The organism is Candidatus Binatia bacterium, from assembly GCA_036563615.1.
Taxonomy (GTDB): Bacteria; Desulfobacterota; Binatia; order UBA12015; family UBA12015; genus DATCMB01.
The window spans coordinates 227,535-342,305 of record DATCMB010000023.1; the positions used below are offsets into that span (position 1 = coordinate 227,535).

Annotated in this window: 96 protein-coding genes (2 of these 96 running past the window's edge); 46 read left to right on the plus strand and 50 right to left on the minus strand. The window is 71.0% G+C overall.

The genetic code is table 11. The annotated features are described in order from the left end of the window. Both VIS07_22195 and prfB read left to right on the plus strand, forming a co-directional pair. Nucleotides 1-521: the 3' end of an acyltransferase family protein gene (locus VIS07_22195; protein ID HEY8518232.1), read on the plus strand. The gene continues 1,444 nt to the left of window position 1, outside the view; only the last 521 of its 1,965 coding nucleotides appear in the window; the start codon falls outside the window, past its left edge; the stop codon is at nucleotides 519-521. A 112-nt stretch (nucleotides 522-633) separates the two neighbouring features. Beyond that, a protein-coding gene (gene prfB / locus VIS07_22200; protein ID HEY8518233.1) for a peptide chain release factor 2 occupies nucleotides 634-1,780 on the plus strand; the annotation gives its coding sequence in 2 pieces (ribosomal slippage) (nucleotides 634-693 and nucleotides 695-1,780; 1,146 coding nt in all). 131 nt (nucleotides 1,781-1,911) lie between these two features. On the opposite strand, the gene VIS07_22205 is transcribed toward prfB, so the two are convergent. From VIS07_22205 to VIS07_22245, 9 genes are all read right to left on the minus strand, one after another. Further along, nucleotides 1,912-4,473, minus strand: coding sequence for an aminotransferase class III-fold pyridoxal phosphate-dependent enzyme (locus VIS07_22205; protein HEY8518234.1), 2,562 nt, complete (start codon nucleotides 4,471-4,473; stop codon nucleotides 1,912-1,914). Then, nucleotides 4,470-5,582 (minus strand): long-chain fatty acid--CoA ligase, encoded by a 1,113-nt coding sequence (locus tag VIS07_22210; GenBank protein HEY8518235.1) that lies wholly within the window; start codon nucleotides 5,580-5,582, stop codon nucleotides 4,470-4,472. The genes VIS07_22205 and VIS07_22210 overlap by 4 nt, the downstream gene beginning before the upstream one ends. A gap of 75 nt (nucleotides 5,583-5,657) precedes the next feature. Next, nucleotides 5,658-5,930, minus strand: coding sequence for a hypothetical protein (locus VIS07_22215; GenBank protein ID HEY8518236.1), 273 nt, complete (start codon nucleotides 5,928-5,930; stop codon nucleotides 5,658-5,660). A 2-nt stretch (nucleotides 5,931-5,932) separates the two neighbouring features. Further along, nucleotides 5,933-6,289, minus strand: coding sequence for a tetratricopeptide repeat protein (locus tag VIS07_22220; protein HEY8518237.1), 357 nt, complete (start codon nucleotides 6,287-6,289; stop codon nucleotides 5,933-5,935). Between the two features lie 50 nt (nucleotides 6,290-6,339). After that, nucleotides 6,340-6,642, minus strand: a complete 303-nt coding sequence (locus tag VIS07_22225) for a hypothetical protein (GenBank protein HEY8518238.1) — start codon at nucleotides 6,640-6,642, stop codon at nucleotides 6,340-6,342. A 162-nt stretch (nucleotides 6,643-6,804) separates the two neighbouring features. Then, nucleotides 6,805-7,374: a hypothetical protein gene (locus VIS07_22230; protein HEY8518239.1), complete on the minus strand. Its 570-nt coding sequence runs from the start codon at nucleotides 7,372-7,374 to the stop codon at nucleotides 6,805-6,807. Further along, entirely contained in the window at nucleotides 7,375-7,893 is a 519-nt protein-coding gene (locus VIS07_22235) for a hypothetical protein (protein ID HEY8518240.1), read from the minus strand. It lies immediately after the preceding gene. 106 nt (nucleotides 7,894-7,999) lie between these two features. After that, the gene (locus VIS07_22240) at nucleotides 8,000-9,376 is read right to left on the minus strand and encodes a hypothetical protein (GenBank protein HEY8518241.1); all 1,377 of its coding nucleotides are present in this window, start codon (nucleotides 9,374-9,376) and stop codon (nucleotides 8,000-8,002) included. Between the two features lie 97 nt (nucleotides 9,377-9,473). Beyond that, nucleotides 9,474-11,039: an AMP-binding protein gene (locus tag VIS07_22245; protein HEY8518242.1), complete on the minus strand. Its 1,566-nt coding sequence runs from the start codon at nucleotides 11,037-11,039 to the stop codon at nucleotides 9,474-9,476. 118 nt (nucleotides 11,040-11,157) lie between these two features. Here VIS07_22245 and VIS07_22250 point away from each other — a divergent pair, with 118 nt between their 5' ends. After that, entirely contained in the window at nucleotides 11,158-12,066 is a 909-nt protein-coding gene (locus tag VIS07_22250) for an SDR family NAD(P)-dependent oxidoreductase (GenBank protein ID HEY8518243.1), read from the plus strand. Nucleotides 12,067-12,195: 129 nt separating this feature from the next. Here the strand turns inward: VIS07_22250 and bioB are convergent, their stop codons facing one another. The 4 genes from bioB to VIS07_22270 all read right to left on the minus strand — a co-directional run bounded on the left by bioB (nucleotide 12,196) and on the right by VIS07_22270 (nucleotide 15,676). Then, complete coding sequence (bioB, locus tag VIS07_22255; GenBank protein ID HEY8518244.1) at nucleotides 12,196-13,209, minus strand: biotin synthase BioB; 1,014 nt, start codon at nucleotides 13,207-13,209, stop codon at nucleotides 12,196-12,198. A gap of 32 nt (nucleotides 13,210-13,241) precedes the next feature. After that, the gene (locus tag VIS07_22260; protein HEY8518245.1) at nucleotides 13,242-14,102 is read right to left on the minus strand and encodes a HEAT repeat domain-containing protein; all 861 of its coding nucleotides are present in this window, start codon (nucleotides 14,100-14,102) and stop codon (nucleotides 13,242-13,244) included. Beyond that, entirely contained in the window at nucleotides 14,099-15,151 is a 1,053-nt protein-coding gene (locus VIS07_22265) for a lipoate protein ligase C-terminal domain-containing protein (protein HEY8518246.1), read from the minus strand. Before VIS07_22265 ends, VIS07_22260 begins: the two co-directional genes overlap by 4 nt. Before the next feature lie 66 nt (nucleotides 15,152-15,217). Beyond that, entirely contained in the window at nucleotides 15,218-15,676 is a 459-nt protein-coding gene (locus VIS07_22270; protein HEY8518247.1) for a nuclear transport factor 2 family protein, read from the minus strand. A gap of 368 nt (nucleotides 15,677-16,044) precedes the next feature. Between VIS07_22270 and VIS07_22275 the strand changes: the two genes are divergently transcribed. After that, entirely contained in the window at nucleotides 16,045-16,902 is an 858-nt protein-coding gene (locus VIS07_22275; protein ID HEY8518248.1) for a chlorite dismutase family protein, read from the plus strand. Nucleotides 16,903-16,929: 27 nt separating this feature from the next. Next, entirely contained in the window at nucleotides 16,930-17,382 is a 453-nt protein-coding gene (rnhA, locus tag VIS07_22280) for a ribonuclease HI (protein HEY8518249.1), read from the plus strand. Here the strand turns inward: rnhA and VIS07_22285 are convergent. Next, the gene (locus VIS07_22285; protein ID HEY8518250.1) at nucleotides 17,362-17,778 is read right to left on the minus strand and encodes a DUF4079 family protein; all 417 of its coding nucleotides are present in this window, start codon (nucleotides 17,776-17,778) and stop codon (nucleotides 17,362-17,364) included. The two genes, rnhA and VIS07_22285, sit on opposite strands and share 21 nt — an antisense overlap. Before the next feature lie 115 nt (nucleotides 17,779-17,893). On the opposite strand from VIS07_22285, the gene VIS07_22290 reads away from it, so the two are divergent. Then, nucleotides 17,894-18,184 (plus strand): putative quinol monooxygenase, encoded by a 291-nt coding sequence (locus tag VIS07_22290; protein HEY8518251.1) that lies wholly within the window; start codon nucleotides 17,894-17,896, stop codon nucleotides 18,182-18,184. On the opposite strand, the gene VIS07_22295 is transcribed toward VIS07_22290, so the two are convergent. Continuing rightward, nucleotides 18,168-19,253 (minus strand): amidohydrolase family protein, encoded by a 1,086-nt coding sequence (locus VIS07_22295; GenBank protein ID HEY8518252.1) that lies wholly within the window; start codon nucleotides 19,251-19,253, stop codon nucleotides 18,168-18,170. The two genes, VIS07_22290 and VIS07_22295, sit on opposite strands and share 17 nt — an antisense overlap. 107 nt (nucleotides 19,254-19,360) lie before the next feature. On the opposite strand from VIS07_22295, the gene VIS07_22300 reads away from it, so the two are divergent. The 9 genes from VIS07_22300 to VIS07_22340 all read left to right on the plus strand — a co-directional run bounded on the left by VIS07_22300 (nucleotide 19,361) and on the right by VIS07_22340 (nucleotide 29,007). Next, on the plus strand, nucleotides 19,361-20,428 hold the full coding sequence (locus tag VIS07_22300) for an amidohydrolase family protein (GenBank protein ID HEY8518253.1): 1,068 nt from the start codon (nucleotides 19,361-19,363) through the stop codon (nucleotides 20,426-20,428). A gap of 137 nt (nucleotides 20,429-20,565) precedes the next feature. After that, nucleotides 20,566-21,021, plus strand: coding sequence for a metalloregulator ArsR/SmtB family transcription factor (locus VIS07_22305; protein HEY8518254.1), 456 nt, complete (start codon nucleotides 20,566-20,568; stop codon nucleotides 21,019-21,021). A 21-nt stretch (nucleotides 21,022-21,042) separates the two neighbouring features. After that, nucleotides 21,043-21,726 (plus strand): PTS sugar transporter subunit IIA, encoded by a 684-nt coding sequence (locus VIS07_22310; protein HEY8518255.1) that lies wholly within the window; start codon nucleotides 21,043-21,045, stop codon nucleotides 21,724-21,726. A 4-nt stretch (nucleotides 21,727-21,730) separates the two neighbouring features. Beyond that, a complete protein-coding gene (locus tag VIS07_22315) occupies nucleotides 21,731-23,710 on the plus strand; it encodes a proton-conducting transporter membrane subunit (protein HEY8518256.1) in 1,980 nt (659 codons plus the stop codon). After that, nucleotides 23,707-24,615: an NADH-quinone oxidoreductase subunit H gene (locus VIS07_22320; protein HEY8518257.1), complete on the plus strand. Its 909-nt coding sequence runs from the start codon at nucleotides 23,707-23,709 to the stop codon at nucleotides 24,613-24,615. Before VIS07_22315 ends, VIS07_22320 begins: the two co-directional genes overlap by 4 nt. Nucleotides 24,616-24,624: 9 nt before the next feature. Next, a complete protein-coding gene (locus VIS07_22325) occupies nucleotides 24,625-25,266 on the plus strand; it encodes a hydrogenase (GenBank protein ID HEY8518258.1) in 642 nt (213 codons plus the stop codon). Nucleotides 25,267-25,269: 3 nt separating this feature from the next. Next, the gene (locus VIS07_22330) at nucleotides 25,270-26,703 is read left to right on the plus strand and encodes a proton-conducting transporter membrane subunit (protein ID HEY8518259.1); all 1,434 of its coding nucleotides are present in this window, start codon (nucleotides 25,270-25,272) and stop codon (nucleotides 26,701-26,703) included. Beyond that, nucleotides 26,700-28,223 (plus strand): hydrogenase, encoded by a 1,524-nt coding sequence (locus VIS07_22335; GenBank protein HEY8518260.1) that lies wholly within the window; start codon nucleotides 26,700-26,702, stop codon nucleotides 28,221-28,223. The genes VIS07_22330 and VIS07_22335 overlap by 4 nt, the downstream gene beginning before the upstream one ends. A gap of 7 nt (nucleotides 28,224-28,230) precedes the next feature. Beyond that, nucleotides 28,231-29,007 (plus strand): 4Fe-4S dicluster domain-containing protein, encoded by a 777-nt coding sequence (locus VIS07_22340; protein ID HEY8518261.1) that lies wholly within the window; start codon nucleotides 28,231-28,233, stop codon nucleotides 29,005-29,007. A gap of 6 nt (nucleotides 29,008-29,013) precedes the next feature. Here VIS07_22340 and VIS07_22345 read toward each other — a convergent pair whose 3' ends face one another. Together VIS07_22345 and VIS07_22350 are read right to left on the minus strand one after the other, a co-directional pair. Beyond that, on the minus strand, nucleotides 29,014-29,610 hold the full coding sequence (locus tag VIS07_22345; GenBank protein HEY8518262.1) for a CDP-alcohol phosphatidyltransferase family protein: 597 nt from the start codon (nucleotides 29,608-29,610) through the stop codon (nucleotides 29,014-29,016). Between the two features lie 259 nt (nucleotides 29,611-29,869). Then, the gene (locus VIS07_22350) at nucleotides 29,870-30,871 is read right to left on the minus strand and encodes an OmpA family protein (protein ID HEY8518263.1); all 1,002 of its coding nucleotides are present in this window, start codon (nucleotides 30,869-30,871) and stop codon (nucleotides 29,870-29,872) included. Nucleotides 30,872-31,072: 201 nt separating this feature from the next. Between VIS07_22350 and VIS07_22355 the strand changes: the two genes are divergently transcribed. Beyond that, nucleotides 31,073-31,732: a hypothetical protein gene (locus tag VIS07_22355; protein HEY8518264.1), complete on the plus strand. Its 660-nt coding sequence runs from the start codon at nucleotides 31,073-31,075 to the stop codon at nucleotides 31,730-31,732. Between the two features lie 232 nt (nucleotides 31,733-31,964). Here VIS07_22355 and VIS07_22360 read toward each other — a convergent pair whose 3' ends face one another. After that, nucleotides 31,965-33,779, minus strand: a complete 1,815-nt coding sequence (locus tag VIS07_22360) for a PQQ-dependent sugar dehydrogenase (GenBank protein HEY8518265.1) — start codon at nucleotides 33,777-33,779, stop codon at nucleotides 31,965-31,967. Nucleotides 33,780-33,971: 192 nt separating this feature from the next. Between VIS07_22360 and VIS07_22365 the strand changes: the two genes are divergently transcribed. Further along, nucleotides 33,972-34,802, plus strand: a complete 831-nt coding sequence (locus VIS07_22365; protein ID HEY8518266.1) for a TIM barrel protein — start codon at nucleotides 33,972-33,974, stop codon at nucleotides 34,800-34,802. A 12-nt stretch (nucleotides 34,803-34,814) separates the two neighbouring features. Here VIS07_22365 and VIS07_22370 read toward each other — a convergent pair whose 3' ends face one another. The 3 genes from VIS07_22370 to VIS07_22380 all read right to left on the minus strand — a co-directional run bounded on the left by VIS07_22370 (nucleotide 34,815) and on the right by VIS07_22380 (nucleotide 40,501). Beyond that, nucleotides 34,815-37,601, minus strand: coding sequence for an MMPL family transporter (locus VIS07_22370; protein ID HEY8518267.1), 2,787 nt, complete (start codon nucleotides 37,599-37,601; stop codon nucleotides 34,815-34,817). Between the two features lie 67 nt (nucleotides 37,602-37,668). Next, entirely contained in the window at nucleotides 37,669-39,594 is a 1,926-nt protein-coding gene (locus VIS07_22375) for a cobalamin-dependent protein (GenBank protein HEY8518268.1), read from the minus strand. A 136-nt stretch (nucleotides 39,595-39,730) separates the two neighbouring features. Then, the gene (locus VIS07_22380; protein ID HEY8518269.1) at nucleotides 39,731-40,501 is read right to left on the minus strand and encodes a glutathione S-transferase family protein; all 771 of its coding nucleotides are present in this window, start codon (nucleotides 40,499-40,501) and stop codon (nucleotides 39,731-39,733) included. A 299-nt stretch (nucleotides 40,502-40,800) separates the two neighbouring features. Between VIS07_22380 and VIS07_22385 the strand changes: the two genes are divergently transcribed. From VIS07_22385 to VIS07_22395, 3 genes are all read left to right on the plus strand, one after another. Continuing rightward, on the plus strand, nucleotides 40,801-41,127 hold the full coding sequence (locus VIS07_22385) for a hypothetical protein (protein ID HEY8518270.1): 327 nt from the start codon (nucleotides 40,801-40,803) through the stop codon (nucleotides 41,125-41,127). Nucleotides 41,128-41,224: 97 nt separating this feature from the next. Continuing rightward, nucleotides 41,225-42,628 (plus strand): dihydrolipoyl dehydrogenase, encoded by a 1,404-nt coding sequence (gene lpdA / locus VIS07_22390; GenBank protein ID HEY8518271.1) that lies wholly within the window; start codon nucleotides 41,225-41,227, stop codon nucleotides 42,626-42,628. 83 nt (nucleotides 42,629-42,711) lie between these two features. Continuing rightward, nucleotides 42,712-44,916 (plus strand): diguanylate cyclase, encoded by a 2,205-nt coding sequence (locus VIS07_22395; protein ID HEY8518272.1) that lies wholly within the window; start codon nucleotides 42,712-42,714, stop codon nucleotides 44,914-44,916. Nucleotides 44,917-44,982: 66 nt separating this feature from the next. On the opposite strand, the gene VIS07_22400 is transcribed toward VIS07_22395, so the two are convergent. The 6 genes from VIS07_22400 to VIS07_22425 all read right to left on the minus strand — a co-directional run bounded on the left by VIS07_22400 (nucleotide 44,983) and on the right by VIS07_22425 (nucleotide 51,510). Beyond that, entirely contained in the window at nucleotides 44,983-45,825 is an 843-nt protein-coding gene (locus VIS07_22400) for a thioredoxin domain-containing protein (protein HEY8518273.1), read from the minus strand. A 158-nt stretch (nucleotides 45,826-45,983) separates the two neighbouring features. After that, complete coding sequence (locus VIS07_22405) at nucleotides 45,984-47,579, minus strand: glycosyltransferase family 39 protein (GenBank protein ID HEY8518274.1); 1,596 nt, start codon at nucleotides 47,577-47,579, stop codon at nucleotides 45,984-45,986. Further along, nucleotides 47,560-48,555: a patatin-like phospholipase family protein gene (locus tag VIS07_22410; GenBank protein ID HEY8518275.1), complete on the minus strand. Its 996-nt coding sequence runs from the start codon at nucleotides 48,553-48,555 to the stop codon at nucleotides 47,560-47,562. The genes VIS07_22405 and VIS07_22410 overlap by 20 nt, the downstream gene beginning before the upstream one ends. Further along, nucleotides 48,555-49,595 (minus strand): lysophospholipid acyltransferase family protein, encoded by a 1,041-nt coding sequence (locus tag VIS07_22415; GenBank protein ID HEY8518276.1) that lies wholly within the window; start codon nucleotides 49,593-49,595, stop codon nucleotides 48,555-48,557. The genes VIS07_22410 and VIS07_22415 overlap by 1 nt, the downstream gene beginning before the upstream one ends. A gap of 29 nt (nucleotides 49,596-49,624) precedes the next feature. Continuing rightward, complete coding sequence (locus VIS07_22420; GenBank protein HEY8518277.1) at nucleotides 49,625-50,539, minus strand: SDR family oxidoreductase; 915 nt, start codon at nucleotides 50,537-50,539, stop codon at nucleotides 49,625-49,627. 53 nt (nucleotides 50,540-50,592) lie between these two features. Then, on the minus strand, nucleotides 50,593-51,510 hold the full coding sequence (locus VIS07_22425; protein HEY8518278.1) for a chromosome partitioning protein ParB: 918 nt from the start codon (nucleotides 51,508-51,510) through the stop codon (nucleotides 50,593-50,595). A gap of 146 nt (nucleotides 51,511-51,656) precedes the next feature. Here VIS07_22425 and VIS07_22430 point away from each other — a divergent pair, with 146 nt between their 5' ends. Next, nucleotides 51,657-52,403, plus strand: a complete 747-nt coding sequence (locus VIS07_22430; protein ID HEY8518279.1) for a TVP38/TMEM64 family protein — start codon at nucleotides 51,657-51,659, stop codon at nucleotides 52,401-52,403. Between the two features lie 3 nt (nucleotides 52,404-52,406). On the opposite strand, the gene VIS07_22435 is transcribed toward VIS07_22430, so the two are convergent. Further along, complete coding sequence (locus tag VIS07_22435) at nucleotides 52,407-53,636, minus strand: acetyl-CoA C-acetyltransferase (protein ID HEY8518280.1); 1,230 nt, start codon at nucleotides 53,634-53,636, stop codon at nucleotides 52,407-52,409. Between the two features lie 188 nt (nucleotides 53,637-53,824). Here VIS07_22435 and VIS07_22440 point away from each other — a divergent pair, with 188 nt between their 5' ends. Together VIS07_22440 and VIS07_22445 are read left to right on the plus strand one after the other, a co-directional pair. Continuing rightward, nucleotides 53,825-54,349 carry a hypothetical protein gene (locus VIS07_22440; protein ID HEY8518281.1) on the plus strand — a complete coding sequence of 175 codons (525 nt, stop codon included), beginning with the start codon at nucleotides 53,825-53,827 and terminating at the stop codon, nucleotides 54,347-54,349. A gap of 9 nt (nucleotides 54,350-54,358) precedes the next feature. Next, the gene (locus tag VIS07_22445) at nucleotides 54,359-54,967 is read left to right on the plus strand and encodes a glutathione S-transferase family protein (GenBank protein HEY8518282.1); all 609 of its coding nucleotides are present in this window, start codon (nucleotides 54,359-54,361) and stop codon (nucleotides 54,965-54,967) included. A 44-nt stretch (nucleotides 54,968-55,011) separates the two neighbouring features. Here VIS07_22445 and VIS07_22450 read toward each other — a convergent pair whose 3' ends face one another. The 5 genes from VIS07_22450 to VIS07_22470 all read right to left on the minus strand — a co-directional run bounded on the left by VIS07_22450 (nucleotide 55,012) and on the right by VIS07_22470 (nucleotide 60,371). Next, a complete protein-coding gene (locus VIS07_22450) occupies nucleotides 55,012-55,641 on the minus strand; it encodes a helix-turn-helix domain-containing protein (GenBank protein ID HEY8518283.1) in 630 nt (209 codons plus the stop codon). A 20-nt stretch (nucleotides 55,642-55,661) separates the two neighbouring features. Next, entirely contained in the window at nucleotides 55,662-56,762 is a 1,101-nt protein-coding gene (locus tag VIS07_22455; GenBank protein HEY8518284.1) for a ferritin-like domain-containing protein, read from the minus strand. Nucleotides 56,763-56,868: 106 nt separating this feature from the next. Then, on the minus strand, nucleotides 56,869-57,645 hold the full coding sequence (locus tag VIS07_22460) for a hypothetical protein (protein ID HEY8518285.1): 777 nt from the start codon (nucleotides 57,643-57,645) through the stop codon (nucleotides 56,869-56,871). 154 nt (nucleotides 57,646-57,799) lie between these two features. Beyond that, a complete protein-coding gene (locus VIS07_22465; protein ID HEY8518286.1) occupies nucleotides 57,800-59,005 on the minus strand; it encodes an SGNH/GDSL hydrolase family protein in 1,206 nt (401 codons plus the stop codon). Nucleotides 59,006-59,039: 34 nt separating this feature from the next. After that, nucleotides 59,040-60,371 (minus strand): VCBS repeat-containing protein, encoded by a 1,332-nt coding sequence (locus VIS07_22470; GenBank protein HEY8518287.1) that lies wholly within the window; start codon nucleotides 60,369-60,371, stop codon nucleotides 59,040-59,042. 201 nt (nucleotides 60,372-60,572) lie between these two features. On the opposite strand from VIS07_22470, the gene VIS07_22475 reads away from it, so the two are divergent. The 3 genes from VIS07_22475 (at nucleotide 60,573) to VIS07_22485 (ending at nucleotide 64,526) form a co-directional block, all read left to right on the plus strand. After that, nucleotides 60,573-62,738 carry a hypothetical protein gene (locus VIS07_22475; protein ID HEY8518288.1) on the plus strand — a complete coding sequence of 722 codons (2,166 nt, stop codon included), beginning with the start codon at nucleotides 60,573-60,575 and terminating at the stop codon, nucleotides 62,736-62,738. A gap of 340 nt (nucleotides 62,739-63,078) precedes the next feature. Continuing rightward, on the plus strand, nucleotides 63,079-64,302 hold the full coding sequence (locus tag VIS07_22480; protein ID HEY8518289.1) for a cytochrome P450: 1,224 nt from the start codon (nucleotides 63,079-63,081) through the stop codon (nucleotides 64,300-64,302). A 32-nt stretch (nucleotides 64,303-64,334) separates the two neighbouring features. Beyond that, entirely contained in the window at nucleotides 64,335-64,526 is a 192-nt protein-coding gene (locus VIS07_22485) for a ferredoxin (protein HEY8518290.1), read from the plus strand. A 27-nt stretch (nucleotides 64,527-64,553) separates the two neighbouring features. Here the strand turns inward: VIS07_22485 and VIS07_22490 are convergent, their stop codons facing one another. Beyond that, entirely contained in the window at nucleotides 64,554-65,729 is a 1,176-nt protein-coding gene (locus VIS07_22490) for a M20/M25/M40 family metallo-hydrolase (GenBank protein ID HEY8518291.1), read from the minus strand. A 62-nt stretch (nucleotides 65,730-65,791) separates the two neighbouring features. Between VIS07_22490 and VIS07_22495 the strand changes: the two genes are divergently transcribed. Beyond that, complete coding sequence (locus VIS07_22495) at nucleotides 65,792-67,078, plus strand: hemolysin family protein (GenBank protein HEY8518292.1); 1,287 nt, start codon at nucleotides 65,792-65,794, stop codon at nucleotides 67,076-67,078. An 8-nt stretch (nucleotides 67,079-67,086) separates the two neighbouring features. Next, entirely contained in the window at nucleotides 67,087-69,213 is a 2,127-nt protein-coding gene (locus tag VIS07_22500) for an NAD(+) synthase (protein ID HEY8518293.1), read from the plus strand. A 57-nt stretch (nucleotides 69,214-69,270) separates the two neighbouring features. On the opposite strand, the gene VIS07_22505 is transcribed toward VIS07_22500, so the two are convergent. Continuing rightward, the gene (locus VIS07_22505; GenBank protein ID HEY8518294.1) at nucleotides 69,271-69,444 is read right to left on the minus strand and encodes a hypothetical protein; all 174 of its coding nucleotides are present in this window, start codon (nucleotides 69,442-69,444) and stop codon (nucleotides 69,271-69,273) included. Between the two features lie 12 nt (nucleotides 69,445-69,456). Further along, the gene (locus VIS07_22510) at nucleotides 69,457-70,875 is read right to left on the minus strand and encodes an alkaline phosphatase PhoX (GenBank protein HEY8518295.1); all 1,419 of its coding nucleotides are present in this window, start codon (nucleotides 70,873-70,875) and stop codon (nucleotides 69,457-69,459) included. Between the two features lie 115 nt (nucleotides 70,876-70,990). Between VIS07_22510 and VIS07_22515 the strand changes: the two genes are divergently transcribed. Beyond that, entirely contained in the window at nucleotides 70,991-74,317 is a 3,327-nt protein-coding gene (locus VIS07_22515) for an adenylate/guanylate cyclase domain-containing protein (protein HEY8518296.1), read from the plus strand. Between the two features lie 32 nt (nucleotides 74,318-74,349). Further along, entirely contained in the window at nucleotides 74,350-75,552 is a 1,203-nt protein-coding gene (locus VIS07_22520; protein ID HEY8518297.1) for an amidohydrolase family protein, read from the plus strand. A gap of 69 nt (nucleotides 75,553-75,621) precedes the next feature. Here the strand turns inward: VIS07_22520 and VIS07_22525 are convergent, their stop codons facing one another. Together VIS07_22525 and VIS07_22530 are read right to left on the minus strand one after the other, a co-directional pair. Continuing rightward, nucleotides 75,622-76,413, minus strand: a complete 792-nt coding sequence (locus tag VIS07_22525; protein HEY8518298.1) for a Coq4 family protein — start codon at nucleotides 76,411-76,413, stop codon at nucleotides 75,622-75,624. A 9-nt stretch (nucleotides 76,414-76,422) separates the two neighbouring features. After that, on the minus strand, nucleotides 76,423-76,629 hold the full coding sequence (locus tag VIS07_22530; protein HEY8518299.1) for a hypothetical protein: 207 nt from the start codon (nucleotides 76,627-76,629) through the stop codon (nucleotides 76,423-76,425). A gap of 199 nt (nucleotides 76,630-76,828) precedes the next feature. On the opposite strand from VIS07_22530, the gene VIS07_22535 reads away from it, so the two are divergent. Together VIS07_22535 and VIS07_22540 are read left to right on the plus strand one after the other, a co-directional pair. Next, entirely contained in the window at nucleotides 76,829-78,166 is a 1,338-nt protein-coding gene (locus VIS07_22535; GenBank protein HEY8518300.1) for an LLM class flavin-dependent oxidoreductase, read from the plus strand. Continuing rightward, the gene (locus VIS07_22540) at nucleotides 78,163-78,945 is read left to right on the plus strand and encodes an alpha/beta fold hydrolase (GenBank protein ID HEY8518301.1); all 783 of its coding nucleotides are present in this window, start codon (nucleotides 78,163-78,165) and stop codon (nucleotides 78,943-78,945) included. Before VIS07_22535 ends, VIS07_22540 begins: the two co-directional genes overlap by 4 nt. A 26-nt stretch (nucleotides 78,946-78,971) precedes the next feature. Here the strand turns inward: VIS07_22540 and VIS07_22545 are convergent, their stop codons facing one another. Both VIS07_22545 and VIS07_22550 read right to left on the minus strand, forming a co-directional pair. Further along, entirely contained in the window at nucleotides 78,972-79,472 is a 501-nt protein-coding gene (locus tag VIS07_22545) for a glutathione peroxidase (protein HEY8518302.1), read from the minus strand. A gap of 14 nt (nucleotides 79,473-79,486) precedes the next feature. Further along, nucleotides 79,487-80,005, minus strand: coding sequence for a hypothetical protein (locus tag VIS07_22550; GenBank protein HEY8518303.1), 519 nt, complete (start codon nucleotides 80,003-80,005; stop codon nucleotides 79,487-79,489). 162 nt (nucleotides 80,006-80,167) lie between these two features. On the opposite strand from VIS07_22550, the gene VIS07_22555 reads away from it, so the two are divergent. From VIS07_22555 to VIS07_22590, 8 genes are all read left to right on the plus strand, one after another. Further along, nucleotides 80,168-80,836, plus strand: coding sequence for an NUDIX hydrolase (locus VIS07_22555; GenBank protein ID HEY8518304.1), 669 nt, complete (start codon nucleotides 80,168-80,170; stop codon nucleotides 80,834-80,836). Nucleotides 80,837-80,856: 20 nt separating this feature from the next. Next, nucleotides 80,857-81,411 carry a methylated-DNA--[protein]-cysteine S-methyltransferase gene (locus VIS07_22560; GenBank protein HEY8518305.1) on the plus strand — a complete coding sequence of 185 codons (555 nt, stop codon included), beginning with the start codon at nucleotides 80,857-80,859 and terminating at the stop codon, nucleotides 81,409-81,411. Between the two features lie 94 nt (nucleotides 81,412-81,505). Then, nucleotides 81,506-82,237, plus strand: coding sequence for a helix-turn-helix domain-containing protein (locus VIS07_22565; protein ID HEY8518306.1), 732 nt, complete (start codon nucleotides 81,506-81,508; stop codon nucleotides 82,235-82,237). Continuing rightward, nucleotides 82,234-82,695, plus strand: coding sequence for an OB-fold domain-containing protein (locus VIS07_22570; protein ID HEY8518307.1), 462 nt, complete (start codon nucleotides 82,234-82,236; stop codon nucleotides 82,693-82,695). The genes VIS07_22565 and VIS07_22570 overlap by 4 nt, the downstream gene beginning before the upstream one ends. 15 nt (nucleotides 82,696-82,710) lie before the next feature. After that, nucleotides 82,711-83,211 carry a Zn-ribbon domain-containing OB-fold protein gene (locus VIS07_22575; GenBank protein HEY8518308.1) on the plus strand — a complete coding sequence of 167 codons (501 nt, stop codon included), beginning with the start codon at nucleotides 82,711-82,713 and terminating at the stop codon, nucleotides 83,209-83,211. A 7-nt stretch (nucleotides 83,212-83,218) separates the two neighbouring features. After that, nucleotides 83,219-84,355: a lipid-transfer protein gene (locus VIS07_22580; GenBank protein HEY8518309.1), complete on the plus strand. Its 1,137-nt coding sequence runs from the start codon at nucleotides 83,219-83,221 to the stop codon at nucleotides 84,353-84,355. Continuing rightward, complete coding sequence (locus VIS07_22585) at nucleotides 84,352-85,503, plus strand: thiolase domain-containing protein (GenBank protein HEY8518310.1); 1,152 nt, start codon at nucleotides 84,352-84,354, stop codon at nucleotides 85,501-85,503. Before VIS07_22580 ends, VIS07_22585 begins: the two co-directional genes overlap by 4 nt. 10 nt (nucleotides 85,504-85,513) lie before the next feature. Then, the gene (locus VIS07_22590; GenBank protein HEY8518311.1) at nucleotides 85,514-86,326 is read left to right on the plus strand and encodes a crotonase/enoyl-CoA hydratase family protein; all 813 of its coding nucleotides are present in this window, start codon (nucleotides 85,514-85,516) and stop codon (nucleotides 86,324-86,326) included. 166 nt (nucleotides 86,327-86,492) lie between these two features. Here VIS07_22590 and VIS07_22595 read toward each other — a convergent pair whose 3' ends face one another. The 6 genes from VIS07_22595 to VIS07_22620 all read right to left on the minus strand — a co-directional run bounded on the left by VIS07_22595 (nucleotide 86,493) and on the right by VIS07_22620 (nucleotide 94,263). After that, complete coding sequence (locus VIS07_22595) at nucleotides 86,493-87,023, minus strand: hypothetical protein (GenBank protein HEY8518312.1); 531 nt, start codon at nucleotides 87,021-87,023, stop codon at nucleotides 86,493-86,495. Between the two features lie 1,387 nt (nucleotides 87,024-88,410). Further along, a complete protein-coding gene (locus tag VIS07_22600) occupies nucleotides 88,411-89,415 on the minus strand; it encodes a carboxylesterase family protein (GenBank protein HEY8518313.1) in 1,005 nt (334 codons plus the stop codon). 505 nt (nucleotides 89,416-89,920) lie between these two features. Further along, entirely contained in the window at nucleotides 89,921-90,937 is a 1,017-nt protein-coding gene (locus tag VIS07_22605; GenBank protein ID HEY8518314.1) for a right-handed parallel beta-helix repeat-containing protein, read from the minus strand. A gap of 136 nt (nucleotides 90,938-91,073) precedes the next feature. Beyond that, complete coding sequence (locus tag VIS07_22610) at nucleotides 91,074-91,901, minus strand: fumarylacetoacetate hydrolase family protein (protein ID HEY8518315.1); 828 nt, start codon at nucleotides 91,899-91,901, stop codon at nucleotides 91,074-91,076. Continuing rightward, the gene (locus VIS07_22615; protein ID HEY8518316.1) at nucleotides 91,898-93,391 is read right to left on the minus strand and encodes a bifunctional 3-(3-hydroxy-phenyl)propionate/3-hydroxycinnamic acid hydroxylase; all 1,494 of its coding nucleotides are present in this window, start codon (nucleotides 93,389-93,391) and stop codon (nucleotides 91,898-91,900) included. Before VIS07_22615 ends, VIS07_22610 begins: the two co-directional genes overlap by 4 nt. An 8-nt stretch (nucleotides 93,392-93,399) precedes the next feature. Next, entirely contained in the window at nucleotides 93,400-94,263 is an 864-nt protein-coding gene (locus VIS07_22620) for a VOC family protein (protein HEY8518317.1), read from the minus strand. A 100-nt stretch (nucleotides 94,264-94,363) separates the two neighbouring features. Between VIS07_22620 and VIS07_22625 the strand changes: the two genes are divergently transcribed. Further along, complete coding sequence (locus VIS07_22625; protein ID HEY8518318.1) at nucleotides 94,364-94,999, plus strand: TetR/AcrR family transcriptional regulator; 636 nt, start codon at nucleotides 94,364-94,366, stop codon at nucleotides 94,997-94,999. A gap of 17 nt (nucleotides 95,000-95,016) precedes the next feature. Here VIS07_22625 and VIS07_22630 read toward each other — a convergent pair whose 3' ends face one another. After that, the gene (locus VIS07_22630) at nucleotides 95,017-96,402 is read right to left on the minus strand and encodes a L,D-transpeptidase family protein (GenBank protein HEY8518319.1); all 1,386 of its coding nucleotides are present in this window, start codon (nucleotides 96,400-96,402) and stop codon (nucleotides 95,017-95,019) included. A gap of 128 nt (nucleotides 96,403-96,530) precedes the next feature. On the opposite strand from VIS07_22630, the gene VIS07_22635 reads away from it, so the two are divergent. Continuing rightward, nucleotides 96,531-98,066: a hypothetical protein gene (locus VIS07_22635; GenBank protein HEY8518320.1), complete on the plus strand. Its 1,536-nt coding sequence runs from the start codon at nucleotides 96,531-96,533 to the stop codon at nucleotides 98,064-98,066. A gap of 92 nt (nucleotides 98,067-98,158) precedes the next feature. Here VIS07_22635 and VIS07_22640 read toward each other — a convergent pair whose 3' ends face one another. After that, a complete protein-coding gene (locus tag VIS07_22640; GenBank protein HEY8518321.1) occupies nucleotides 98,159-99,985 on the minus strand; it encodes a hypothetical protein in 1,827 nt (608 codons plus the stop codon). 306 nt (nucleotides 99,986-100,291) lie between these two features. On the opposite strand from VIS07_22640, the gene VIS07_22645 reads away from it, so the two are divergent. Continuing rightward, on the plus strand, nucleotides 100,292-101,518 hold the full coding sequence (locus VIS07_22645; GenBank protein HEY8518322.1) for a hypothetical protein: 1,227 nt from the start codon (nucleotides 100,292-100,294) through the stop codon (nucleotides 101,516-101,518). On the opposite strand, the gene VIS07_22650 is transcribed toward VIS07_22645, so the two are convergent. Next, nucleotides 101,488-104,811 carry an adenylate/guanylate cyclase domain-containing protein gene (locus VIS07_22650; protein ID HEY8518323.1) on the minus strand — a complete coding sequence of 1,108 codons (3,324 nt, stop codon included), beginning with the start codon at nucleotides 104,809-104,811 and terminating at the stop codon, nucleotides 101,488-101,490. The two genes, VIS07_22645 and VIS07_22650, sit on opposite strands and share 31 nt — an antisense overlap. Nucleotides 104,812-104,974: 163 nt before the next feature. Further along, the gene (locus VIS07_22655; GenBank protein ID HEY8518324.1) at nucleotides 104,975-105,706 is read right to left on the minus strand and encodes a hypothetical protein; all 732 of its coding nucleotides are present in this window, start codon (nucleotides 105,704-105,706) and stop codon (nucleotides 104,975-104,977) included. Between the two features lie 378 nt (nucleotides 105,707-106,084). Between VIS07_22655 and VIS07_22660 the strand changes: the two genes are divergently transcribed. The 3 genes in view from VIS07_22660 to VIS07_22670 are tightly spaced (at most 22 nt apart) and all read left to right on the plus strand, a layout consistent with a single transcriptional unit that may run on beyond the window. Beyond that, the gene (locus tag VIS07_22660; GenBank protein ID HEY8518325.1) at nucleotides 106,085-109,345 is read left to right on the plus strand and encodes an adenylate/guanylate cyclase domain-containing protein; all 3,261 of its coding nucleotides are present in this window, start codon (nucleotides 106,085-106,087) and stop codon (nucleotides 109,343-109,345) included. 22 nt (nucleotides 109,346-109,367) lie between these two features. After that, on the plus strand, nucleotides 109,368-110,852 hold the full coding sequence (locus VIS07_22665; GenBank protein ID HEY8518326.1) for a metallophosphoesterase: 1,485 nt from the start codon (nucleotides 109,368-109,370) through the stop codon (nucleotides 110,850-110,852). Next, nucleotides 110,849-114,771, plus strand: the 5' portion of a protein-coding gene (locus tag VIS07_22670) for an alpha/beta fold hydrolase (protein HEY8518327.1). The gene runs 316 nt beyond the window's last position; 3,923 of the gene's 4,239 nt are visible here — the first part of the coding sequence; it begins with the start codon at nucleotides 110,849-110,851; its stop codon lies beyond the right edge, outside the window. Before VIS07_22665 ends, VIS07_22670 begins: the two co-directional genes overlap by 4 nt.

Here is a 114,771-nt window from a genome sequence, read left to right on the forward strand (position 1 = left end):
GCCCGGATCTCGTGGTGATCCACTCGGGGCTCATGGATCTGCGCAATCGGGAGTTTCCCACCGGGACGCACGCGCCGGGCGACGAGGTGTTCGACTCCTGGCTGCTCGGCGAGTACCAGCTCGCGGTCGACGTCACCTCGGCGCTCGGCGCACGCATCGTGTGGCTCACGACGCCCTGCTTCGGCCGCACGCAGAACTCGCCGCTGATCGGCACGGGCGCCCGCGATCCGCGCCGCGTCAAGCATCTGAACGACGTCATCCTGCCGACGCTCGCTGCTGCCCGTCCGGACGAGGTGACGCTGCTCGATCTGTTCGCGCGCCTCTGTCCCGGCGGACGCTTCCTCGAGGTCGACCCGCGGCTGGGACAGGTGCGGATGGACTCGATCCACCTCACGGCCGCCGCCGCGACCGACGTCGCAAGCTGGATCCTGGCCGAGACCTTCCCGTCCGTGCAGATGGCGCAGGGGACGGAAGCCGCTCCCGTCGAAGCGTCCCGCGTCGAGCGCGCGGCGGCGAACTGAGCGTCGTCGTCGCACCTGCCAAGGCCGCTCGCCCGTCCGCGCTCCCACGCCGCGCAGAGCCGTCCCGGAGAGACGGTTGCGGCGGCGGCTCGCGCAACGCTACATCTCGAAGATGCTTCTCTCCGAAGGACGTGAACGCCTCGCCGACCTCGAGACGCGCGTAGACGCGCTCGGGAGGCATCTTTGACGTCGCTCGGCTGAGCGAGCGCGCAAAGGAGCTCGACGAGCTCGCCGCGCGCGACGATCTCTGGAACAACGCCGAGAAGGCGCAAGCCATCCTGCGCGAGCGCGCCTCGGTGCAGAACAAGCTCGGCAGCCTGCGCCGGCTCGAGGAGGGGCTCGAGGAGATCAAGGTCTACCTCGAGATGGCGGCCGAGGGCGAAGAGGAAGCGCTCGCCGAGGCGGCGACGCGCCTCGAGCAGGTCGAGAAGGAGACCTCCAAGCTCGAGTTCGCCCGCATGCTGAGCGGCGAGCACGACGCGGCGAACGCGATCGTCACCATCCACCCGGGCGCCGGCGGCACCGAGTCGCAGGACTGGGCGGAGATGCTGCTCCGCATGCTGCTGCGCTGGGCCGAGCGTCACGGCTACAAGACCGAGATCGTCGAGGTGACGCCCGGTGAGGGCGCGGGCATCAAGAGCGCGACCTTCACCGTCGAGGGCGAGTACGCGTACGGCTACCTGCGCGCGGAGAGCGGCGTGCACCGCCTGGTGCGCATCTCGCCGTTCGACGCGAACGCACGCCGTCAGACGTCGTTCGCTGCGATCCTCGTCACGCCCGAGATCGAGGAAGACATCGAGATCGAGATCCGCGACGAGGACCTGCGCATCGACACGTACCGCTCGTCCGGCGCCGGCGGCCAGCACGTCAACAAGACCGACTCCGCCGTGCGCATCACGCACCTTCCGACCGGCATCGTCGTCGCCTGCCAGAACGAGCGCTCGCAGCACAAGAACAAGGCGATGGCGATGAAGATCCTGCGCTCGCGCCTCTACGAGCTCGAGCTCGAGAAGCAGCGCGAGAAGAAGGAGCAGATCACCGGCCAGAAGCGCGAGATCAACTTCGGCAGCCAGATCCGCTCGTACGTCCTGCACCCCTACCGCATGGTCAAGGACCACCGCACCGGCGTCGAGGTCGGCAACACGGACGCGGTGCTCGACGGCGACCTCGATCAGTTCATCGAGGCCGAGCTGCTGCGTCAGGCGGGCGGTCGGGAGAACGGCGCCGCGGAAGCCGACAAGGCGGGCGCGCGCGCCTAGCTGCGGCGGATCGCGCCGGCGGTCGTCGCGACCGCCTCGGCGCGCGACGGTCGCAGCTGCGGTTGGCGGTTGCTCTCCCCGCGCGTCGCAGGGCGCCATCGCGCCGTCGCAGGCCGCCCGGTCGGGCGTCGTCAGCCGAGCGCCGCGGCGATCGCCTGCAGCGCTTCCTCGACGTCCGCGTCGGGGATGCTGAGCGGCGGCGCGAGGCGCACCACGCGATCGTGGTGCAGCGTCCAGCCGAGCAGCACGCCGCGCTCGCGACAGCCGGCGACGAAGCGCTGCGTCGCCGCGGGGTCGTCGAACTCGAGGCCGATCAGCAGGCCGAGCCCGCGCACCTCGCGCAAGCCGCCGCGTCCGATCAGGGCGCGCAGGCGCTCGAGCAGCTCCGCGCCGAGGCGCGCCGCGCGCTCGGGCAGGCGCTCGCGCGCCAGCACGTCGAGGCTCGCGAGCGCCGCCGCGCACGACACCGGGTTGCCGCCGAAGGTCGTCACGTGGCCGAGCGGCGGGTCGTGCGACAGCACGCGCATCAGCTCGGGCGACGCGATGAAGGCGCCGAGCGGCAGCCCGCCGCCGAGCGACTTCGCGAGCACGAGCACGTCCGGCACGGCGCCCGGCCAGTGCTCGAACGCGAACCAGCGTCCGGTGCGCCCGAGGCCGGTCACCACCTCGTCAAGCACGAGAAGGGCGCCGACCTCGCGGCAGCGCGCCGCGAGACGCGGCAGGAAGTCCGGGTCGGGGATCCGCACGCCGGCTTCTGCCTGCACGGGCTCGACGAAGACCGCGGCGACCCGGTCGTCGATGCGGGCGAGCGACGAGCTCGCGTTCCAGCGCAGGTGCTCGACGCCGGCGACCAGCGGACGGAACGGCTCGCGATAGACCGGGTTGCCGCCGAGCGCGAGCGCGCCCGTCGTGTCGCCGTGGAACGCGCCCTCGAAGGCGAGCACGCGCTCGCGCCGCGTCGCCTTGCGCGCGAGCTTGAGCGCGCCTTCGATCGCCTCGGCGCCGCTGTTCGTCAAGTATGTCACGCCGAGCGACTCGGGCAGGAGCGACGCGAGGCGCCGCGCGACCTCGACCTGCGGCTCGAGCACGTCCTCGCCGTAGACCATCACGTGCGTGTAGCGCTCGGCCTGGCGCGCGACGGCGCGCGCGACGTCCGGGTGCGCGTGCCCGATCGACGCGACGCCGATGCCGGCGAGCAGGTCGATGTACGAGCGGCCGTCGGCGGTGAAGACCCGCGCGCCGCGCGCGCGCACCACCTCGAGCCCGCGCGGCTCGTCGGAGGTCTGCGCGACGTAGCGCCGGAAGTCCGCGGCAAGCCGGCTTCGTGGCTGATCCGTCGTTGTACTGGACGCAGTCGGCTCGTCGCGGTCGTCGGCGCCCGGCTCCACGGTGCTCCAGTCGAGCAGCGCCGCGAGCGGCGGCTGCCCGCCGCCGTGCCAGTCGGCGGGCGGATCCTGCATGCGGTCGAGCGCGCAGATCCGCGCCGCGCCGAGCGCCCGGCACTCCTCCGCGATCTCGCTCGCGACCTCGTCCGACGCTTCGAGCCCGACGCACTCGAGCAGGCCGCGCAGCGGCATGAGCGCTTCGCGAAGCTCGCCGACGTCCTGGAACGGGTGCAGGCGCACGAAGCGGTCGAGCGGCGTCGGCCGCAGCTTCGCCGAGCGCTCGACGACGACGGCCCACGGCTCGAGCACTCCACCGTGCAGCTCGAGACCGCTGCCCGCCGCGGCCTCGGCCTCGGCGGCGTCGACCGCGCGGCGAAAGGCGGTCGCGGCCTCGAGCGCGAGCCGCCGCCGCGGCCACTCCTGCTCGATGGCCGCGAGCTCGCTCGCCAGCGCGTGACCGAGCGCGTGACGGTCGAGGCGCGCGTCGACCAGCACCGCCTGCGGCGACAAGCAGCCGCGCTGGTCGAGGAAGGCGACCTCGCGCGCGAGCGCGCGCGCGTGACGCTCGGGAAAGCCGGGCAGCGACTCGCCGGCCAGCACCGCGACGCTCACCCGCGGTCCGTACGCGACGACGCGCTCGCCGACCCGCGCGCGCACCGCGGAGACGGTCTCGGCGCTGCCGTAGACCACGACGCGGCTCGCCGCCGCGAAGAGCTGATCCTCGACGGCCGCCGTGCCGCCGGGCCAGGTGTGCGCCTCGCACGCGGCGCCGAGCCGCGGATCGACCTCCGCGATCGAGCGCGCGAGCAGCGGCGCGAAGGTCGGCTCGCCGCGCGCCGACTTGACGACGATCGCCGAGCGCAGCCCGAGCGCGCGGAAGACGGGTGCGATCGCGAGCCCCGGGGTGTTCTGCGCGAGCAGCGTGACGACGAGGCTCGGCTCGGTCGCGACCCGACGCGCGCCACGCCGCGTGCGTCGCTCCGCCGGCACGCCGCGCGGCAGCACCTCGACGCCGGCGAGCGCCTCGTCGAACAGGCGATGGAGGTGCGGCGCGCTCCACGCGGCGAAGGTCCGGCGCAGGCAGGTCTCGACCATCGCCGGCGCGTAGCCGGTCGCGCTCGCGATCTCGCGCGCCGCGGCTTCGCGTCGCGGCGCGTCCTCGAGCCACAGCGCGGCGACGCGACCGAGCGCGTCGAGCACGTCTTCGCGATCGCGCCGTGCGAGCTCGCGCTGCGCCGCCTGCAAGCGCTCGAGCATCGCGGCGACCCCGGCCGCGGTGAGGTCCGCGCCAACCCGCGCTTGCTTCACGGCGCCGCCGCGAGCAGGTCGGCGAGCGCCAGCGCGCAGCCGCGCGGCTCCGCCCCGGGCGCCCGCCCGAGCAGACGGAAGCGCCCGTCGGCCTCCATGACCCCGACGTCCTCGGTCTGCACCGCGAGCACGGACCCCGCGTTCGCGAGGTCGAAGTGGCAGAGCAGGCCGGGCTCGCCGTCGGGAACCGGCGCGAGCGTCGCCGGATCCACCGCGACCGTCCGCGTCCACGCGGGGCCGAGCTTGCGGCGCGGACGGTTCTCACCGGCGAAGCGCGCGGCGAGCACGTCGTCGTAGAACTGCGAGCAGAGCTCGGTCATGCCGTACTCGTTGACGCAGTAGTACCCGGGCACGCCGACGACGTTCCAGCAGGCGGCGAGAAAGCCCGCGTCGGACAGCGTACGGCCGCCCTTGCTGCCGCCGGTGTCGACGACGCGCGAGCCCGCCGGCAGCTCGAGCACGCGCTCCTCGCGCGCGCACCATTCGAACAGGCTCGTGAACACGACGCGGACGCCGATCAGGCAGAGCGGGCGGCCGTCCGCGGCGAGCTGCTCGATCCGATCCGCGGCGCGCGCGGGATCGAAGCCGTGCTCGTCGACCAGGTACTCGCCGTCGCCGCCCGCGACGTCCTCGCGCAGCCACTCGACCATCTGGGTGAGCGACGAGTCGGGAAGCAGCTCGGGCGAGCCGAGCAGGCCGACCATGCGCGGGCATGCCCCGTCGGGCAGCACCATGCGGCGGAAGTGGACGAGCGCGCCCGTGCGGTAGAGGTCGAGGCGCGGCACCGGGTGTCGGCCGCGCTGCTCCTTGCCGCGGGTCGTGCCGCTGGTGAGGAAGACCTTCTCGGGCGGCGCGCAGGCGAGATCGAGCGTCTTGAACGCCGCCGTCGGCACCGCGGGGATGTCGCGCCAGCCCGCGACGGTGTCGGGCGTGCGCCGGCGCCGGTCGCAGAACGCGCGGTAGGCGGGATTCGCCTCGTACTGGAAGGCGAACGCCGCCCGCGCGAGCGCATCGAAGCGCGCCTCGGCGTCGGCTCCCCGCTCGCCGGGCTCCGGGTCGCTCGCCATCCAGGCGAGGACGTCGTGCGCGATGTCGTCGAGCGCGGGCAACGACGGGATCTTAGTCAGCGCCCCGCGCGGTCGCACCCCGCGCCGGCCGCTGCGGACGACGCGCGTCGCGGCGCCTCAGGTGAGGTACGGGACGAAGTTCTTCAGCGCGTGCAGCAGCGCCTCGAGGTCCGGGTAGTCCTCGAGCTCGCGGTAGAGAAACGCGTACTGGCTGCGCGCGCGCTCCCGATCCTGCTCGGCGCGCGCCACGCCGAGGGTCGCTTCGAGCTCCTTCAGCATGGGCTGCGTCTGGAGCTTGACGTCGACCGGGATGTCGTCCGAGGTCGCGATCAGCAGGCGGATGCGCTGGATGAGACGTTCGACGTAGTACTCGTCCGAGCGCTCCGGCAAGGTCAGCTCCCGTTCCCGTCCGCCTTCTTCTGCTCGGCGAGCTGACGCTTCCAGTCGAGGATCTTGGCCTTGGCCGCCGCCTCCTCGGCTTCCTTGATCATCCCCTTGCGCTGGTAGAAGGTCGACAGGCTGGTGAAGGCCAGGATGTCGTCCGGCACCAGCTCGCAGAGCCGCTTGCCGACCTCGATCGCCTCGTCGAGCTCCTCGAGCTCGGCGTGCGCCATCGCCAGCGCGTGCACCGCGTCGGCGTAGGTCGGATCGATCTCGAGCGCGGCGCGGTACTTCTCGATCGCGTCGCGGTAGCGGCCTTCGAAGGCGAGGTCGAGCCCCTCGTCGTAGAGCTCTTCCTTGGACGGCATGCTCGGACGTTATGCAGGCGCTTGCCGAGAGGCAAGGGCGCCGTGCGACGTCACGGCGTCGCGGTGTCGCGCTCGCGCAGCGCCTGGAGCTCCTTCTGCACCGCGTCGAAGCGCGTCTGCGTCACCTGCAGGACCTTCTGGCAGTCCTCGCGCTCGTTCTTGATGCGGTTCAGGTCCTCGTCGAGCTTCGCGACGCGCGCTGCGAGCGCCGGCTGACCCTGCTCGCCGGCTCCGTACATCTGGTAGCCGAGGAACCAGCCCGCGCCGAAGAGGAGCAGGGCGACGACGAAGCGCTGGGTGTAGACCCAGGCGGCTTCCTTGACCTGGTCTGCTGCGGACTTTTCTGGCTGCATCGCTTGTTCGCTCCCGTGGCTGATCGACGCCGCACCCCGGCATCGCGCCGGGCGAGCTGGCTCGCCGTGTTCGATTTTGCGCTGCCTTCGTAGCCCGGCTCGCGGGGGAAATCACGCCGCGCTGCGGCGCCACTCGGCTCGGTTCGAGCGGTGGCTACCAGATCAGTCCGAGCGCAGGTACCGCGCGACCAGGTGCGACGCCTCGCGCAGCGCTCGCTCGCGGCTGCGGAAGGCGCGCTCGGCGATCCACTCGCCGTTGCGCCAGGCGTCGAGCGACGAGTCGCCACCGAGGTTCAGCTCGACGATGCGGTCGCCGAACGGCTTGCCGGTGAAGATCGCGCGCACCGACGTGCCGGCGTCGACCAGCACCGCGCGCGCGCCGCGCGGCAGGCGGATCATGCGTCGCACGCGCTCGAGGTACTCCTCCGGCGAGCGCTGCGAGTTCATCGCGAGGTAGGCCCAGCCGTCCTCGGGCGGGTTGGCCTCGCGGAGCAGGTTGAGATTGAAGTCCGTGAGCCGCGCCCGGGCGCGGTCCTGATCGAAGTCGCGGCCGACGCCGAACAGGCGCTCGCCGACGATCGGCGGCGGGACGCGCTGGCTGGTCGGGGTCGGGCTACGACGCTTGCCGCTGGTACCGGTGTCGACCCACCAGCGATTCTCGACGGTCGGCTTGGCGCCGTCCTGCGCGCCACCGGCCGTGCCCGTCGACGGGTGATCGCGCGTTTCGGCCACTTATGCCGACGACCGCTTGCGCGTGGCTCGCGTCGCGGTGCGGGTCTTGCGCGTGGCGCGCGCCGGACGGCGCTTGCCGTCGCGCCGCGCCGCGACCGCGGCCAGGCCGACGCGGTCGACGCCATCCGCGACCGGCGGAACCAGCCGCAGGTTGGAGGTGCCGAGCCCGCGCACCATGCGCGCCGCGAAGGTGTCCGCCTTCCGCTCCGCGTCGGCCCACAAGATGTAGTGCCCCATCTCGTGGTAGAACGTGTTGATCCAGCGACGCTCGGAGTTGTACTTGCGGCCGCGCTTCCAGTTCTCCGGGTGCACCAGGTGGATCTCGCCGTTCTCGTAGGTGCGCCCCGCCGTCTTGCCCCAGTCGAGGTACTCGAACCAGGTGATGCGCGGGGTCGGCAGACGGTAGAAGCGGCAGAGCATCACCAGGGCGCGACGGAACAGCGGCTCGCGATGCAGGTGGAAGAAGGCCGACAACAGCCGGTCGATCTGCCGCCGCTCGCGGACCGAAGGAAGGATCATTCGCATCGCTTGGAAACCCTGGGTGGGAGGTGCATGGGCGACGTTAGAGACGCCCGCCCTGCAAGTCAATTCAAGGTCTCCCGCGGGAGCCAAGTGTGCGATTTGACTATGGAATCGGTCCGTCGTCAGGGCGAATGTAGGGCGAAGCCGTGGTCGCGAACGGGGCGTTCCCCGCAGGTTCCTTGCGGGGCTCCGCAGCACCTGGGCGGACCCGTGCCACCACCCAGGTCCCGAACTCCGCGATGCGCTTGAGGTGCGCGGGCGACGGCTGCTCCTCGGCGCGCGCGCGCATCGTGCGGAAGTCGTCGCGCGGCACGATCACGTAGTCGAGCTCCGCGAGCGCGGGATCGCCCGAGAGCGGCTCGATCGCGCGGTTGCCGTAGAAGGTGAAGCGGTGCGCGGCGCGCGGGCTCGCGGCGACGCGGCGGTCGGGCGCGATCACGCGGCCGACGAAGCGTCCCGCCTCGCGGATCGCCCAGCGGTCGATCGCCTGCGCTTCCGACGTCGCCGGCGTCGCGCGCCACAGCGCGAGCGCGATCCCCGCGGTCGCCGCGACCGCCGGCCACGACCAGCGGCGCGACGCGTGCTCCCAGCCGAGCAGCGCGACCGCCGACAGCAGGAAGAGCACGGCGACGTCGGCGCTCGCCGCAGCACCGGTCGCGGCCCAGGTCGCGCCGGCGAAGGCGAGCCACAGGAAGAGGAAGCGGAACGGCATGCTGCGCAGCCACTCGAGGCGCAGCGTGAAGAGCCCGAGGAGCACCATCGGCGCGAGCGGCAACAGGTCGCGCGCGACCCTGCGCCGCTCGAGGAGCCCTTCGTCGAGGAAGGCGAGCGTGCCATTGCTCGGCAAGAGCGTCGCGCTGCTCGATGCGAGCAGCCAGCCGCCGACCAGCGCGACCGCGGCGCCGAGCACCGTCGTGCCGAGGACGACGCTCGCGCTGCGCGCGTTCAATCCCTGGTGGACCCGCAGCCAGACGAGCGCCAGCACCGGCAGCCAGAGGCCATCGACGCCGCCGAGCGCGATCGCGACGCCGCTCGCGCCGCCGGCGAACACGGCGGCGATGCGCGCCTCCGGCATGCCGCGGATCGCGAGCAGGGCCGACAGCATCGCGAGCAGGAAGAACGGCTCGACGCTGAGCTCGGCGCCGAGCAAGCTGCGGCCGCTCGGCAGCGCGAGCAGCAAGCTCGCGGCGAGCACGCCGACGCGCGGCGCGAAGAGCCGCGTCCCGAGCCGCACCGCGACGCCGACCGCGAGCGCGCCCGCGAACATGCCGGCGAGGCGCAGCTGCAGCTCGCGATTGCCCGCGAGGCGCGGCATGCGCGTCACCGCCGCCATCGCCGGCGCCGTCCACTCGCCGGACGCACGCGGCGCCGCGGCCTCGCCGGCGCGCGGCCGGCGCAGGTCGACCGCGAGCGCCGCTTCGCGCTCGGCGAGCGGATGCCGCGCGGACTCGAGCCGCGGCAGGACGACGATCGCGATCAACGGCAGCAGGAGCGTCGCGAGCGTCAGGCGAAGTCGCGCGCGGTGCCGTGGACGGACGGGGCGGAGGCGGTAGCGCACCGGAGTCGCTAGAGGGTGATCACCAGCCCTGGAGGAAGCGGTCGACGAGCAACGCCTTCTGCACCTTTTGCGTCGAGGCGGTCCGCGGTAGCTCGTCGACGAAGCGCACCCAGCGCGGCTTCTTGAAGCCGGCGAGCCGCTCGCGGACGAACTCGATCACGTCGCGCTCCTCGAGCGCGACGCCCGCACGTGGCACGACGACGGCGAGCACCGATTCGCCCCAGTCCGGGTCGGGCACGCCGACCACGGAGCACTCGGCGATGCCCTCGTGACGCAGCAGCACCGCCTCGACCTCGGCGGGGTACACGTTCTCGCCACCCGTCTTGATCATCTCCTTCAGCCGGCCGACGACCCAGAGGAAGCCGTCGTCGTCCCACATGCCCTGATCGCCGGTGTGCAGCCAGCCGCCGGCGAACGCCTCGGCCGTGGCCTCGGGCATGCGCCAGTAGCCGAGCATGGTGAAGTCGCTCTTGACGACGATCTCGCCCGGGACGCCGGGCGGCACGTCGCGACCGTCGGCGTCGATCACGCGGACGTCGACGTCGTTGACCGGCGTGCCGACCGAGCCCGCCTTGCGCAGCAGGTCGCGCGGTCGCAGCGCGGTCACCGGACCGGCCTCGGTCTGACCGTACAACACCACCATCGAATCGACGCCGAAGGCCCGCAGGATGCGCTCGATCTGCTCGGGTGGCATGTAGGCCGTCCCGCCGCCGAGCAGACGCAGCGACGACAGGTCGAAGCTTTCGAAATCCGGAAGGGCGAGCATCGCGTTGTACAGCGTCGGCACGGCGTAGAGGTAGGAAACCCGCTCGCGCGCGACGGCCGCCAGCATGGCACGCGGGTCGGCCTTGCGCATGATCACCACGCTGCCGCCGATCGCCCAGGTGCCGAGCGGCGTCGCCCACCCGCCCATGTGGAACATCGGGAACATGCTGAGGACGACGTCGCCGTCGGTGAGGCCGGTCATCGACTGGGTGAGGCCGGCCTGCAGGAAGTAGCTGCGCTGCGAGAGCAGGGCGCCCTTGGGAACGCCGGTCGTGCCGCTGGTGAACAGCATGACGTGCGGGTCGCGCTCGTCGGGCGAGTCTGCGGGCGCGGGCTCGCTCGTCGGGGCTTCCGCGAGCAGCGGCGCGAGGCGCGCGAACGGCGCGTGTCTCGCGTCCGGGCGTGCGTCGTCGATCAGCAGCACGTCCTCGACGTGTGGCAGGCGACCTGCGCGGCGCAGCGCCGCGACCTCGTCCGCGAAGTCGGCGCCAACGAGCGCGACGCGCGGCTCCGCGAGCTCGATTGCCTGGCGGATCTCGTCCGGCTTGCTGCGCGTGTTGAGCGGCACGACGATCGCCCCGAGCTTGCAGCACGCGAAGTACGTCCACGGGTACTCGACGCAGTTGTGCGCGAGGATCGCGACGCGGTCGCCGCGTCGCACGCCACGTGCGGCGAGCACGTGCGCGAGACGGTTCGTGCCCTCGTCGAGCTCGGCGTAGGTGACGCGCTCCGTGCGCCCGTCGGCGTGATCGAGGACGTACGCCAGGCGCCGTCCTCGGTAGCGTGCGTGGCGACGAACGATCTCGCCGAGCAGCAGCACGCTACGTTCTCGCCACCGCGTCGTGCTCGAGTCAAACATGCAACCGCGGCGCGTTGACCTCCCCGGCGAGCGCTGTTAGCCGACGCGAAACGACGTCAACCTAAGCGAAAGGAAGCTCATGCTGCTTCAAGGCAAGGTCGCAGTCGTCACCGGATCCGGACGTGGTATCGGCCGCGGCATCGCGCTCGCGCTCGCGCGCGAGGGGGCTGCCGTCGTGGTGAACGACGTCGGCGCGTCGCTCGACGGACGCGGCTCCGACCAGGATCCCGCGGCGCAGGTGTGCCGCGAGATCGAGGGCTTCGGCGGCAGGGCGGTGCCGAACTACGATTCGGTGTCGGACTACAAGGCCGCCAAGAACATCATCCAGACCGCGCTCGACACCTTCGGTCGCATCGACATCCTGGTGAACAACGCCGGCATCGTCCGTGACCGCTCGATCATGAAGATGACCGAGGAGGACTTCGACGCGGTCATCGCGGTCCATCTCAAGGGCAGCTTCAACTGCGGGAGCCACGCGATCCCGCACATGCGCGAGCAGGGCTTCGGGCGCATCATCAACATCACCTCGAGCGCCGGGCTGCGCGGCAACTTCGGCCAGACCAACTACTCGGCGGCGAAGGCGGCGCTGATGGGCATCACCTTCACCTGGTCGATCGAGCTCGCGAAGTACGGGATCACCGTCAACGCGCTCGCGCCGTCGGGGATGACGCGCATGGTGAGCAGCATGCCGGGCATGGAGAGCCGTCCGGTGTCGCCGGAGATGAACCCGGATCTGAACGGTCCGCTGGTCGCCTTCCTCGCCTCGGACCGCGCGGCGCACGTCAACGGCCAGATCTTCGGGCGTCGCGGCTACGCCTTCACGATCTTCCAGACGCCGCGCCCGATCGCGTCGATGTACAAGGAGGGCGGCTTCACCGCGCAGGAGATCGCCGACCAGTTCGACGCCTCGCTCGGCGAGCACCTGCAGCAGATCGGCATCCCGCAGACGCGGCGGGACACGTCGGGGGGAGCGGGCGCGAAGAAGTGAGCGCTCCGCGCGTGTGAGCGCTGCGTGCGCTGCGAGGAGGGACGCGGCGCACGCGGCGCGCGCGCGAACCGTCGGCGCGCGAACCTCCGGCGCGCGCCGAGAACGCGACTCGGTCTCGAGCCGAGAGCGCTACTCCGTCTCGAGCTCGAAGCCGATGCTCGCGACCATCTGCTGCGCTTCGGCCACGGCCTGACCCGGCGTCGTCAGGTAGCCGTTCACGAAGATCGAGTTCGCCGGGTAGAGCGCCAGCGCCTGCCAGTCGCCGAGCGTGTGCTCGCGTCCGCCCGCGGCGCGGATGTCGGCCTCGGGGTTCAGGAAGCGCATCAGGCAGAGCGCGCGCAGCGCCCGCGTCGGGCTGGTCTTCGGACGGCCGCCGAGCGGCGTGCCGTCGATCGCGTGCAGGAAGTTGACCGGCAGCGAGTCGACTTGCAGCTCGCGCAGCGCGAAGCCGAGGTCGATCACGTCCTCGTCATCCTCGCCCATCCCGATGATGCCGCCGCAGCAGGTGTTGAGGCCCGCACGCTTCGCGGCGCGCACGGTCGAGACGCGGTCGGCGTAGGTGTGCGTCGTGCAGATCTTCGGGTAGAAGCGCTCGCTGGTGTTCAGGTTGTGGTTGACCCAGCCGACGCCCGCCTCCGCGAGACGCTGCGCCTGCGAGTCGTCCATCAAGCCGAGCGACACGCAGATCTCGAGCTCCGGGTAGCGACGCTTGATCTCGCGCGTCGCGGCGCAGAGCTGCTGGATGTCGCGCTCGCTCGGACCGCGGCCGCTCGTCACCATGCAGTAGCGGCGCGCGCCGCGCGCGACCGCGGCCTCGGCGCCGCGCAGCAGCTCGTCCTGCGGCAGCAGGCGGTAGGTGTCGATGTCCGCCGCCGACACCTTGGATTGCGAGCAGTAGCTGCAGTCCTCGGGGCAGAGGCCGGAGCGCGCGTTCTGCAGCACGCAGAGCTTCACCCGCCGTCCCCAGTAGCGCTCGCGCACGACGAAGGCGGCGCGCAGCAGATCGGCCAGCAGCTCGTCCGGGGTGGCGAGGACGGCGCGCGCCTGCTCCCGGCTCAGCGCCTCGCCGCGCAGCGCGCGCTCGGCGAGCTCGGTGAACGGGGACGCCGCCTGCCCGGCGTCGTTGCTGCTGACGATCGACATGGCCGGACGCTGTACCAGAGCGGCCGGACCGCTCAACCCGGCGCGGACCCGCCGGGGGTGGGGCCTCGAGCCGGGGCGAGCGCCTGCAGGGCCGCGGCGGCGGCGCGGGCGAGGCTCGGGTCCTCGGAGCGTGACGCCCGCTCGAGCGCCGCGAAGACGCCCGGATCGGCGACGCCGAGCTTGCCGAGCGTCGCGGCCGCCGCGCGCCGGACGCCGGCGTCCGGGTCGTCCACGAGCAGCGCGGCGATCGTCGCCGCCGCCTCGCGCGCGAGCTCCGCTCCCGACCCCGCGCGCAGCACGCACGACAGCGCCGCCAGCCGCACGCCCGCGTCGGGATCGCGCAGCAGCTCGTGCGCGAGCCGAGGTGCGTCGGGCGCCTCCAGGTCGCGCAGGCAGTAGAGCGCCATCTTGCGCAGCGTCGCCGATGCGCCACCGAGCGCCGCGCGGATCTCGTCGAGGACGCTCGGGTCGCGGCGCGCGATCTTGCACGCGAGCTCCGCCGCGGCCCAGCGCTGGTCGCCGTCGTCAAGCATCATCGTCTCGAGCGCCGCCGGCCAGAGCTCGGGCGTCGCGTCGAGGCCGCGGCCGAGCGTGTACGCGACGCCCCAGCGCAGGCGCGCCGAGGGCGAGGCGAGCGCCGCGCGCAGCGCAGCGCAGAGCGTGTCGGACAGCGGCAGCAACGGCGCGATGACGTCCGCCGCCCCGCGCTGGTCGGTGCGGTGCGCGGCGCCGAGCGTGTCGGTGAGCGCCGCTGCGAGCTCGTCCTCGATCAGCGCGCCGATGGTCTCGCGCGGCAGCGCGGCGATGCGGGCGAGCGCTTCTCTGCGCGCCGCGGCGTCGCCGCGCAGGCCCTGCACGAGCTCGCGCCGCAGCTCGTCCATCGCTGCGCTCACGACGCGCCCACCCCGCGCGCGACCAGCGCGTGCAGCTCCGCCGGGCGCAGCCCGAGGAGGTAGTTGCGCCGTCCGTCGAGGACGTCGCGCAGTGCGTCGGCGGCGGCGCTCGCCGTCGCGGGACCGCCGATCAACCGCTGCGCGAGCTCGCGGATCGCGGAAGGCGGCGCGAGGAAGTCGCCGGTCAGCGCGAAGTCCGCGACCACGCCGTGCTCGACGTGCGCGGCCGCGGTCACCGGTCCGAGCAAGCCGTGCGCGACCTCGACCCGCGCGTCCGCGGCGAGCGCGCGTGGCACGTACGCGAGCGGTCCTGGATCCTCGGCGAGCATCAGCTTCGTGACCTCGTCGTCGAGCTCCTCGGTCTCGAGGTCGAAGACCTCGGCGTAGGCGGCTGCGATCTGCGCCGCGATCGCGGCGAGATCGATCTCCCCCTGCGCCTCGGTCCCCTGCAGCTCGGCGAGCGTCGTCACCTGCGAGCTCGATAGCAGGTGCGCGGGCACGACGCCCTGCGGATCGACGCGGTCGAGCAGCGCGGGCGTGGTCGCGAGCGACGTGCGCAGCGCGACGATCGCCTGGAACAGCGTCGGCCCCGCCTCGCCCTCGGCGAAGCTCACGTGCGCGAGCGCACGTCGCGACGCGGTCACGAGGTCGAGCCCCGGATAGACCGGGTCGACGCCGAGCTTGCGCAGCCACGCGAGAAGCCCGCGCACGCAGCGGTTCATCACCTGCTCCGGCGCGAGCGCCCAGCGGTCGTCGGCGACCAGCGCCGAGCGGTGCGGCAGCCCGAGCGTGACCAGCAGGAAGCCGTCACCGGCCGCGATCGCGCGCCCGCCGGTCGATCGCCGCCAGAGCAGCGCCGTCCCCGGCTCCCCGCGCGGGCCGGGCTCGAGGTGGAAGGCGCCGAGCCCGAGGACCTCGCCGGCGAGCGTCGACGCGTGCAGGTGAAGCTCGCCGAGGGCGCCGGCCTCGAGCAGCGCACGCTCCCGTCGGCGCTGGACGTCCGGGGTCGCGCCGCTCGCGTGGCTGATCAGCAGGGAGCGCGCGCTCACCGGACGGCAAAGCAAGCGGCCGGCGCGGGGGATCCGCGCCGGCCGCCGTGCGGAGCGTGCTCCGCGTCAGCCGAGGATGGTGGGATCGTAGTAGTAGCGCTCGCGGACGATCTTGCCGTTGCGGATCTCGTGGATCGCCACCTCACGGAACAGCGTCTTGCGTCCGCCGCGCAGCGTGAGCTGCGCCTCCCACTCGATGATCACCGTCTGCCCGTCGCACCACAGGTTGCGCGCATGCCAGCGGGCATCGGACACCATCTTCTTCCACTGCTCGTTCTTCTGCTTGATGGCCTCGATGCCGTAGGTCGGCATCTGCCCGGCCTCTTCGGACTCGACGCTGTCCGCGTACAGCGACAGCATGCGCTTCTCGTCCGCCACCGACGTGGCAGTGACGATCGAGCGCGCGATGCGCCGCAGGTCGGCAAGCGTGGGCGCTCCCTTCGGTCCCGCTGCTGCGGCCCTGGGCTTCGTCTTCTTCGCCTTTGCGGCGGTCTTCTTAGCTCCAGAGCCCCTCGTCGTAGCCATGTCTCCTCCCCGAACGAATGTAGCCTCGCTCAGCTCCCCACGAGCCGGCGCGGCGTCTTGCTCGTACTTCTCTGAGTTTCCTTATGCTTGCCCAACGAGCCGTCCCTCTCGTCGGGCACTACGAGCGGGCCCGGCAAACTGCTCGTCTGCGGACCCGCTGCGCCTCTCCCTCCAGACGCGTGGAGCGTCGTCGCGAGCGACCGAGGAAGGTCGTAGAGCGAAAATCTAGGCGCAGTTCTTTTTGGACCATGAAAAGAGGCCGGTAGCAAGGTCGTGTGAACGCGCTAGCCGCGGCAAGAGGCCGCAGTCCGAACGACTTGCGCCGGGACCCGTGCGGCCGATACACGATGTGAACGGAGAGCACCACGATGTCGGTCGACCAAGGCACGGCGCAAAGGCCAACGCGTTCGGCGAACGCTCCGAGTGCGGAGGACACCGGCTGGCCGGTCCTGCACCTCTTCCAGCGCATCGACCGCGCCCGCTGGCAGAGCCTGTCCGAGGACGATCGCGCTCGGGCGGTCGAGGAGTTCTCGACGCTGCTGCAGAACGCCCAGGCCGAGGAAGGCCTGCAGCTCATCCCGAGCGGCGTCATCGGCAAGGCCGACCTCGCGGTGATGGCCGTGCATCCCGACCTGCGGCGGATCCAGCGATTGACCCAGGAGATCGCCGCGACGCGCCTCGGGTCGTGCCTGTCGACGGTCTACTCGTACCTCTCGATCTCCGAGAAGAGCGAGTACATGTCGACCGCGGGCGACCACGCGCGCAAGCTGATCGACGAGGAAGGGCTCGCGCCGGACTCGCCCGAGTTCCAGAAGCAGGTCGCCGCCTTCGCTGCGCGCATGAGCGCGTATGCGGAAGCGCGCGTGCACCCGCAGCTGCCGGGCGCGGACTACCCGGTGCTGTGCTTCTATCCGATGAGCAAGGCGCGCGGTGAGCGGCGCAACTGGTACGCGCTGTCGTTCCAGGAGCGCAAGCGGCTGATGGGCTCGCACGCCGAAGCCGGACGACGCTTCATGGGACGCGTGCTGCAGCTCATCACGAGCTCGACCGGACTCGACGACTGGGAGTGGGGCGTGACGCTGTTCACGCGCGACCTCAAGTCGGTGCGCGACATCGTCTACGAGCTGCGCTACGACGAGGGCAGCGCGCTTTACGGTCTCTTCGGTCCGTTCTACATCAGCGTGCGATTCGCGCCGCAGGAGCTGCGCGACGCTCTGCGTCTCTGATCGCTTCACCGGACGGCTGCCCGCGGCGTGAAGCGCGTGGTTCTCTACGCCGACGGCTCGTGCCACGGCAATCCCGGGCCGGGCGGCTGGGCCGCGATCCTCGAGTACAACGGCCACGTGCGTGAGATGTCGGGCGCCGAGCTGCGCACGACCAACAACCAGATGGAGCTGCGCGCCGTGATCGAAGGTCTGAGCGCGCTCACCGAGCCGTGCGAGGTCGAGGTGTGGAGCGACTCGCGCTACGTCATCGACGGCGTCAGCAAGTGGCTTCCGAACTGGAAGCGTCGCGGCTGGGTGACGGCGGACAAGAAGCAGGTGAAGAACGTCGAGCTGTGGCGCGCGCTCGACGCCGCCGCCTCGCGTCACAAGACGTCGTGGCACTGGGTGCAGGGCCACAGCGGTCATCCGCAGAACGAGCGCTGCGACCAGCTCGCGAACGACGCGATCCGCCGCCTGCTCTCAGAGCGAAACCAGGCTTAGGCCGAAGAACACCTGCAGCGCGGAGAGCAGCAGCGCGAGCATGCCGAGCAGTGGATGCGCTTGGCGCGCCGCGGCGCTCTCGCCGACGCGACGCGACAGCAGCGCGGCGCTGGTCAGCGCGAGCGCGACCGCGACGCCGATCCAGAAGTGCGCTCCTCCGGCGAGCTCGAGATCGTCGCGCCAGAGCCAGGTCGACGCGAGCCCGAAGGCGAAGTTGAGGAGCATCGCGCCGTACGCCCACGGCGCGAGCCGCGCGTGACGCTCGCGCAGTGGCGCGCCGCCGCGCTCTCTGCTGCGCAGCCCGAGCGACGCAGCCCAGGCGAGGAGTGCGAGCGCGACCAGCGCCGTGATCGGGTGCAGGAAGGCGAGCAGACGCTCGGTCCCGGTCGGCGGCATCGCCCGCCTTGTCGTCTACGCGGCGCGCGTCGGCAAGCGGAGCGGCGTGCGCGCGTCGCTTGCCGTCGAGGTCGCGCGTCCGCTACGCCGTCGGCATCGACCGAAAGGAGGCGACATGATCTCGGTGATCGCGACGCTGCCGGTGCAGGAAGGCAAGACCGACGAGTTCGAGAAGGTGTTCGCGGAGCTCGCGGACAAGGTGAAGGCCAACGAGCCCGGCTGCCAGCGCTACGAGCTGTGCCGCTCCACGGTCAATCCGACGACCTACGTCGTCGTCGAGCGCTACGCCGACAAGGAGGCGCTCGACCACCACGGCAAGACGCCGTACTTCCTCGAGGCATTCGGCAAGCTCGGTCCGCTGCTCGCCGGCGCGCCGCAGATCGAGCTGCTCAAGCCGATCGGCTGAAGCGCGCGCCGAGGAAGCGGCGCGCGTTCGTCTCGAGGACGAGGAGCTTGTCGGGCTCGGCGACGTCGTCGCGCTCGGTGAGCATGCGCACGCCGCCGGGGAAGACGGCGTCCCAGTGCGGGTAGTCGCTCGCCCACAGCAGATTCTCTGCGCCGAGCGCGCGGATCGCCGCCGGGAGCTCCGCTTCCTCGGACTCGACGCCGACGTAGAAGCGTCCGCAGCGCGCCATCTCCGACGGCTTCACCGTGCAGCGGAACTCGTCGGGGCGGTGCTCGAAGTGCTCGTCCATGCGGTCGAGCAGCGACGGCAGCCAGCCGCAGCCCGACTCCAGGATCGCGATGCGCAGCGCGCGGTGTCGCTCGAGGAGCCCGTTGCCGAGGATCGCGGTCGTGTTGAGCATGCCCTCGAACGGCCCGCCGACGACGTGCGAGAGCGCGTACTGGTCGGTGAAGCGATCCGCGCCGCAGAGCCCCGCGCCGACGTGCACGCCGACCGGCACGTCGAGCTCCTGCGCGAGCTCGTAGATCGGGTCGTACGACGGGTGGTCGGCGTTCTGCCCGGCGACGTTCGTGCCGATCATCAGCGCGACGAAGCCGAGCTGCTCGACGCAGCGCCGCGCTTCGGCGACCGCGAGCTCGATCATGTGCTCGCGCATCGGCAGCGCCGCGACGCCGAACAGCCGCTTGGGATCGGCGGAGCAGTAGTCCGCGAGCCAGTCGTGGTAGGCGCGGATGATCGCCATCCCGAGGTCGGGGTCGGGGAAGTGCGGGAAGCCGAGCGCCATCGTGCCGTAGAGCACGGCGACGTCGATGCCCTCGGCGTCCATGTCGCGTAGCCGCGCGTGCGGGTCGACGCCGCCCGGACGCTTGCACATCGCCTCGGTCACGCCCTCGGGCTGCCACTGGCCTCGGCCCTCGGGCGTCGGGAAGAGCTGTCCGTAGAGCTCGAAGCGGTCGGTGCCGCGCCGGTCCTTGGCGATGCGCGGCAGCCGGTCGTGGTACTTCTTCGGCATGTAGCGCGGCCAGATGTCGGCGGCCTCGAAGACGTGTCCGTCGATGTCGATCACCATCGTGCGCCCTCCACCGAGCTCGCGCTCGCCGTGCTTTTCCTGCTTCGCAGGCCCGTGGTAGCACGGGTCACACCCGACGGGGCACACCCCGAGAAGAGGAAGCGCCGATGCAGATCGTCGATGCCGATGCCCACGTCGCCGAGGGGGCGTCGCTCGCGCTCGCCGCGATGGAGCGCTGGCCGGAGTTCATCAAGTTCCGCGACGACGGCCGTCCGAGCCTGATGATCGAGGGGCGACACTACCCCGAGGACCAGGGGCCGGGTGCAGGCTGTCCGCCCGAGCACGGTCTGTCGCGCGCCGAAGGCATCGACTTCTCGACCGCGCAGAGCGTGCTGCGCGACGCCGATCGCGACCACATCGACGTCATGGTGCTCTACCCGAGCTTCGGTCTGTGCGCGCCGAGCCTCGAGAACCGCGACTTCGCCGTCGGCTTCGCGCGCATGTACAACCAGTGGATCGCGAACTACGTGCGCTCGAGCGGCGGACGGCTGTACGGCGTCGCGGTGACGCCGATCGAGCACGGCGCGGTCGCGATCGACGTCATGCGCGAGGCGAAGGAGCTCGGCCTCGTCGCGACCATGATCCCGCCCGCGCTCAAGACGCGGAACCTCGACCATCCGGACCTCGACGCCTTCTACTCCGCGGCCGAGGAGCTCGACATGCCGCTCGGCGTGCACGGCGCGCCCGGCATCCACCTGCCGAAGATCGGCGTCGACCGCTTCACGAACTACATCCAGGTGCACTGCATCAGCTTCCCGTTCGACCAGATGACGGCGATGACGGCGATGGTGAGCGGCGGCGTATTCGATCGTCACCCGAAGCTGCGCGTCGCGTTCCTCGAGGCGGGCGTCGGCTGGGTGCCGTTCTTCATCGACCGTCTGCACGAGCACTACGAGAAGCGCGGCGACTGGATCCCGAACGGCTGGAAGCGTGACCCGCACGAGTACCTGCAGGCCGGCAACATTTGGGTGAGCTGCGAGCCGGAGGAGCCGATCCTGCCCGGCGTGGTCGACGTGCTCGGCGCCGACTTCATCATGTTCGCGAGCGACTACCCGCACTGGGACGGCGACTGGCCGGAGAGCACCAAGAGTCTTCGCACGCGCACCGACCTCGCCGACGAAGCGCGCGTCAAGATCGCCGGCGAGAACGCGAAGCGCTTCTACGGCCTCGCCTGAGGCGCGCTCCGGACGCGGCCAGGGGCGCGCGAGCCGCGTAGCGACGGGCGGGGACGTCGTGCGGCGACGCCGACCCCGTGCGTCCGCGCGTCGCGGAAGACGCGCCGTTTCCGCGACGGCTCTTGCGTATATTCGATATGTCGAATATTCACGAAGCCGTGGTGACGCGTCAGCGCACGCGCGCCGGGCGCGACAAGAGCCCGGCGCTCGACGACAAGCGGCTCCGCCAGGCGCTGCGCGAGTTCAAGGCCGAGATCTTCCAAGCGCTGGCGCACCCGACGCGGGTCGCGATCGTCGAGCTGCTGCGCGGCGGCGAGCTCTCGGCGGGCGAGATCCTCGAGCGTCTCGAGGTCGAGCAGGCGAACGCGTCGCAGCACCTCGCGGTGCTGCGCGCGAAGCGCATCGCGGTGAGCCGCAAGGAGGGCAATCAGGTCTTCTACTCGCTGCGAAACCCGCTGCTGATCGACGTGCTCGACGTCATGCGCCGCTACTTCGAGGAGGATCTCGCCGCGACGAGCGCGATGCTCGAGGGGCTCGCGCAGGAGGAGCGGGTCGCGAGCGCCGCGACCGGAACGGCCGTCCGCCGTGCTTGACGCGTCCGTGAGGTGGTGGCTGTGGAGCTGAACGTTCGCGAAGCGGCCCGCTTGCTGCGCGTCTCCGAGCGGCAGATCTACCGCTGGATCCACGACGAGGAGATCCCGTTCTCCCTCGTGCACGACAAGCCGCACTTCAACCGCGCGGAGCTGCTCGAGTGGGCGACGCGGCGCAAGATGCCGGTCGCGGTCGACGCCTTCACGCCGTCGGGCGCGACGCGCACGAGCGCACCGGGATTGGTGGACGCGCTGCGCGCGGGGGGCGTGCACGCAAACGTCCCCGGTGACGACCGCGAGTCGGTGCTGCGCGCGGTGGTGAATCTGCTCGAGCTGCCGCCGTCGGTCGACCGCGAGTTCCTCTACGAGGTGCTGCTCGCGCGCGAGGCGGCGGGCTCGACCGGGATCGGCAACGGCATCGCGATCCCGCATGTCCGCAACCCCGTCGTGCTGAACGGCGCGCCGGCCTCGATCACCGTGTGCTACCTCGCGCGCCCGATTCCGTTCGACGCGATCGACGGCCAGCCGGTGCACACGATCTTCTCGATGATCAGCCCGACCATCGAGGGACACCTGCAGCTCCTCGCGCGGCTCTCGTGGGCGCTGCACGACGACGGCTTCAAGGCGCTGATCGCGCGGCGCGCGGACGCGGACGCGCTGGTGCAGGAGGCGGCGCGCATCGAGGCGTCGCTGCCGGGAAAGCGCTGAGCGCGTGGAGCCGTTTCTCGTCTCGCTCGCGCTGCTGCTCGGCAGCGCGCTCGTCGCGTCGTTGCTCGCTCGGGCGGAGCGCGTCATGTCCGCCGTCGCCGCGGCGGGTGCGGTCGCAGGCTGCGTCGTCGGACTCGTGTTGGCGGTGCGCGTGCTGCTCGGCGCGGAGCTCGCGCCGCTCGCGCTGCCGTGGGACGTGCCGTACGGCACGCTGGCGCTCGCGCTCGATCCGCTGTCGGCGCTCTTCCTGCTGCCGCTGTTCGTGGTCGGCGCGCTCGCGGCGGTCTACGGCCGCGACTACTTGACGGCGTTCCGCGGCCGCAAGCGCCTCGCGGTGCCGAGCGTCGCGCTGAACGTGCTGCTCGCGAGCATGGCGCTCGTCGTCGCCGCGCGCGGCGTCGTGCTGTTCCTGGTCGCCTGGGAGGTGATGACGCTCGCGTCCTGGGTGCTCGTCGCCTTCGAGCACGAGGCGGCGGACGTACGGCGCGCGGGCTGGGTCTACCTGATCGCGGGCCACGCGGGCGTCGCCTGCCTGCTGCTGCTCTTCCTCCTGCTCGGACGCGAGGCGGGCAGCTTCGACTTCGCGGCGTTCGTTGCGGCGTCGTTTTCGGCCGACACCGCGACGCTGCTGTTCGCGCTCGCGGCGCTCGGCTTCGGCCTCAAGGCGGGCTTCGTGCCGCTGCACGTCTGGCTGCCCGAGGCGCACGCGGCGGCGCCGTCGCACGTCTCGGCGCTGATGTCGGGCGTGCTGGTCAAGCTCGGGCTGTACGGCTTCCTGCGCGTCTTGACGTTCCTTCCGCCCGCGCCGTGGTGGGGATCTCTGCTGATCGTGCTCGGCACGCTCGGCGCGCTCGTCGGCATCTCGCTCGCGCTCTACCAGCGCGATCTCAAGCGCGTGCTCGCCTACTCGACGATCGAGAACGTCGGCATCGTCGTGCTCGGGATCGGCGTCGGCTACTGGGCGGCGGTGCGCGGCGACGCACACCTCGCAGCGCTCGCGGTCGCGGGCGGGCTGCTCCACCTGTGGAGCCACGCGCTGATGAAGTCGCTCTTGTTCTTCGCGGCGGGCGGCGTGCTGCACGCGACCGGCACCAAGGACCTCGAGCGTCTCGGTGGCCTGATGAAGGTCATGCCGTACACGGGGGCCGCGATGCTGCTCGGCGCGGTCGCGGCCGCGGCGCTGCCGCCGCTGAACGGCTTCGTCGGCGAGTGGCTGATCTACCTGGCGCTGCTCGGCTCGGGACAGGCTCCGCACGGCGTCACGCCGCTGCTGATGATCGCGGTGCTCGCGCTGGTCGGCGCGCTCGCCGCGGCGTGCTTCGTGCGCCTCGTCGGCGTGACGCTGCTCGGCGCGCCGCGCAGCGCCGCGGCGCAGCGCGCGCACGAAGGCTCCACCTGGCTCGTCGTCCCGACGTGGCTGCTGGCGCTCACGTGCGTCGCGATCGCGCTCGTGCCGGGACGCGTGGTCGAGCTGCTGGCGCCGGGCGCGGCGCAGCTGCTCGGTTCGAGCGCTGCGTCCTTCGACGGCGCGTCCGCCGCGCTCGCGCCGCTCGCACGGGCGAACCTCGGCGTGTGGCTCGTCGTCGCGGCGCTCGGTGCGGTGTCGTTCGCGGCGCAGCGCGGAAGGATCACGCGCGAGGTCACCTGGGACTGCGGCTACGCCGCGCCGACGCCGCGCATGCAGTACACCGCGCGCTCGTTCTCCGAGACGCTGACCGAGCGTCTGCTGCCGTCGCCGCTGCGTCCGCGCTCGCGTCGGCCGGCGGCGTCGGGGCTCTTCCCGGGGCGGATGGCGTTCGCGACGGACTATGCGGATCCGTTCACGCGCGCGGTCTACGAGCCGTTCTTCGCGCGCTGGGCCGCACGCTTCGCGCGCCTGCGCTGGCTGCAGATCGGCATCCTGCAGGTCTACGTGCTGTACGTGGTCGTCGTCGTCGTTCTCGGGCTCGCGTGGATCGCGCTGCGCGGCTGGGTGCTGCAATGACGGACGCGCTGCTCCAGCTCGCCGTGGTGCTGCTGCTGCCGCCGGTGCTGCTCGGCGTGATCAACAAGACCAAGGCGCTGTTCGCAGGTCGCGTCGGACCGCCGGTGCTGCAGCTCTGGTTCGACCTCGTCAAGCTCATGCGCAAGGACACCGTGCTGAGCGGGACGACGAGCTGGGTGTTCCGCGCCGGTCCGGTGGTCGGGCTCGCGACGACGCTCTTCGCCGCGCTGCTGGTCCCGATCGCGGGACGCGCGCCGCTCGTGTCGTTCGAGGGCGATCTCGTGCTGTTCGCCTACCTGCTCGGGCTCGGACGGTTCTTCACCGTCGCGGCGGCGCTCGACACCGGCTCGTCGTTCGAGGGGATGGGCGGCGCGCGCGAGGCGACGTTCGCGTGCCTCGCGGAGCCGGCGCTCTTCCTCGGGCTGCTGGCGCTCGTGCGCACGTCCGGGTCGACGTCGCTCGGCGGCATGCTCGGCGACTCGCTCGTCGCGAGCTGGTCGATCGGCGCGGCGTCGCTGGTCGCGGTCGTGGCGAGCCTGATGGTCGTGCTGCTCGCCGAGAACAGCCGCATCCCGTTCGACGATCCGAACACCCACCTCGAGCTGACGATGGTGCACGAGGCGATGGTGCTCGATCACGGCGGACCGTCGCTCGCGATGATCCTCTACGGCGCCGCGATCAAGCTGTTCGTCATGGGCGCGATCATCGTGCGCATCGCGGTGCCGTACGAGGGCGTCGACGCGTGGTCGGGTGTCGCGGCGTTCGTCGCGGGGATGGTGCTCCTCGCGGTGGTGGTCGGCGTGGTCGAGTCGGTGATGGCGCGGCTGCGGCTGCTGCAGGTGCCGAGCCTGCTGGTCGCGGCCTGCGTGCTGTCGGGATTCGGCGTGGTGCTGCTCGGGCGCTGAGAGCGAGAGATGACGCAAGCCGTAGACTCCCTGCTGGTTGTCGTCCTGCTGCTGAACTTCGCGATCCTCGGCACGAGCAGGCTGAAGGCGGTGATCGAGCGCTCCGCCGCGCAGGGCGTCGTGCTCGGCGCGCTGGTCGTGCTGGTGCACGGCGGGCTCGGGCTCAAGACGGCGATCGTCGCCGGCGCCACGGTGCTGATCAAAGGCCTCCTCATCCCGATGCTGCTGCAGCGCGCGATGCGCGACGCCGAGATCCGCCGCGAGATCGAGCCGCTCATCGGCTACGTCGCTTCGCTCGTGCTGGGCGCGCTCGCGACCGGCGCCGCGCTGCTCTTCGCCCGCGCGCTGCCGCTCGCGCCCGGTCACGTCGGCTCGCTGCTCGTCCCGACGTCGCTCGCGACCGTGCTGACGGGCTTCATCGTCGTCTGCACGCGGCGCAAGGCGATCAGCCAGGTGGTCGGCTACCTCGTGCTCGAGAACGGCATCTTCGTGATGGGGCTGTCGCTCCTCGACGCCATGCCCTTCCTCGTCGAGCTGGGCGTGCTGCTCGACCTGCTCGTCGGCGTGTTCGTGATCGGCATCATCATCAACCACATCAGCCGCGAGTTCTCGTCGCTCGATACCGCGCGCCTGCGCGCGCTGCGGGAGTAGCGGATGGCGCTCGCGCTGTTCCTCGTTCCGCTGCTGCTCGCCGGCGTCGCGTTCGCGCTGCCGTCCGAGCGCTGGCGCCCGTGGCTCGTGACGCTCGGCGGCGCGCTGCACCTGGTGATGGTTCTCGTCGTGCTCCAGCAGCCGGGCGTCAGCGCGTTCGACGGCTGGCTGCTGCTCGACCCGGTGGGACGGCTGATCCTCGCGCTGGTGAGCGTGCTGTTCTTCTTCTGCTCGCTCTACGCGCCGGGCTACCTGGCGCTGCGTCCGGAGCGCTCGAATCGCGTTTTCTGCGCTTGTCTGCTCGCGTTTCTCGGCACCACGACGCTGATGACCGAGGCGCACCACCTGGGGCTCATGTGGGTCACGCTCGAGGCGACGACGCTCGTCTCGACGCCGATGCTGTACTTCAACCGCAACCGGCGCTCGCTCGAGGCGACCTGGAAGTACCTGCTGATGGGCTCGGTCGGGATCGCGCTCGCGCTGCTCGGCTCGCTGTTCCTCGCCTACGCCGCCTTCTCGCAGGGCCTCGAGACGTCGCTGCTGTTCGAGGACCTGGTGCGCGAGGCGCCGCAGCTCTCGCGGCCGTGGCTCGAGTCGGCGTTCCTGCTGCTGCTCGTCGGCTACGGCACCAAGATGGGGCTCGCGCCGATGCACACCTGGAAGCCGGACGCGTACGGCGAGAGCCCGGGGCTGGTCGGCGCGCTGCTCGCGGGAGGTCTCACGAGCTGCGCGTTCCTCGCGCTGCTGCGCTTCTACCAGATCTGCTCCGCGGCCGGCGGCGTCGAGCTCGTGCGCCAGCTCATGGTGGCGATCGGGCTGCTGTCGATCGCGGTCGCGGGCGTGTTCATGGCGCGCCAGCGCGACTTCAAGCGCATGCTCGCGTACTCGAGCGTCGAGCACATGGGCATCCTCGTGCTCGGGATGGGCATCGGTGGGGCTGCGGTGTTCGGCGCGCTGCTGCACCTCGTCAACAACGCGCTGACCAAGGGCGTGCTCTTTCTCTCTGCGGGCAACATCCACCGCGCGTACGGCAGCAAGCTGACGGTCGGCGTGTCGGGCGCGCTGCGGCGGGTGCCGGTGTCGGCGGCGCTGTTCGTCGCCGGCTTCTTCGCGATCACCGGCTCGCCGCCGTTCGGTCCGTTCCTGAGCGAGCTCACGATCCTGCGCGCCGCGGTCGACGGCGGCTTGCTGACCGTCGCGGCGCTGCTGCTGGTGCTGCTGTTCGTCGTCTTCGTCGGCATGGGCGCGACGGTGCTGTCGGTCGTGCAGGGCGAGCCCTCGCCGGCGGCCGCCGACACGCCGTTCCGCGACGGTGCTTTGACCGTCGGCCCGGCGATCGCGCTCCTGCTGATCGTGCTCGTCCTCGGGCTCTACATCCCGCCGCCGCTCGACGCGCTGCTGCGCGACGCGGCGCGCTTCGTCGAGGGGACGTCGTGACCGCAGCGCTCGTCCTGCACAACGGCGTCGCGACGTCGCGCGACGCGGTGCCGCGCCTCGAGCTCGACGCGTTCCGCAGATCTGTGATTGACGGAACGACGAGCGGAAGGCGGCTCGCCGCGCTGTTCGCGGTGCCGGAAGGATCCGGGCTCGAGCTCTACGTCGTGCTCGCCGACGACGAGCAAGGGACGCTCGAGGCGGCGCGCACCCTGCTCGCGACGGACGCGTACCCTGCGCTCACTCCGGAGTGCACGCAGGCGCACCTCTTCGAGCGCGCGCTCGCCGAGCAGTGGGGCGTCGTCCCGGTCGGCCATCCGTGGCTGCAGCCGGTGCGCTTCCAGCCGCCGCGGCGCGGCGACGGCGGCTCGCGGAACCGTCGCGCGGACGGCGCGTCGCGCGCGCTCGTCGGAGTCATCGAGCCCCACCGCGTCGAGGGCGAGGAGATCCACGAGGTCGCGGTCGGACCGGTGCACGCGGGCGTCATCGAGCCCGGACACTTCCGCTTCCAGTGCCACGGCGAGAACGTCTTCCAGCTCGACGTCTCGCTCGGCTACCAGCACCGCGGCGTCGCGCGCGCGCTCGTCGGCGGACCCGACAAGCGCACGATCCACTACATGGAGACGCTCGCCGGCGACACCACCGTCGGCCACGCGCTCGCGTACTGCCAGGCGATCGAGGCGCTCGCCGAGACGCGCGTCCCGCCGCGGGCGCACGCGCTGCGCGCGATCGCGCTCGAGCTCGAGCGGCTCGCGAACCACACGGGCGACCTGGGTGCGCTCGCGGGCGACGTCGGCTTCCTGCCGACGGCGTCGTACTGCGGGCGTCTGCGCGGCGAGTTCCTGAACGCGACGGCGCTGCTCTGCGGGAGCCGCCTCGGGCGCGGCCTCGTGCGTTCCGGCGGCGTCGGCTTCGACGTCGATGCGGCGCTCGCCGCGCAGGTGCTCGAGCGCGTCGAGGCCGCGTGGCGCGACCTCGTCCCGGCGGTGGATCTGCTGTGGGAGACGGCGTCCGTGACGGGACGCTTCGAGACCACCGGACGTGTCGACGCCGAGGTCGCGCGCGAGCTCGGGCTCGTCGGTCTCGCGGCGCGCGCCTGCGGGCTGCGCCGTGACGTCCGCACGACGCACCCGACCGGCATGTACCAGTTCGTCCACCTGCCGATCGCGACCTGGGAGTCGGGCGACGTGTTCGCGCGCGCCTTCGTGCGCTGGCTCGAGATCGAGCGCTCGGTGGAGTTCGTGCGCACGCAGCTGCGGACGCTGCGCAGCGGGGTCGCGCGCGTCGCGCCGTCCGCGCTGCGTCCCGACGCCTTCTGTGTGTCGCTGGTGGAAGGGTGGCGGGGCGAGATCTGCCACGTCGCGCTGACCGACGCGCAGGGACGCTTCGCGGCCTACGAGGTCGTCGACCCGTCGTTCCACAACTGGAGCGCGCTTTCGATGGCGCTGCGCGGCCAGCAGATCTCCGACTTCCCGCTCTGCAACAAGAGCTTCAACCTGTCCTACTGCGGACACGACCTTTAGATTGACGATGCTCGACCTCCTCGCCACCCGGCTGCGCCAGGGCCACCGCACGGCGCGCTATCCCGCCGAGCCTCCGACGCTGCCGGAGCGCTTCCGCGGCGCGCCGCTGCTCGACGCGAGCAAGTGCGCGGACGGCTGCCGCGCGTGCGTCGAAGCGTGCCCGACGGACGCGATCGCCGCGGACGCGGGCGCGCTGCAGGTCGACCTCGGACGGTGCCTGTTCTGCGTCGATTGCGCGCAGGCCTGCCCCGAGGGCGCGATCGCCTACACGCGCGAGCACCGTCTCGCCGTGCGTCGCCGCGAGGACCTCGTCGTGCGCGGGGCGTTCGAGCCGCGCGCGAAGGCGCTCGACGAGCGCATGCGCAAGCTCTTCGGACGCTCGCTCAAGCTGCGCGTGGTGAGCGCCGGCGGCTGCAACGGCTGTGAGGCGGAGGTCAACGTGCTCGGCACCGTGGTCTTCGATCTCGCACGCTTCGGCATCCAGTACGTCGCCTCGCCGCGCCACGCCGACGGCCTGCTGATCACCGGCCCCGTCACCGACAACATGAAGCTCGCGCTCGAGAAGACCTACGCCGCGGTGCCGCCGCCGAAGATCGTGATCGCGACCGGCGCGTGCGCGATCTCGGGCGGTCCGTACGTCGGTCATCCCGAGGCGCACGACGGCGCGAGCTCGGTGGTGCCGGTCGACCTCTACATCCCCGGCTGCCCGCCGCATCCGTACACGATCCTCGACGGGCTGCTCGGCCTCCTCGGGCGTCTCGAGGAAGGCCGTCGGCGCGCCTGAGCGCGCTCACGGCTTCGGGATGCGCAGCGTCTTCGAGATCATGGCGCTGCCGCTCACCGCGTACAGCAGCACCAGCGGGTGGAACGTGCCGCCCAGGATGCGGAGGCGGCCGAGCGGCAGCGCGTCGTCGATGCGGCCGAGCCAGGTCAGCACGGCGAGCAGCGCGACCAGCACGACGCTCGTGGGGATCGGCGTGCCCTCGTAGTACTTGACCTTGCCGCTCTCGTCGGCGAGCGCCTCCGCGGTCACGTTGTAGCGCGCGAGGCGCGACAGGCCGCAGCTCACGAAGTAGACCAGCACCACCGCGTCCCAGGCGCCGCGCAGGCCGACCGCGAAGCCCAGCACCGCCGGCGCGACGCCGAACGAGATCAGGTCGGCGAGCGAGTCGAGCTCGCGGCCGAGCGGCGACGAGCGGTGGCGCCAGCGCGCGACGCGGCCGTCGAGGAAGTCGAGCAGCATCGCGATCGGCGGCAGCGCGAACGCGAGCCACAGGATGCGGTGGTCGCGCGTGTCCATGTACTGCAGCGTCGCCAAGATCGAGCCGGTGCCGGCGAAGCCGTTCGACAGCGTGATCAGATCCGCGAGCGAGAAGTCGCGGATCATCGAGAAGTGGCGGGGCTTGTTGTCGGGGCGCTCCACGCAGGTGGCTCCATGCCACACTCCGCGCGGCATGGCGAAGGCGCGAGCGCGTGGCGCGTGGCCGCGCGCGACCGTCGGACCGACGAGCGACCGGCGGAAGCGCGCGCGACCGAAAAACGCTGCGGGCGACGGCGTCACCTCCGCCGTCGCCCGCAGGTCGACTACGCCGCTCGCCGCCCGTGCGCTTGGCGCACGGGGTCGACGAAGCGGGCTCGGATCTCCGTCAGAGGACGATCAGCTCGGCGCGGCGGTTCTGCGCGCGGCCGTCGGCCGTGTCGTTGCTCGCGACCGGCTGGCTCTCGCCCTTGCCGACCGCCTCGAGCCGGCTCGCCGCGATGCCGCCGTCGATCAGGTAGCGGCGCACGGCGTCGGCGCGACGCTGCGACAGCCGCAGGTTGTACTGCTCCGTGCCGATCGAGTCGGTGTGGCCCTCGATCCGCACGCGGATGTCGGGCTCCTCCTTCAGCACGCGGATCGCCTCGTCGAGGATCGGCCGCGCGTCCGGACGAATGTTCGACTTGTCGAAGTCGAAGTGGACGCCGCGCAGGATGATCTTGCGCTTGGTCACCGGCGCGGGCGGCGGAGGCGGCGGCGGGGGCGGAGGAGCCTCGACCGGCTCGGGCTCGAAGTGCCAGTTCACCTGGATGCCCGACATCACCATCTGGCGGTCGTCGCGGTCGTTGTCGCGCGCCGCGGACGGCCGCAGGAAGACCTCCTCGAAGCGCACGAACACGCCGACGTTGATGCCGGCGCCGACGTTGCCGCCGAGCACGGCGTGCACCGCGAGACCGCCGCCATCCTCGTCGAGCGGTCCGCTGATGTCGTCGAAGTAGCCGCCGAGCAGCGCCACCGAGAGCTCGGCCTTCTCACCGGTGATGGTGAACTTCGGACCGGCGGTGAACGACCACGTGCTCGTGATGTCGTCGCTGTCGTCGCAGCTCGTCACGAGCGGCCCCGAAGGACAGCTCTCGGAAGGGAGCAGCGTGAACTGCGGGCCGCCGATCAGCGAGATCGCGCCGTTCTCGGTCAGCTGCCAGCGGTACCCGCCCTGGGCGCCGATCACGCCGCCGATGTCGGCGGTGTCGTTGTAGTGCCCGATCGGGAATCCCGCGCCGAAATACCCCCCAGCCTCTGCACCGTCGCCGCGTGCGGTGCCCGGTGTTGCGAGCAGCGCGAGCGCGATCAGCGCCACCGTCGACCTGACTCCCTGCAGGAAGAATTTCATGACTCCCCCTCCCCGAGTCGTGATGCTTCGTTTTCAGAGAACCGCCGGTCGTTTGCGCTTATCCGGATTCGCAAGCTCGCTCAAGAGGATACGGGGTAGACGCTGGTTTGCGACATTCTTTGATTGCCGGGCTTCGCCGCTCTGCACACGACGCGCCGACGCACTACACGCGACGCGCGCGATCCGCTATCGGGCATGCCGATGGCCGGCCCCGCGTCGAACGGAGCGTCCCGCAGGACCGGGCGACGGCTGCGGCGCCTGTTCCTGCTGTCGCCGGCGCGCGTGAACGGCGTGCGCGCGGGCTACCTGCTGAACCCGGACGCGAGCTTCGCGCTCGCGCGCCAGTTCCACCGCGACGGTCTGCCGCTCGCAGAGGTGTTCAGCTTCACGAGCGGCCTCTACTTTCGCGGCAAGATCACCTATGCACGGCGCTTCGCGAGCGAGCCCGACTGCGCGATCCGCGTCATCACGCCGAACGCGGGTCTGCTCGATCCATCGGTCGTGCTGACGGCGTCCACGCTGCGGACGTTTGGCGAGGTCGACATCGACGCCGACGATCCGCGCTACACGGAGCCGCTGCGGCGCGACGCGCGCGCGCTCGCGCGCATGCTCGCCGAGGACGGCGTCGCCGTGCTGCTCGGCAGCATCGCGACCTCGAAGTACCGTGACGTGCTGCTCGACGTGTTCGGCACGCGCCTCGTCTTCCCGCGCGACTTCGTCGGACGCGGCGACATGAGCCGCGGCGGTCTCTTGCTGCGCTCGGCGCGCGACGGCGTCGAGCTGCCGTACGAAACGGTGCTCGGCGCGACCTTGCGCGGCACGCGTCCGGCGCGCCTGCCGCCGCTACCACGCACGCGCTGACGCGCGTGCTCGCGGTTGCGCGGCACGCGTCCGGCGCGCCTGCCGCCGCTACCACGCACGCGCTGACGCGCGTGCTCGCGGTTGCGCGGCACGCGTCCGCCGCGCCTGCCGCCGCTACCACGCACGCGCTGACGCGCGTGCCCGCTCGACGCAAGCGCGCGCTGCGCCACGCACTCTCTGCGCTGCGAGCGCGCGGACTCCGTGCGCGTGGATGCGTGCGGTTCACGCGACGTCAGCGCGGCACGATGCGGTAGACCTCACCGTCGCGGTCGAGCAGGTAGAGCTCGCCGCGCGCGTCCTCGCCGAAGGACACGATGTTGTTGAACCGTCGGCCGCCCGTCGGTGTGAGCTCCACGGTGCGGTCGCGTGGGTTCTGCGCCACACCGCCCGCGACGCCGCGGAACGTTCGGACGAAGCTGCTGCAGAAGTCCGAGTAGACGTACGTGCCGTGCAGCTCGGGGATGGCGCAGCCCCGGTAGACGAAGCCGCCGGTCACCGAGCAGCCGGCGGCGTGCGTGTACTCCGCGACCGGGAAGGTGAAGCTGCTCGGCCCCGGGCACCCGCTGGCGCTCGGCGGCTCGAAGCACGACGACCCTTCGAAGATGTCCCAGCCGTAGTTCTCGCCGCCGGTGCTCGACGCAGGAGCGAAGTTGATCTCCTCGATCTCGTTCTGCCCGACGTCGGCGACGTAGAGGTCGCCGGTCAGACGGTCGAACGAGAAGCGCCACGGGTTGCGCAAGCCGAGCGCCCAGACGAGGCCGCGCTTCTTCCCCGCACGCGGGTTCGGATTGGTCGGCGGGACCGCGCGATACGGCGGCGTCTCGACGTCGACGTCGATGCGCAGCAGCTTGCCGAGCATGCGCGTCGGGTCCTGCGCGTTCTCGTCCGGATCCCCGCTCTGGCCGCCGTCGCCGGGGCCCATGTAGAGGTAGCCGTCCGCTCCGAAGGCGATCTGGCCGCCGTTGTGGTTGGTGCGCGGGTGCGGGATGCGCAGCACGATGCGCCTGGTCGACGGGTCCGCGCGGTCCGGGTCGAGCGCGCTCGCCTCGTAGCGCGCGAGCACGAGCCGTCCCCGGTTGTCGGTGTAGTAGACGAAGAAGCGGCGATTGCTCGCGTAGTCCGGGTGGAAGGCGATGCTGAACAGGCCGCGCTCGCCGACGAACGAAACCTTGTCCGTGATGTCGAGGAACGGGATCGGCAGCAGCGCGCCGTTGCGCACGATGCGCACCCGGCCCTCTTGCTCGACGATGAACAGGCGCTGCGTGTCGAGCGGCGGCGCGGCGAGGTAAACCGGCGACGCGAGTCCGGCGACGACGAGCTCGCTCGCGATCTCGTCGCCGATCGCGCGCGGCACGCCCGCGCAGAGCCCGCGCGAATCGGTGAGCACGCACTGCGGGGTGCAGCCGTCGCCTGCGTTCGGGTTGCCGTCGTCGCAGCTCTCGGTGCCCTCGACGACGCGGTTGCCGCAGCGCACCGTGCGCGCAAAGCACAGCTGCGGCGCCGGCGCGTTGCGCGCGAGCGTCCGCCCCGGACCGTTGGCCGCATAGGTCGTCGAGCGCGCGCAGAACGCCGCGTCGCCGATCGTCAAGCGAACATTGATCGGACCCTGCGCCTGCGTGACGCGGTACGGCCAGGCGCGCGAGACGCCGACGACCCTCAAGCTCCCGACGTTCCGCGTGGTGCGGATCTCGACGCGCCGGATCCCGGACGGCTTCGCAGGATCGACGTAGCGGTAGCCCGAGCCGGGCGGGTCGAGCGGCTGCCATCCGGATGGCGGGAGCGGGATGATGCCGCTCGCGCCGTCGCCCGGCCCGTTGCCGACGATCTCGAGCGTCGCGCCGCTCACGCGCGGATCGGGCACGTTCGCGCTCGCGAGCGCCGGCACGTTTACGGCGCGGAACACGACGCGCGCTCCCTTGGGATGCGTCTGGTCGCGCAGCAGCAGACGCGTCGTCGCGATCGGACGGTCGACGGCGTTCGCTGGGTCTGGGGTCGCGAGCACGGCAGCGGCCGATGCGACGAACAGCAGAGCGATCTGCAGCAGCATGTGAGCCCCCACGGCTGCGCGCGTAATGCCGCGTTTCGTTCGGCGTGGCGGCGAAGCAAGCTCCGCGCCCCGCGACTCATCGTGCGGAGGTGTGCGACTCGGGTCAACGCCACCTGGTGACGCGTGTATGCACTTCATGCGAAACGCAGCCGGGGATTGATCCGCGCGAGGCCGCGTTCATAGATGGCCGTCATGGCGGCGCAAACCGGCGGCGGTCGGTGGCATCCGCGGATCGTCGTCAACCAGGCCTCGACGCTCCGGCTGCCGCTCGCCGAGGACCTGGCGCTCTATCGCGAGCTCGGCGTCGAGCGCGTCACGCTGCTGTCGCGCAAGGTGGACGCCGCAGGCGATGACGAGGCGCTGCGCCTCGTGCGCGACGCTGGAGTGACGGTCGACAGCCTGATGGTCGGTCCGCTGCTCGAGCTCGCGCGTCCGGAGCAGTGGGAGGAGGGCAGGAGCGCGCTGCGGCGGATGCTCGCGCGGGCCCGACGCTTCGGCGCCGACTGCGTGGTGATCACGAGCGGCCCCGCCGGAACGCTGACCTGGGAGGACGCGGCAGACGCGCTCGCGACCGCGCTCGAGCCGGTGATCGCCGAGGCGCGCGCGGAAGGCATGACGATCGCGGTCGAGCACACCAACAACCTGCGCTTCGACCTCGGCTTCCTGCACAACCTGCGCGACACGATCGACGTCGCTCGCCGGATCGGTCTGCGCGTCTGCATGGAGGTGAACAGCGTCTGGGGCGAGCGCGCGCTGCGCGACACGATCCGCGCCGGCGTCGATCTCCTCCGCATCGTGCAGGTGAACGACTTCGTCGTCCCGACGACGTCGACGCCGGACCGCGCGGTGCCGGGCGACGGCGTCATCCCGCTCGCGCGCATCGTCGGCGAGCTCGAGGCGGCGGGCTACCGCGGTCCGTACGAGATCGAGATCGTGGGACCGCGCATCGAGGCGGAAGGCTATCCGAGCGCGCTGCGGCGCAGCCTCGAGCACGTCGATGCGCTGCTGCGCGGGCTCGCGTAGGCTTCGCGCCGCTCAGGCGCCGGGGCGCGCGGTCTCGCTCTGCAGCCGGTCGCTCAGGATGCGCGCCAGGTTGCGGTAGAGCTGCGCCGCGGTGCGCGGGTAGCGACGCTGCACGCGGGCGAGCGCGCGCTCGTTGACCGTCAGCACCTCGAGCGGCTCGGTGGCGATCACGTCGGCGGTGCGCTGGTGGCTGCGGATCAGCCCCATCTCGCCGAACACGTCGCCGCGTCCGAGCTCGCGCACCATGCGCTCCTGGCCGTTCACGTGCACGCGCACCTCGGCCTTGCCGTCGATGATGACGTACATCTGGTCGCCGACCTCGCCTTGACGCACGACGTGCTGGCCGCGCTCGTGGGTCTCGAGCCCGGCGAGCAGCGCGACGAGCCGCGCCTGCGACGGACGCAGGTTCTGGAACAGCGGGATCGTGCGGTGCGGGTCGCGTCCGAGCTTGACGCCGAGCAGGTCCCACAGCGTGATGATGCGCGTCGTCGCGAGCAGCGCCGGGAAGAGCGCGAGCTCCGTGACGATCGCCGCGAGGATCGTGATCGCCGACAGCGCGCCGAACTGCTGCAGCGGGACGAAGGTCGAGATCGCGAGGCTCGCGAAGCCGAAGAAGAGCAGCAGCGAGTTGAACAGCGCCGGCTTTCCGACGCTCGAGAACGTGCGCACCATCGCCGTTTCCTGATCGGCGGTGCGCTTGATCTCCGAGGAGAGCCTGCTCATCAGGTGGATCGTGTCGTCGACGACGATGCCGAGCACGATCGACGCGATGATCGTCGTGCCGAGGTTGAGCGGCGCTCCCGTGAGGCCCATCAAGCCAAAGAAGACGATCACCGGCACGAAGTTCGGCACCATGGCGATCAGGCCGATCCGCGCCGAGAGGAACATCAGCGCCATGACCGCGAAGATCGCGACCGTCGCCATGGCGAGGCTCCCGATCTGACCGCTGACCAGGTCGCTGGTCGTCTCCATCATCAGGATCAGATTGCCGGTCGCGCGGGCGCGCAGCTCGGGCGGGAAGGTCTGCGCGGCGAAGCGGTGGATCTGGCCGACGAGGCGCTCGATGTCGCTCGAGCGCGCGAGCGTCGTGCGCACCAGGATGTGCGTGCGCGAGAAGTCGGAGTTGACGACGCGCTGGAACGACTTCGGGCTCGAGGCGACGAGCTGCAGCACGGAGTCGAGCTGCGCCGGGTTCTCCCAGAAGGTCGTCGGCGCGCCCGCCGGCGCGCCGCCCTCGGCCGCGCCGCTCTCGACCACGTTGCCGTGCTCGTCGATGATGATGTCGCCCTCGGCGCCGGCGCTCGCCTGGTTGCCGCGGTCGAGCAGCTCCGCGTAGTCGACGAAGGAGATCGTCTTGTCGACGCCCGGCAGCGAGTCGATGTGCTTCTGCAGCGCGCGGATCCGCTCGAGCGTGTCGAGCTTCTTCATCGTCCCGGGCGCGTCGGCGTCGATGGCGACGTAGAACGCCATGCTGCCGACCAGGTTCTCGTTGATCGCGTCGGTCGCCTTGCGCACCGGGTCGTCGGGACCGAAGAACGAGCTCAGGTTGTTGTCGACCTGGATCTTCGGGATCTGCGTCAAGCACACCGCGCAGAGCACGGCGGTCGCGAGGATCACGGTCGTGCGCCGCCGGATGCTGAAGGTCGCGATGCCGGCGAGGAAGCGGCTCACCGTTGGCGAGTAGTCCTCGCGCACCGTGCGCGGCAGGGACAGCAAGGCGAGGATCGACGGCACGACGACCAGCGCCATCACGAACGCGATCGCGACGCCGATCGCCGCGTAGATGCCGAGCTGTCGAATGCTGACGATCTGGTTCGTGACCAGCGACAGGAAGCCGATGATCGTCGTGATCGCCGTGATGACGATCGGCATGCCGGTGTCGCGCAGCGTGTGCAGCGCGGCCTCGCGCGGCGATCCGGCGGTCGACGTGGCTTCGTAGTAGTCGGCGAGGACGTGCAGGCAGTAGGCGCCGGCGAGCACCAGCAGCAGCGGCGGCAGGGCGAGCGTGCCGAGGCTGAGCGGCGTGTCGGCGAGCGCCATGATGCCGAGCGTCCACACGAGCGTGACCGAGATCGCGGTCAGCGGCAGCAGCACACCGCGCACCGAGCGGAAGCAGAGCGCGAGGGTGACGACGATGATGCCGAAGGCGATCGGCACGAAGCGCGACAGGTCCTTCCACATCGCGTCCGCCGCGTAGACCTTGAAGTGCGGCAGCCCGGTGTAGACGACCTGCTCCGGTCCGTTCGCGCGCGCGACGATCTCCTCGATCTCTTGGTCGATCCCGCGACGCGCGAACTCCTCGTCGCTCATCTCCTCGAAGAAGACGTTGAGCGCAGCCGCGCGGCCGTCGGGGGAGACGAGGTTCTTCAGGTAGATCGGACGCTCGGCGAGCTTCGCCTTGAGCTCGGCGATCTCTGCGGGCGAGCGCGGGATCGTCTCGATGAGCGGCGGCGGGTCGAGAACGTCGGCAACCGGGTCGACGGCGTTCGTCAAGCTCACGACCTCGGCGACGCCGTCGATGGCCGCGATCTCGTCGGTCAGGCGGCGGATCTTCTCGAGCGTCTCCGGCCGGTAGACGTCGTCGGTGATGACGCCGACGACGCCGATCTCGTCGCTGCCGAAGAGGCGGCGGATCTCGTCGTAGTACGCCTTGTCGGCGTCACCCTCGGCGAGCAGGGTCTCGACGGAGGCGTCGAGCCGGGTCTCGCGCGCGTGCCAGGCGAAAAATACCGTGGCCGCGGCGACGACCAGCAGCACCGCCTTCGGCCACTCGACGATTGCGCGATAGACCCGCTCCATGACCCGCTCCGGGTGAATTCCGACAAGATTTCCCGGAAGCGGTTCTTCTATCGAGCCTGGCTGGCTGTCAAACCGCTGCTGGCTCCGAAGACGCGTCGGACGCGCTCGACGCGAGCTCCTCGCGCGGCGCGAGCGGCCGCGCCGCGACGATGCGTCCGCGCATCCACAGACCGCCGTCCGGATCGCGCAGCACCTCGCCGACGCGCGCCGGGTGGTGAATTTCGAGCTCGACGGGCTCCTCGCGCGCGAGCAGCTCCTCGTCGACCGGGTTCATGCCGCCGAGACGCTCGGCGACGAGGTGCGCCGGATACGAGAAGCGACGGCGGATGGTGCGCGTCGGTCCGACGCGCGGGCACAGCGCCTCGTCGAGCTCGAGCAGCTTCATCGCCTGCCCGACGAGATCGCCGCGTCCTGCGTCGACGAACCACTTCGCGGTCGCTGCGCGGATCACGCGGTAGGCGCGCTCGCGGTTCGACAGCAGATCGATGTAGAGGTCGGCGCGGCTCTCGTACGCCGCCATGCGATCGACCTCGCCGTTCGCATCGAGGCTGAAGCCGAGCTCGCACAACAGCTCGCGCAGCACCGCACGCAGCAGCCCCGTCGTCGACACGCCACCGGCGAACGCCGTGAAGCGCGCGGTGATCGGCATCATCTGCCCGCGCGCGAGCATGATGTACGCCGTGATCAGGAAGTAGCCCTCGCAGCCCTCGTCCACCGTGAAGGTGTGGCAGCCGACGACATACTCGCCCTTGGCCTTGCCGTAGCCCGCGACCGGCAGCGTCTTGAGCTGGTATTCCTCGCGGCGCTCGTAGAACTCGGTGCCGGGCAGCAGCGTGTAGCCGAAGATGTTGACGTTCGGGAAGATCGTCAGCAGGTGGTCGAGGTTCGCCTCGAACTCCTGCAGCGTGTCGCCGGGCAAGCCCCAGATCAGCTCGGCGCAGATCGGCACGCCCTCCGCCGCGAGCTCCTTGACGACCGGCTCGTAGTCGTTGGCGCGCATGTTGGTGCGGTGGCTGAGCTCGAGCGCGCGCGGCGTCAGCGTCTGCAGCGCGAAGTTGTAGTGCGGCAGAAGGCCGTTGGCGTGCATCAGGCGCACGATCTCGCGCACGCGCGCGTTGTGGTTCTTCGACCAGGAGGTCGCGAAGGTCTGCGGCAGCCCCGTGCGCTGACGCAGCTCGACGATCATCTTGGCCTTCTCGAGGTCTTCGCGCAGCGCGCCGAAGTTCGAGTCGCAGAGCCAGATGTCCTGGATGCCGCCCGCGACCATGCGCTCGAGGTCGCTGCGGATGCGCGGCAGCGAGAACTGGAACATCTTGGTGCCGATCGCGCCCGTGCCCCACTCGCAGAACGAGCAGCGGTACGGACAGCCGCGGCTGGTCTCGTAGGCGACGTGCGCGTAGAGCGGCTTGCCGTCCTCGTCGCGGAGCTGGATCACGTCGAGCGCGCTCGGCAGCTCGTCGAGGCACGTCGTGCGCGGCCGATCCGGGGTGCGGCGCGGCTTGCCGTCCGCGTCGAGGAACGCGCAGCCCGCGATGCTCGGCCACGCTTCGCGTCCCGGTGCGTCGAGGATCTCGGTGAACGTCTTCTCGCCCTCGCCGAGCACGATGAGATCGATGCCGTCCTCGAACAGGAAGTCCTCGGCGCGCTGCACGTGCGGTCCGCCGGCGACCACCAGCGTCTGCGGCGCGTCTTGCTTGACGCGGCGGGCGAGGGTCAGGAACTCGGCGACGTTCCACGTGTAGCAGCTGAGCCCGATCACCGGCTCGACGCCCGCCTCGAGCGCCTCGCGCACCCGCGGCAGGACGCGCTGCGGCCACTCGGTGTCGAGCCAGCGCGGCACGTCGGTCGCGTCGCGGAAGTGCACGAGCTCGACGTCGGTGTGGGCGGCCGTGGCGCCGTGCGCTCGGAAGTAGGCCTTGAGCCCGCCGGTGGTCATCGGCGGCCCGAAGAACTGCTCGGTGTCGAGGCTGAAGAGGTAGACGGGACGGCGCATGGAGGTCGGGCGTGCCATGCGAGGGGCCGAGCCGCAACCGCGCGGGGCGATTTTGCCCGACGAGTCGGCGTCTCGTCCGGGGCGGCCGGCCGCGCGGCGACGCAAGGCTCCGCGCCGCCGACGCGGCGGCCGCCGCTCAGGGCACCGGCGGCAGGAAGGCGCGGTCCGCCGCGAGCTCCTCGACCAGCCACGGCCCGAGGCCGACCCGCAGCGCGGCCTCGATCCGGTCGCTCCGCCAGTGCAGACGCTTGGTCGAGAACAGCGGATCGGGATCCGACTGCCACTCGCGGAACGCTTCCAGCGCCTCGTGGGTGGCGCGCTGGACGCTGCCGCGCTCGCGCATCCGCCCGAGCCAGGCGGCGAGGCGCGGGTGCTTCGCCCCGTCGATGCCGTCGCCGACGAGCTCGGCCATGATCAGGTGCGGGACGACCGCGATGTCGGCCCGGGTCAGCGTCGCGCCGGCGAGGTATTCGTTGGCCCCGAGCTCGTGCTCGAGCTGCGCGTGGCAGCGCTGCAGGACCTCGCTGGCCGTGCGCGCCGCCTCGGGGTGGCTCTGCACGAGGTCGGGGCGGAACGCCTTCATCACCCCGAGGACGAGCACCGCGCCGTCGAGCGGTCCGTCGGCGAACTTCTCGAGCAGCCGGACGCGTGCGCGCGCCGCCGGATCGTCGGGCAGCAGCGACGGCGGGATGCGGTCGTCGAGGTACTCGCAGATCACCGCCGAGTCGTAGAGCACGGCGTCGCCGTCGCACAGCGCGGGCACCTCGCCGCGCGGGTTGATCTCGAGCAGCCGCTCGCGATCGGCGTGCGTGCGGATCTCGTGCTTGTCGAACTTGATGCCCTTCTCGTAGAGCGCGAGCCGCACCTTGAACGCGTACGGGCTCATGATGTTGTCGAACAGCTCCATGTCGGCTCCTTCTGATTGACCCCGTGCTCGGGCGCTGACGTGTCCGCCGGAGTGCTCGCAGCGAGCTTCGTGCCGCGTCGGTGGGCCGCGTCGTCTCGTGTGCGGCGACGCTCGTCGCGTGCCGCACCTGCTGCAGCCTTGCAACGCGCGTGGCGGTGAAGCAACGGGCGCGCGCGCACGCCGCGCGAGAGCCGTCCGTGCGGTGTCGCGGCGCTTGCGCGTGGTCGCGCGCTCGCGCCGCGTGGCCCCGCGCTTGCTGCGTCAAGCGACGGAAGAAGGAGCGTCTCGTGGAAGCGTTGATGGAACTCTCGTGGCGCCTCTATCCGGCGACGGTGCTCGGCTGCGTCGGCGCCGTGCTCGTCGTGCGCGGCTGGCGCACGTTCCTCCGCGTGCGGACGCAGGGCCGCGACCCCGAGCGCGCGCTGCGGGTCGCGCGCGCCCTGCGCGTCGTCATCCTCGGGATCTGCGTGACGACCTTCGCCGCGGCGTGGCTCGCGCAGCTCGGCTGGCTCGCGGGGCTCGCGCTGATCGTGGTCGGCGAGGAGATGCTCGAGACGAGCTTGATGGTCGCGACGCTCGAGGACGGACGCCGGCGCGAGCTGCGTCGGCAGGCGATCGCGACGTGAGCCGTCGATCCGCAGCGCGGGCGCTGCACGCGTCCGCGCCACGCATCGCGGCTGCGCGTCTTGCGGTGGCTGTGGGGATCGTCGAGGATCGAAGGACATGCCCGACGCATCGTTCGACGTCCTCGTCATCGGCGGCGGCCCGGGCGGCTACGTCGCGGCGATCCGCGCCTCCCAGCTCGGCTTCGCGACCGCGGTCGTCGAGCGCGAGCACCTGGGCGGCATCTGCCTCAACTGGGGCTGCATCCCGACCAAGGCGCTGCTGCGCGCCGCCGAGATCGCGCACGTGCTGCGCGATCAGGCGAAGGACTTCGGCTTCGACGTCCCGAGCTGGAAGCTCGACATGAAGCGCGTCGTCGCGCGCTCGAGACGCGTCGCGGACCGCCTGTCGCGCGGTGTCGCGGGGCTCATGAAGAAGCACAAGATCCGCGTCTACGACGGCAGCGGCGCGCTCGCCGCGCCGGGTCTGGTGCGGGTCGCGAAGCCCGGCGAGCGCGACTTCGAGCTCGGCGCGCGCCACGTCATCCTCGCGACCGGCGCGCGCCCGCGCACGCTGCCCGGCCTCGAGCCCGACGGCAAGCGCATCTGGACCTACAAGGAAGCGATCGTCCCGGAGGATCTGCCGGCGTCGCTGCTGGTCGTCGGCTCGGGCGCGATCGGGATCGAGCTCGCGAGCTTCTATCGCCAGCTCGGCTCCGAGGTGACGGTGGTCGAGGTGCTGCCGCGCATCCTGCCCGCGGAGGACGAGGAGATCTCGACGCTCGCGCGCCGCATCTTCGAGAAGCAGGGCATGAAGATCCACACCGGCGCGAAGGTCGGACCGCTCGACGCCTCCGGTGACGGCGTCTCGGCGGAGATCACGCTCTCCGACGGCAAGACGACGCGCGTGAGCGCGGACCGTGCGATCCTCGCCATCGGCATCACCGGCAACGTCGAGAACATCGGCCTCGAGGGCACCGGCATCGTGGTCGACAAGGGGCACGTCGTCGTCGACCAGTGGCTGCAGACCGGCGAGCCCGGGATCTACGCGATCGGCGACCTGGTCGGTCCGCCGTGGCTCGCGCACAAGGCGATGCACGAGGGCGTGATCTGCGTCGAGCACATCGCGGGCGAGCCCGTCGAGCCGCTCGACACGACGCTGATCCCGGGTTGCACGTACAGCTTGCCGCAGATCGCGAGCGTCGGCCTCACCGAGGCGGCGGCGCGCGCGGAAGGTCGAGAGATACGGGTCGGACGCTTCCCGTGGCTCGGCAACGGCAAGGCGATCGCGCTCGGCGAGACCGAGGGCATCGTCAAGACAATCTTCGACGCGCGAACCGGCGAGCTGCTCGGCGCGCACATGCTCGGCCCGGAGGTGACGGAGCTCATCCAGGGCTACGTCGTCGCGCGCGGTCTCGAGACCACCGAGCACGAGCTCATCCGGACGATCTTCGCGCACCCGACGCTGTCCGAGGCGATGCACGAGTCGGTGCTCGCGGCGTACGGGCGCGTGCTGCACGTCTGAGCGGCGCGCGCGGCGTTTCCCGCCACGCTCCAGTTTTCCCGCCCGGCGGCCGATAGCCATCGAGAGATGGGGTCGGTGTCGCCATGGGAAGCATGAGCGCGAGCCCGCAGGGCGGGACGGAGACGGCGGCGAAGCCGAGCGCCAAGTTGCTCATCATCGATGACGACCCGGTCATCACCTTCCTGCTGCGCAGCGTCCTCGAGCGCGCCGGCTACGAGTGCCTGGTGGCGCCGGACGGCGACAGCGCATGGCAAGTGCTGTCCCCCGACGTCTCGCTCGTCCTGCTCGACATCATGATGCCGGGGCAGAACGGGCCCGAGATCCTGCGCCGCATGCGGCTCGATCCGATGCTCGCCGACATCCCGGTGATCTTCGTCACCGGACGCTCGGACGCGGCGACCCGCATCCAGTGCCTGGCGATGGGTGCCGCGGGCTTCGTCGTGAAGCCGTTCCACGCGCGCGACGTGCTGAACCAGGTGCGGCTCGCGCTCGAGCGTCCCGAGGTCGACGACGCGGCGGACGACGACGCGACCGATCCGCTCGAGACCGCGCTCGAGGCCGAGCTCGCTCCCGCATCGGGTCTCAACGGCGATCTCACGCCGAGCGACCTCGAGAGCATGCCGGTGTCGCAGCTGCTGCGGAGCTTGCTCGCCGAGCGGCGCGCGACGCGGCGCTCGCTCGCGAGCCACCGCCGCCTGGTCTCGGCGCTCTTCCGCCTCCACCAGGCGATGAGCGAGGGCGAGAACCCGCGCGAGCTCGCGCAGTCGATCGTGGCGCTCGCGCAGAAGGCGCTCCGTGCGCGGTGCGCCGAGCTGTGGGTACCGGAGGACGGTCACCTCGTGCGCCTCGCGGCGCTGCCCGCAGAGGGCCACCGCGGAGACGGCTTCGCGCTCGACGGCGCGGAGCCACCGGCGCGCGCCTGGCGCGAGTGGCTGACCATCGAGAGCACGCCCGACAACGGCGAGGAGATCGAGCTGCACTTCCCGCTCACCGTCGGCACCGATCGCATCGGCGTGCTGTCGATGTGCTTCACCGCCGCGGACCGGCCGTCGGAGAGCCTCGCCGGCTTCTTCTGCGCCGAGGTGGCGCTGGCGCTCGACTCGGCGATCCGTCTCGAGCACGCGCGCAGCGAGGCGCTCACCGATCCGCTCACCGGCGTCTACAACCGCCGCTTCCTCGAGACGCGTCTCGCCGACGAGCTGCGTCGCGCGCGCGAGATCGGCACCTCGACGAGCGTGCTGTTCATCGACATCGACCGCTTCAAGTGGTTCAACGACACCTTCGGGCACGAGGTCGGCGATCGCCTGCTGCGCTCGGCGGCGGAGGCGCTCGCGGCCCAGCTGCGCAGCGTCGACGTGGTCGCGCGCTTCGGCGGCGACGAGTTCGTCGTCATCCTGCCGGACACCGACCGCGCCGGCTCGGCGGTGGTCGCGGCGCGCTTGCAGGACGCGCTGCTGCGCATCGCGAACGACGCGCTGCCGCCGGGCAACGAGCTCACCGTGACGATCGGCGGCGCGACCTCGCCCGAGGACGGCGTACGTCCCGCCGAGCTGCTCGCGCGCGCGGACTCCGCGATGCTGCGCGGCAAGCGCGCCGGCCGCAATCGCATCGAGATCTTCGGACGCAGCGCGAAGCCCGCGTCCGACACGAAGAGCCGTCGGCGCGAGGAGAGCATCGTGCTGCGGACGCTGATGGCGGCGCTGCACGTGCGCGACCCCGACACCGCGCGGCACTCGCTGGCGGTCGGCGCGCTGGCGACGCGCATCGCGCGCAAGCTGGGCTGCGACGCCGAGCAGGTCCGCCTCGCCGGACAGACGGGGCTCTTGCACGACATCGGCAAGCTGCACACGCCGATCAACATCCTGCTCAAGCCAGGCCCGCTCGACGAGGCGGAGCGTGCGCTCATGAACCTGCACGCGGAGATGGGCGCCGAGCTGATCGCGAGCCTGCCAGCGCTGCGTCACCTCGCGCCGGCGGTGCGCGCGTCGCAGGAGTTCTTCGACGGCAACGGCTATCCAGACGGGATCGCCGGCGACGCGATCCCGCTCGCGGCGCGGATCGTCGCCGTCGCCGACGCGTACCACGCGATGCGCAGCAACCGGCCGTACCGCGCCGCGATCACGCACGAGGAGGCGGTCCAGGAGCTGCGCCAGTGCGCCGGGACGCAGTTCGACCCGGTGGTCGTCGAGGCGCTGCTCGGCCTGCTCGAGAAGGACGAAGCCGCGCGCCTGCAGGCGTCGCTCTTGGCCGCGACCACGGACGGCGACACGGCGACGCAGCCGGCGTGAAGGCGACTCGGCCGGCGTGATCGCGCTCGGCCCGCGTGACGGCGGCTCAGCCGACGTGACGCCGGCTCACCCCGCCGCCGGCTGCCGCTGCTTCGCGAGCTCCTCCTCGACGAGCGCGCGCAGCTTCGCGGTGTCCGGTCCGATGACCCGCCGTCCGTTCACGAAATAGGTCGGCGTGCCGCCGACTTTGTTCTTGCGCGCGATCTTCTTGTCCCAGGCGACGGACCGGCTCGCCTGCGGCGCGGCGCGATCGCGATCGAAGCGCTCCATGTCGAGCCCGAGCTGCTCCGCATAGCTGCGCAGGGTCTCCTCCGGAATGGTCGTCGTGTCGCCGGCGTAGATCAGCTCGTACATCTCCCAGAACTTGCCCTGCTGGTGCGCTGCCCAGGCAGCGGTCGCAGCGCCCCACGCGTCGGCGTGGAAGCCGAGCGGGTAGTGCTTGAAGACGAAGCGCACCTGGTCGGGGAACGCGGCGACGAGCTCCTTCGGAAAGGCGGCGACGGACTTGCAGTACGGGCACTGGAAGTCGGCGAACTCGACCACGGTGACGGGCGCGTTCTCGTTGCCGAGCGTCGGCGACGCTCCGATCGGGATGTCGGCCGCGTCGTCCTGCTTCGTGTCCTGCGCGGCGGCTTGCGCAGCGCCCTGCGGAGCGGCTTTCGCGGCGTCTTGCGCCGGCGCGGTCGCGAGCTTGCGACGCGGCGCTTGCCGCGCGGCGGGCGGCTGCGTCGCCTGACGCTTCTCGAGGTCGGCGAGGCGCTGGACGAGCGCTTCCTGAGCGCTGCGCAGCTCGGCGAGCTCGCGGCGAAGCGCCTCGATCTCGTCGCTGGAATCGCCGGAGCAGCCGGCGACCAGCGCGAGCGTGCAGACCAGGAGCAGGGAGCGTGTGCGTGGGAACGAGCGAAGCACGGTGAGCCTCCGTGGAGCGGGAAGTGCGAGAATCGCACACGCGTCCGGAGCCATCAAACCTCGCGGCGGACGCTGCGGAGGCGGGGAGGAGAGCCGGGCGTCGGCTTCGGTGCTCACGCGCGGGCTGCGCGGAGGGGCGCGCCTGAGCGGCGCGCGTCTCAGCGCGTGTCTTGCGGCACGGGGCTCTCGCGGAGCGCGTACAGGCTGATCGTCGGCCCGCGCCCGACCTCGTGCGGCGTGAAGCGCTTCACCAGGCGACCGTTCTTCAGCAGCGTCTCGTAGAACGCGACCTCGCGCGGGTAGCGCCGCCGCTCGCGCAGGTAGCGGCGGTAGATCGCGTCGCTGATCATCACGTAGTCGTAGCCGGCCTTGCGGTAGTCCTCGAGGTCGCCGTCGGCGGCGAGCGAGAAGTGGTAGTCCGCGTGCAGCTGCGTGTCGTGCAGAGGCGCGGTGTAGAGGTCGGCGGCGATCGTGCTGCCGGGCGGCAGGTTGGCCTCGATCCACTCGCGCGCGACGATCCGCGTGCTCGGGATCGCCTGCTGCGCGCTGAAGCGGAAGTAGGCCAGCGCAGGCTGCGCCGAGACGACGACCGTCAGCAGGACGACGAGCGCGACCTCGAGGCGGCGTGCGCTCGGAAGCAGCGCCGCGAGCGCGCGCGCGAGCGCCACCAGCGCGCTCGCGGCGAACGCCGCGAGCAGCGGCACGATCTGCACGAGCCAGCGCTGCCAGTGCAGGCTCGCGGTCGAGATCGCGACGAGGAACGTCACGATCGAGAGCAGCACGAGCACGGCCGCAACGTTGCGCCGCCACGCGGCGAGCGCGGCGCCTGCCGCCGCCGCGACGAGCCAGACGGCGGGCATGCTCGCCGGCAGCGCGTCCGTCAAGTACCAGACGAGGTTGCCCGCAAACCCGAGCCCGTCCGCGCCGAGGTGCTCCTCGCGCATCTCGTGTCCGAGGTTCGCCCACACCGCGTCGAAGTGCAGAACGAAGTACGGCGTGGTGAGCGCGAAGCCGACTCCCACGCAGACGAGGCCGACGACCGTCGCGCCGAGCAGCCGACGCTGCTCCTCGCGCCGTCCGCGCAGGCGTGCGAGCAGCACGACGTCGGCGCACAGCAGCACCGGAACCAGGGTCGCGAGGAAGTAGCGCGTGCCGATCGCGGCGCCGATCGCGAGCCCGGCGAGCGCGTGCGCGACGCGATCCGGACGGTCGAGCACGCGCAGCACGAGCCACAGGGCGAGCAGACCGAAGAACACGCCCGCGGAGTCGGTGCGCATCATCTGCGCGAGCTCGAGCGCGAGCGGCGAGAGCAGCGCGAGCCAGGTCGCGACCACCGCGGTCGTCGCGTCGAACGTCCGGCTCGCGACCGCGTAGAGCAGCGGCAGCGACGCGACCGCGTAGAACACCGAGATCAGCCGTCCGAGCAGGAAGTACTTGCCCGGGTTGCCGCCGACGCGCGCGGCGAGCCCGGGGTCGACCTGCAGCAGCGGCAGACCTGCCTCGAGCGCGTTGCCGACGTGGAAGAGCAGCGCGAGCGGGTAGAGCAGCGTCGAGCCCGGGTGTCCGAACCAGTGTGGGTTCGGGTCGCCTTGGGTCGCCATGCGGATCGCGATCACGGCGAAGCGCCCCTCGTCGCTGGCGTAGGCCCAGGGCAGGTCGCCGCGGATGCCCCACAGGTGGCTCCACAGCGCGAGCACGACGATCGCGGCGAGGATCAGCCGCGGGACGGTTTCGCTACCGGTGGCGCCGCCCAATCGAGACGATCTTCGCCGACGTCGGCACGGCGATGGGGGGCTCGGGGAGCGCGTTCGGCGGCACCTCGGCCTCGGTCGTGGCGGGCTCGGTCTTGCGCCCGGTGCGCGAGCGCGCGCGCTCCTCGGCGCGACGTCGCAGCGCGATCGTGCGCTTCGCGTCGCGGTAGCCGGCCTCCATCAGGTTGCGGTTCTTGCGCGGGTAGGCCTGGAAGACGGCGAGCGGGCCGAAGCCGCTCCACTGCTCGCCCGGCTCGATCACGGTGACCGGCACGCCGTTCACCTTGCCGTCGACGATCGGCGCGTAGATGTAGCCCATGTTGCCGATCGTGCGCCAAAGCACGTCGGCGACGCGCCACGCGAAGTCGTAGAACGAGTGGAAGCGCGCCTTGTACGGCAGCTCGCTCGCGATCGGCGCGAGCACGTAGATCTCGCTCGGCTTGAGCGACAGCGCGTAGTCGAGCGGCACGTTCCACGCGAAGCCGCCGTCCGCGTACCACTCGCCGCGGAAGCGCACCGGCGGGAACAGGAACGGGATCGCGTAGCCCGCGCGCATCACCGTGCGCAGCTCGCGCCAGTCCGCGCAGTCGTCCTTGCCGTGCATCTCGCCGAGCCCGCGCGACAGGTTCAGCAAGATGAACTCGAGGCCCAGGTGCGAGTCGAAGATCTTCGGGAAGTCGACGTGCTCCTCGATCGCGCGCTGCAGGCGGTCGGCGGAGAACAGCGAGTGGCCGAAGACCGGGTTGTGGCGCAGGCTCGGCGTCACGATCAGCGGCAGGGAGCGGAAGGTGCTCCACGCCTCCTCGAGCGCCGGCACGCCGCCGGTCGCGTAGACCGACGCGTTGATCACGCCGATCGAGCTCGCGACGATCACGTCGGGCTTGATGCCCTGCTCCTCGAGGTACTTGAGCGCGCCGACCTGATGCGCGCCGAGCGCGGCTCCGCCGCCGAGGATGAAAACTCGCTTGCGTCTCGCCATCAGAAGAAGATGCTCCTCCGCCTGCGGAGCCCGGCCTCGATCATCGAGCGGATGCGCGCCTTCACCTGCTCGACCTTGGCGCCGATCACCTGGTCCTCGTCGTTCGGGTTGCCGCGGAACTCCATCGGCTCGCCGAAGTAGATGTGGTAGCGCACCGGGAACGGGAACGGCGTGATCACCAGCGGGAACGCCGGCATGCCGAGCAGCCGCGCGAGCGGCTTGAAGTTGCCGAACGACGGCGCCTGCTCCTCCGAGCCCACCACCGCGACCGGCACGATCGGCGTGTTGGTCTGCAGCGCGAGCCGCATGAACCCGTAGCCGAACTCCTTGAGCTTGTAGCGCTCGCTGAAGCTCTTGTTCATGCCGCGCACGCCTTCCGGGAAGGCCATCACCGCCTCGCCGTGCTCGAGCAGGTCGATCGCGTTCTTCGGCGTCCCGACGACGCTGCCGACGCGCACCATCAGGACGTTGAACAGCGGCAGCGTCGGCAGCCAGTACTCGCCCATCGCGCGCAGGATGCGCGGCGGCTCGCCTTCGAGCACCGCGGCGGTGCCGATCATCGCACCGTCGATCGCGATCTGTCCGGCGTGGTTGCCGATCACCAGCACGCGACCTTCCGGCAGGTTCTCGATGCCGTACGTCTGGACGCGGAAGTAGTAGCGGTAGAACAGCGCGCTCACGAACAGCGCGCGCCGCGCGACGTCCGTGTTGAAGCCCCACGGATCGTAGCCGTAGGAGTTCAAGTCCATCGGGGCGCGCGCGATCTTCTCGCGCACCTCCTCTTCGAGCTCGCGCAGGACGCGCGGCGCGAGGCCGTCGAACGTGCCGGCGGCGAGCCCCGAGAGCGCGTCGCCGAGGACGTCGAGCAGCGACGTCTCGCGCTCGGGCTCGTCGAGCCGTCCGATCGCGGGCACGGGCTCGGGGACCGGCACGGGCTCCGGACGCCGGCGTGCGATCGGCACGGTGCGCGGACGCCTGCGCGGCACCGTCGTCGCGCCGTTGCGCTGGTTCTTTCTCGACTCGCTCCCGGGCTTTGCCACGTGCTCGCTTCCTTCGCTGCTCGTCCGCGTCACCGCCGGACGCTGCGCAGCGTCTCCTCCAGGCTGAACAACGGCTTGAAGCCGGTCGCCTTGCGGAAGCGCCGGCCGTCGATGGTGCACGGGTACTTCGCGAAGTCGATCGCGTCGGCCGGCAACGGGTAGAGACCGTAGCGGAAGAGACGCGACACCGCCGCACGCGCGACGGGCTCGAGCAGCGGCACCGGCGTGCCGCCGGTCTCACGGATCGCGCACTTGAGCGGCACGGCGCCCGGACCGGTCACGTTGAAGACGCCGCGGACGCCGGTCTCGAGCGTGACCGCGATCGCCTCCGCGAGGTCCTCTTCGTGGATGAACTGCATCATCGGGTTGAAGCCGAACACGGTCGGGACGTAGCGCAGCTTGAGATACGCGCCGATCGTGCTGTGCACGTAGTAGCCGAGCGTGCTCACCGGACGCAGGATGGCGGTCGCGATCTCCGGGTAGCGCCAGAGGAACGTGGTGGCGAGCGTGTCGACCTCGGCGAGGTCGCGGATCTCGGGATAGTGCCGGCTGACGTTCAGCGCGGTGTCCTCGTCCATGTAGAACGCGTTCTCGGGCAGCGCGCCGTAGACGTACGAGCTCGACAGCACGACGACCTTCTTGACGCCGTAGGTCGCGCAGTACTCGAGCAGACGCTTGGTGCCGACGACGTTGACGTCGTGCCGGAGCTCCGGGTCGAAGCGGTGGCGCACGAAGCCCAAATGGACGACCGCGCTCGGACGCTCGCGGCGGAAGATGTCCTCGACCTTCTTGCTGCGCAGGTCGGCCTGGTGGAAGGTCACGTTGCGCGAGTGACCCTCCCAGCGCGCGCTGTCGACGCCGCTGATCTCGTACTCGCCGGCGAGACGTTTGGCGACCAACCGTCCCTGGCCACCCGCGATGCCGGTGATGAGCAGGCGCTCCATGCGTGGTCCAAGCTCGCTACTTCACGCGCATTCGGCTCGCAACAGCGTTCGCGCTACTCCGCCGGCGCCGGCACCGCGACCGCGGCCCGCTGCACGTCCTCGTAGCGCACCTTCGAAAGATCGAACGACTCGATGTTTTCTTTAAGTTTCGTGAACGTCTGCTGGAACGACGGCAGCGTCTTGCGGGCGCGCGTCAGCGGCGTGGTGCGGGCGAGGAGGAAGTTCTTGACGTAGGGGTGGTTGATGCCGCGCTTCTTGAGCTTCGCGACCGCGGCGCCGAGCGCCTCGTCGGCCTCGCGGACGAGCTCGGCGCGCTCCTGCCGCTGCGGCAGCGTCTTGGCGAAGTTGCCGGGGAGGAACTTGTCGACCCGCTTCAGGATCGGCGCGAACGCGCCGCCCGCGAAGCGCTTGTTCTCCTCGTAGAGCAGGCCGAGCGTGATCAGGTGCGGCGACTCGAACTGGAAGGCGAAGTCCTCCTCGCCGGCCTGCGGCGCTTCCTCGGCGAGGACGCGGTACATGCGGATCACCTCGAGCGACTTCTCCTTCAGGTTGTGCGCCTTCTCGGTGTTGAGCGCGAGGATCTGGAAGGAGACCTCCGCGTCGGGCACCAGCACCGCGGGGATGGTCGTGCGCTTGAGCTTGACGAGCGCCATGCGTCGATGGTTGCCGTTCGGCGTCCAGTAGACGCCGGGACGCGGGCTCGTGACCAGCACCGGATCGACGAAGCGGTCGAGCTTCTTGACGACCTCCTGCAGGCGCTTCGCGTGCGTCGGGCTCAGATCGCGCTGGTAGGGCGTCGCCTCGACCTTGTCGAGCGGCAGGATGCAGAAGATCTGCCAGTGCTTGCCGACCGGCTCCTGGTAGATCGCGAGCACGTGCCCGCCGTCGCTCTCGACCTGGGCGGCGAGGTCGAGGACGTTCTGCGGCGGCTTGCTGCCCTCCGGGTAGGTCGTCCAGCCGTCGTGCGCCATGGGCTGCGGTTCTACACCAAAGCGCGCGGCGAGCGGTACGCGAGCCTGCGGTGCGACGCGCGCGACGCGTCGCCGGCGGCGACGATCGCTCCTTTCCCCCGCGGGTGGATTCCGGCACCATGCTCCGCACGAGGTCGCGACGAGCCATGCAGCCCCACGAGGTCGCCCCGACGGAGGGCGCGCAGCGCACGCGACGGTCGCCGGTGGTGGCGATCGCCCTCGTGGTCGCGGTGGTCGCGGGGCTCGCGCTGCTGTTCGCGACCCTGCCGATCGCCGAGTGGCTCGCGCGCTTCCAGGGCTGGGTGCGCGGCCTCGGGCCGTCGGGCTACGTGCTGTACGCGCTGGTCTATGCGGCCTGCGTCGTGCTCTTCGTCCCGGCGTCGATCCTGACCCTCGGGGCGGGCGCGATCTACGGCGTCGCGGTCGGCGTCGGCGTCGTGCTGGTCGGCGCGTCGCTCGGCGCGACGCTCGCCTTCCTGCTCGCGCGCACGCTGCTGCGCGACCGCGTCGAGCAGATGACCCGGGACAACGCGCGCTTCCGCGCGCTCGACCGGGCGATCGCGAAGGAGGGGGCGAAGATCGTCTTCCTCGTCCGTCTCGCGCCGATCTTCCCGTTCACCTACATCAACTACGCCTTTGGCTTGACGGGCGTGCGGACCCCGGCCTACGTGCTCGCGTCGGTGGTCGGGATGATCCCCGGCACCTTCGCGTACGTCTACCTGGGCGCGACCGCCGCGACGGCGGCGGGGGCCGTCGGCGGCGGTGCCGACATGACGCGGACGGTGGTGCAGGTGGTCGGCGCGGTGGCGGCCCTGGTGGTCGTCGTTCTCGTCGCGCGAGTCGCGACGCGCGCCATCAGGACCGCCGGCGTACCGGCCGAACCGTCGTCGTGAGCGTCAGACGCGCTCGATGATGGTGGCGATGCCCATCCCGCCACCGATGCACAGCGTGACGAGACCCGTCGTCTTATCTTGACGCTCGAGCTCGTCGAGGATCGTGCCGATCAGCATGGCGCCGGTCGCGCCGAGCGGGTGGCCGAGCGCGATCGCGCCGCCGTTCACGTTGACCTTGTCCTCGGGGATGTTCAGGTCCCGCATGGTCTTGAGCGGCACCACGGCGAACGCCTCGTTGATCTCGAACAGGTCGATGTCCGAGACCTTCATGCCCGCCTTGCCGAGCGCGCGCTCGGTCGCGGGTCCGGGGGCGGTCAGCATGATGACCGGCTCGGAGCCGACCGTCGCGGTGGTGACGATCTTCGCGCGCGGCTTGAGGCCGTGCGCCTTGACGTAGCGCTCCGAGGCGAGCAGCACCGCGGCCGCGCCGTCGACGATGCCCGACGAGTTGCCGGCGGTGTGCACGTGGTTGAGCGGCTTCGCGTTCGGGTAGCGCTTGTAGACGCGCTCGCCGAGCGTCAGGCCGTCGCCCGGCTCGGGACGGAAGTCCATCGCCGGGGCGAAGGACGGCTTGAGCTGCGCGAGACCCTCGAGCGTCGTCTCCGGCCGCGGGTACTCGTCGCGATCGAGCAGCAGCTTGCCGTCGAGGTCGTGGACGGGGACGAGGCTCTTCTTGAAGCGCCCCTCCGCGACCGCGCGCTGGCACTTCTGCTGGCTCTGCCAGGCGAAGCGGTCGCACTCCTCGCGGCTGATGCCCTCGATGGTCGCGATCAGGTCCGCCGAGATGCCTTGCGGGACGATCGGGTGCATCTCGAGGAGGTGGGTGTTGTTGCCGTCGAGGCCGCCGCGGTCCGAGCCCATCGGGACGCGCGACATCGACTCGACGCCGCCGCCGACCACCAGGTCCTGCATGCCGCTCGCGACGCCCATCGCGGCGAAGTTCACCGCCTGCAGACCCGAGCCGCAGAAGCGGTTCAGCGACACGCCGCTGACCTCGGTCGGCCAGCCGGCGGCGAGCGTCCCCATGCGGCCGATGCAGGCGCCCTGCTCACCGGTCTGCTGCACGACGCCGCAGACGACGTCCTCGACGTCGCGCAGGTCGACGCCGGTGCGCTTGAGCCCGTTCAGGGCCTGCGCCAGCAGCTCCTGCGGGTGCAGGTTGGCGAGCGCACCATCCTTCTTGCCCTTGCCGCGCGGCGTGCGGACGGCATCGATGATGTAGGCGGTTCCCATTGGCGGATCTCCTTCGCTGCTTTCGCGGAGCGGATCGAACCCGCGCACGTTACCGACGTCCCCGACCACCGGCAACCGGCGGCGTCGGGCGTTGACGGCGCGCGGCGTCGCGGTGCATGAGGGAGCCGAGCCCCGCGGCGAGCTCATGCGGTCTTGCAGAACGTCCATCCGCGGTGCGGAGAGCGAGCATGGAACAGGTGCGGTCGTTCTGGAAGCACTGCAGCACGTGCAAGGCGGAGATCCCGTTCGGGGCGCGCTACCAGGCCTGCAACGTCTCGACGTGCAACCGCGGCAACACGGCGCTCGCCTTCTGCTCGGTCGAGTGCTGGGACGCGCACGTGCCGCTGCTACGCCATCGCGACGCGTGGTCGGTCGAGCAGCGGGCGCCGTCGCGCGACGAGTGGCTGCGCGAGCAGGCGCGCGAGCGTGAGGAACGCGAGCGCCGCGAGGCGCGCGCGTCCGCGCCGCAGCCGGCGTCTCCGGCGACGGCGTCTCCAACGACGCCGCAGCCGCTGCGCAGCGCCGACGAGGTGCCGCGCGACATCCTGATCGTCGCCTCCAAGCTCAAGGCGTACATCCGCGCCCGCTCCGGCATGAACACATCGGACGCTGTCATGGAGGTCCTCTCCGACGTGGTGCGCGGCCTGTGCGACCGCGCGATCGAGAAGGCGGCGCAGGCCGGACGCAAGACCGTGCTCGACCGCGACTTCTGAGGAGGAAAGATGCTCAAGCTGCACCATCACCCGCTCTCGACCTTCTCGCGACGCGTCCGCATCGCGCTGATCGAGAAGCGCATCCCGCACGAGCTCGTCGAGGTCGACATGGCGGCGCGCAAGCACCGCGAGCCCGAGTACCTGGCGCTCAATCCGTACGGTCGCGTGCCGACGCTCGAGGAGGACGGCTTCGTGCTCTACGAGTCGACGGCGATCCTCGAGTACCTCGAGATGACGCGTCCCGATCCGCCGCTCGTGCCCGCCGACCCGCGCGGCCGCGCGCTGGTCGCGATGCACATGAAGCTGTGCGACATCCAGCTCGCGCGTCAGACCGGCATCATCATCTTCCCGAAGCGCTTCCTGCCCAAGGAGCGCTGGGACGAGAAGGCGATGGAGCAGGCGAAGAAGGAGATCGAGAAGCACCTCGAGATCCTCGAGCGCCAGCTCGACAAGAAGGAGTACCTGGTCGGCGACCGCTACAGCCTGGTCGAGGTCTGCTACACGCCGTTCGTCGAGTTCTTCCCGCTGATGGAGATCACGCCGCCGCCGGCGGTCGCGGCGTGGACGGAGCGCATGCTCGCGCGCGAGAGCGCGCAGCAGACCAAGCCGGCCATGTGAGGATGAGGGGAGCGCGCGCCGGTGTCACCCGACGCGCGCTCCCCTCAGCGCTTGTCGCCCGTCTGCGTGCGCAGGAGCCGGATCAGGTCCTCGACCTCGCGCACCGCGCCCGGACGCGCGACGATCAGGCGGCCGAGCTCGATGCCGAGCCCGAGCACGAGCAGCGCGTGCGTGTGCGCGAGGCGCTGCGTCGCGCGGGTCGGACGGCGCGGCGCCGCGGCGGTCGTCGCCAGCACCGCCGCGATCTCGTCGATCAGGCGGACGTGGTTCTCGCTGCCGAGCGACGGACCGCCCTCGAGCAGGAGCTTCGCCCGCGCCAGGTCGGCGCGCCAGAAGTCGACCGCGAGGCGCAGCGCGACCTCGGCGCTCTCCGCCATCGGCGTGCCGGGACGCAGCGCCGCGCGCCACGAGGCGATGAGCTCGTGCGCCGCGCGCTGCGCGAGCCGCTCGTAGGCGGCGCGCTTGTCCCGGAAGTGCACGTAGAAGGTGCCGGCCGCGACGTCGGCGGCGCGCGCCATCTCGGCCGTCGTCGCGCCGTCGTAGCCGCGCGCGAGGAACACGCGCAGCGCCGCGTCGAGCAGGCGCTCCTCGGTCTCGCGCTTGCGACGTGCTTGACGACCCTCGGGCGCGGCCTCGCGACGCCGCGCCGCGAGGTCGAGCTTCACGGTCGTCATGCGCTCACTCGTCGGCGCGCTCACGCGGAGATGCGCCGGACGATCTTGCGCTTGGTGGCGTTGATCGCCCGCAGGCTCTCGATGCCTTCCTCGGCGATGTCGTCGCCGACCATGCGGTCACCCTCGGCCGCGAGCTCGTCGAGGTCGACCCACATCGCGTAGCTCGCGCGCGTGCGCTCGGTGATGATGCCGGCCTTGAGCAGCGTCTTCGCCAGCGTGCGGAAGACGTTGGTCGACTCCTTCATCGCCTCGCGGCGCTCCTCGTCGCCGAAGGCCTCCATCACCGCGCTGCGGACCCACTGCCAGTCGAGCCCGAACTGCGGATACATGAGCCGCTTCTGCTCGGCGTTCACCAGGTTGAAGAGCAGCGTGTTGAAGCACTCGAGCGCCCAGTCCTCGACGGCGTCGTGCTCCTCGGGCGGCAGCTCGGGCATCGTGATGCGCGCCCAGATCTTGCCGAACTTGTGGTGGAACGCCTCGTCGGTCATGACGAGCTGGCAGAGGCGGCGCAGCGTCGGGTCGAGCGCCTTGACGTGCAGCGTGCTGAAGGCGCCCATCGCGACGCCCTCGATCAGCATCTGCATGCCGACGATCTTCTTGTAGACCACCGGCGTCGAGACCAGCTCGCGCAGCAGCTTCCCGATCGTGTCGCCGACCGGGAAGATCTGCCCGTCGAAGCGCGACTGCGTGTACATCGTGAACGCGTGCACGTGGCGCGCCTCTTCGCGCACCTGGTTCGCCGCGTACTCCTGCGCGCCCGGATCGAGGAAGATGTCGCACAGGCTCGCCGACAGGTTGAGCGCGCCCTGCTCGCCGTGCAGCAGGTTCGACACCATCCAGCGCGCGGACTCGTTCGCGAAGCGGATCTTCTGCCCCTCGTCGAGCTTGTCCCACACCGCGGTGTGCGACTCGATGATGAAGTCGAACGGCAGGATCGGCTCGTCGCGGAACCCAGGCGTGCGCAGGTCGATGTAGTCCGGATCCTCCGGATTCCAGAAGTGCTCCTCGGTCCGCGCGATGATCTCCTCGAAGTGAGGCGAGCGCTGGGCGTAGCGCCCGACGTCGAGCATCGCGGGGAAGTCCTCACGGGACACCGTCCGATACGCGGGATCGATCGCCATGCCGTGCTCCTTGCTTTTGCTGCTTGACTGCTGGGGGCCGCAGAGCGTGCGGCCGAGAAACTCTCATTACTGAGAGTTTCTCAGTCAGACAAGCAGGACGGGCGGGTCACGGCACGCAGGGCGTCGCGCTGGCGAAGAGACGGCCCTCGGGGTCGACGCAGGCGAAGCGGGTCTCGCCGGTCGCGAGCGCCTGCGACGCGATCGCGCCGTCGGGACCGACCGAGAAGCCCGGCGTGGCGAGCGCGGGCCCGGAGAAGGTCGCCGCGCGGAGATCGATGCCCGTTTCGACCCGGCCGAAGCCCGGGTGCACGCGCAGCAGCGCGTCGGTCACGGCGGGTCCGCCGGGGTGCGAGCGAAACGCGATGCCCTCGCGGAAGCCGCCCGGCCCGGACGGGTCGGGGAAGGAGAGGATGCCGAGCGCGACGTCGGCCGGCACGGGACCCATCGCGAAGACGTTGATCCCGGCCACCGGGACCCCCGGCGCCGCGCCGAAGTTGCCGACGTCGATCTCGAGCCCCTGCACCGAGCCCGAGGTCATGTCGCTGTGCGCGAAGGCGAGGATGTTCGCGCCCCACACGCCGCCGATCGGTCCGTGGCCGTCCATCAGCGCGTAGAGCGCGGCGGTGTCCTCCTTCGAGCTGCGGTTCTCGCTCGCCACCGTGAGCGCGAAGTGGCGCGTGCCGTCGTCGGGCACGATCTCGGCGATGCCGAGGCCCGCGCTGATCGGCGGCGGACCGGCCTGCGCGAGCATGTCCGCGAGCGACGCGCCGCCGAGCTCGAGGAGCCGCATCACGGCGGCGATGCCGTCGCTGCCCCCGCCGCCGCACGCCCAGCCGGCGACGAAGGCGAGCAGGGCGAGGGTGCTGCGCTTGAAACGCGTCATGGCGACCTCCTCACGAGCGACAGCGCTCGTCTCACCAGACGACGCGCGCGGGCGATCCTTTCGTCGCTTGCTCGGCGCGGGCTGGCGCGAGGCGAGCGGCCCGCGCCGCCGCTCAGCGCTCGCGCGCCGCCGCTCAGTGCTCGCGCGCCGCCGCTCAGCGTTCGCGCGCCGCCGCGGCGACCGGGTCCGCGAGCTCGGCCGCGACGATCGCGTTCATCTCGGCCGCGTAGTGCCCGAGCTTCTCGAAGCCGTCCTCGCGGGCCTGCTGCATCGCTGCGCTCGGATCGACGACCCGGTGCCGCGACGCGATCTCGCGCAGCAGCTCGGCGTACCAGGGCTCGCCTCCGGCGTGCATCGTCGTGAGGTCCTCGCGCCGCGGCAGGTGCACGACGACGAACGCGGCGCCGCTCTCCGTGACCTCGCGCGCGAAGCGGTCGATCAGGGCGCGCGCGAGCGTGCGGCTCTCGTCGTCGAGGCGAAAGGGATCGGCGAGGTCGTTCGCCGCGATCGTGACCAGCAGCGCCAAGAGCTTGCTGCGCAGCCACCAGTGGTCGAAGTAGGGCGGCGCGTAGCGGTCGTACGCGGCGAGCGGCTGGCGGTCGAGGTCGGCGAGCGCGGCGAGCATGTCGCGCGGTGCGATCGTCGGCTGTCCGATCGCGCGCAGCGCGCGGTCGTCCGCGCCGCCTTCGAGGAGGAAGCGCGGCTTCTGCAGCGGCATGTCGGTCGCGGCGAAGTAGAGCGCGCGAAAGACGTTCAGGTTGCGCAGCGCGTTCTCGGGCTGGAAGCCGTAGACCACGACGTCGGGCGCGAAGCGACGGCCGTCGCGTCGCCAGCGCAGGTAGGCCTGGTCCGTGCCGTAGCCGTTGACGCCGAAGTTCAGCACCTCGGCGGCGATGCCGTGCTCGGCGAGCGCGCGCTCGAGCGCCACCGCCCAGGTGTCGTCGTCGCCGACCTCGTCGCCGAAGGTGAAGGAGTCGCCGAACACGGCCACGCGCAGCACGCCGGGTGTGGGCGCGAGCGCGGTCGGTCGGACGCCGCGGATGCCGTCGTAGCCGACGTGCGCGAGCCCCGACGCGCTGGTCGCGTTGCGACGCGGCGCCCAGCCGAGGTCCGGATCCCAGGCGAAGAACGTCCGCCCGTCCTCGAGCGCGGCGAGGCGCTCGGCGATGCTCGCGAGCGGCAGCCGGAAGGGGCGCAGGCGACGCTCGCCGATCCACTCCTGGCCGTCGGCGTCGCGCCGCACGACGGCGCGCACCACCAGCTCGCACGCGCCGAGCGAGAGCAGGACGACGGCGAGCGCGGTGAGCAGCCGCGCGCGCCGCCGCCGGGCGGTCGACGTCGTGCCCGGCGGCGGTGTCACGCTCGCGGCGCTCGGTATGTGCGACGTCGCCGCTTCAGAGCTTCGCGTCGCTCAGGTTCCAGGTGATGTCGCCCTTCTCGAGCGGCGCGATCTTGGTCGGCACGAACTTGCCGTCGACGAAGCGGTACTGGCGCAGCTCGCCCTGGTCCTCGGAGGCGACGTAGATCTCGAGCGTACCGTCGGCGTCGAGGTCGGCGAGCAGGACGGGGTGCTCGAAGCCCGACGAGTTGGCGTCGATCTGCGTCTTCTTCCAGCCGTCGCCGTCGCGCTCGAAGAGCCACAGGCCGGACGAGAGCCCGCCCGCGACCAGGTCGATCTTGCCGTCACCGGTGACGTCGCCGGCGGCGATGGCGCGCATCAGCCGATCCGGGACGCTCGCGACCTCGGTGCTCTGCCACGTGCCGTCCCTCTGTAGACGGTATTGCTTGACGGTGACCGGACGCAGCAGCGTGCCGCCCTGACCGAGCGCGCCCTCCCAGACGATGTACAGCTCGCTGATCCCGTCCTGATCCACGTCGGCGACCAGGATCTCCTTCGCGTGCGTGTCGCCGGGCGCGTCGACGATCGACTTCTGCCAGCCCTCGGGCGAGCTCTTGTACATCGTGACCTCGCCGGGCTGCTCCTGATCGAGCTTGTTCGGCTTGCTCGGCGTCGCGAAGAACTCCATCTTCCCGTCGCCGTCGACGTCCCCGATCTCGATCTCGTGCACGAACATGTTGGCTTGACGATCGACCTCCTCGACGCGCCAGTTCTCGTCGGGGTGGACGATCGCGACCACGCCCTGGTCGTGGGTCGCGATCACGAGCTCGTCGGTGCCGTCGTGATCGAGGTCGCCGCGCTCGATGTCGCGCAGACGGTCGTGCTTGCCGCCGAACTTCGGGTTCCAGTGCGTCTGCTGCTGCCACTTGCCGTCGGCGAAGCGCCAGGTCTTGAGCATCGCCTGGTTGCCGCCGATGGTGAGGAACCCGTCCTCGTACGCCATCGCCTTGTGCAGCACGTTGCTGTCCGGGTCCTCGAGGATGCTGACCGTCCAGCCGTCGCCGGTCTTGCGCACGATGGTGAGCTTCGCCGGGCCGGGCACGGGCCGGGTCTTGCCGTCGGGGCCTTTCTCGTCGACGAACTGTGCCTGCGCGACGAGCAGCGCTGCGACTTGCGGCCCTTCGATCGGATCCTGGCGCGGGGCCTGGGCGGCCGGTGCCGCGGACGCTTCGGGTTGCGGCGCGGCCGAGCTCGGTGCGGGGCTGGACGTCGACGTGGCGGCAGCCGTCGCCGTCGGCGCGCTCGCGGCGCGCTCGCCGGCCGGCTGCTCGCTCTGACATGCAGCAGCGGCGAGCACGATGCCGAGCGCGGCCAGCGTGTCAACCACGGTGTGCGAGAGTCGCGATCGGTTCTCCATCGGTCGCCATGACAAGCAGAGGCCTCCGAAACGAGCAAGCCACATTGCGCATCGTCGCGGCTCGTGTCGGCGACGCCATCTTCGTGTCGTCCGGCACGTTATTGGCTTGACCCGCGCGAAACCCCCCGGCTACTGCTGCCTCCAGAGGTTCAAATGAAGCCACCGTCCACCGTGTCCCTCCGCTCCCGCTGCGCGCTCGTCGCGGCGTTGCTCATCGCCGCGCCGACCACGGTGACGGCACAGTCGGGCTCGACGCTCACGCCCGATCGGCTCACGTACCTCGTGAGCAAGGACGTCGGCAGCGAACGCTGGACGATCAACTTCAACCTCGCGACGCTCGATCCGCCGCGCACGATCAACGTCACGGGCAACGTGTACAAGAGCGACGGCTCACCACCGAGCTTCGTGTGGTGTCAGGAGCGCGAGGACTCGACGGGGACGCTGTCCAATCCGGACAGCGTCTTTCGTCTGCGCTGCAGCGGCGCGAGCACGTGCGGCGATACGGCGACCGGCTGCGCGCGCAACGAGTGGCAGACGATCGCCGACCTGATCGAGATCCCGGCGAGATTTTTTCTTCCTGAAGGACGCAACGCGCTCGCGGCCGCAGCGGACGGAAAGCTTCCGTCGCTCGACCTCGCCCGCGCGACCTCCGCACCGCCCGCCGCCCCAGCGGGCGTCGCGGCGCGCGGCGCCAACCTGCCGCCCGACGGCTCGAACTTCCTGGTCAACAAGGACCTCGCCGGGCTTCGCTGGTCGATCTCGCTCAACATGATCCCCGCGCATCGCGGCGACGGCGCGGTCTCGACCTGCGGCGACCGGCCGGACTGCATCATCAGCAACCGCGTGCTGAACGTCACCGGCAACGTCTATCCGGCCGACGGCAGCCCACCGCAGTTCGTCTTCTGTCAGGAGCGCCAGGACTCGACCGGCAACCTGCAGGACCCGTCGAGCGAGTTCCGCTTCGGCTGCCTCGGCGCAGCGCCGTGCGATGGAAGCGCCGAGGAGTGCGCCGAGCGCGACTGGCAGCCGATCCCGGGCGGCGGCGACGTGCGCTTGCCGGCGAGCTTCTTCCTGCCGCCGGGCGGGCTCCCCGCGACGCCGCAGTCCGATCCCGAGATCATCGTCATCGGCCGCACGTCGGATCCGCCCGCGGTGATGACGCCGCTCGGTGCGGGCGTCACGGCGCCCGACGGGGCGACCGTGCAGGGTGGCTGCGCGGAAGGTGCTGCGTGCAGCGTCGGCATCGGCAGCTGTCCGTCGGTGCAGGGCCGGATTGTGCTTGACGCGAACATCGGCTGCGCGTGCCGCGTCGACGACGTGCCGCCGCAGTGCATCGTCTGCGGCGACGGCGCGACCGGCACCTGCGGCGGCGACTGTCAGTACCAGGTCGGCGGCGCGACGGCGCGCGGCCAGTGCCTGCCGTTCTCGTCCACCAGCGGCCAGTGCGCGTGCTACGCGGCGGAGCAGGGCGACCAGGTCGCGATCAGCATCTGCGGCGGCTCGCTCGGCAACGGGTGCCCGGCCGGCAAGTGCTGCACCGACGACATCCGCGACGGCTGCGACCCCGCGGCCGGCGACGAGAACTGCCCGGGCCTCTGCGTCGACTCGGGCGGCTGTGATCCGACCACGAGCCTCTGCGGCTCGTGCTTCGACCAGCGCGATCCGGCGACGCTCTTCTGCGGAACGCTCGAGGCGCCGCCGGGCGCCTCGTGCTGCGAGGACTGCCCGGACGGTTCGATCAACTGCTACTGCGACCCGGGCCGCGTCTGTAACCTCGAGTCCGAGGGCGGCGGCTGCTGCCCGACGAACCGTCCGGACCTCTGCAACGCCTCGATCTGCATCCCGTCGGGCGCGAACTGCTGCGTCGACTGCCCGGACGGCGGCAACAGCTGCTACTGCGCGGCCGGCTCGCTGTGCGTGCTCGAGGCGGAGGGCGGCGGCTGCTGCCCGCTCGAGCGTCCGGTCGCCTGCAACGGGCTGTGCCTCGAGCCCGGTCTCGAGTGCTGCGCCGACTGCCCGCCGGGAGAAGACGCCTGCTGGTGCCCGCAGGGCATGCTGTGCGTGCCCGAGAACCGGGGCGGCGGCTGCATCGCGTGTCCCGCGGAGGCCCCCGTCAATTGCAGAAACGAGTGCCTGCCCGCCGGCACCGACTGCTGCTACGACCAGTTCGGCGGCTACTGCGAGCCGGGTTTCGAGTGCGTCCTGGGCTCGAACGAGTGCCGGGCGCGCGATGGTTCGGCGGCGCTCAGCACGGCGCAGTCGCGCCCGCGCACGCAAGGCGACGGCAGCGCACCGGGCGCGGAGCCGCGGCGCGCGCCGAAGCTGTCGCAGCAGTAGGCGACGTCGTCACGAATGAAGCCGCGAGCGCGCGGCGCCGGCCTCGGAGGTCCCGAGCCGGCGCCGCGCGTCGTCTCGTCCCGCGCAGCGCGCGTCGCTCCTCCCGCCTCGGGGCAGCTCGGGCGGCACGCGTCGTGACCGCCGCGGTGTGCTCGACGCGTCGCCCTCGGTCGCGCGGCTGGTCGTCGGCCGCGGCGTGTGCTCCCCCGTCCCGCTCACCCGACGCAAGCGTTGACTAACGAACGTTCGTTGGCTAGCGTCGAAGCCTCACGAGCACCGCGTGTCGCAATCCTTCCTGCGGTGCGCCGCCCGCGCACCGCACGCGACGAGGAGGTCGAAAATGGAGCTCCACGAGGTCGACCTGGTCAACCCGGACATCTGGGTCGAGGGTGTTCCGCACGAGGCCTTCCGGCTGCTGCGTCGGAAGGCGCCGGTGTTCTGGCAGGAGATGCCGGGGAGCCGCGGCTTCTGGGCGATCACGCGCTACGACGACGTCGTCGCCGTCTCGAAGGATCCGGCGACCTTCTCCTCGTACAAGGGCGGCACGATCCTCCGGGATCTCCCCGAGGAGGACCTGAACAACACGCGGACCATGATGCTCAACATGGATCCGCCCCAGCACAGCAAGTACCGCAAGCTCGTCAGCCAGGGCTTCACGCCGCGCAGGACGGCGATGCTCGAGCCGCGCATCCGTGCGGCGACGACCGCGATCCTCGACGCGGTCGCCGAGCGCGGCGAGTGCGATTTTGTGCGTGACATCGCGGCCGAGCTGCCGCTGATCGTGATCGCCGAGCTGATCGGCGTCCCGCTCGAGGACCGGGAGAAGATCTTCGAGCTGTCGAACCGTCTGATCGGCTTCGACGATCCCGAGTTCCAGAACTCGGAGAACGACGGCAAGGCGGCGGCGATGGAGATGTGGATGTACGCCAACCAGCTCGCCCAGGAGCGCAAGAATGCGCCGCGCGACGACCTGGTGAGCCTGCTGATGACCAGCGAGGTCGACGGCGAGAAGCTCTCGGAGATGGAGTTCGACTCCTTCTTCCTGCTGCTCGCGGTCGCGGGCAACGAGACCACGCGCAACCTGATCTCCGGCGGCATGCTGGCGCTGATCGAGCACCCCGACGAGCGCCGCAAGCTGATCGAGAACCCGAATCTCATCCCGACCGCGGTCGAGGAGATGCTGCGTTGGGTGTCGCCGGTGAGCCAGTTCCGACGCACCGCGACGCGCGACACCGAGATCCGCGGTCAGAAGATTCGCGAGGGCGACAAGGTCGTCATCTACTACCAGTCGGCGAACCGCGACGAGGACGTCTTCCCCGATCCCTTCAAGTTCGACGTGACGCGCACGCCGAACAACCACCTCGCGTTCGGCATCGGCGAGCATTTCTGCCTCGGCGCGAACCTCGCGCGGCTCGAGATCCGCGTCATGTTCGAGGAGCTGCTGCGCCGCATGCCGGACATCGAGCTCGCCGGGCCGGTGCGTCGCCTGCGCTCGAACTTCATCAACGGCATCAAGGAGATGCCCGTGCGCTTCACGCCGACGCGCAAGCTCGCCGCCGGTTGACAGGACGGTCCCCGGCAAACGATGAGGAAGGCATGAAGGTCATCGTCGATTACGACCGCTGTGAGGCCAACGCCGTCTGCATGAAGATCTGTCCCGAGGTGTTCGAGGTGCGCGACGACGACAACCTCTACCTGCTGGTCGAGGAGCCCGACGAGAGCCTCCGTCCGAAGGTCGAGGAAGCGGTCCGGCGCTGCCCGCGCCAGGCGCTGTCGATCAGCGACTGACGGAGCCGCTTGCCGCGCACGCGTCCTTCACGAGCCTTCGGTTTGCAGGAGGTTCGTGAAGAACGCGGTCGCGCGCTCGACCTGATCGAGCGCGACCCACTCGCGCGCGGTGTGCGCCTGCGCGATCGAGCCGGGGCCGAACACCACGCCCGGTAGCCCCGCCTCGGCGAACAGCCCGGCGTCGGTGCTGAACGCGGCGGTCGTCGTCTCGGTCGGTAGCCCGAGCGACGCGAGCGCCGCCTGACACGCACGCACCGCGGGCGCGTCGTCGTCGGTCTCGAGCGCCGGCTTCTCGACCGCGCACGACGCGATCTCGACGTCCGCGACCCCGCGACGCTCGAGCGCGGATTCGATCTGCGTGCGTACGCGCTGCTCGTCCTCGCCGGGGAGCAGGCGGCGGTCGGTCACGAGCCACGCTTCCTGCGGCACGATGTTCGCCGCCTGACCGCCGCCGATCAGGCCGACCGACAGCGTCGCGCGCCCGAGGCGCGGATGCTCCATCTGGCCGATCTCCTCGCCGAGCGCTTCGAGCGCGAGCACCGCGCGCGCGAGCGCGACGATCGCGTTTCTTCCCGCGCGCGGCTCGGAGCTGTGGCACGACACGCCGTGCGCGACCAGGCGGACGAGCGCGATGCCCTTGTGCGCGGTGACGATCTCGAGGTCGGTCGGCTCGGTCGCGATCACCCAGTCGGGCTTCTGCTTGCCGAGGCTCGCGAGCACGTCGCGCACGCCGACGCTCGCGCACTCCTCATCGGCCTCGCCAACGAGCACCACGTTGCGCCGCAGCTTGCCGCGCTCGAGCACGTGCTCGAGCGCCGCGACCGCCGCGGCCATGCCGCTCTTGGTGTCGCAGGATCCACGGCCGTAGAGACGCCCGTTCTCGATGCGCGGGTCGAACGGATCGATCTCCATGCCGTCGACCGGCACGGTGTCGAGGTGCGAGGCGATCATCACGGTCTCGCGCGCGCCGCGCGCCGTCGCGTGCGCGATCACGCTCGCGCGCTCGCCGGATCCCACCAGCTCCGCGTCGACCCGCATGCGGCGCAGCTGCTCGAGCACGTGGCTCGCGTAGCGCCGCTCGCCGACGAGCTCCGGCGGGATGTCGCTGCGGCGCATGGGATTCACCGACGGAATCGCGACGTAGTCGCGCAGAAATCGGACGCTCGACGGGTAGGACATGACGACCTGGAGCCATGCAACCATCGTCGAGCGCTCCAGTCCAGGCGCTTTCGCGTCTGGGGGGATTCTGTTACCGCTTGCCGTGGGTGGTTTGGCTCGGCGCGATCGCGCTTCTCGTCATTTTTGGCTCGGTGCTCGCCATGGCGGAGGCGTCCATCACCCGCATGACCAAGGTTCGGCTGGTCGCGCTGCGCGAGGAGGGGCGGCGGAACGTCGACGTCCTCGAGAAGATCGAGAGCGACGTGCCGCGCTATCTGAACGCCGTCTACCTTTCGGTGATGTGCGTGCAGAACGGCTCGGCGATTTTGGTCGCGATCTACGCCGAGCGTCAGTGGGGACAGTTCGGCGTCACCGTCGCGTCGGTGCTGTTCACCGTCGGCTACTTCGTCGCCGTCGAGGCGATGTCGAAGACCTTCGCGGTCCTGCACAGCGACCGCGTCGCGCTGGCGCTCGCGCCGGTGGTGTGGGTGCTCGGCCGCATCCTGCACTGGCCGACGCGCGCGCTGATCGGTCTCGCCAACGTGCTCCTGCCCGGACGCGGGCTCGAGCAGGGACCGTTCGTCTCCGAGCAGGCGATCCGCTGGATGGCGCAGCTCGGGCACGAGCAGGGCAGCATCGCCGAGCAGGAGAAGGAGCTCATCCACTCGGTCTTCCACTTCGCCGAGACGGTCGTCCGCGAGGTGATGAAGCCGCGCCCCGACATCATCGCGATCGAGGTGAACCAGCCGCTGCGCGCCGCGCAGGAGCTGATGATCAAGCACGGTCGCTCGCGCGTGCCGGTCTACCGCGGCGACCTCGACCACATCGAAGGTATGCTTTACGCGCGCGACCTGCTGCGTGCGCTGCACGAAGGCGCTTCCGACAAGAGCGTCGCCTCGCTCGCGCGCCCGGTCGTGTTCGTCCCCGAGTCGAAGCGCGTCGGTGAGCTGCTCACCGAGATGCAAATCCGAAAATTCCAGATCGCGCTGGTGACGGACGAGTACGGCTCGGTGTCCGGGCTCGTGACGATGGAGGACCTGCTCGAGGAGCTGGTCGGCGACATCTCCGACGAGCACGACCGCGAGGAGCCGCGCATCGAGCTGGTCGACGAGTCGACCTTCCGCGTGAACGGCCGCGTCTCGATCGACGACGTCAACGAGGCGCTCGGCGTCGAGCTGCCGCAGGACGAGTGGGACACGGTCGCGGGTCTCATGCTCGGGCTGCTCGGCCACATCCCGACGCAGGGTCAGGAGGTGCGCTTCGACCACCTCAAGCTGAAGGCCGAGAACGTGGTCGGGCGGCGCATCAAGTCGGTGCTGATCACGCGCGAGCCGCCCGAAGAGCAGGCCGGCGAGGGCGAGCGCGAGCCCGACGCGAAGGCCGACAAGGCGTGAGGCGGCCGGTGCGCGGGGCTCGAGGAGCATCCCGAGGAACGTCCTCGGATGCGGCGCGAAGCGAGAGCTCCCCGTTTCTCGACGTCCGCAAGCACGGCTTCGCGCGCGTCGCCGTCTGCGTGCCGCGCGTGCGCGTCGCGGATCCCGCCTTCAACGCCGACGCACACCTCGCCGAGCTCGAGAAGGTCTACGACGCGGGCGCGCACTATGCGCTGTTCCCGGAGCTCGGTCTCTCCGGCTACACCTGCGGCGACCTGTTCTTCCAGGAGACGCTCCTGCGCGAGGTGCGCGACGCGCTCGCGCGTATGCTTGACGCGTCGGCAGACTGGAACGTCGCGGCGTCCGTCGGCCTGCCGCTCGTCGTCGACGACCTGGTGTTCAACTGCGCGGTGACCTTCCGCCGCGGCCGCGTGCTCGCCGTGGTGCCGAAGTCGTACCCGCCGAACTATCGCGAGTTCTACGAGGGACGCTGGTTCCACGCCGCGGCCGAGGCGCGCTCGCGCGAGGTCGAGCTGCTCGGGCAGACCGTGCCGTTCGGCACCGACGTGCTGGTCCGGCTGCCCGATCTCCCGCACTTCGTCCTGCACACCGACGTCTGCGAGGACCTCTGGGTGCCGGTGCCGCCGAGCACGCTCGCCGCACTCGCCGGCGCGACCGTGCTCGCGAACCTCTCGGCGTCGAACATCACCGTCGGCAAGTGGGAGTTCCGCCGCGAGCTGGTGACGTCGTCGGCGGCGCGGAACATCGCGGTGCAGATGTACAGCGCGGCGGGCTTCGGCGAGTCGACCGCCGACCTCGCTTGGGACGGCCACGGGCTGATCGCCGAGCGCGGCGTGCTGATCGGCGAGACCGAGCGCTTCAGGACCGATGGCGGCTCGGTGGTGGTCGACGTCGACCTCGAGGCGGTCGTGCAGGACCGCATGCGCCAGACCTCGTTCGGCCAGAACCGTCGCGCGCTCGGCGGCGAGTTCCGCTGCGTCGAGAGCGAAGCTGCGCGCGAGGCGCGCGACGTGCGCGTCTTCGAGACGCTGAACCGCGCGGTCGATCCGCACCCGTTCGTGCCGTCCGATCCGGCGCGTCGCGATCACCGCTGCCGCGAGGTGTTTCTCATCCAGGCGACGTCGCTCGCGCGTCGTCTCGAGTCGCTGCCCGAGCACGCGCGCCGCGTGACGGTCGGCGTCTCGGGCGGTCAGGACTCGACGCACGCGCTGCTCGTCGCGGCGCACGCGCTCGACCTGCTCGGGCTCGAGCGCTCGCGCATCACCGGCGTCACCATGCCGGGCTTCGGCACCACCGAGCGCACGCGACGCAACGCGCACCGCCTGATCGAAGCGCTCGGCGCGACGCACCGCGAGATCCCGATCGTCGACCTGAGCGAGTCGGTGTTCGCCGCGATCGGACACCCGCCGGAGCAGGAGAACGTCACCTTCGAGAACGTCCAGGCGTGGCTGCGCAAGCTCCTGCTCTTCGCCTCGACGTCGCAGACCGGCGGCATCGACCTCGGCACCGGCGACCTGTCGGAGATCGCGCTCGGCTTCGCGACCTACGGCGGCGACCACATGTCGCACTACGCGGTGAACTCCGGCGTGCCGAAGACGCTGATCACCTTCCTGATCCGCTGGGCGTCGGAGGTCGTGTTCCGCGACGAGCCCGGCGTGCAGGAGGTGCTGCAGGACGTGATCGCGACGCCGATCAGCCCGGAGCTGCTGCGTCCGTCACCGACCGGCGAGATCAAGCAGCGCACGGAGGACATCGTCGGGCCGTACGAGCTGCACGACTTCTTCCTCTATCACCTGCTGCGCTTCGGCTCCGGGCCGCGGCGCATCGCGCGCCTCGCGCACCACGCGTTCGCGGGACGCTACGAGCTCGCCGAGATTCGCCGCTGGCTGATCGTCTTCGTGCAGCGCTTCTTCGCGAGCCAATTCAAGCGCGACTGCATGCCCGACGGGCCGAAGGTCGGCTCCGGTGGCGCGCTCTCTCCGCGCGGCGACTGGCGCATGCCGCCCGACGCGTCGCCCGACGCCTGGCTCGCGGAGGCGCGCTCGCTGCCCGAACGCGTCGTCGCGGCGCGCGGCGCGGTGCCGCGCGTCCAGGCTCGCGCGGCGGCGGCTCGGCGGCGAGCCGCGCGGTCGTGAGCTGAAGCTCGGCGCGCGGCGCTGCGGAATGGCCACCGCGTTGCGCGTCGTGCGCCGTCAGGCGGGCAGCTCGCGCTCCAGCAGCTCGAGCGCGCGCTCGGCCTCCGCGGCGCGCATGCGTCGCTTGGTCGTCGCGTAGGCGTCGCGCGACAGCGCGGCGAGCGCGCTCTTGCCGTCGTCGAGCGTGATGCACGCGACGCGGTCGCGGATCTCGTAGCGCATGCGCTCCATGCGGAGCTCCTTTCAAGCCGCGGCGCGCGGCCACGGACCCGTGATCGCGAGCGTGATACCGGGCTCGTAGATGTTGACGAACAGCGTCGAGCCGTCGGGCGAGAAGGTCGCGCCGGCGAGCTCCGACGAGTTCAGCGCGTTGCGCGCGAAGGGATGCAGCTCGCCGTTCGCGTCGACGACGCGCAGCAGCTGCTCACCGCTCCCGTCCTCGCAGACGATCAGCTCGCCCCACGGCGCGACCGTCAAGTTGTCGCCCATGTCGAGCTTCTCGACGTCGTTCGGCTCGACGAAGAGCTCGAGCGTGCCGGGCTCGTCCTTCTCGCGCGGCGTCCCTTCGTACGGGCTCGGGACGTAGCGGAAGATCTGTCCGCGGCGCGCCTCGCCGCCGTTGGTGCACGCGAAGTAGATGCCGTCGGCGCCGCGCCACATCCCCTCACCGCGCGCAAAGCGCGTCGCGCCGAGCGCGGCGCCGCGCTTGCGCAGATCGTCGTGCGGCGACTCGACGTCGTCGAGGTCGACCCACTCCGCGTCGATGAGCTCGCCGATCGCCAGCTCGCTCGCGCTCCAGTTGCGCACGTCGATGCCGCTCTTGCACTCGCAGGTCTTGAACGCCTGCAGCTTGCCGCCGGCGGTGAGCCGCGTCCGGTCGTTGGGCACGAAGCGGTAGAACAGGCCGTCGGGCAGATCCTCGGTCTGGTAGACGCAGCCCGACGCCGGATCGAAGGCGACCGCCTCGCGGAAGAAGCGTCCCATCGCCTCGAGCGGCACGGGCTGGATGAGCTGCGGCGTCGCGGTCGGCGGGACCTCGAAGGCGAAGCCGTGCGGACGCGCGTAGTTTCCGTCGGGCGTGACGACGCTCTCCTCGCAGGTGATCCACGTGCCCCACGGCGTCGGGCCGCCGGCGCAGTTGCGCACCGTGCCGGCGAGGCTCAGCCACTGCGCGACGAGCTCGCCCTTGCGCGTGTCCCAGACGAAGGTCGTCGTGCCGCCCATCGCGGGCACGCCTGCCGCGCCGGGGTCGTAGACGCTCTTCAGATCGACCTTGTCGAGGAGCGCGTTGCGCGCGCCGTACGGGCCGAGGCTCGCTTGCTCGATCACCAGCTCGTGGTTGCGCACGACGATCGTCGTGCCGTTCGGGCCGGGGAACGCGCCCATGCCGTCGGCCGCGCCCGGCACGCGCAGCCCGTCGGCCATCGTGTCGCCGGTGCGCGAGACGACGCGATAGGAGAAGCCCGCCGGCAGGTCGAGGATCCCGTTCGGATCGCGCTGCAGCGCACCCGGACGCAGGCGGCCTGCGACCGCGTCGGCGCCGCGCGCCGTGCTGCGCCGGAGCGTCGCGAACGCGAGCGTCACGGCGAGCCCGCCGCGGAGCAGCGAGCGACGGCTCAGCGCGCGATCGAGGAGCTGCGAGGCTTGCGGGACAGGGGCCACGACGACGTCTCGTAACATCCGCCGCACGACGTAGACAGAAGCGGGCCGATCGGGCAGGACGGACTCATTCCGGCGCTGCGTCCGCATCCCCCGCCGTCGCGCCGCGATTCTCGAGATGTCCGAAAGCGCGCCCAGCGAGCCGCGAGTCTGCGACGCCTGCGGGACGTCGCTGCGTCCGAGCGCGCGCTTCTGCGACGCCTGCGGGCACCGCCTCGGCGAGCCGCACGTCGCACAGCCGGGCGCCGTCTCGAGCTACACGCCGCGGCACCTCGCCGAGGACGTGCTGAGCCGCCGCTCCGCGCAGCAGGGCGAGCGCAAGCTCGTCACCGTGCTGTTCGCCGACGTCAAGAGCTCGATGGAGCTCGCCGAGCAGGTCGACGCCGAGCGTTGGCACCGGATCCTCGAGCGTTTCTTTCTCTTGATGACGGACGGCGTGCACCGCTTCGAGGGCACCGTCAATCAATACACGGGCGACGGCATCATGGCGCTGTTCGGTGCCCCGGTCGCGCACGAGGACCACGCGCAGCGCGCCTGTCACGCGGCTCTGCACCTGCGCGACGAGCTGCGCCGCTACGCCGACGAGCTGCGCCGCGAGGGCATCGCGTTCTCGGTGCGCATGGGGCTCAACTCGGGCGAGGTCGTCGTGGGCCGCATCGGCGACGACATGCGCATGGACTACACCGCGCAGGGGCCGGTGGTCGGCATCGCGGCGCGCATGGAGCAGCTCGCCGAGCCCGGTCGCGTCTACCTCGCCGAGGCGACGGCGCGTCTCGTCGACGGCTGGTTCGAGCTGCGCGACCTCGGCGAGTCGCGCGTCAAGGGCGTGCCGCGCCCGGTGCACGTCTACGAGCTGCGCGGCGTCGGCAACGCGCGCACGCGCTTCGACGTGTCGCGCACACGCGGGCTGTCGCGCTTCGTCGGACGCGAGCGCGAGATGGCGGCGCTGCAAGCGGCGCTCGAGGAGGCGCTCGCCGGTCGCGGACGGGCGCTCGCGCTCGTCGCCGAGGCGGGCGTCGGCAAGAGCCGGCTCTGCTACGAGTTCCTCGCCGGCTGCCGCGCGCGCGGCATCACGGTCGCGCAGTCGTACTGCGCGGCGCACGCGCGACGCGTTCCGTTCTTCTCGCTGCTCGGCTTGCTGCGGAGCCTCTTCGAGATCGGCGAGCACGAGGAGCCGCGCCGCGCCCGCGAGCGCGTCGCGGGACGCCTGCTGCTGCTCGACCGCTCCTTCGAGGACGATCTGCCGCTGCTGTTCGACTTCCTCGGCGTGCAGGATGCGGAGTTCCTCGGCGCGCGGGACGCGGAGCAGACCGTGCCGCGGATCGATCCGGAGGCGCGCCAGCGTCGCATCGCCGCGCTGCTCGGGCGTCTGCTCCGCGCGTGGACGGCGCGTGCGCCGCTCGTGCTGGTCGTCGAGGACCTGCACTGGATGGACCCCGCGAGCGCGGCGCTCGGCGAGCAGGTGCTCGGTGTCGTGCCCGAGCTGCCGATCCTGCACCTCGTCACCTACCGTCCCGAGGGCCGCACGCTCGCGCCGCGGCTAGCCGCGTATCGCGAGCTCGTCGTCGAGCCGCTCTCGCCGGAAGCCGGTCGCGAGCTCGCCACGGCCCTGCTCGGACGCGACCCGAGCGTCGCCCGCCTCCCGGAGCTCATCCAGGAGCGCACGGCAGGCCATCCGTTCTTCATCGAGGAGCTCGTCGAGTCGCTGCGCGAGTCGGGGACGCTGGTCGGTGAGCGCGGCGCGCTGCGCCTCGCGCGTCCGGTCGACGCGGTGGTGATGCCGGAGAGCGCGCAGGCGCTGCTCTCGGCGCGCATCGACCGGCTCGCCGAGGACGGCAAGGCCGTGCTGCAGGCGGCGGCAGTGGTCGGCCGGACGTTCTCGCCGACGGTGCTCGCGGCCGTGCTCGAGCGTTCGGAAGACGAGCTGCGCCGTGTGCTCGACGAGCTCGTCGACGCGGACTTCCTGCAGCGTGAGGGCACGGACGGCGCGTGCACGTATGCCTTCCGCCATCCGCTCACCCAGGAAGCGGCCTATCGCTCACAGCTCGGCGAGGTGCGCGCGCGCAGCCACGCCGCGGTCGCCGCCGCGCTCGAGAAGCTGCACGGCGAGCGCGTGCACGAGCACGCGGCGCTGCTCGCGTCGCACTACGAGGCGGCGGGTCAGCGGCTCGACGCCGCGCGCTGGCACGAGCGTGCGGCGCGCTGGGCCGGGCTGCACGACCGCACCGAGGCGCTGCGCCACTGGCGCTCGGTGCGCTCGTTGATCGCCGACGAGCCGCCGGCGAACGACACGCGCGCGCTCGCGCTCGCCGCGTGCCTCGGGCTGCTGCACCACGGAGCGTTCTTCGGCGAGTCCGAGAGCGAACTCGCGGCGACCTTCGCCGAGGGCAGCGAGCTCGCCGAGCGCACCGGCAACCGCGAGGCGGCAGTGCTGATCCGCCTCGGCTTCGCGGTCGCGCGCCACCTCGCCGGAGCGTCGCGCGAGGCGCTCGAGCAGCTCGGTGAGGCGATGCGTCGTGCCGAGTCGGCAGGGCGCGAGGACTTGCTCTACTTGACGTCGTGCGTGCGGGTCGAGACGCTGCTGACGGTCGGCGCCGTCGATGACGCCCTCGCCGCGAGCGCGCGCGCGCTCGCCATCGCGGCGGGCGACTTCGACCTCGGCGCGCACCGCGCGGGCTTCAGCCCGCTCGCCGCGCTGACGGCGCTGCGCGGGCTCCTGCTCGCGTTCGCGGGCGACGTCGCGGCCGGCCGGCGCGAGCTCGAGACCGCCATGGACGTCGCGCGAAGGCGCAACGACCTCGAGGTGGTCGCGACGGGCTGCCACGATCTCGTCGTGCTCGGCGAGCTCTCGGGCGACACCGAACAGGCTCTCGAGTGGGGACGCTGCGCGGTCGAGATCGCGGAGCGCTCGGGGAGCCCCGTGCTGCTCGCGAGCGCGTGGGCCGCGCTCGGTCAGGCGCAGCGTCTGCGCGGGATGTGGAGCCTGGCGATCGACAGCACGAAGCGCGCGCTCGCGCTGGTGCAGGAGCGGCGCACGGCGCTCAACGCCGAGCCGTTCTACCTCGTCGAGCTCGCGCAGGCGTACCTCGGCCGCGACGACCTGCTCGGTGCGCACACCAGCGTCGAGCGCGCGGTCGCGACCGCGCGCCAGCGCGGCCACCAGCTGCAGCTTCTCTACGCTCTGCTCGCGCGCGCGCGCACGCAGCTCGCGACCGAGGGCGGTGCGGCGCGCGACGAGACCGAGGCGATCCTCGGCGAGTGCGACGAGCTGGTGCAGCGCACCGGGGCGCGAGCGCTCGCGCCCCGGGTCCACGCCGTGCGCGCGCGGCTCCTGCACCTCGCCGGCGACGAGAGCGGGGCGCGAAAGGAGCTCGACTGCGCGCGTGCGCTGTACGACAAGATCGGGGCGAGCTGGCACGGGAGCGAGCTCGCGTGGCAGACGTGAGCGACGAGGCAGGAGCGATTCGAGGAGGCGCCATGGAGAGCCTGCAGCAGACCGTTCCGTACGCGCGCGGTCGCGTGTACCACGACGCCGACGCGCACGTAATGGAGACGCCCGACTGGCTCGTGCCGTACGCCGACCCGGGCGTGCGCGAGAAGCTGCGTCCGCTCTACGTCGCCACCGTCAAGCCGGGCGAGGAGCGCATGATCGACAAGCTGCGCCGCAAGCACGCCGACCCGGCGGAGCGGCAGTGCCTCGAGGCGGAGATCATGCTGCGCAAGAACTGGAGCGCGCTCGGCTCGTTCCTGAAGGAGGACCGTCCGCGCGCGCTCGACCTGCTCGGCTTCTCGAGCCAGCTCGTGTTCAACACGTTCCTCAACAAGTACCTGAACGACGCCGAGCACTCGGACGACCTCGACTTCGCCTACGGGCTCGCGCGCGCGCACAACCGCGCGCAGGTCGACTTCTGCTCGATCGACCGCCGCTTGCTCCCCGTCGGCTACGTGCCGCTCGCCGACTTCGCGCGGGCGCGCGCCATGGCCGAGGAAGCGATCGCGATGGGCTGCAAGGCGCTGCTGATCGCATCGTCGTGCCCCCGCGGGCACTCGCCGAGCCACGTCGGGCTCTTTCCCGTCTGGGAGGTCGCGCAGGACGCCGGGCTGCCGATCGTCTTCCACGTCGGCGGCGGCGGACGGCTGCTCGATCCGAACTACTTCGAGAACGGCCTGCCGCCGGTCCCCGACTTCCACGGCGGCGCGGAGAACTTCCGCTCGGTCGACTACATGGCGATCCCGTTCCCGCCCATGCAGACGCTCGCGACGATGATCTTCGACCGCGTGTTCGACCACTTCCCGCGGCTCAAGGTTGGCGTCATCGAGCAAGGCGCGGTGTGGGTGCCGAGCTGGATGCGTCAGCTCGACTCGGCGCTCGAGGCGTTTCGCAAGAGCGAGGAGCGTCTGCAGAAGCTCGAGCTCAAGCCGAGCGAGTACGTCAAGCGTCAGATTCGCGTGACGCCGTACCCGACCGAGCCCGTCGGCTGGATCATCGAGCAGGTCGGCGAGGACGTGTGCATGTTCTCGTCGGACTGGCCGCACGTCGAGGGCGGGCGCAACCCGATCAAGCGCTTCGAGGCGAGCATGGAGGGCGTGTCCGAGCGCGCGCGGCAGAAGTTCTACTGCGACAACTTCGTCGACCTGATGGGGCGCGGGCTCGACGCGGAGCTGGGCGGCCGGCACTAGCCGGCGCCGCGACCTGCTCCGCCACGCAGCCGAGCCTGCTCGGCACGAAGCGTCTCGCGCCGCTTCGGCTCAGGCCGCGCGGTACCCGGAGGAATCGTCGGACGTCCGCCAGACGACGTCGCTGCTCTCCGTCGTCCGATCCGCGACGATGATGCCGTCAGGATGAAATTCCGACGCGGGCGGCACGCCGAGGCGGCGGCGCACCTCGTCGAGCGGCAGCGGCAGCAGCTCCTCGTAGGGGGCGACCGTGAGCAGCGGCGTGCGCTTGCCGCGTCGCCAGGCGGCGAGCAGGTAGCGCGCCCACCTGAAGGTCGGGTCCTTCGGTCCGACCGCGACGGCGGCGAGCAGGATCAGCGCGATCCCGAGGCTCGGGATCTGCGCCTGGGTGAACGCGAGGTTCGCGGCCTCGCCGGCCTCGTCCATGCCGTAGCCGGTCAGCACGTGCCAGAGGTCGTGCATGTCGCGGCTGCGGTCGCCGAAGTACTGGCGGTCGGGGTCGAGCTGCGGCGCTTGCGGCGAGCTCTGCGCGGCCATCAGGTCGGCCTCGACGAGTCCTTCGGCGGTGAGATCTCCCGCCTCCATGAAGTCGAGGTAGGCGCGCCCGAACGAGCCCTCGGGGAGACGGCGTAGCGCTTCGCGGTCGGACAGCGCGGCGAGCAGCGACGGCTTCTCGCGCAAGAGGCGCGCGCCGTAGGGGTGCGCGGCGAAGACGGCGAAGGCGCGGTCGAAGCTCTGGCCGGCGAGCGCGTCGAGGATCTCGAAGACCTGCTCGGTGCGCTTCGGGTCCGCGACCAGCACCTTGAGCGCACGCCAGGCGCGCGGCCAGTCGCGCCGCCTGGGCGCGGTCTCCTGCGCGTTCATGCCGTGAGACTAGCTGCGCGGCGCGGCGGCGGCCACCGGATCGCGTCCGACCGTCGCACGACCGCGCCCGCGCGCGGCGAGCGCGCCGACGACGCCGGTCTCGACGACGACGCCGATCGCCGCCGCGACCAGCAGCGGCACGACCAAGAGCGCGCCGAGCGGGACGTCCCAGGAGATTCGCATTGCGAGCGCCGCATCCGGGATGTTGGGCAGCATGTCGTCACCTCCCGCCCGGCGCCGACGCAGGCCCCGTGCCAGCGGCGGGAGCTGGTGTCCCACCGCGAAATCACTTCACTTTCACGGAGCCGCAGGCCGCACGCGGCGCAGCCGCCGCATGCTCTCCACTGCGTGCCGCATGACGCAGCGGGCAGCAGCCCGATGGACCCGACGCGCGGAACCGCGGTAAGGAGGGGGCATGAAGCTGTGCTGGTTCCATCTGATGCCGTACACGGAGCTTCCCGACGACTTCAAAGAGAAGCATCCGTCGGTCTGGGTCGACATCGACTCGCGCCTCTTCGACCCGGCACGCGCCCACCTGATGTACAACGACTTCCTCGACGAGCTCGAGTTCGCGGCGGAGGTCGGGTTCGACGGCATCTGCGTCAACGAGCACCACTCGAACGGCTACGGCCTCATGCCGTCGCCGAACCTGATGGCGGCGGCGCTCGCACGCCGGACGCGCGACGCGGCGCTGGTCGTGATGGGCAACTCGCTCGCGCTCTACAACCCGCCGATCCGCGTCGCCGAAGAATTCGCGATGCTCGACTGCATCTCGGGCGGGCGCCTGGTCGCGGGCTTCCCCGTCGGGACGCCGATGGACACCTGCTACGCGTACGGCCAGAACCCGAGCCAGCTTCGCGAGCGCTACCTCGAGGCGCACGACCTCATCATGCGCTGCTGGACCGAGCCCGATCCGTTCGTCTTCCACGGCCGCTGGAACCAGCAACGCTACGTCAATCCATGGCCGCGTCCGCTGCAGAAGCCGCACCCGCCGATCTGGATCCCCGGCGGCGGCTCGGTCGAGACGTGGCGCTGGTGCGCCGAGAAGGACTACGTCTACTCGTACCTCTCGTACTTCGGCTACAAGGCCGGCGAGGCGACGATGAAGGGCTTCTGGGCCGAGATGGAGCGGCTCGGTAAAGACCAGAATCCGTACCGTGCGGGCTTCTTGCAATTCGTCGGCGTCGCCGAGACCAGCGCCGAGGCCTTCGAGCTCTACCGCGAGCCGGCCGAGTACTTCTACGGCCGCTGTCTGCACATCGATCCGCGTTTCGCGCAGCCGCCGGGATACATGAGCGAGGCGTCGATTCGCGCACGCATGCAGTCGATGGTGGCGCAGGCCGCGGCCGCCTCGAACGCGCAGGAGATCTCGTCGACGCCGTTCGAGGAGATCATCGAGCGCGGCTACGTGATCGTCGGCAGCCCGGACGAGGTCGCGGACAAGCTGCGCGAGGTCGCGATCAACCTGAACGTCGGTCAGATGATGCTGCTGCTGCAGTTCGGCAACATGTCGAAGCAGCTCACGCAGTACAACACGCAGCTCTTCGCGACGCAGGTCGCGCCGCAGATCCGCGACCTGTTCGACGACCGCTGGGAGAACCGCTGGTGGCCGCAGCCGCTGCCGCAGGCGCACCGCGCCGAGCCGCGCGACCTCGGCGCGTCGCCTTCGGTGTCCGGCAACGGTGAGCCCGCGCGCGGCGGGCGCTGGGAGGAGCGTGGCGCGGCGAGCGCGCCCGGAGCGGTGACCCGATGATGGACGCGCCGCGCGAGTTCCAGGTCACCGTCAACGGCCACGCGTGCCGCGTCTGGGAGAAGGGCGAGGGTGCGCCGCTGGGCTTCTTCGCAGGGCTCGGTGGCGCGATCCGCTGGTCGCCGTTCCTCGACGCGCTCGCGCAGCGTCGGCGCGTGATCGTGCCGTCGCTGCCGGGCTTCCCCGGCGCGACGGGTCACGAGCTGCTCGACGACCTGCCGGACTGGATCGCGGCGACGCTCGACCTGCTCGAGGGCGCGGGCCTCGAGGGCGCGGATCTGATCGGCGCGTCGGTCGGCGGCATGCTCGCCGCGGAGGTCGCGGCGCTGTCGCGCGCGACCGTCAAGCGTCTCGTGCTGGTCGCGCCCTACGGGCTGTTCGACGCCGCGGAGCCGACGCGCGACGTCTTCGCCGTCAAGCCAGAAGATCTGCCCGCGCTGCTGTCGAGCCACCCCGAGCGCGTCGTCGCGGCGATGACTCCACCCGAGGGCGAGGATCCCACCGAGTGGGCGATCCTGGTCGCGCGCGCCGGCGTGGCGGCGGCGCGTCTCACCTGGCCGCTCGGGGAGCGCGGTCTCAAGAAGCGTCTGCACCGCATCAAGGCGCCGACGCTGATCGTCTGGGGCGCCGAGGATCGCGTGATCCCGCCGTCGTATGCGCACCGCTTCGCCGCCGGGATCCCGGGCGAGGTCGAGACGCGCACGATCCCGGGGGCCGGGCACCTGGTCGACGTCGACGCGCCCGAGGAGCTCGCACGCGCGATCCTCGAGTTCGTCGGCTGAAGCTTCGTCGGCCGATCTCCCGTGCGTCAGGCGAGCGCGCGCTCGATCGCCTGCTCGACCTCGGGCGCCGTCGGCTTGGAGGTCGGGTCGAAGCGCGCGACGACGTTGCCCTGCTTGTCGACGACGAACTTCGTGAAGTTCCACTTGATGTCGCCCGCCGCCTCGGGACCGACCTCCTGCTCGGTCAGCCAGGCGTAGAGCGGGGCGCGCGCGTCACCGTTCACGTCGATCTTCGAGAACATCGGGAAGGTGACGCCGTACTCGAGGCTGCAGAACTGCTTGACCTCGGCGTCGGTGCCCGGCTCCTGTCCCGCGAACTGGTTGCACGGGAAGCCGAGCACCGCGAAGCCGCGCGATGCATAGCGCTCGTGCAGCTTCTGCAGATCCTCGTACTGCGGCGTGAGGCCGCACTTCGAGGCGACGTTCACCACCAGCAGCGCCTTGCCACGGAAGTCGGCGAGCGAGCGCTGCTCGCCGTCGATGGTCTTCATCGTGAAGTCGTGCAGCGTCTTGCCGGCGCTCGCCATGGTCGGCTCCTTTCTCAGAAGCGCTTGTTGATGATGTTCGGCACCACGCCCGGGTCGGCGGTCTCGCTGTAGAACGCGTTGCGGGAGTAGACGTCGATCTCGTCGGGGCTGACGCGGCCGTCGCGGTCGCGGTCGGCGCGCAGGAACATCTCCCACAGCGAGCCGCCCGCGGCCTGCGCCTCCTCGCGCGAGACGTGACCGTCGCCGTCGGCGTCGGCCGACGACCAGTGCCGCAGCCGCTTCTGCAGCGCGTCGCCGAGCTCGAAGAGCGTCACCACGCCGTCGCCGTCGGCGTCGGTTTCCTCGAAGCTCTGCTCGGTCGTGAAGAGACCGGCTCGGCGCGCCTCTTCCTCGCTGAGCTTGCCGTCCTTGTTGGTGTCGGCGCGCTCGAACACCTCGGCGAACGCCTTGCTGGCGTCGTCGCTCGGCGTGGGCGTCGCGTCCTGCGCGCGACCCGGCGCGGCGGCTCCAAGGACGGCGAGCGCGGCGAGGGCCGCGAGGGCGATGGGCATGCGTCGCTTCGGCTTCGTCATCGCTCCGGCGATAGCAGGAAGCGCGTGCTGGAGCACACGGGGCGTCGACGGTCCTCGCTGGTCGTGCGCGCGCGCGTCGTGCCGCGCGCGGCTCTTGACGCGGCGCGACGCGCCGCGCCGGTTGGTCAAGGCGCAACGGGGCGCTAGAGTCGCGCCGACGTCATGGACGAGATTCTGCAGGCGGCGACGGTGGTGCTGCTCCGCGACGGAGCGGAAGGTATCGAGACGCTCTTGCTGCGCCGCAACTCGAAGCTCGCGTTCGCGGGTGGCATGTGGGTGTTTCCGGGTGGACGCGTCGACGACGCGGACCGCGCCGGGCTCGACCCCGACGACGACCTCGCCGCCGCCCGTCGCGCCGCCGTGCGCGAGGCGTACGAGGAGACCGGCCTCGTCATCACCGAGGACGTGCTCGTGCCGCTGTCGCACTGGACGCCGCCCGACGCCGCCATCAAGCGCTTTCTCACGTGGTTCTTCGTCGCGCCCGCGCCGGACGGCGTGGTCGCGATCGATCAGGGCGAGATCCACGAGCAGGCCTGGATGCGTCCGGCGGACGCGATGCGGCGGCGCAACGCGCTCGAGATCGAGCTCATGCCGCCGACATGGGTGACGCTCGAGCGTCTCGCCCGCTACGACAGCGTCGCGGCGCTGCTCGAGGATTGCCGCTGCTGCGAGCCCGAGCGCTTCACGACCAAGATCGTGATGACGCCCGACGGTGGCATCACCTGCTGGCAGGGCGACGTCGCCTGGGAGACTGGGGATCCGAACGCGCCCGGGCCGCGTCACCGGCTGTGGATGTCGTCGAGCGGCTGGCGGTACGAGCGCAGCGACTAGCGTCCGCGTCGCGAGGAGCCATGTCACGGCGGGAGTGCTTGACGCTGCGGCTCGACCGGGTCGAGACCCCGATCGGCGTCATGCTCTTGCTGGAGGACGCCGAGGGTCGCCTGCGTGCGCTCGACTGGGAGGATCACGAGCCGCGCATGACGCGGCTTCTGCATCGAGCGCAAAAATCGTACGAGATCCGCGAGGGCGACGGCTCGACCGCGAACGTCGCGCGCGTACGTCGCTACCTCGCAGGTGACCTGCGCGCGCTCGACGAGATCCCGGTGGAGACCGGCGGCACGGAGTTCCAGCGGCGCGTCTGGCAGGCGCTGCGCGAGATCCCGCCCGGCACGACGACGACCTACGGCGCCCTTGCCGCGCGCCTCGGGCAGCCGACGGCGACCCGCGCCGTCGGGCTCGCGAACGGCTCGAACCCGGTCGGCGTCGTCGTCCCCTGCCACCGGGTGATCGGCGCCGACGGCTCGCTCACGGGGTACGGCGGCGGGCTCTTCCGCAAGCGCTGGCTGCTCGAGCACGAGGGCGTGGTGCTCCCGGAGCAGCGCGAGCTCTCGAGCGCGCGCGTTTGAGACGCGCGCGCCGCGAGCGTGACGCGCGACCGGAAGGCGTCGCTGCAACGACGTCGTTGACGAACGAACATTCGTTCGGATATGAGCGGCGGCCGTGCCGGCGAAGGCGAGCAGGAAGCGCAGCGCGGCCGAGCCGCGCGCGCTCGAGCAGCCCGCGGACGCGCGCTCGGCGCGTGAGCCGACGGATGCGCGCTCGACGCGCGAGCTGATCCTCGACGCCGCGGAACGCCTGTTCGCGGCGCACGGCGTCGACGGCGTCGCGGTGCGTGATCTCGCGCGCGAGACCGGGCTCACGGCGTCGAGCCTCTACAACCACTTCCCGAGCAAGCAGGCGCTCTACGACGCGGTGCTCGAGCGCGGGCTCGCGCCGATCGTCGCCATGACGGCGGAGGCGTGGCAGGCGGGGCCGATCCGACCGGAGCGCGTGCGCGAGCACATCGCGCGCCTCACCGAGCACCTCGCCGATCATCGGCACCTCGCACCGCTCCTGCAGCGCGTGATGCTCGAGGACGCCGCGCTGCCCGAGCCGCGCATCGGACGCTGGATCCGCTCGCTGTCGGACAAGGGTATCCGCCTGATCCGCGACGCCGCGGGTCCGGCCGGCTGGCAGCCCGAGGACGTCCCGCACTTGACCTTCGCGCTGTTCGGGCTGCTGTACTCGTACTTCACCAACGCGCAGGCGGTGCACGCCGTCGCGCCGTGGACGAAGGATCCGTTCTCGGCGCGCGAGCTCGCGCTGCAGCGACGTTTTCTCGAGCAGGCGTTCCTCCGCTTGCTCGGCCCGCGCCCGCGACGGGCCGCGAACGCGAAAGGGAAGAGCAGATGAAGGCACCGACCACGGTCGAGCCGATGAGCCAGCGGATGACCGTCCAGTTCCCGTACAAGCACTCGACGGGCGAGGTCACCGGGCGCTTTCTCGCAGGGCTGAAGGAGCAGAAGCGGATCTGGGGACGGCGCGTCTCGGGGCAGGGCGTCGTCGTGCCGCCGAACTCGTACTCCGAGGTCGACGCGAAGGGCGGCGGCGAGTGGGTCGAGGTCGCGCAAGAGGGCACCGTCACCGCGGTCGCGGTGGTCGAGAAGCCGATCCCGGGGCTGCACCTCGAGCAGCAGCGCTTCGCCTTCGTGCTCGTCAAGCTCGACGGCGCCGACACGGCGATGGCGCACGTCGTGCGCGATCGCGTCGACGAGGTGCGCGTCGGCTCGCGCGTCAAGGCGGTCTGGGCGCCCGACGATCAGCGCAAGGGCACGATCCGCGACATCGCCTGCTTCGAGCTGGTCGGCTGAAGAAAGGTTGGAGCGATGAACGAACCACCGAAGGAACGCGTCAAGTACATCGCCGCGGACTTGAACCTGCCGTACCACTACTACGCGGGCGACTACAAAGCGCTCTACCTGCGCGCGTTGAAGGACAAGCGCATCCTCGGCTCGAAGTGCAGCGCGACCGGCAAGGTCTTCGTGCCGCCGGTGATGAGCTCGCCGCACGCGCACGCGCCGTGCGACGAGATCGTCGAGGTCGCCGACCGCGGCATCGTGACGACCTTCTGCATCGTCAACGTGCCGGTCTACGGGCGCGACCTCGAGCTGCCGTACGTCGTCGCGTCGGTCGCGCTCGATGGCGCGGACGTCTCGATCTACGGCCTGATCCAGGAGTGCAAGGCCGAGGACGTGCAGATGGGCACGCGTGTCGAGGCCGTGTGGAAGCCCGACGGCGAGCGTCAGGGCGACCACACCGACATCAAGTACTTCCGGCCGACGGGCGAGCCGCCGGCTCCGCTCGAGAGCTTCATCCACCGTTTGTGAGGTGAACGTGAGCAAGCTCAGGAACGTCGCCGTCGTCGGCTTCGCGCAGGCGCCGATCGTCGCCGAGGAGCCGCACCGCACGGCGCCGGAGATGCTGTATCCGGTGATCAAGCAGGCGCTCGCGAGCTGCGGCGTCGAGCGCAAGGACATCGACTACCAGTGCGCCGGCTCGTCGGACTACATCGACGGCCGCGCCTTCAGCTTCAGCCAGGCGCTCGAGGTGATGGGCGCGTGGCCGCCCGTGCAGGACTCGCACGTCGAGATGGACGCCGTGTGGGCGGCGCACCTCGTGTGGGTCAAGATGCAGGCCGAGGAGTGCGACACGGCGATCGTGTGCGGCTTCGGCAAGGTGTCGGAGGGCAGCCCGCCGCACGTGCTCAATTTGCAGCTCGACCCCTTCTACCACGCGTCGCTCGGCCTCGATCACCTCTCGACGTCGGCGCTGCAGGCGAGCGCCTACATGGCGGCGAAGGGCGTCGACGACGCGGGGCTCGCCGAGGTCGCGGCGCGCAACCGCGCAGCGGCCGCGAAGAATCCCGACACCCAGGTCCGCACGCCGGCGACCGCGAAGGAGCTGCAGGCGACGCCGTGGGTCGTGCGGCCGCTGCGCGAGGGCTACGTGCCGCCGATCGGCGAGACCGCGACCTGCATGGTGCTCGCCGTCGAGGGCAAGGCCGAGAAGATGTGCGACCGCCCGGTGTGGATCCAGGGCGTCGACCACCGCATCGAGCTGCAGACGCTCGGCGCGCGCGACTTGACGCGCAGCGCGAGCACCGAGCTCGCGGCGCGCAACGCGCTCGAGATGGCCGGATTGAAGAGCGCGCGCGAGGCGGACGTCGTCGAGCTCGGCTCGACGACGCCGGCCGAGGAGCTGATCCTGCGCGACGCGCTGGGGCTACCCTCGGGGCTCGACGGCAAGGAAGGCGAGGGGCCGGTGGTCAATCCGTCCGGCAGCCCGTTGTGCGGCAACCCGCTGATGAGCACGGGCCTGCTGCGCCTCGCGGAAGGATTCCGTCAGCTCTCCGGACGCGCCGGCGAGCGCGCGGTGTCCGGCGCGAAGCGCGCGATCGTGCACGCGTCGGCGGGGCACTGCCTGCAGCAGAACATCGTCTGGGTGCTCGGGACCGAGCGGAGGTGGACATGAGCCGCGCAGTGGCCGTGGTCGGGGTCGGGCAGACGCACCACGCGTCCAAGCTGCCCGACGTCAACGTCGCCGAGATGGTGCGCGTCGCGGTCGACCGCGCGCTTCTCGACGCTGGCCTCGAGCATCGCGACATCGACGCGATCGTGCTCGGCAAGGCGCCGGATCCGCTCGAAGGCATCATGCAGCCCGAGCAGTACCTCGCCGGCGCGCTCGGCGCGCACATGAAGCCGATCATCCGCGTGCACACCGCGGGCTCGGTCGGCTGCACGACGGCGCTGATCGCTGCTTCGCACGTCGCGTCGGGGCTCTACGGTCGTGTCTTGACGGTCGCCTTCGAGAAGCAGAGCGAGGGCAACGCGATGTGGGCGCTGTCGCCGAATTACGCGTTCACCGCGCCGATGGTCGCGGGCGCGGGCGGCTTCTTCGCGCCGTACTGCCGCGCGTACATCGCGCGCTCGGGCGCGCCGCCGCACATCGGTGCGCTGGTGGCGGTGAACGCGCGCGAGAACGCCGGACGCAACGAGTACGCGCACCTGCGCGACCCGATCACGCTCGACGACGTGCTGAACTCGCCGATGCTGTGGGATCCGATCCGCTTCCTCGAGACCTGTCCGTCGTCGGACGGCGCGATTGCGATCGTGATGGCGAACGAGGAGTTCGCGAAGAAGGGGCCGCGCAAGCCCGCGTGGATCAAGGCCGGCGCGACCTTCACCGAGCCGATGTACGTCCCCGGCCGCGACCAGGTGAGCCCGCTCGCCGGTCGCACGTGCGCCAAGTACGTCTACGACAAGGCCGGCATCAAGGATCCCTGGAACGAGATCCAGGTCGCCGAGTTCTACGTTCCGTTCTCGTGGTACGAGCCCATGTGGCTCGAGAATCTCGGCTTCTGCGAGATCAACGAGGGCTGGAAGATCGTCGATCGCGGCGACCAGAAGATGGGCCGTCACCTGCCGGTCAATCCGTCGGGCGGCGTGCTGAACACCAACCCGATCGGAGCGTCGGGCATGCTGCGCTTCGGTGAGGCCGCGCTGCAAGTGATGGGTCGCGCCGGCGAGCACCAGGTGCCCAACGTCAAGAACGCGCTCGGCCACGCCTACGGCGGCGGCGCGCAGTACTTCTCGATCGCCATCCTGAGCAGCGAGCTCTGAGGTCGAAGCCATGTCGGAACCCGCAGTCGTCTACGAGAAGAAGGACGGCGTCGCCGTCGTCCGCATGAACCGTCCCGAGGTGCGCAACGCGATGAACGCGGAGATGCTCTGCCGCCTCGCCGACGCCTGGCAGGACATCAACGAGGACAAGAGCGTGCGCTGCGCGATCTTGACGGGGACCGGCGACGAGGCATTCTGCGCCGGCGCCGACCTCGGCGACTTCATCCCCATGATGCAGGGCCTGAAGCCGCCGAAGAACGAGTTCGACGAGCGCGCGAAGAACGACCCCAGCATCATCTTCCGCGGGCTCCTGCGCGGCTACGACGTCTTCAAGCCGATCATCGCCGCGGTGAACGGCCACAGCTACGCCGGCGGCACCGAGATCCTGCAGGCAACCGACATCCGCGTCGTCGCCGAGGACGCGCGCCTCGCGATCTCCGAGGTCAAGCGCAGCTTGTTCCCGATGGGCGGCTCGACCGTGCGCCTCGTGCGCCAGATCCCGTGGGCGATGGCGATGGAGATCCTGCTCACGGGCGAGCCGATCAGCGCCCAGGAGGCGCACCGCATCGGGCTCGTCAACAAGGTCGTGCCGCGCGCGAAGGTGATGGAGGAGGCGCTGCGCTACGCGCAGATCCTCGCCGAGAACGGGCCGCTCGCGGTGCAGGCGGTGAAGAAGTCTGTGCTTGCGGGCAGCGGGCTGTCGATCGAGGAGGCGCTCGCGAAGGAGATGGAGATCGGGATCCCGGTCTCGGCGTCGCGGGATGCGCAGGAGGGGCCGCGGGCGTTCAAGGAGAAGAGGAAGCCGGTGTACGAGGGGCGGTGAGGGGCGTCACCAGATCTGCTTCTCGTCGCGATGGAGAGCTGGTTCGGCGATCTTCATCGCACAGTGGCCGCTGCCCGACGCGCCCCGGTTCGTGACACGCCGATCCTGCGCGGTCACGTAGCGCTGGCGCGCGGTCGACTGCTTCGGATCTCCGCGGTCGCGTTGTTCACGTGCGCCGCGTGCCTGAGCTTCGTGGCGTGGATTCTCTACGCGCGGTTCTCGGGCGCGATCTGACGCATCGGCATTCGATCTCGTTCTTCGCGAATCCGTCGCCGTTCGACACGTAGTGCGTCGTCGCCGGCGAGCGCGAACCTTGCCGGCGTCGGTCCGCCTCGCCGCTCACGGCCGCGTTGCCCTCGATGCACAGGATCTGCGCGGCGTCCGCCGAGCGGGTCGTTGGTGAGGGCCAGGTGATGCTCCGTGCGATCTCGGCGACGTTATCGACCCGGCGCACGCACCGCGCCGGCATTGTGGGGAGCGGGCAGTCGATCGAGGAGGCGCTCGCGAAAGGGACGGAGAGCGGGAATTCGCCGATGCCGTCGACAGCGTGACCGGCGTGCGACGGCACGACGTCGTCGCCGACGATCACCTCGGTGGTCGTCATGCACGGCGCGACCGCGGTAGTGGCCTGGAAACGTGCCCAGTCGTCGTGGCGGATGCGGGCGACGAAGAAGCCCCAGTCGAGCCAACGCGTCACCTGTCGTTTCAAATCAATTTTTTGTCAGAAGAGATCATCGCGACCTTTGTGGCGGTCGTGCTAGCTGAGCAGCCGCGAACGTGCCCAGACCTGGAGATCGCGTTGACCGGAGGACAGGGATGCATCGGTTGCTGAGCTCGGCAGGTCGCACACTTGCGACCATCTTGGCGTGCGCGGGTCTGACCGCCGCCAGTGCCGCGGTGGGTTCGTCGGCTGCTGCGGCGGCGTTACCGCCCAACTGCACCGGCAAGAAGACCGTCACGTGCACGTTCGAGTACAACGGCACCGACGGCACTGACGGCGACGTGCAGACGTTCACGGTGCCCGAGAAGGTCGACGTGTTGACGATCGACGCCTGGGGTGCGCAGGGCGGCGGAGGTCTCGGGGGGCTAGGAGGCCACAACGCATCGACGATCAAGGTCAGCCCGGGCGACGTGCTCGAGATCAGGGTCGGCGGGCGGCCGTCTGAACTCAACGGCCGCGGCTTCAACGGCGGCGGCCGCGGGGGCGGCGGCGCGTCCGACGTGCGGCCTGCGGGCGGGGACCTGTCGGCGCGGATCGTGACTGCCGGCGGCGGTGGCGGATCGGGGGGAGTCCAGGGGCCCGACACTCCCATGACTTGGCGGGAGGGCGGCGCCGGCGGTGGTGGCGACGGCTCCGACGCGTGCTCCGCCAATACTTGCGGCCGGGGCGGGACTCAGGCGGCAGGGGGCGCGGCGGGTAGCGGCGGAAATCTCGCTTGTGGTCAAGCCGGCAGTTTTGGGAACGGCGGCTCAGGCGATTGCTGGAGCGGTGGAGGTGGCGGTTGGTACGGAGGGGGATCTGGCGATGGGTTCCTGGTCACGAGCAACGGTTTCCCCATCGGGGCCATCCTCGATGGAGGTGGTGGCGGCTCGGGCCACGTCGCGTACGGCGTGAAGCAGGTCCACGAGTCCGGCGTGCGTGAGGGCCACGGCTTGGTGACGATCACCTACTCGAAGTCGCCCGTTCCGCCGATGGGCGCGATCTCCTGTCCGTTGACGGGCGGGACGATCACCTTCTCGAAGCCGCTGACGCTATCGCCGAACTCGAAGCTGGTGAGGATGAAAATCAAGGCGACCGGCACGGGCTGCGACAGCTCCGGCGTCGTCGGCGGGAAGGCGCCCATCACCGATGTCGAGATCACTGGAACGGTGCCGCTGGGCCCGGGGGCGGCGTGTATCGACCGCGAGCTCGCGCAGGGCAAGCCGGCGAAGTTCCAGGTGAAGTGGCGGGGCCGGAACGCGAAGAACAAGCCGATCACGGTCGGGACGTCGAGCACGTCGGTGTCGGCCATGGACTTTTCGCTGATCACCCAGCTCGGACTGGGTCTGAACGCGGTCACGAACGAGAAGAAGCCGTTCGCGAATCAGCCGCTGTACCTGTGGATCGAGGTTGCGGAGGACCTCGTGACGCAGGGGATCGCGTGCGCGTTCGACAAGGGTTTGAAGACCTTGCACATCGTGGGAGGGACGGCGACGGCCCTGCAGTGAGTCCACGGGCGTCCGTGAAGGCGCAGGGCTCGCTCGGCTGCGCGCGAGGCAGACGTCGAGCCGTCCTGCCACGGTGCCTGGCCGCTGGTCGGGAGGTCGCCGGTCAGCCGCCCGTGCTGCGTCAGTTCTTCAGGATCGTCGGATAGAGATCCGCCCACGAGCCGCAGTTGTGCGCGTCCCAGGCATCGAATCCCGCGATCTTGCCGGGCTCGAAGCGCAGCGTCGACTTGGTGATGTTGAACGTGTCCCACGCCGGGGAGTGTGGGGCAGTTGGCTTGCCGGTCCGGGCGAAACTGGTCCCGTACGAAGTAGTTCAGATCCGACGAATGCACCGCGCCGAGTTCGAAGCCGGCATCGGGCGTGGCCGGAATGCCGACCGCGAGCAGGGGCGCCGACCTGTCGGCGAACTCGAACTCGCAGACGTCGACGTAGCGTGACGCGAGCTGCGCGGTCCTCAGATACATGCAGTTGTTGATGCCGATGTCGGGCCGGAAGTCCGACATGACCGTGCCGAGCGCCGCGGGCGCCGACGAGGAATCGGATAGCGGATGCCTAGCTGCGATGGCCTTGGCGTTGTCGCCATGAATGGCCGCGAGCAACGTCCCGTAGTTCTCCCTCGTGATCTTCTTTCCGGCCTGAACGTCGTACGCGACGTACAGCCGAAGCTCGTCGCGCGTGCCGCCATTGATCAGCGGAACCTTCACGAAGCTGCCCTCGCGAAGGGCATCTCTGGGTTGGCGCCGCACCGTCGTGTTTCCATCGGCAGGCGCGAAGGTCATGAGATCTTCGGCGCTGACGGCAGTGCCGGCTGCGAGCAGGCGCTCGACGGGTTGCCGACGCAGGCACGAGAGCGCCGTCGCGGGATCGCTGCAGCCGACCATCTCGCTCGGCCGTGGATCCAGACGATGACCGGCCGCTTTGCATCTGACTCGTTCGAAGTTGCGCCGGTCACGTCGAGGTAGAGACAGTCCTAGTCGGAGCTCGCTTCCGTCAGCCCGTAGCGCGCTTCTTGCGGACAAGCGCTGCGGAACCGCGTCGCGTCCAAGACCTCGGTCCAGTCCGCCGGCTCCTGCGGCGGCTCCCAGCGCAAATCGCCCACGGGCGGAGCGGCGTAAGAAATGCCTTTGAACTCGACGCCCCCGTCGCCGACCGTGCCGCGTACCGCGACGGCGGGGTAGAGCGGCTCGCCGTCGCAGCGCAGGTTCGCTCGTCGGAAGCGGGTCGGAGATCGCGCCGGATACGTCGCGGCAACGGAGCGGTCTCTATGCGGTCGCGCTAACAGACTCGGCGAGAACGGTATGCGAACGAGCGCGCCGAACGCGCGTGCGCCCCTCGCGGGACCGACGATCCGCGAGGGGCGCATTCGTCTTGCGGGCGGCCTGACGCTCAGCGGACGCAGGGCTGGTTGGCGCTCGCGAACACGTTGTTGCGCCACCGGTTGTCGCCGCAGTTCGTCAGGCTCTCGTTCAGGTCGTAGTGCCTGTTGCCGTCGTTGTCGCGGTCGTTGTTGAGCGCGGCGTTGCGCGTCACGTGCGTGCCCGACTCGCTGAGCAGCGCGATGCCGTTCTCGCCGTTGCCGTTCGCCTGGTTGCGCGTGAGCCGGTTCTTCCGCCCGCGGACGAGGAGGATGCCGTCACCGTGGTTCTCGTCGGCGACGTTGCCCGTGAGGCGGGTTCCCTCCTCGCCGTCGATCCAGAAGCCCGTTTGGTTGCCCGTCGCGCTGTTATTCTTGACGACGTTGCGTCCGCCGCCGGGCGTGAAGGGCCCTGCGCCGAGAAAGAACCCGAAGATGTGGTTGTCGCGCGCGGTGTTGCCCTGCAGCACGTTGCGCAGCCCGACGTCCACCACGAAGCCGGACGAGGCATTGAAGAATGCGTGGTTCCGCACCAGCCGGTTCCGGTCGGCGTGGATCAGGCGGAAACCCTCGCCGTCGTTCGCGATCGCCGTGTTCCCGGTCAGCCGATTCGCGTCGCTCTCGATGACGAAGCCCTCGCCGAGCGGGCCGAATCCGTCGTCGCTCAGCGCCGCCGTGACGTTCTCGATCCGGTGCGAGCCCTCGCCGAGCACCTCGACGCCGATCGAGCAGTGCTGGACCGTGCCGTTGCGCACCACGGCGCGCTTGCCGACGACCACGATCCCGCGCGCGGTGTTCACCCCCGCCTCGCGGCAGATCACCGAGAAGCCGTTCAGGTCGAGCGTCGCGGGTCCGACCACCGTGAGCGCCGGCGTCCCCGGCGGGCACTGCTCCAGGTCGCCCTGCAGCGTGACCTTCTCCTTCGGCCCGATGATGGCGCCGCACTGCACCTGGCCCCAGGCCTCGCCCGCGACGACGACGAGCGCGAGCCCCAGCGCCGCGACGCGAGCGCGGCGCGCGCCGCGCGCGATTCGAACCAGTCGCTCCATGCTGTCCTCCTTCGACCTCGGCGGGCGCATCCGAGCGCCCGTCTGGACGAGGAGGCGTGAGGAAGCGCCTCACGACGTGAGGGGGGCGTAAGGAGGATCCGGTCAGCGACGCTTCACGTCGAGGGCCACGTCGGGCTCACACGCAGCGGTTGCGGATGCTCCCGATCCCTTCGATCCAGCTCTCGAGCACCTGCCCGGGCCGCAGCGCCCGCGGCGGCTTGCGCACGAACCCCACGCCCGCCGGCGTACCCGTGAAGATGACGTCGCCCGGCAGCAGCGGCAGCACGGCGGAGAGCTCGGCGATGAGCTTCGGCACCGGGAAGATGAGGTCCGACGTGCGCGCATCCTGCACGACCTCGCCGTCGACCGAGCAGCCGAGCGCGAGGTCGCCGGGGTTCGGCACCTCGTCGCAGGTGACGAGCCAGGGGCCCATCGGGCCGTAGCCGCGGCGCGACTTGCCGAGCGAGAACTGCGCGCCGGCCGCGAACTGGAGGTGGCGGTCGCTGATGTCCTGGCCGACGGTGAGGCCGGCGACGTGCGACCAGGCGTCGCCCTCGCGCACGCGGTCGGCGCGCGTGCCGATCACGACGACGAGCTCGACCTCCCAGTCGACCGCCTCACCGACGATCTCGACGTCGTCGAACGGACCCGCGAGCGAGGCGGGGAACTTCGTGAACGTGGCCGGCACCGCGGGGATCGGCAGGCCCGCTTCCTCGGCGTGGCTGCGGTAGTTGAGGCCGATCGCGAAGACCTGTCGCGGTGCCGGCACCGGACACCGCAGATCGGCCTCGACGAGCGGTGCGGTGCCGCTCTTCACGGTCGCGGCCCAGTCGACGAACGCGCGCCAGTCGGTGAACACGCTCATGGGGTCGGGACCGAAGCGGCCGCCGCTGGCTTCAGCGACGTCGGCGACCTTGTCGTCGAGGATCAGCGCGGCGCGGCCGCGTACGTTGGCGAGCTTCATGACGTCAAATCCTTCCTGAGGTCGTCGAGCAGCGCGGTCGCCGACGCGGCGTCGGCTGCCGTGCCATAAAGATAAAAGTCTGGTCGTTGCAGCGCGCACGCAACGTGGTGCTCGCCGAACCAGCGCTCGAGCACGGGATCCGGCTCGGTCACGGCAACCACGTCGCCGCCGATCCGCGAGAACCACGCGCGCTGGTCGGCGCCGATGGCGTCGGGATCGACCCCACGCAGCACGAGACGCCAGCCGGGGCCGTAGACGTCGTCGAAGAACCTCCCGCCGACGCGGCCCTGCACGAAACGCTTCCCGGCATGCGGCGCCGCCGGATGGATCAGCCCGCTCGTGAGGCCGGGCAGCTCGGGAGCCGGCGAGGTGCCGTCGACCAAAGCCGACATCGCCGCGTCGCGCGCGGCCGCCTGCGCTTCGTCGGCCATGCAGATGACCTTGCCGAGCTCCACCGAGAAGTGGATGACGGCCTCGACCGACGGCAGGCGCTCGGCCTGGTACGTGTCGAGGAGCGACTCCGGCGCGAGCCCGCGCAGCACGAGGTCGAGCTTCCACGCGAGGTTGGCCGCGTCGCGAAGCCCTGCACAGAGCCCCTGTCCGGCGAACGGCGGCATCAGGTGCGCGGCGTCGCCGGCGAGGAGCACGCGTCCCGTGCGCCAGCGCTCGGCGTAGCGGGCGTTGAACGTGTAGACGGCGTGGCGCTCGAGCCGGGCGTTGCCAGGGTGGACGTCCCACGGCGCGAGGAGCTCCCAGGCGCGACGCTCGCAGTTCAGCTCGTCGAGCGACTCGTGCGGCAGCCGCATGAACTCCCAGCGGCGGCGCCCTGGACCGCCGGACACGGCCGTCGTCGGTCGCCTCGGGTCGCAGACCTGCAGGTTGACCGGATCGAAGACGCGCGGCTCGTTCAACATCACGTCGACGATCAGCCAGTCGTAGGAGAAGCCGAAATCCGTGACCGGCGCACCGACGAGCGTGCGAACCTTGCTCTTGGCGCCGTCGCAGCCCACGGCGTAGCGTGCGACGACGTCGCCGACGACGACGTGGTCGTCACGCTGCTCGAGGCTCGTCACCTCGACGCCGCGTCGAACGTCGACGCCGAGCCGTAACGCTCGATCCAGGAGGAGCGCCTCGAGCTCCGGCTGGTTGAACATCGACGACATCGGCCAGCCGGACGGTCCGTTGCCGTGCCGGCCGAAGCGCAGCAGCACGGTGCCGGCCGCGTTGCGCCACTCGTAGATCTCCGCGGGCTCGGTGATCGCGCGCAGCTGCTCGCCGATCCCGCACGTCTGCAGGATGCGCCCGACCTCGTCGTCGAAGTGTACCGCGCGCGGCAGCGGGTAGGGCTCGGGCTGGCGCTCGAGCACCACGACGCTGCGGCCGAGCTGGCGGAGCAGGATCGCGAGCGCGCTGCCGACCGGTCCGCAGCCGACGATGGCGACGTCGAATGCCTCGACCACGTCGGCGTCGACCCCTTCGCGTGTGACCATTTTTAATATTAACGCAGGGTCTGGTGGCCCCAGATGCTCCTTTGGTCGTAGCGACGGTTCTGCTTCCAGGGCTCAATGATGACCTTGGCGCCGTGGCCGACCTCGACGTGGAACCCGGCGGGGCTCGCGACGTAGAAGCTGAACATGCCGTCGTTGGGGTGGCGGCCGAGACCGTTGGGGATCGCGAGGTTCGTCTGCCAAACGCGATCGAACGCGCGACCGACGTCGTCCATCGCGTTGGTTTCGAGCATGATGTGGTGCAGCTTCTGCGGCAGCTCGACGGGCACCTGGGCGAGAGCCATCGAATGGTGCCGCGCGTTGCAGTGGTAGAAGCGCACCTCGAGCTCGAATCCGGGCGCGAGCTCCATTTCGAGCCAGTCGGATTGACGCATGCCGAGACCGTCGACCAGGAAGCGGTGCGACTCGTCGAAGCGCGACGTCGCGAGCACGACGTGCCCGAGGCCGACGCCTTCGGTGTGGAAGCCACCCGGGACGAGCGGCGACTCGAACGGCGTCGGGGCGTTCTCGAGGCCAAGGACGAGCTCGACCGGTATGCCCCACGGCGGAAGCGTTCGCGCGACGCGCGACGCTTTGCGGGCCGACGCGTCTCCGTCCGTCACCTCGAAGCCGGCCGCTCGCAGTCGGGCGACGAAGCGCTCGAACGCGTCGGCGTTCGCGACCTCGAAGCCGACGTAGGCCGCGTCGTTCGCCGCTCCCGGCTCGACGATGATGCGCCGCGCCTTGCCGTCGCTGCGCCAGGTGTGCGGCGCGTCGCCCGGCACGAGGCCGATCACGTCCCCGAAGAAGCCGTCGAGCGTCGAAGGGTCGGGCACCTCGATGCCCACGTAGGCCAGCTCAAGCTCAGATTTCATGGCGATGCTCCATTGCGCTGGAACGGATCGGTCGGTGGGCTAGTTTGATCAAATGATAAGGAATCTGTCAAGATCGTTGATCATGTGATAGAGTCGAACCATGCCGCGCCGCCGTCGCACGCCCGAACGCGAAACCCGCCCGTCCGCCGACGCCACCCGAGAGCGGATCCTCGAAGCCGCGATCGAGCTGTTCTCGGAGCGCTCGTACGACGGCGCCACGCTGCGCGACATCGCCGCCCGCGCCGGCGTGACGCAGCCGCTGCTCAACTACCACTACCGCTCGAAGGACGACCTCTGGCGCGCGGCGGTCGACGCGCTGTTCGAGCGGCTACGCGCGACGCTGGCGCAGCGGACGGAAGGGCTCCGCGGCGTCGACGCCGTCACGACCGCCAGGCTGCTCGTCCGGGAGTTCGTCGTCTTCTCGGCGCGCAACCCGCAGCTTCACCGCCTGATCACGCAGGAGTGCAAGGCCGACGGCGAGCGGCTCGACTACCTGGTCGAGAACCACGTGCGACCGCTCTACGACGCCACCGTCGCGCTGTTCGAGCAGCTGTCAAGCACAGGAGCGCTGCCCAAGGTGGCGCCCGTCCACCTGTACTACCTGCTGACCGGCGCAGGGACGACGATGTTCGTCCTCGCTCCCGAGTGCCGCCGGCTGTCGGGCGTCGACCCGTTTGCGGACGAGGTCATCGAAGCGCACGCCGACGCGGTGTGCGCGGTGCTGTTCGGGGATTGAGCCCGCCGCGTCCGCCGCTACGACCGCGGCGCGCTCTCCGCCGAGCGCACGCTCACGGTCGGCGTCCGCCGGCGCGCGCACGCCGCTCCGTACCCCGAGCTGCACGCGCGCTCGTAGAACGTCGCCGCCTGCTGCACCTCACCGCGTCGCTCGTGCAGCTCGGCGAGCAGCTCGCAGCCGCCGGGGTCGCCCGCGTCGCACGAGCCGCGCGCGAAACGCAGCGCGTTGTCGAGGTCGGCCGTGCCGTAGATCTGCGCGAGCCGGAAGCAGTCGTAGGCGGCCCAGCCGCGGCAGCTCGACGACAGCTGGCTCACGGCCCGTCGCCGCAGGCGGTCGACCTGCTTCTCGCTGCAGGCGTCGGGCTGCTCGGGGTAGATCAGACGGTCGGTGCAGAGCTGGGCGAGGCGCGCGCAGCCGTGGCCGTCGCCGGCGTCGCACGCGGCGCGCGCGAGCTTCGCCGCTCGCGACGTATCGAGACGGAAGCCGTCGTCCGCGAGCAGCAGCTCGCCGAGCGCGCTGCAGCCGAGCGCTTCGCCGCGACGGCACGCGTCGCCGAGCAGCGTCCAGGCCTTCGTCACGTCGCGCTCGACGCCGCGTCCTTCGCCGTACAGCACGCCCGCCCGCGTGCAGCTCGCGAGATCGCCGGCGCGGCACTTGGCCTCGCAGTCGGCGGCGTCGTAGGCGCGGCACTTCGGCTCCTTGGCGAGCTTTAGCTTGACCTGCGTGGGCTCTGCCGTATCGACGTCGGCGAGCGCGAACGGCGCGAGAGCGCGCGCGATGTCGGCATAGAGCTCGGCGAGCCAAGGCGGCCTTCGCCCGACGCGCTTCAGCGCGACGCTCGCATCGACTCGGCGCAGGTCCATCGGGCTGATCACGACCAACAGGTTCTCGATGCCGATCCGCTCCGCGAGCGCGAACAGCTCCTCGATCGCCTCGTTCCCGATGGGCAGGCAGCCGACCGACACGCGGTCGCCGTGGATCATGATGTCGCCGCCGAGCCGCGTGCGGCCTTCCTCGCTCGCCCGCGCCTGGTCGAAGGCGTTCGGGTAGTCGAGGCGCAGCGACAGGTGGTAGGCGCTGCGCGGGTTGAGCGCGGTCACGCGGTAGATGCCCTCCGGCACCTGACGATCGCCCTGGCGCAGCTTGGGCCCGAGCCGACCACTCGTCGCCTGCACGAGGTAGGAGCGCACGAAGCGCCAGCCGCTGTTCTGGTCGTTCGCGGCCCAGAGCTCGAGCCGGCCCTCGTCCTTCAGCGCGACGAGCGTCACCGCGCGTGGCGGGTAGAGGACACCGCGTGCGGCAAAGCGTCCGGCAAGCCGCGCCTCGGCGTCGTAGAGCGCGACCTGCGTCGATGCGGAGCGCGCTCCGAGGAGCGCCGGGAGCACGACCAGCAGCGCCAGCAAGCGCCCACACCCCGACCGGCTCCGTGCCCTCCACTGCATCCGTGCGTCGTCGCCACCGCACCGCGCGCGGTGCCGGTCAGCGCCGCACCGCGGTAGCGCTAGCGCGGCAGCGATGTCAAGTAACCCACGTGACCTGGCGTGTCCTGATCGGCCTGCTCCTCGTGCTCGACGCCGTCGCCCCCGACGCCCGCGCGGAGCGTCTGCAGGTGTGCGGCTTCGGCTTTCACAGCCCGGACGAGCTCGCCGCGTTCGAGAGAAACCTGCCGCCGACGGACTTCGAGTTCATCGACCTGAGCCCGCCGCCGCTCGGCGTGGCGCCGTCGGACGCGAGCGACGAGTACGGCTGGCTGCAGGGCGCCTGCCGGCAGGACCTGCGCTGCGAGGTGGTGGTCTTCTCGGGCGAGTTCGCGGGGCGGTTCTTCGGAAGCTGCGGACGGTCGCTGAGCCTGCAGGCGCTGGAGGAGGCGTCCTGCCAGGCGCGCTGCGACGGCCTCTTCCACGCGCCGCGCGAGGTCTTCCTGCTCGCCTGCAACACCCTCGCGACCAAGGACGAGGACATGCGCTCGCCCGAGGCGTACCTCCAGGTGCTGCTCGACCACGGCTTCGACCGGGCAACGGCCGAGCGCGTGGTCGCGATGCGCTACGGCCCGCTCGGACCGACGTTCCGCGAGGCGTTGCGACGCGTCTTCATGGACGTGCCGCGCATCTACGGCTTCTCCTCGGTCGCGCCGCTCGGGCGATACACGGCGCCGATGCTCGACAAGTACTTCCGCAGGGTCGGCGACTACCGCCGCCACCTCGAGCAGATCTCGCGCGGAGGTCCGCCGAACCGCGCCCTCGCGGCGGCGTTCGCCGGAACGAGCCTCGTCGAGACCACGGGCCTCTCGCGCGACGAGCCCGCGGCCGCGGATCGCGACCTGATCTGCGCGCTCTACGACGAGCGGCAGCCGGTCGTGCGCCGGCTCGAGATCGTTCGCGACCTCGTCGCGCGTCCGGACGTGCTGTCGTTCGTCCCGAGCATCCAGGTGTTCATCGACCGCCATCCCGAGGAGGAGATGTCGCGCGACGAGCGGCGCGTGTTCGAGGAGATCAAGGCGGACCAGGCCGCGCGCGACAGCGTGGTCGCGCTCGTGCACCAGCTCGACGTCTCCGCGCTCAAGCTCGAGCTCGGCCACTTCGCCGTGCACATGGGCTGGCTGCCGCAGCCGGAGTTCCGCGCGCTCGTGATCGAGAGCGTGCGCGAGCTCCTGCGCCGCCCGCTCACGAACGAGGTCGTCGACGTGATGTGCGAGGTGCCGAAGCACGAGAGCGTCGGCGACGAGTTCACGCTCGAGGACGTTCCGGCGGGGCTGTTCCGCGAGCCGGAGGGGATTCGCTTGGTGTCGTGCCTCGCGCTGCCGGGCGACGAGGTGAGCGAGCGCTTCGAGGCCGCGCTCGTCTCCGACGATCCCGAGCTACGCCTCTGGGCGGCGCATGCGCTGTCACGTCGCCTGCCGCTCTCCGAAACCGTGCTGCTGCGGATCACCGAGCACCTCGACGATCCGTCGCCCGACGTCCGCGTGCGCCTCGAGTGGATCTTCCGCGCGCAGCGTCCCATGCCGCGCGACGTGCAGCGCGCGGTCAAGCGCAAGCTTCCGGGTCTTGCGAAGGAGATGGGCTGGTGATCCGAGAAGCGAGGCGGCCGCCAGCCGCGTGTCGCAACACGGCGTTGCCGTGCTGCCGCACGCGAACGCCTCAGGCGGCTGGCGCCGCTCGCTCAGCGTCCGTCGCCGACCGCGGCGAGCCAGCGCTCGACGTCGGCGAGCAGCTCCGCGGGCTCGAACACCTCGACGCCGTGGCCGCTGCGCGCGTAGCGCGGGAAGCGCACCGTCCGGACCTCCGGGTCGGGGCCGAGCGCGCCGGGGCGGAAGCGGATCTCGAGCGCCTGGGGACGCGGCTCGTCGCCCGGCCAGGGCACGGACTCGACCGACTCGACGAGCGTCGCGTGGCTCGCGAGCGCCTGCGGGAGCGCCGCCGCATAGATCACCAGGTCGAGCTCGGCTGCGGTGATGAAGGTCTCGACGGAGGCGAGGTTCTCGAGGAAGATCGCGCCGAAGTGATCGTCGACCGGCTCGATCGGCAGACCCGCCTCGACCGCCCGGTTGTCGTAGAACGCGGAGGTGATCTCCGGCTGGCAGCTCATGAAGTAGCGATCCCACGGCCGGAGCGTGCCGAGCGCGGAGGCGAGGCTGCGCTCGTCGGGGCCCGCTTCCTGCTGCGCGACGGTGGCCGCCGGGACGTCCGACGAGGCGTGCGCGTATTTGCTTGACGACGCGTCCGCCGCGAGCGGCAGGCGTGCGAGCGCGCGCGCCATCGCGGACAGCGTCGCGCCGGGCGCCTGCACGGAGAGCGGGACGGCGAAGTCCTCCGAATCGCGCTGCTCGCCGGGGAGGCGGAACGCGAGCTTGCGCGCCGACGCGCCGAGCCCCCCGATCGCGTGAATGTCGGTTTCGAGCAGAGCCTCGAGGAACCGCGGGTCGAGGATCGTCTGCCCGTAGCGGTCGAAGAGCTCGACCAGGAAACCGGTCGGCTCCGTGTAGGCGTAGACGTCGCGCTGCGCCACGCGTTCGACGAAGTCGAGCGCGTCCGTGTAGGGCTCGCACTTGGTGTCGGTCGGATCGCACGGCGTCCACGGGACGCCGATCTCGTCGGCGATCCGGTGGATCACGGAGCCGGGCTCGAGGAAGAGCGCAGCGCTCGCGCGATCCTGGGCATGGCCGGAGAGGAGCGGCTGGATCAGCACCTGCCGGTCGAACTGCCGCGCCGCGACCTCGCCCGCCGGGCGTCCCTGCTCGTCGGGGAACGCAGCGGCGAGGTGCTCGTGGATCTCCGCGACCAGCGCGTCGTCACGGTAGATCGCTCCGCCCCCGGCGTAGCGCTCGGGGTGGAGCACCATGTGCAGCATGAGCGTCGCCCGGACGCCGCCGTAGCTCTCCCCGACCAGCACGACCGGCGTCGAGCGCAGCTCGGGGTGCGCGGCGAGGAAGCGCAGCACCACGCGCAGCACGTCCGCCGCGTCGAGGTAGGGGTTGAAGTTCTGTACGTCGAAGGCGGCGCTGCGCGCTTCGTCGTCCGCCGGATCGGGCAGCAGCCCGTAGGAGAAGCCGGTCATCCGCGCGTCGACGTAGAGCAGGTGGCCGAGCCGCGCCCACGACACCGAGCTGCGCCCGATCGTGCGCCCGCCGTTGTACGCCGGGTCGAGCGTGATCGGCGCGGTGTTGACCGAGAGCAGCGCGTCGCTCGTCGGGCAGCCGGGACCGCCGTTGAAGAAGACGAACAGCGGCCGCTCGAGTGCGCCCCCTTCCGCGGGATGGAACGAGTAGAAGATGCGCGTCGGGTCCGACACCAGATCGAGCTCCGCGCCGTCCGCGCGCAGCGAGAAGGAAACGGGCTCGATCTCGACGAAGCCCGCTTCGGGGGCGAGCGGCCCGGACGGCTCCGGCGCCGACCGGTCGGAGCAGCCGGCGAGGACGGCAATCAGGAGCGGGAGGAAGACGGCGACGATCGTCGCGCGCCGCGGCGAACGAGCTTCGAAGCACGACACGCACCGATCATCGGGTCTGTGACCTTCGTTCTTGAGCACCGGTCGCGCGCCCGGTACGCGCGCGCATTACGCGCGGCCCGGGAGGCCGGTCGCACCGGAGTGCGTGTCGGCGCCCTTGACGCCTCTGTGCCGGTGGGCGCGGCGCCGGACCCGGCCCGCCGCACCGCGCCCGCCGGCACCGAACCCCAGGAACGGAGGCGCGCCCAACAACGCGACCACGCGAACTGCGCACGCGCGAAATCGTCGCAACGAAATTTTCGCTAAAGCGCTTTTCTTGCGCCCGCCATGCTGGCTATACGCGCGCACATGCCAGCACATCTCGGCCCCGTCACGCTCGCCGGCGATCTTGGCATCGACATCACCGCCGTCGACCGCTGCGGCACGCTCGACCTCGCGCTCGTGCACCGCGGCACCCAGCTCCACACGCTCCGCCTCGGCGCCGACACGCCGTCGCTTCCGCTGCGGTTCGCGCTTCCCGGCATCCTCGACGTCGACGTCGCCTTCGGCTGGGACGGCGCGATCGGCGCTCTGACCGGCCGCGGGCACGTCCGGGTGGGCGATCGCACCTTCGACCTCGACGGCTGGAGCCTGCTCTTCGATCCCACACCCGGCGAGGTCGCCGGCAGCCCGATCGCCCATCCGCCCGTGGTGAAGAGCGTCAAGTATGGCGACTCCAAGTTCACCGAGCCCATCCCGTGCGTGATGCGCCTGCACGTCGACGAGCTCGAGCGACACCTCACGCCCGTCGGCCGGATGGTGCGCCAGACCTTCTTCCGGGCCTATCCCGACTTCGTCTTCAACGTCGTGGCGTGCGTCGGGGCCGACCGTCAGCAAGACGACCGTCGGCAAGCCGACGCCGCGCGCGCGGACGGCGACGCAGAGCGCGAGAAGGACGAGCTCCCCGTCGGCGTCTACGGCGACCCGACGTCCATCTGGTTCAACGTCTTCTTCGGCTACTACCAGATCGACGCGCCGAAGCCGGCCTGGAACCGCCCCTTCGGCTACGAGAGCGCCGCCGGCGTGCGCGCGAAGGTCGCGTTCGAGGACGTCGTCCGCCTCGGAAAGTCGGACTGGAACTACTTCTCGAACTGGATGTACGGCGTCCCCCGGGACGCGATCACCCCGTACGACGGCATCGACATAAAGGCGGTGCTGACCGCCGCGAAGCCGATCAAGATCGGCACCAAGGTCTGGCACGAGGTGAGGATCGGCAAGGTCGAGGTCGTGAGCGCGTTCCAGTCGAGCGCTCCGGGTGCGGCGCAGCTGACGTTCAACTGCGCGCTCACGCCGCTCTGGCAGCTCTCCTTCGGCCTGCCGAGCCCGTGTCCGGTGCCCGCGCAGAGCTTCGTGCCGACGGTGCTCGAGTCCTCGTTCTTCATGTCGTACTTCGAGGACGACGAGACGTACCACACGGTCATGTTCGGCGGCACGAACCGCTACCAGGGCGATCCGCAGTTTCTGCAGGCGCAGCTCGACGCGGCGCTCGCCGTCATCAAGACGAATTATCCGATGCTCGGATTCGCCGCCGACTGAGCGAGAAGCGCATCGGCCTGCTGCACGTCGAGCGTGTCCTCGCCGCCGTCGATCCGTGATCGCAGGTCGCGGAGCACGGCGAGCGCCTCCGTCGCGTCCTCGCCGCGGCTGCGCAGGAAGCCCGCCAGCGACGTCGCCGCGCGCAGCGCCGTTCCGACCGAGCCCTGCTGCTCGGCGAGCGCCAGCGCCTTGCGGAACTTCGCCTCGATCGTGGCCGGCGGCCCGCCGCTCGCGCGCAGCACCTCGGCCTCGAGGCGCTCGATCTCGCTGGACCAGTACTGCTGGCCGGTCTTGTCGGCGACGTCGCGCGCGACGGCGAGCAGCGCCGCAGCCTGCTCGTGGCCGCCCGCGCACAGGATGGCGTGCGCGATCATCGACGCGGCCTGCGGCATGTTGCCGCGCCGGCCGTTCGACCCGGCGGTCGCCGCTGCGCTGAGCAGCTCGGGAATCAGCGACGCGTCGCGGCTCTGCAGGATGCGGCCGGCGAGCGATTGCGCGCGTCCGAGCGCCACCCACAGATCGAATCCTTGCTCCTCGCCGATCGCCATCAGGGCGAGCCCGTACTCCGTCATCTTGTCGTACTGGCCGCGTCCCCAGTGGACCAGGCCGAGGAAGTAGAGCGCGTAGGCGCGGTCGAACGGGCGGCCGTGGCGCTCCGCGAGCGCCATCGCCTCGCGCACGCGCTCGAGCGACGCGTTCGGGCGGCCGAGGTGCCAGAGGGCGCACGCGCCGAAGCACGCCGCGACCACGCCCATGTCGGTGCCGATCCGGTACGCGGCGGCGTGGTGGCGGTCGGAATCGTAGAGCCGCCAGGCGCGTTCGGAGCTCTCGAAGCACGCCGCGAAGTCGCCGGTGAAGATCTGCGCGATCGCGAGGTGGACGAGCGCCAGGATGCGCAGCTCGTCGTCGTCGAGCGACTCGGCGAGCTCGAGCGCGCGGCGCGAGAGCTCGCCGCCCCGGGCGATCCGGCCTTCGTTGAGGAAGAAGATCGCCACCCCGACGAGCGCTTCCGCGAGACGGCGCTCGTCGCCGAGCACCTCCGCGAGCACGCGCGCGCGCTCGTACACGGTCTCGACGCGCGGATCGGCGTAGCCGTACAGCGTGATGATCGCCGCGCCGAGCGTCATCTGCAGATCGAGCTCCTGGCTGCGGCGCTGCTCGCTGTCGCGGAGCTTGCCGAGCAGGTCGATCGCGTGCTGCACCTGGTCGAGGCTTTCCTTGAAGCCCGAGTGCTTCGCCGCCACGTCGGCCGCGACGCGGTAGGCCGCGACCGCGAGCTCGATCTCTCCCGCCGCCTCGTGGTGACGGGCGATGATCTCGGGCAGCGCGTCCTTGTCGTCCTGCAGCTCGTGCGTGAGGACGCGCGCGACCCGCGAGTGCAGCTCGCGGCGACGTCGGATGAGCAGCGAGCCGTACGCCGCTTCCTGAATCAGGGCGTGCTTGAACGTGTAGGTCGCCTCCGGAGGCTCGCCGCGCTGGAACAGCAGATCGGCGTCGACCAGACGCGCGAGCTCGCTCGCGAGCGCCGCGTCGTCGATCTCCGCCACCGTGGCGAGCAGCCGGAAGGTGAACGTGCGCCCCAGCACGGAGGCGAGCTGGGCGACGCGCTTGGCGGAGTCGAGCCGATCGAGCCGCGCCATCAGCGAGTCGCGCAGCGTCATCGGGATGTCGAGCGTGTCGAGCGGCTGGCCGAGGTCCCAGCGACCGTCGCTCTCGACGAGCATCCCGGATTCGAGGACCATGCGCCCGACCTCTTCGGCGAAGAGCGGGACGCCGTCGGTGCTGGCGACGATGCGGTCGAGAAGCGGCTGCGGCAGCGGCAGCGTCGTGACGCCCTTCAGCAGCGCGCGGACCTCGGGGTCGTCGAGCGGCGGAACGGTCACCGGCGTGACGTGCGAGCGCGGCGGCCACGGCAACGTGAACTCGGGACGCGCGGTCGCGACCAGCAGCAGCTTCGCCGTCGGACACTGGAAGACGAGCTGTCCCAGGACGTCGAGCGAGGAGGGATCGGCCCAGTGCAGGTCCTCGAAGCAGATCACGACCGGCGTGCGCTGCGCGACGCCGAGGAGCCACTGGCACAGCACCTCGATCGTGCGGTGGTGTTGCCGCGACGGGCTCATGCGCATCGCCTCGAACCCCTCCGGGAGGATGGGGATCGAAAGCAGCCCGGCGATCAGCGGCAGCGCGTCGCGGTCGCGGACGGCGGCCGCGGCGAGCGCCGTCTGCAGCTTGTCGAGCTGCTCCTCCGGCGTGTCGTTGGGTGAGAAGCCGAGCGCGCGCGTCGCGAGGTCGATGATCGGCCGGAAGGCCGTCCCCTTCGTGAACTGCGCGGCCGCGCAATCGAGCCACAGGTGCGGCGTGCCGTCGAGGCGGCGGCGGAACTCGGCGACGAGGCGCGACTTCCCGATGCCGGGCTCGCCGAGGAGCACGACCGCCTGCCCGCCGCTCTCGCACGCGCGACGCCAGCGATCGTTCAGGATGGCGAGCTCGAGCTCCCGACCGATGAACGGCACGAGACCCGCGGAGGTCGCGAGGCGGCCTCGCGCTCCCGTCGCTTCGAGAACCCGGAAGGCCCGCACCGGAAGCGCGACGCCCTTCAAGGTCTGCGGGCCGAGCTCCTCGACGACGAAGCGGCCCGGAACGAGACGCTGCGTGGTCGCGCTCATGACCACGGTGCCGGGCGCGGCCGCGTCCTGAAGCCGCGCGGCGACGTTGGTCGTGTCGCCGAGCGCGAGCGTCTCGCGCCGGGTCGCGTCGCCGACCCGTCCCACGACGACGGGCCCGGTGTGGATGCCGACGCGCACCGCCAGCCGGCGATCGGCGCCGAGCCGTCCGTTGAGCTCGTCGAGCGCGTCGACGATCCCGAGCCCCGCGCGAACCGCGCGCTCGGCGTCGTCCTCGTGCGCTTGCGGGTAGCCGAAGTACACGACGACGCCGTCCCCGAGGTACTGCGCGACGTGGCCCTCGTGCTGCTCGATCACGGCCCGCGTCGCCTCCTGGTAGGCGCGCACCACCTCCTGCCATTCTTCGGGATCGAGGCGCCCGGCGATCTCCGTCGAGCCGACGAGATCGCAGAACAGGACCGTGAGCTGGCGGCGCTCGCCGTCGCCGTCGGCACCGCTCGACGGCGACGCGGCGCGGCCGTCCGCGACGCGCGCGCCGCACTCCGAGCAGAACCGCGCACCGGGCGCCACCGCGGCGCGACACTGCCCGCAGAAGCGGGCGAGGGCGGCACCGCACCACTGGCAGAACTTTCCGCTTCCGGTGTCGCGACCGCAGGACGGGCAGCTCATCCGATCGGCACTCCCGTCCGAGGTGTACAAAATTCGCGACGCGGACACAGCAGCTGGCCTGTCCGTCAGAAAAAACGACGCCGGACGGCGCGCCGCACCGGATCGCACCGCCCGGCGTCGCTTGAGCCCGGCGACGCTGCCAATCGCCGAGCTCAGATCGAAGTCAGAGGGTGATTTCGAGCAAGAGCGGCCCCAGCAGGTCGAGCGCCTTCGACTTGGCCGTGTCGTCGGCGACGATCGCGCAATCGAGGAAATCGGGGAGTCCGTTGCGGTTCGCGTCGTCGCTGCCGTCGGCCTTCAGCTCGAGCTGCGCGGTGAGGGTCGCCGTGCCGCCGACGCCGGCGCCCTTGGTGACGATCCCCGAGAGGGTTGCGGTGAGGCCATCCAGCTCGAGCGTCCCGAAGATCGTGCTCTTGAGCCCGGTGATCTTGGTCGCACCGCTCATCCACTGCACGTCCACCGTGCCGTAGATCCGCGGGTACTCACCCGTCGCGGACGGGTCGTTGGGCAGGCCGATGCCGAGGCAGTCGCCGTAGAACGTGAGCTTGAGCTTCGCCGTGGCTCCGGTGACCGGAAGGCGGCCCCCCGCAGCGGTCTTCTTCACGCCAAACTTCGAGCTGGTCGCGATCTCGTCGAGGTCGTCCTCGTCGGCGGCGCAGGCGCCCAGGCTGGCGAGCTGGCTCGAGAGGGTGACCTTCCCGTTCTTGGTGGTGAGCCCCGGCGAAAGCTTGACGTCGCCGAGATCCGCGGAGCTGCCCTCGGTGCACTGGAACAGGGGATCCGTGTCCCCGATGTCGGCGCTGGCCGTCCTCGCGAGCGCGCCGCCGAAGATCGCCGCAAGCGCGAGGCTCGAGGCGAAGGCCAGGGTGTAGAGCTTTCTCCAGCGCATGATCATCGATGCCTCCTGCGATCGACCGGGCGCGCGCGCGGTCGTGGCGAACGACGGCGCTCGGCGTCCGTGTGCCCTGCGAGAGGCGCAGTAGCGCCATGCGGAGCGCGTCAGCAAGTTTTTTGTTGTGGGAAAACGCTCGCCGACGGCGCCTGTCGTCGAAAATCAATCTTTTGTCGGAAACAATCAATCGAAGAGCTTTGCGGCAGCGGGCCGCCGGTCGCTACGCACTGCTTGACCAGCTCGTAGTCGCGAGACTAACACGTTCGACAGGGGCGTAATGAACAAAGTACTTCTTGGCGTGGGAAACCGGTGTGACGAGCTGCGCCGACGCACCACCGGCGCGACCCTGCGGTGTCGCGCCCTCGGACCGAGCGAGCCCTGATGCCCCACTGCAGCGCGTGTCGACGCGAGAACCCGTCAAGCAGTAAGTTCTGTGGCGGCTGCGGTGCGGCGCTGACGCGACGGTGTCCGCGCTGCGGCGGGCACGTGGCCGCCGCAGCGAGCTTCTGCGGCGAGTGCGGCGCCGCACTCGCCACCCGCCCGGAGCCGACGGCACGCTCCGACGGCGAGCGCCGCCACGTGACGGTGCTCTTCGCCGACCTCGTCGGCTCGACCGAGCTGAGCACGCGGCTCGACCCCGAGGAGTGGAGCGACCTCGTCGCGCAGTACCTCGAGGCCATGGCGAGCGTGATCGGGCGCTTCGGAGGGCACGTCGTCAGGTACATGGGCGACGGTGTGCTCGCGCTCTTCGGCTATCCGCGGGCCCACGGTGACGACGCCGAGCGTGCGGTGCGCGCCGGCCTGGCGATGCTCGACGAGATGCGTGCGACGGGCACGTTGGAGGCGTTGTCCGTGCGGGTCGGGATCCACGCCGGCCTCACCGTCGTCACCGACGCCGGCGACGGGCCCGACGTCTTCGGCGAGACGCCGAACGTGGCCGCCAGGGTGCAAGCGGCGGCGACGCCGAACTCGGTATTCGTGTCGAGCGCGGTGCAGCGTCTGGTGGCGGGCCTGTTCATCGTCGAGGACCGCGGTCCGCACGAGCTGCGCGGCGTGCCGTATCCGGTCACGCTCTATCGCGTCGTCCAGCCGAGCGGCGGCGTGCGCAGCCGGCTCGCGTTCGAACGACGGCGGACGCGTTTCGTCGGGCGCGAGCGCGAGCTCGCTCGCTTGACGCGCGCCTGGGAAGACGTCGTCGCGGGCACGGGGCGGACGATCTTCCTCGTCGGCGAAGCGGGGATCGGCAAGTCGCGGCTCTGCGCGCAGCTCCGCGACGAGCTCGGCGGCGAGCCGCACACCTGGATCGAATGCCACTGCAGCCCGTTCACCGCTGGCACGGCGTTCTGGCCGGTGATCGAGCTCGCGGCGCAGGCGCTGGGCTTCCTGCCGACCGACGAGCCCGCCGACAAGCTCGAGAAGCTGCGCCTCGGTCTGGAGCGGGCCGGCTTCACCGGCGACGAGCCCGCGCTGCTCGCCGAATGGCTCGAGCTGCCGGAGAGCGCCGGCTACCGCCGGTTGCCGCTCGCTTCCGACGTCAAGCGCCAGCGAACGCTCGACACGCTCGCCGCGTGGAACCGGCGCATGAGCGAGATGCAGCCGATCCTGCTGCTCGTCGAGGATCTGCAGTGGTGCGATCCCTCGTCGCTGGAGCTGCTCGGAAGGCTGATCGCGCAGAGCGAGACGACGCGCCTGCTGCTCTTGTGCACGGCGCGGCCGGAGTTCACGCCGTCCTGGCCGGCGCGTGCGACGTTCACCACCGTGACGCTCGGACGTCTCACGAAGGAGCAGACGCTCACGCTCGTGCGCGACGCGATGCCGCGCGATCTCGACGCGCGCCTCGTCGACGCGGTGGTCGAGCGCGCCGATGGCGTGCCGCTCTTCGCCGAGGAGCTCGTCCAGGCGGTCGCCGAAGCGGACCACGCCGAGGCCGAAGGACACATTCCGGCGACCCTTCAGGACTCGCTGATGGCGCGGCTCGACCGACTGCCGTCGGGGAAGCGCGTGGCGCAGACCGCCTGCGTTCTCGGACGCGAATTTTCGTATCGACTCCTCGAGGCCATCGGCGACATCGACGAGGTCGAGCTGCGCCGCGGGCTCGCGGAGCTCGTCGACGCCGAGCTCGTGTTCGTGCGCGGCGATGCGTCGGACGCGACCTACACCTTCAAGCACGCGCTCGTGCAGGAGGTGGCATACGGCTCGCTCTTGCGGCGCACGCGCCAGCGTCTGCACGGGCGCGTCGCCGACGTGCTGCTCGCCGAGCGCGCGGCCGGGCGACAGGCCGAAGCCGAGGTGCTCGCGCGCCATGCCGAAGCGGCGGGACGCCTCGACGAAGCGGCGGCGGCGTACCAGGAGGCGGGCGACGCGGCGCAGTCGGCGTCGGCGCACCAGGAGGCGATCCGCCACTTCCGCCAGGCCATCGCGCTGCTCCGCAAGCGCGAAGAGGAGGGCGCGGGCGATTTGCGCCGCGAGGCGGCGTTGCACGTGAGCCTCGGCGCCTCGCTGATCGCCAGCGCGGGGTTCGCGCATCCCGAGGTCGAACGAGCCTTCGAGCGGGCGCGCGCTCTCTACGAGCAGGTGGACGATCTGCGCGGCATCGGCTTCGCGCTCGGGGGGCTCTCCGTGTTCCAGCACAACGCCGGATGTCTCGCCGAGGCCGACGCGCTCGCGACCCGGCTCGACGAGCTCGCGCGCGAAACCGGCGAAACCGATCTCCAGCTGCTCGCCGACCGCGCGCTCGGGGTCATCCAGTACTACCAGGGGCGATTCGCGTCTTCCCTGCAGCGCAACGAGCGCATCCTCGCGCTCTACCAGATGGGTCGGCACCACCCGATGGTCGCCATGGCGGGAGACCCGCGCACGGCCGCTCTGGCGGTGACCAGCCTCAACCTGCTGGCGCTCGGCTTCCTCGACCGCGGCGCCGCGAAGGCGGAGGAAGCCATCGCTCTGGCGCGCCGGCTCGGCAGCCCGTTCAGCCTGGCGCACGCGGTGTTCTACGCCTGCTGCGCGTACACGAAGCTCCGCGATCGCCGCGCACAACGCGCCTGCGCCGCCGAGACGATCGCCATCGCAGACGCGGAGGGCTTCCCGTCGTGGTCGATCCTCGCTCGCACGTGGGACGCAGCAGCCCGTCTCGCCACCGGCGAGCGTGACGCGTACGGCGAGCTCCAGGCCTGCGTCGGGCTGATCGGCAAGGCGAGCCGACGCGGCGTCGCACCGCCGCCGGTCCAGTGGCTCGTCGCCGAGGCCTGTCTCGAGGTCGGACTCGACGACGACGCGATCACCGCGGCCGAGCGCGGGCTGCAGGACGCGGCCGCGCGCGGTCAGCGGCATTTCGACGCCGACCTGCATCGCATCATCGGCGAGGTGCTCTTCGCGCGCGGCGAGCACGACGCGGCGGAGACCCGCTTCCAGCAGGCGCTCGTCGTCGCGCGCGAGCAGGGGGCGAAGCTCTTCGAGCTGCGCGCCGCGACGGCGCTCGCTCGATTGCGGCTCGCGCAGAGCCGCGCGTCCGAAGCGCGTGCGGTGCTCGAGCCGGTCTACGGCTGGTTCCGCGAAGGCTTCGACTTCGACGATCTGCGCACCGCCGGGCAGATCCTCGCCCAGACGACGCATGCGAGCACCATGAACGCCGCGCCACACTGACACGCTGCAAGGGGGACGCGCGATGGCCAACCTGCGCTACGTCTGCCTCTCCGACCTGCACCTCGGCGCCGACTACAGCATCCTCACCCCGACCGAGCGCGACCTCGAGGCGCCGGGCCCCGTCCTCACCACCTTCGCGGCGGCGCTCCGGCAGCTCATCGCGGGTCTGCCGACGAGCGCCACGTCGCCGCCGCAGCTGCTCGTCCACGGCGACCTCCTCGACCTCGGGCTGAGCCCGCTCGACGACGTCGCCAAGGGCTTCCAGCGCTTCGTCGAGGCGCTGCTCGTGCCGCCGACGCCGCTCGCGCCCGACCTGCGGGTCATCCCCGGCAACCACGACCACATGATCTGGCAGTGGGCGCTCGAGGAGCACTACGTGAAGAAGCTTCGCCACGGGAAGCTCGAAACGATGAAGCCCGTGACGCGGCTGTTCGCGGAGCCGGCTGCGGACGGGGACGCGTATCCCAAGTCGCGGCTCCTGACCACGCTGCTGCGGCAGGTGACGAAGAACGACGAGGGCGACGTCTACGTCGCGTACCCGAATTTTGGATTGTCCAACGGCTCGGGTCGCTGCATCGTCTTCTCGCACGGCCACTTCGTGGAATCGATGTACCGCCTGATGTCCCAGGTCCGCCGCTTCCTGCGGCTCGGCGGGCCGGGCGTGCGCACGATCGAGGACCTCGAAGCCGAGAACGCGCCGTGGATCGACTTCGTCTGGTCGACGTTCGGCGACACCGGCGCGCTCGGCAAGGAGATGCAGCGGCTCTACGAGCAGCTCCAGGACGCGGCCGCCAACGCGGAGCTGACGAGCGAGCTCGCGAAGCGTCTCACCACCCGTCTGCTGCCGCACCTGCCGATGGGCGGCGAGCCGCTCGTCCGCACGTGGGCCGAGCGCATCCTGCACGCGGTTCTCGACGCCACCGTCGAGCGCATGGGCGACCTCGAGCGCAACAGCTACGCGAAGCCCCTCACCGACGACACGGTCGAAGGCCTGCGCTGGTATCTCGACGTCCCGCTCCGAAATCAGATCGACGCCGCTCTCGAGCGGATGCCCGGGGCGACGATCGACGACGTGGCGTTCGTCTTCGGGCACACCCACAAGCCGTTCCAGGACGCGATCGCGCTCGAGCGCTACGCCCGTCCGGTGCGGGTCTTCAACACCGGCGGCTGGGTGCTGGACGAGCCGACGATGTCGTCGCGCGAGGGCGCGTCGATCGTGCTCGTCGACGACGACCTGAACGTCGTCGCGGTGCGGCTCTTCCACCAGCCGCTCGACGGCACGGTCGACGGCGACGGCAAGCGCGGCGTGTACGTGCCGACGAGCGGCGCCGATCCGGCGGGCAACCCGCTCCGCGCCGCCGTGGAGCACGCGCTCGCCGCCCCGACGACGGCGCAAGCGTTTCGCGACTTCGTCGCCGCCGTGAGCCAGGCGTTCGTCGCCCGGCAGCGCGCGCTCATCGAGCGCTTCGACCTGCCGAGGGCGGGCGTGATCGGAGGTGTGCGATGACGACGGAGAAGACGCCACCGGCTCCTTTCCCGCTGTCGCGGCAGGCGTCGGCGCTCGCCGACGGCGCCAGCTACGACCTGGTCGTCGTCGGCTCCGGCTACGGCGCCGCGGTCGTCGCCTATCGCGCCGCGTGCGCCGGCAAGCGCGTCTGCGTCCTCGAGCGCGGCCGCGAGATCCTGCCGAAGGCGTGGGGGGACGACGCCCAACCGAGCTATCCGAGCACGCTCACCGACGTCTGGAGCGAGACGCAGATCAGGACCGACACGCTCGACTATCCGGAAAAGAACTCCGCCAGGCTCTTCGACCTGCGGATCGGCGACGACGTCAGCGTGCTCGTCGGCTGCGGCCTCGGCGGAACCTCGCTCATCAACGCGAACGTGGCGCTGCGGCCCGATCCGGCCGTCTTCACCCAGCCGCCCTGGCCGAAGGAGATCGCGGCGGATCCTCGTCTCGACGAGTTCTTCCGCAAAGCCGAGCAGTGCCTCGGGTCGAATCCCTATCCGCAGCCCAACGGCGACCGCTCGCCCGCGGGAAACGGCTACCCGAAGCTGCCGAAGGTCGCGGCGATGGAGACCGCGGCCAAGGCGCTCGGCCTGCCGTTCTCGTGCCCGCCGATCAACGTGAGCTTCGAGAAGAAGCCGAACGCCTTCGGCGTCCCGCAGGAGGCCTGCGTGCTGTGCGGCGACTGCGTCACGGGATGCAACTACGGCGCGAAGAACACGACCCTCATGAACTACCTCCCCGGCGCGAAGAAGCACGGGGCGGAGATCTTCACCATGGCCTGCGTCGAGTCGGTCGCGCTCGTCGACGGGACCTGGCAGGTCGAGCTTCTCGATTGCGCCGGCTCGACCGCGCGCCCTCTGACCGTGCGCGCATCCAGCGTCGTCCTCGGCGCCGGCACGCTCGGCTCGACCGAGATCCTCCTGCGCTCGAAGGCGAAGGGGCTCGCCGTCTCCGACCAGCTCGGCGCGCGCTTCTCCACCAACGGCGACGCGCTGGCGTGGGGCTACGATCTCGACTGGCCGGCGAACGATGGAGGACTGCTGGCGGCGGCAGGCGACCACCGCCAGCCGGTGTACGCGGTCGGCGCCGGCAGCCGTCTGACGCCGGGCACGACGACGGAGCCCGCGCGCGAGGCGTGGCTGCGACCGGGCCCGTGCATCGCGGGTCTCATCGACGCGCGCAAGAAGCTCGACGCGCGCACGAACGAGCCGCCCGCGGCCGAGGATGCGGGCTGCATCATCGAGGAAGGCGTGATCCCGGGCGCGTTCGCCGAGGTCGCGCCGGCGCTCGGATTCTTCGGTGACGCGCTCGCCGGCGACTTCTTTCGCTACGGCGACGGACGCCTCCGCCTGCAGGACGCGCAAGCGATCGCCACCGCCATCCGCGAGAATCCCGCCGGCATCGGAGAGCAGGCGTACCGCGGACCGCTCAGCCGCACGCTGAGCTACCTCGTCATGAGCCGCGACGACGCGAGCGGCCGGCTCGTGCTCGAGAACGACCGCGTGCGCGTGCGCTGGCCGGGCGCGGGCAAGGAGCGCGTCTTCCGGCGCGACGACCGTACGCTGCGCAAGGTCAACGAGGTGCTGCGCGGCAACTTCCTGCCCGATCCGCTGTGGAGCGACGCGCTCGGTCGCCAGCTGATCACCGTGCACCCGCTCGGTGGCTGTCCGATGGCGGAGAACGGCGCGGAGGGTGTCGTCAATCACCAGGGGCGCGTGTTCACCGGCGCGGGCACCGAGGTCTACCCGTCGCTCTTCGTGTGCGACGGCTCGATCATCCCGACGGCGCTCGGCGTCAATCCGCTGCTGACGATCACCGCGCTCGCCGAGCGCACGGCGGAGTTCGTGCTGCAGCAGCTCCAGCAGACGTCGAGCGTCGCGGCGCCACCGGCGGCGAGCGTCGCGCCGGTCGCAGCTTCGGAAACGCGGCCGATGACCCCTACGCTCGCGCTCGACGATGCTCAGGAAAAGCTCAAGGATTACCTCATGACGCTCCTGCGGCCGTGGGTCGCCGCCGAGGCGGAGACGGCCGTGAGCGCCGCTCTCGCAGCCTTGCCAGGCGATGGCGCCGTGATCGACGCCCAGGCCAAGGAGGAGCTCGTCAAGCAGAAGACGACCGAGATCATGGACGATCTCGAAGCACGTTTCCTCATGCCGCTGGCGACGACGGCAGTTGCGCTCCTGCGTTGCTTGTCCTCTCCGAGCTCGCCGGAGAGCGAGAAGTCGCGTCTCCAGGAAGCCGTCGCCGGGCAGGTCCTGCGCCTCGTGGAGCGCCTGCCGGCGGGCTTCAGCCCGTCGTTCTCGTTCACGGAACGGATGAGCGGGTGGGTCTCGGCGGTGCCACTTCCGCACGAGCCGAAGGATCGTCCGCACCAGCCGACGGACCCGTCGCACGCGCCAAAGGACCGTCCGCCGCAGATCGAGAACATCGACGCGATCTCGGATCCGTTCGAGATCGCCAGCCGCTACGGCCAGGCCGCGGGCGCGAGCGCGTACATGGTCGCCGAGCTCACGATCTCCACGAACGACCTGCACACCCGCGCGACCCAGCCGCGGTCGCCGATGTCGGACGCGGAGCGGCAGGCCTACCGATGGCAGATCACCGGCACCGTGACGTGCCCGGACGTGAGCCCCGAGCCCCTCGAGGTGCGCCCGGAGAGGAGCTACCTCGAGCTGCTGCAAGCCGATCCTCATCGGGTCGAGACCTGGGTGATGACCTATCACCTCGAGTTTGCGGCCAAGGCCGGCATGGGCGGCACGATGCTTGACGGCTACAAGATCCTCCGGCGCCGCTCGGGGTCGACGCCGTGGACGGATCTGACCACGCTGTTCGTGACCGTCACGCAGGCCGGCAAGCCGACCCGGCACGGCATTCTGCGTCTCTCGCTGCAGGATCTCGCTGCGCAGGCCACGACGATGACGGCGACCCAGAACGCCGACAGCGTCATCGGTCGCCTCCAGAGCCTACTCAAATGCCTAGGGGTCTGGGACGCGAGCTGGGACAGGATCGTCGGGCTGGTGAACGCGTACTTCCTCGCCGAGCTCGCCGGTCTCTTCGGCGAGGTCGTGATGCGCGCCTACGGCGGCCTCCTCGCCGACCTCGAGAACTTCCCCGCGCAGGACGACGCCGTGCGCCCGCGGCGCGCGCTGCGTCCGTCGACGCTCGCGCCGGAGCAACATCCGCTCACCACCGCCGACGGCGGCGAGATCCAGCTCACGCGCTACGAAGCTCCGAGCAACGCGAGCGGCAAGCTGCTCCCGGTGGTCCTCGCGCCGGGCTTCATGGTGGCGGCGTCGTCGTTCGCCGCCGACACGGTGGACACCAATCTCGTCGAGTACCTGCACGCCGCGGGCTACGACGTCTGGCTGCTCGACTATCGCGGCAGCCCGGCGCTTCCCACGCCATCACCGTTCACCGTCGACGATCTGGCGCAGTACGATTGGCCGGCCGCCGTGGAGTACGTGTGCGCCATCGCCGGTCGGCCGCAGGTGAACGTCATCGCGCACTGCGTGGGCTCGCTCAGCTTCCTCATGGCGCTGCTGCGGCCGGAGGCCGGGCAATCGGGCGGCCTGTGCAGCAAGATCGCGCGCGCCGTCTGCTCGCAGACGACGCTGCACCCGGTCTCCAACTGGCTGAACGGCGTCAAGATCGATCTCGACGTCCTCGGCGTGCTGCGCGACACCTTCGGCGTCGAGCAGATCGATCTCCGCTCGAGCACGACGACCGAGTCGAGAACGATCGACGCGTTCCTCTGGGGCGTGCCCGTGCCGCCCGGCGAGGAGTGCCTGAACCCGCTCTGCCGCCGGGTCTTCGCGGTCTTCGGACCGTCGTGGGCGCACGCCCAGCTCAACGCCGCCACGCACAACGCCCTCCTCGAGTGGTTCGGCGCCGCTTACGCCGCACCGCTCGAGCAGAT

What these genes read in the sequence shown, in the direction of transcription:
- VIS07_22220 (HEY8518237.1), bottom strand. Translation starts at nt 6,289, where the DNA reads ATGCCGTCCAAGGAAGAGCTCTACGACGAGGGGCTCGACCTCGCCTTC.
- VIS07_22225 (HEY8518238.1), bottom strand. Translation starts at nt 6,642, where the DNA reads ATGCAGCCAGAAAAGTCCGCAGCAGACCAGGTCAAGGAAGCCGCCTGG.
- VIS07_22235 (HEY8518240.1), bottom strand. Translation starts at nt 7,893, where the DNA reads ATGATCCTTCCTTCGGTCCGCGAGCGGCGGCAGATCGACCGGCTGTTG.
- VIS07_22250 (HEY8518243.1), top strand. Translation starts at nt 11,158, where the DNA reads ATGCTGCTTCAAGGCAAGGTCGCAGTCGTCACCGGATCCGGACGTGGT.
- bioB (HEY8518244.1), bottom strand. Translation starts at nt 13,209, where the DNA reads ATGTCGATCGTCAGCAGCAACGACGCCGGGCAGGCGGCGTCCCCGTTC.
- VIS07_22270 (HEY8518247.1), bottom strand. Translation starts at nt 15,676, where the DNA reads ATGGCTACGACGAGGGGCTCTGGAGCTAAGAAGACCGCCGCAAAGGCG.
- VIS07_22275 (HEY8518248.1), top strand. Translation starts at nt 16,045, where the DNA reads ATGTCGGTCGACCAAGGCACGGCGCAAAGGCCAACGCGTTCGGCGAAC.
- VIS07_22285 (HEY8518250.1), bottom strand. Translation starts at nt 17,778, where the DNA reads ATGCCGCCGACCGGGACCGAGCGTCTGCTCGCCTTCCTGCACCCGATC.
- VIS07_22290 (HEY8518251.1), top strand. Translation starts at nt 17,894, where the DNA reads ATGATCTCGGTGATCGCGACGCTGCCGGTGCAGGAAGGCAAGACCGAC.
- VIS07_22295 (HEY8518252.1), bottom strand. Translation starts at nt 19,253, where the DNA reads ATGGTGATCGACATCGACGGACACGTCTTCGAGGCCGCCGACATCTGG.
- VIS07_22300 (HEY8518253.1), top strand. Translation starts at nt 19,361, where the DNA reads ATGCAGATCGTCGATGCCGATGCCCACGTCGCCGAGGGGGCGTCGCTC.
- VIS07_22305 (HEY8518254.1), top strand. Translation starts at nt 20,566, where the DNA reads ATGTCGAATATTCACGAAGCCGTGGTGACGCGTCAGCGCACGCGCGCC.
- VIS07_22320 (HEY8518257.1), top strand. Translation starts at nt 23,707, where the DNA reads ATGACGGACGCGCTGCTCCAGCTCGCCGTGGTGCTGCTGCTGCCGCCG.
- VIS07_22325 (HEY8518258.1), top strand. Translation starts at nt 24,625, where the DNA reads ATGACGCAAGCCGTAGACTCCCTGCTGGTTGTCGTCCTGCTGCTGAAC.
- VIS07_22330 (HEY8518259.1), top strand. Translation starts at nt 25,270, where the DNA reads ATGGCGCTCGCGCTGTTCCTCGTTCCGCTGCTGCTCGCCGGCGTCGCG.
- VIS07_22340 (HEY8518261.1), top strand. Translation starts at nt 28,231, where the DNA reads ATGCTCGACCTCCTCGCCACCCGGCTGCGCCAGGGCCACCGCACGGCG.
- VIS07_22345 (HEY8518262.1), bottom strand. Translation starts at nt 29,610, where the DNA reads ATGATCCGCGACTTCTCGCTCGCGGATCTGATCACGCTGTCGAACGGC.
- VIS07_22350 (HEY8518263.1), bottom strand. Translation starts at nt 30,871, where the DNA reads ATGAAATTCTTCCTGCAGGGAGTCAGGTCGACGGTGGCGCTGATCGCG.
- VIS07_22355 (HEY8518264.1), top strand. Translation starts at nt 31,073, where the DNA reads ATGGCCGGCCCCGCGTCGAACGGAGCGTCCCGCAGGACCGGGCGACGG.
- VIS07_22360 (HEY8518265.1), bottom strand. Translation starts at nt 33,779, where the DNA reads ATGCTGCTGCAGATCGCTCTGCTGTTCGTCGCATCGGCCGCTGCCGTG.
- VIS07_22365 (HEY8518266.1), top strand. Translation starts at nt 33,972, where the DNA reads ATGGCGGCGCAAACCGGCGGCGGTCGGTGGCATCCGCGGATCGTCGTC.
- VIS07_22370 (HEY8518267.1), bottom strand. Translation starts at nt 37,601, where the DNA reads ATGGAGCGGGTCTATCGCGCAATCGTCGAGTGGCCGAAGGCGGTGCTG.
- VIS07_22375 (HEY8518268.1), bottom strand. Translation starts at nt 39,594, where the DNA reads ATGCGCCGTCCCGTCTACCTCTTCAGCCTCGACACCGAGCAGTTCTTC.
- VIS07_22380 (HEY8518269.1), bottom strand. Translation starts at nt 40,501, where the DNA reads ATGGAGCTGTTCGACAACATCATGAGCCCGTACGCGTTCAAGGTGCGG.
- VIS07_22385 (HEY8518270.1), top strand. Translation starts at nt 40,801, where the DNA reads ATGGAACTCTCGTGGCGCCTCTATCCGGCGACGGTGCTCGGCTGCGTC.
- lpdA (HEY8518271.1), top strand. Translation starts at nt 41,225, where the DNA reads ATGCCCGACGCATCGTTCGACGTCCTCGTCATCGGCGGCGGCCCGGGC.
- VIS07_22395 (HEY8518272.1), top strand. Translation starts at nt 42,712, where the DNA reads ATGGGAAGCATGAGCGCGAGCCCGCAGGGCGGGACGGAGACGGCGGCG.
- VIS07_22410 (HEY8518275.1), bottom strand. Translation starts at nt 48,555, where the DNA reads ATGGCGAGACGCAAGCGAGTTTTCATCCTCGGCGGCGGAGCCGCGCTC.
- VIS07_22420 (HEY8518277.1), bottom strand. Translation starts at nt 50,539, where the DNA reads ATGGAGCGCCTGCTCATCACCGGCATCGCGGGTGGCCAGGGACGGTTG.
- VIS07_22425 (HEY8518278.1), bottom strand. Translation starts at nt 51,510, where the DNA reads ATGGCGCACGACGGCTGGACGACCTACCCGGAGGGCAGCAAGCCGCCG.
- VIS07_22430 (HEY8518279.1), top strand. Translation starts at nt 51,657, where the DNA reads ATGCAGCCCCACGAGGTCGCCCCGACGGAGGGCGCGCAGCGCACGCGA.
- VIS07_22435 (HEY8518280.1), bottom strand. Translation starts at nt 53,636, where the DNA reads ATGGGAACCGCCTACATCATCGATGCCGTCCGCACGCCGCGCGGCAAG.
- VIS07_22440 (HEY8518281.1), top strand. Translation starts at nt 53,825, where the DNA reads ATGGAACAGGTGCGGTCGTTCTGGAAGCACTGCAGCACGTGCAAGGCG.
- VIS07_22445 (HEY8518282.1), top strand. Translation starts at nt 54,359, where the DNA reads ATGCTCAAGCTGCACCATCACCCGCTCTCGACCTTCTCGCGACGCGTC.
- VIS07_22450 (HEY8518283.1), bottom strand. Translation starts at nt 55,641, where the DNA reads ATGACGACCGTGAAGCTCGACCTCGCGGCGCGGCGTCGCGAGGCCGCG.
- VIS07_22455 (HEY8518284.1), bottom strand. Translation starts at nt 56,762, where the DNA reads ATGGCGATCGATCCCGCGTATCGGACGGTGTCCCGTGAGGACTTCCCC.
- VIS07_22460 (HEY8518285.1), bottom strand. Translation starts at nt 57,645, where the DNA reads ATGACGCGTTTCAAGCGCAGCACCCTCGCCCTGCTCGCCTTCGTCGCC.
- VIS07_22480 (HEY8518289.1), top strand. Translation starts at nt 63,079, where the DNA reads ATGGAGCTCCACGAGGTCGACCTGGTCAACCCGGACATCTGGGTCGAG.
- VIS07_22485 (HEY8518290.1), top strand. Translation starts at nt 64,335, where the DNA reads ATGAAGGTCATCGTCGATTACGACCGCTGTGAGGCCAACGCCGTCTGC.
- VIS07_22490 (HEY8518291.1), bottom strand. Translation starts at nt 65,729, where the DNA reads ATGGTTGCATGGCTCCAGGTCGTCATGTCCTACCCGTCGAGCGTCCGA.
- VIS07_22505 (HEY8518294.1), bottom strand. Translation starts at nt 69,444, where the DNA reads ATGGAGCGCATGCGCTACGAGATCCGCGACCGCGTCGCGTGCATCACG.
- VIS07_22515 (HEY8518296.1), top strand. Translation starts at nt 70,991, where the DNA reads ATGTCCGAAAGCGCGCCCAGCGAGCCGCGAGTCTGCGACGCCTGCGGG.
- VIS07_22520 (HEY8518297.1), top strand. Translation starts at nt 74,350, where the DNA reads ATGGAGAGCCTGCAGCAGACCGTTCCGTACGCGCGCGGTCGCGTGTAC.
- VIS07_22525 (HEY8518298.1), bottom strand. Translation starts at nt 76,413, where the DNA reads ATGAACGCGCAGGAGACCGCGCCCAGGCGGCGCGACTGGCCGCGCGCC.
- VIS07_22530 (HEY8518299.1), bottom strand. Translation starts at nt 76,629, where the DNA reads ATGCTGCCCAACATCCCGGATGCGGCGCTCGCAATGCGAATCTCCTGG.
- VIS07_22535 (HEY8518300.1), top strand. Translation starts at nt 76,829, where the DNA reads ATGAAGCTGTGCTGGTTCCATCTGATGCCGTACACGGAGCTTCCCGAC.
- VIS07_22540 (HEY8518301.1), top strand. Translation starts at nt 78,163, where the DNA reads ATGATGGACGCGCCGCGCGAGTTCCAGGTCACCGTCAACGGCCACGCG.
- VIS07_22545 (HEY8518302.1), bottom strand. Translation starts at nt 79,472, where the DNA reads ATGGCGAGCGCCGGCAAGACGCTGCACGACTTCACGATGAAGACCATC.
- VIS07_22550 (HEY8518303.1), bottom strand. Translation starts at nt 80,005, where the DNA reads ATGACGAAGCCGAAGCGACGCATGCCCATCGCCCTCGCGGCCCTCGCC.
- VIS07_22555 (HEY8518304.1), top strand. Translation starts at nt 80,168, where the DNA reads ATGGACGAGATTCTGCAGGCGGCGACGGTGGTGCTGCTCCGCGACGGA.
- VIS07_22560 (HEY8518305.1), top strand. Translation starts at nt 80,857, where the DNA reads ATGTCACGGCGGGAGTGCTTGACGCTGCGGCTCGACCGGGTCGAGACC.
- VIS07_22570 (HEY8518307.1), top strand. Translation starts at nt 82,234, where the DNA reads ATGAAGGCACCGACCACGGTCGAGCCGATGAGCCAGCGGATGACCGTC.
- VIS07_22575 (HEY8518308.1), top strand. Translation starts at nt 82,711, where the DNA reads ATGAACGAACCACCGAAGGAACGCGTCAAGTACATCGCCGCGGACTTG.
- VIS07_22585 (HEY8518310.1), top strand. Translation starts at nt 84,352, where the DNA reads ATGAGCCGCGCAGTGGCCGTGGTCGGGGTCGGGCAGACGCACCACGCG.
- VIS07_22590 (HEY8518311.1), top strand. Translation starts at nt 85,514, where the DNA reads ATGTCGGAACCCGCAGTCGTCTACGAGAAGAAGGACGGCGTCGCCGTC.
- VIS07_22600 (HEY8518313.1), bottom strand. Translation starts at nt 89,415, where the DNA reads ATGGTCGGCTGCAGCGATCCCGCGACGGCGCTCTCGTGCCTGCGTCGG.
- VIS07_22605 (HEY8518314.1), bottom strand. Translation starts at nt 90,937, where the DNA reads ATGGAGCGACTGGTTCGAATCGCGCGCGGCGCGCGCCGCGCTCGCGTC.
- VIS07_22610 (HEY8518315.1), bottom strand. Translation starts at nt 91,901, where the DNA reads ATGAAGCTCGCCAACGTACGCGGCCGCGCCGCGCTGATCCTCGACGAC.
- VIS07_22615 (HEY8518316.1), bottom strand. Translation starts at nt 93,391, where the DNA reads ATGGTCACACGCGAAGGGGTCGACGCCGACGTGGTCGAGGCATTCGAC.
- VIS07_22620 (HEY8518317.1), bottom strand. Translation starts at nt 94,263, where the DNA reads ATGAAATCTGAGCTTGAGCTGGCCTACGTGGGCATCGAGGTGCCCGAC.
- VIS07_22625 (HEY8518318.1), top strand. Translation starts at nt 94,364, where the DNA reads ATGCCGCGCCGCCGTCGCACGCCCGAACGCGAAACCCGCCCGTCCGCC.
- VIS07_22645 (HEY8518322.1), top strand. Translation starts at nt 100,292, where the DNA reads ATGCCAGCACATCTCGGCCCCGTCACGCTCGCCGGCGATCTTGGCATC.
- VIS07_22650 (HEY8518323.1), bottom strand. Translation starts at nt 104,811, where the DNA reads ATGAGCTGCCCGTCCTGCGGTCGCGACACCGGAAGCGGAAAGTTCTGC.
- VIS07_22655 (HEY8518324.1), bottom strand. Translation starts at nt 105,706, where the DNA reads ATGATCATGCGCTGGAGAAAGCTCTACACCCTGGCCTTCGCCTCGAGC.
- VIS07_22660 (HEY8518325.1), top strand. Translation starts at nt 106,085, where the DNA reads ATGCCCCACTGCAGCGCGTGTCGACGCGAGAACCCGTCAAGCAGTAAG.
- VIS07_22665 (HEY8518326.1), top strand. Translation starts at nt 109,368, where the DNA reads ATGGCCAACCTGCGCTACGTCTGCCTCTCCGACCTGCACCTCGGCGCC.